Origin of the sequence: Phenylobacterium sp., assembly GCF_035309685.1 — a bacterium.
In the GTDB taxonomy this organism is placed as follows: domain Bacteria; phylum Pseudomonadota; class Alphaproteobacteria; order Caulobacterales; family Caulobacteraceae; genus Phenylobacterium.
The window spans coordinates 1-111,990 of sequence record NZ_DATGEX010000014.1; the positions used below are offsets into that span (position 1 = coordinate 1).

The 111,990-nt window shown below is 69.3% G+C and carries 102 protein-coding genes and 1 tRNA gene (1 of these 103 only partly in view); 49 read left to right on the forward strand and 54 right to left on the reverse strand.

All coding sequences use genetic code 11. The features are described from left to right. The 13 genes from VKQ35_RS03275 to VKQ35_RS03335 all read right to left on the reverse strand — a co-directional run. Positions 1 to 820, reverse strand: an 820-nt coding sequence (locus VKQ35_RS03275) for an acyl-CoA dehydrogenase family protein (RefSeq protein WP_324358624.1), incomplete at its 3' end; no start/stop codon positions are given. Between the two features lie 47 nt (positions 821 to 867). Continuing rightward, entirely contained in the window at positions 868 to 1,248 is a 381-nt protein-coding gene (locus tag VKQ35_RS03280; RefSeq protein WP_324358625.1) for a YciI family protein, read from the reverse strand. Positions 1,249 to 1,310: 62 nt separating this feature from the next. After that, positions 1,311 to 1,949 carry a ribosome biogenesis GTP-binding protein YihA/YsxC gene (yihA, locus tag VKQ35_RS03285; protein WP_324358626.1) on the reverse strand — a complete coding sequence of 213 codons (639 nt, stop codon included), beginning with the start codon at positions 1,947 to 1,949 and terminating at the stop codon, positions 1,311 to 1,313. Beyond that, positions 1,950 to 3,743: a membrane protein insertase YidC gene (yidC, locus tag VKQ35_RS03290; protein WP_324358627.1), complete on the reverse strand. Its 1,794-nt coding sequence runs from the start codon at positions 3,741 to 3,743 to the stop codon at positions 1,950 to 1,952. It abuts the gene before it with no gap. Positions 3,744 to 3,775: 32 nt separating this feature from the next. Further along, the gene (gene rnpA / locus VKQ35_RS03295) at positions 3,776 to 4,126 is read right to left on the reverse strand and encodes a ribonuclease P protein component (protein WP_324358736.1); all 351 of its coding nucleotides are present in this window, start codon (positions 4,124 to 4,126) and stop codon (positions 3,776 to 3,778) included. A 54-nt stretch (positions 4,127 to 4,180) separates the two neighbouring features. Further along, on the reverse strand, positions 4,181 to 4,315 hold the full coding sequence (rpmH, locus tag VKQ35_RS03300) for a 50S ribosomal protein L34 (RefSeq protein WP_111457208.1): 135 nt from the start codon (positions 4,313 to 4,315) through the stop codon (positions 4,181 to 4,183). A gap of 436 nt (positions 4,316 to 4,751) precedes the next feature. Next, the gene (locus VKQ35_RS03305) at positions 4,752 to 5,732 is read right to left on the reverse strand and encodes an NADPH:quinone oxidoreductase family protein (protein ID WP_324358628.1); all 981 of its coding nucleotides are present in this window, start codon (positions 5,730 to 5,732) and stop codon (positions 4,752 to 4,754) included. Then, positions 5,732 to 6,778, reverse strand: a complete 1,047-nt coding sequence (locus VKQ35_RS03310) for an alpha/beta hydrolase (RefSeq protein ID WP_324358629.1) — start codon at positions 6,776 to 6,778, stop codon at positions 5,732 to 5,734. The genes VKQ35_RS03305 and VKQ35_RS03310 overlap by 1 nt, the downstream gene beginning before the upstream one ends. Further along, positions 6,778 to 7,401: a TetR/AcrR family transcriptional regulator gene (locus tag VKQ35_RS03315; protein WP_324358630.1), complete on the reverse strand. Its 624-nt coding sequence runs from the start codon at positions 7,399 to 7,401 to the stop codon at positions 6,778 to 6,780. The genes VKQ35_RS03310 and VKQ35_RS03315 overlap by 1 nt, the downstream gene beginning before the upstream one ends. Before the next feature lie 110 nt (positions 7,402 to 7,511). After that, a complete protein-coding gene (locus VKQ35_RS03320; protein WP_324358631.1) occupies positions 7,512 to 8,417 on the reverse strand; it encodes an SDR family oxidoreductase in 906 nt (301 codons plus the stop codon). Positions 8,418 to 8,485: 68 nt separating this feature from the next. Then, positions 8,486 to 9,292, reverse strand: a complete 807-nt coding sequence (locus tag VKQ35_RS03325; RefSeq protein ID WP_324358632.1) for a DUF72 domain-containing protein — start codon at positions 9,290 to 9,292, stop codon at positions 8,486 to 8,488. 2 nt (positions 9,293 to 9,294) lie between these two features. After that, positions 9,295 to 10,962, reverse strand: coding sequence for a M28 family metallopeptidase (locus tag VKQ35_RS03330; protein WP_324358633.1), 1,668 nt, complete (start codon positions 10,960 to 10,962; stop codon positions 9,295 to 9,297). Between the two features lie 60 nt (positions 10,963 to 11,022). Next, positions 11,023 to 11,805 carry a TetR/AcrR family transcriptional regulator gene (locus VKQ35_RS03335; RefSeq protein ID WP_324358634.1) on the reverse strand — a complete coding sequence of 261 codons (783 nt, stop codon included), beginning with the start codon at positions 11,803 to 11,805 and terminating at the stop codon, positions 11,023 to 11,025. Positions 11,806 to 12,080: 275 nt separating this feature from the next. On the opposite strand from VKQ35_RS03335, the gene VKQ35_RS03340 reads away from it, so the two are divergent. Genes VKQ35_RS03340 through VKQ35_RS03350 form a run of 3 tightly spaced genes read left to right on the forward strand, consistent with a single transcriptional unit; the run spans position 12,081 to position 17,792 of the window. After that, positions 12,081 to 13,520 (forward strand): TolC family protein, encoded by a 1,440-nt coding sequence (locus VKQ35_RS03340; RefSeq protein ID WP_324358635.1) that lies wholly within the window; start codon positions 12,081 to 12,083, stop codon positions 13,518 to 13,520. A gap of 7 nt (positions 13,521 to 13,527) precedes the next feature. Beyond that, a complete protein-coding gene (locus tag VKQ35_RS03345) occupies positions 13,528 to 14,664 on the forward strand; it encodes an efflux RND transporter periplasmic adaptor subunit (protein WP_324358636.1) in 1,137 nt (378 codons plus the stop codon). Further along, entirely contained in the window at positions 14,661 to 17,792 is a 3,132-nt protein-coding gene (locus tag VKQ35_RS03350; protein ID WP_324358637.1) for an efflux RND transporter permease subunit, read from the forward strand. The genes VKQ35_RS03345 and VKQ35_RS03350 overlap by 4 nt, the downstream gene beginning before the upstream one ends. Here the strand turns inward: VKQ35_RS03350 and VKQ35_RS03355 are convergent. From VKQ35_RS03355 to VKQ35_RS03365, 3 genes are read right to left on the reverse strand one after another with little or no spacing between them, the layout of a single operon-like run. Next, on the reverse strand, positions 17,789 to 19,585 hold the full coding sequence (locus tag VKQ35_RS03355; RefSeq protein WP_324358638.1) for a cation:proton antiporter: 1,797 nt from the start codon (positions 19,583 to 19,585) through the stop codon (positions 17,789 to 17,791). The two genes, VKQ35_RS03350 and VKQ35_RS03355, sit on opposite strands and share 4 nt — an antisense overlap. Positions 19,586 to 19,643: 58 nt before the next feature. Beyond that, positions 19,644 to 20,642 (reverse strand): threonine/serine dehydratase, encoded by a 999-nt coding sequence (locus VKQ35_RS03360; RefSeq protein WP_324358639.1) that lies wholly within the window; start codon positions 20,640 to 20,642, stop codon positions 19,644 to 19,646. Next, positions 20,639 to 21,058, reverse strand: a complete 420-nt coding sequence (locus tag VKQ35_RS03365; protein ID WP_324358640.1) for a VOC family protein — start codon at positions 21,056 to 21,058, stop codon at positions 20,639 to 20,641. Before VKQ35_RS03365 ends, VKQ35_RS03360 begins: the two co-directional genes overlap by 4 nt. A 425-nt stretch (positions 21,059 to 21,483) precedes the next feature. On the opposite strand from VKQ35_RS03365, the gene VKQ35_RS03370 reads away from it, so the two are divergent. The 4 genes from VKQ35_RS03370 to VKQ35_RS03385 all read left to right on the forward strand — a co-directional run bounded on the left by VKQ35_RS03370 (position 21,484) and on the right by VKQ35_RS03385 (position 27,233). Further along, on the forward strand, positions 21,484 to 22,770 hold the full coding sequence (locus VKQ35_RS03370; protein WP_324358641.1) for an adenylosuccinate synthase: 1,287 nt from the start codon (positions 21,484 to 21,486) through the stop codon (positions 22,768 to 22,770). Positions 22,771 to 22,900: 130 nt separating this feature from the next. Beyond that, entirely contained in the window at positions 22,901 to 23,710 is an 810-nt protein-coding gene (locus VKQ35_RS03375; protein WP_324358642.1) for a response regulator, read from the forward strand. Positions 23,711 to 23,932: 222 nt separating this feature from the next. Next, on the forward strand, positions 23,933 to 24,130 hold the full coding sequence (locus tag VKQ35_RS03380; protein WP_324358643.1) for a hypothetical protein: 198 nt from the start codon (positions 23,933 to 23,935) through the stop codon (positions 24,128 to 24,130). Positions 24,131 to 24,419: 289 nt separating this feature from the next. Next, positions 24,420 to 27,233, forward strand: a complete 2,814-nt coding sequence (locus VKQ35_RS03385) for a M14 family zinc carboxypeptidase (protein ID WP_324358644.1) — start codon at positions 24,420 to 24,422, stop codon at positions 27,231 to 27,233. A gap of 319 nt (positions 27,234 to 27,552) precedes the next feature. On the opposite strand, the gene rpoH is transcribed toward VKQ35_RS03385, so the two are convergent. From rpoH to VKQ35_RS03405, 4 genes are all read right to left on the reverse strand, one after another. Further along, positions 27,553 to 28,440, reverse strand: a complete 888-nt coding sequence (gene rpoH / locus VKQ35_RS03390) for an RNA polymerase sigma factor RpoH (RefSeq protein ID WP_324358645.1) — start codon at positions 28,438 to 28,440, stop codon at positions 27,553 to 27,555. Positions 28,441 to 28,660: 220 nt separating this feature from the next. Further along, positions 28,661 to 31,579 carry a TonB-dependent receptor gene (locus tag VKQ35_RS03395; RefSeq protein ID WP_324358646.1) on the reverse strand — a complete coding sequence of 973 codons (2,919 nt, stop codon included), beginning with the start codon at positions 31,577 to 31,579 and terminating at the stop codon, positions 28,661 to 28,663. 168 nt (positions 31,580 to 31,747) lie between these two features. Further along, entirely contained in the window at positions 31,748 to 32,776 is a 1,029-nt protein-coding gene (locus tag VKQ35_RS03400) for an RluA family pseudouridine synthase (RefSeq protein WP_324358647.1), read from the reverse strand. A 52-nt stretch (positions 32,777 to 32,828) separates the two neighbouring features. Beyond that, a complete protein-coding gene (locus tag VKQ35_RS03405; protein WP_324358648.1) occupies positions 32,829 to 33,134 on the reverse strand; it encodes a ferritin family protein in 306 nt (101 codons plus the stop codon). Positions 33,135 to 33,225: 91 nt separating this feature from the next. Between VKQ35_RS03405 and VKQ35_RS03410 the strand changes: the two genes are divergently transcribed. Continuing rightward, positions 33,226 to 34,935, forward strand: a complete 1,710-nt coding sequence (locus VKQ35_RS03410; protein WP_324358649.1) for an alkaline phosphatase D family protein — start codon at positions 33,226 to 33,228, stop codon at positions 34,933 to 34,935. Here VKQ35_RS03410 and VKQ35_RS03415 read toward each other — a convergent pair. Beyond that, positions 34,897 to 35,523: a LysE family translocator gene (locus VKQ35_RS03415; protein ID WP_324358650.1), complete on the reverse strand. Its 627-nt coding sequence runs from the start codon at positions 35,521 to 35,523 to the stop codon at positions 34,897 to 34,899. The two genes, VKQ35_RS03410 and VKQ35_RS03415, sit on opposite strands and share 39 nt — an antisense overlap. Then, positions 35,520 to 35,915, reverse strand: a complete 396-nt coding sequence (gene hisI / locus VKQ35_RS03420; RefSeq protein ID WP_324358737.1) for a phosphoribosyl-AMP cyclohydrolase — start codon at positions 35,913 to 35,915, stop codon at positions 35,520 to 35,522. Before hisI ends, VKQ35_RS03415 begins: the two co-directional genes overlap by 4 nt. A 47-nt stretch (positions 35,916 to 35,962) precedes the next feature. On the opposite strand from hisI, the gene VKQ35_RS03425 reads away from it, so the two are divergent. Beyond that, positions 35,963 to 36,844, forward strand: a complete 882-nt coding sequence (locus tag VKQ35_RS03425) for a DUF817 domain-containing protein (RefSeq protein ID WP_324358651.1) — start codon at positions 35,963 to 35,965, stop codon at positions 36,842 to 36,844. 9 nt (positions 36,845 to 36,853) lie between these two features. Here the strand turns inward: VKQ35_RS03425 and folE are convergent, their stop codons facing one another. Further along, the gene (gene folE / locus VKQ35_RS03430) at positions 36,854 to 37,483 is read right to left on the reverse strand and encodes a GTP cyclohydrolase I FolE (protein ID WP_324358652.1); all 630 of its coding nucleotides are present in this window, start codon (positions 37,481 to 37,483) and stop codon (positions 36,854 to 36,856) included. A gap of 181 nt (positions 37,484 to 37,664) precedes the next feature. On the opposite strand from folE, the gene cysS reads away from it, so the two are divergent. From cysS to VKQ35_RS03450, 4 genes are all read left to right on the forward strand, one after another. Next, positions 37,665 to 39,062: a cysteine--tRNA ligase gene (gene cysS / locus VKQ35_RS03435; protein WP_324358653.1), complete on the forward strand. Its 1,398-nt coding sequence runs from the start codon at positions 37,665 to 37,667 to the stop codon at positions 39,060 to 39,062. Continuing rightward, a complete protein-coding gene (locus tag VKQ35_RS03440; protein ID WP_324358654.1) occupies positions 39,062 to 39,661 on the forward strand; it encodes an SRPBCC domain-containing protein in 600 nt (199 codons plus the stop codon). Before cysS ends, VKQ35_RS03440 begins: the two co-directional genes overlap by 1 nt. A gap of 81 nt (positions 39,662 to 39,742) precedes the next feature. Then, positions 39,743 to 41,788 carry a M13 family metallopeptidase gene (locus VKQ35_RS03445; protein WP_324358655.1) on the forward strand — a complete coding sequence of 682 codons (2,046 nt, stop codon included), beginning with the start codon at positions 39,743 to 39,745 and terminating at the stop codon, positions 41,786 to 41,788. A 53-nt stretch (positions 41,789 to 41,841) separates the two neighbouring features. Next, on the forward strand, positions 41,842 to 41,967 hold the full coding sequence (locus VKQ35_RS03450) for a hypothetical protein (RefSeq protein ID WP_324358656.1): 126 nt from the start codon (positions 41,842 to 41,844) through the stop codon (positions 41,965 to 41,967). Positions 41,968 to 41,991: 24 nt separating this feature from the next. On the opposite strand, the gene VKQ35_RS03455 is transcribed toward VKQ35_RS03450, so the two are convergent. Beyond that, entirely contained in the window at positions 41,992 to 44,067 is a 2,076-nt protein-coding gene (locus VKQ35_RS03455) for a phosphocholine-specific phospholipase C (protein WP_324358657.1), read from the reverse strand. Positions 44,068 to 44,260: 193 nt separating this feature from the next. Between VKQ35_RS03455 and VKQ35_RS03460 the strand changes: the two genes are divergently transcribed. The 8 genes from VKQ35_RS03460 to modC all read left to right on the forward strand — a co-directional run bounded on the left by VKQ35_RS03460 (position 44,261) and on the right by modC (position 51,453). Continuing rightward, positions 44,261 to 45,811, forward strand: coding sequence for an OprO/OprP family phosphate-selective porin (locus tag VKQ35_RS03460; RefSeq protein WP_324358658.1), 1,551 nt, complete (start codon positions 44,261 to 44,263; stop codon positions 45,809 to 45,811). A 104-nt stretch (positions 45,812 to 45,915) separates the two neighbouring features. Continuing rightward, on the forward strand, positions 45,916 to 46,491 hold the full coding sequence (locus VKQ35_RS03465) for a hypothetical protein (protein WP_324358659.1): 576 nt from the start codon (positions 45,916 to 45,918) through the stop codon (positions 46,489 to 46,491). Beyond that, a complete protein-coding gene (locus VKQ35_RS03470) occupies positions 46,478 to 46,813 on the forward strand; it encodes a hypothetical protein (RefSeq protein WP_324358660.1) in 336 nt (111 codons plus the stop codon). Before VKQ35_RS03465 ends, VKQ35_RS03470 begins: the two co-directional genes overlap by 14 nt. A gap of 87 nt (positions 46,814 to 46,900) precedes the next feature. Further along, the gene (locus VKQ35_RS03475; RefSeq protein ID WP_324358661.1) at positions 46,901 to 47,641 is read left to right on the forward strand and encodes a hypothetical protein; all 741 of its coding nucleotides are present in this window, start codon (positions 46,901 to 46,903) and stop codon (positions 47,639 to 47,641) included. A 110-nt stretch (positions 47,642 to 47,751) separates the two neighbouring features. Beyond that, a complete protein-coding gene (locus tag VKQ35_RS03480; RefSeq protein ID WP_324358662.1) occupies positions 47,752 to 49,179 on the forward strand; it encodes a porin in 1,428 nt (475 codons plus the stop codon). 93 nt (positions 49,180 to 49,272) lie between these two features. After that, positions 49,273 to 50,034 carry a molybdate ABC transporter substrate-binding protein gene (gene modA / locus VKQ35_RS03485; protein WP_324358663.1) on the forward strand — a complete coding sequence of 254 codons (762 nt, stop codon included), beginning with the start codon at positions 49,273 to 49,275 and terminating at the stop codon, positions 50,032 to 50,034. A gap of 22 nt (positions 50,035 to 50,056) precedes the next feature. Further along, positions 50,057 to 50,722: a molybdate ABC transporter permease subunit gene (gene modB, locus VKQ35_RS03490; protein WP_324358664.1), complete on the forward strand. Its 666-nt coding sequence runs from the start codon at positions 50,057 to 50,059 to the stop codon at positions 50,720 to 50,722. Beyond that, positions 50,719 to 51,453 carry a molybdenum ABC transporter ATP-binding protein gene (gene modC, locus VKQ35_RS03495; protein ID WP_324358665.1) on the forward strand — a complete coding sequence of 245 codons (735 nt, stop codon included), beginning with the start codon at positions 50,719 to 50,721 and terminating at the stop codon, positions 51,451 to 51,453. The genes modB and modC overlap by 4 nt, the downstream gene beginning before the upstream one ends. Here the strand turns inward: modC and VKQ35_RS03500 are convergent. Next, a complete protein-coding gene (locus VKQ35_RS03500) occupies positions 51,425 to 52,822 on the reverse strand; it encodes a peptide MFS transporter (protein WP_324358666.1) in 1,398 nt (465 codons plus the stop codon). The genes modC and VKQ35_RS03500 overlap by 29 nt on opposite strands. A gap of 93 nt (positions 52,823 to 52,915) precedes the next feature. Here VKQ35_RS03500 and VKQ35_RS03505 point away from each other — a divergent pair, with 93 nt between their 5' ends. From VKQ35_RS03505 to VKQ35_RS03525, 5 genes are read left to right on the forward strand one after another with little or no spacing between them, the layout of a single operon-like run. Continuing rightward, a complete protein-coding gene (locus VKQ35_RS03505; protein ID WP_324358667.1) occupies positions 52,916 to 53,365 on the forward strand; it encodes an iron-sulfur cluster assembly scaffold protein in 450 nt (149 codons plus the stop codon). Positions 53,366 to 53,419: 54 nt separating this feature from the next. Beyond that, positions 53,420 to 53,704, forward strand: a complete 285-nt coding sequence (gene yidD / locus VKQ35_RS03510; protein WP_324358668.1) for a membrane protein insertion efficiency factor YidD — start codon at positions 53,420 to 53,422, stop codon at positions 53,702 to 53,704. Beyond that, positions 53,701 to 55,683, forward strand: coding sequence for a threonine--tRNA ligase (gene thrS, locus VKQ35_RS03515; protein ID WP_324358669.1), 1,983 nt, complete (start codon positions 53,701 to 53,703; stop codon positions 55,681 to 55,683). The genes yidD and thrS overlap by 4 nt, the downstream gene beginning before the upstream one ends. Beyond that, on the forward strand, positions 55,680 to 56,627 hold the full coding sequence (locus VKQ35_RS03520; RefSeq protein ID WP_324358670.1) for a glycosyltransferase family 2 protein: 948 nt from the start codon (positions 55,680 to 55,682) through the stop codon (positions 56,625 to 56,627). Before thrS ends, VKQ35_RS03520 begins: the two co-directional genes overlap by 4 nt. A 22-nt stretch (positions 56,628 to 56,649) precedes the next feature. Beyond that, positions 56,650 to 57,477 carry a class I SAM-dependent methyltransferase gene (locus VKQ35_RS03525; RefSeq protein ID WP_324358671.1) on the forward strand — a complete coding sequence of 276 codons (828 nt, stop codon included), beginning with the start codon at positions 56,650 to 56,652 and terminating at the stop codon, positions 57,475 to 57,477. On the opposite strand, the gene VKQ35_RS03530 is transcribed toward VKQ35_RS03525, so the two are convergent. Together VKQ35_RS03530 and VKQ35_RS03535 are read right to left on the reverse strand one after the other, a co-directional pair. Continuing rightward, positions 57,474 to 58,388 carry a hydroxymethylglutaryl-CoA lyase gene (locus VKQ35_RS03530; protein ID WP_324358672.1) on the reverse strand — a complete coding sequence of 305 codons (915 nt, stop codon included), beginning with the start codon at positions 58,386 to 58,388 and terminating at the stop codon, positions 57,474 to 57,476. The two genes, VKQ35_RS03525 and VKQ35_RS03530, sit on opposite strands and share 4 nt — an antisense overlap. Before the next feature lie 7 nt (positions 58,389 to 58,395). Further along, positions 58,396 to 60,078, reverse strand: a complete 1,683-nt coding sequence (locus VKQ35_RS03535; protein ID WP_324358673.1) for a glycosyltransferase family 39 protein — start codon at positions 60,076 to 60,078, stop codon at positions 58,396 to 58,398. A gap of 56 nt (positions 60,079 to 60,134) precedes the next feature. On the opposite strand from VKQ35_RS03535, the gene VKQ35_RS03540 reads away from it, so the two are divergent. The 3 genes from VKQ35_RS03540 to VKQ35_RS03550 all read left to right on the forward strand — a co-directional run bounded on the left by VKQ35_RS03540 (position 60,135) and on the right by VKQ35_RS03550 (position 63,623). Next, entirely contained in the window at positions 60,135 to 60,875 is a 741-nt protein-coding gene (locus VKQ35_RS03540; protein ID WP_324358674.1) for a glycosyltransferase, read from the forward strand. Between the two features lie 462 nt (positions 60,876 to 61,337). Then, entirely contained in the window at positions 61,338 to 61,664 is a 327-nt protein-coding gene (locus tag VKQ35_RS03545) for a helix-turn-helix transcriptional regulator (RefSeq protein WP_324358675.1), read from the forward strand. A 270-nt stretch (positions 61,665 to 61,934) separates the two neighbouring features. After that, positions 61,935 to 63,623 (forward strand): beta-propeller domain-containing protein, encoded by a 1,689-nt coding sequence (locus VKQ35_RS03550; protein WP_324358676.1) that lies wholly within the window; start codon positions 61,935 to 61,937, stop codon positions 63,621 to 63,623. A 13-nt stretch (positions 63,624 to 63,636) separates the two neighbouring features. Here the strand turns inward: VKQ35_RS03550 and VKQ35_RS03555 are convergent, their stop codons facing one another. After that, entirely contained in the window at positions 63,637 to 63,882 is a 246-nt protein-coding gene (locus VKQ35_RS03555; RefSeq protein WP_324358677.1) for a hypothetical protein, read from the reverse strand. 129 nt (positions 63,883 to 64,011) lie between these two features. Beyond that, positions 64,012 to 64,635 (reverse strand): polyhydroxyalkanoate synthesis repressor PhaR, encoded by a 624-nt coding sequence (phaR, locus tag VKQ35_RS03560; RefSeq protein WP_324358678.1) that lies wholly within the window; start codon positions 64,633 to 64,635, stop codon positions 64,012 to 64,014. A gap of 200 nt (positions 64,636 to 64,835) precedes the next feature. On the opposite strand from phaR, the gene VKQ35_RS03565 reads away from it, so the two are divergent. From VKQ35_RS03565 to VKQ35_RS03575, 3 genes are all read left to right on the forward strand, one after another. After that, complete coding sequence (locus tag VKQ35_RS03565; protein WP_324358679.1) at positions 64,836 to 66,011, forward strand: acetyl-CoA C-acetyltransferase; 1,176 nt, start codon at positions 64,836 to 64,838, stop codon at positions 66,009 to 66,011. Positions 66,012 to 66,073: 62 nt separating this feature from the next. Further along, positions 66,074 to 66,799, forward strand: coding sequence for an acetoacetyl-CoA reductase (gene phbB, locus VKQ35_RS03570; protein WP_324358680.1), 726 nt, complete (start codon positions 66,074 to 66,076; stop codon positions 66,797 to 66,799). Between the two features lie 136 nt (positions 66,800 to 66,935). After that, entirely contained in the window at positions 66,936 to 67,679 is a 744-nt protein-coding gene (locus tag VKQ35_RS03575; RefSeq protein WP_324358681.1) for a DUF4908 domain-containing protein, read from the forward strand. Positions 67,680 to 67,692: 13 nt separating this feature from the next. Here the strand turns inward: VKQ35_RS03575 and gloB are convergent, their stop codons facing one another. Then, positions 67,693 to 68,454: a hydroxyacylglutathione hydrolase gene (gene gloB / locus VKQ35_RS03580; protein WP_324358682.1), complete on the reverse strand. Its 762-nt coding sequence runs from the start codon at positions 68,452 to 68,454 to the stop codon at positions 67,693 to 67,695. Between the two features lie 86 nt (positions 68,455 to 68,540). Between gloB and VKQ35_RS03585 the strand changes: the two genes are divergently transcribed. Then, positions 68,541 to 69,368, forward strand: a complete 828-nt coding sequence (locus tag VKQ35_RS03585) for a class I SAM-dependent methyltransferase (RefSeq protein ID WP_324358683.1) — start codon at positions 68,541 to 68,543, stop codon at positions 69,366 to 69,368. Next, positions 69,365 to 69,709: a P-II family nitrogen regulator gene (locus VKQ35_RS03590; protein WP_324358684.1), complete on the forward strand. Its 345-nt coding sequence runs from the start codon at positions 69,365 to 69,367 to the stop codon at positions 69,707 to 69,709. The genes VKQ35_RS03585 and VKQ35_RS03590 overlap by 4 nt, the downstream gene beginning before the upstream one ends. A gap of 11 nt (positions 69,710 to 69,720) precedes the next feature. Here VKQ35_RS03590 and VKQ35_RS03595 read toward each other — a convergent pair whose 3' ends face one another. Further along, positions 69,721 to 70,884: a hypothetical protein gene (locus VKQ35_RS03595; protein WP_324358685.1), complete on the reverse strand. Its 1,164-nt coding sequence runs from the start codon at positions 70,882 to 70,884 to the stop codon at positions 69,721 to 69,723. A gap of 146 nt (positions 70,885 to 71,030) precedes the next feature. Between VKQ35_RS03595 and VKQ35_RS03600 the strand changes: the two genes are divergently transcribed. Then, positions 71,031 to 71,582, forward strand: a complete 552-nt coding sequence (locus tag VKQ35_RS03600; protein WP_324358686.1) for an SRPBCC family protein — start codon at positions 71,031 to 71,033, stop codon at positions 71,580 to 71,582. Here the strand turns inward: VKQ35_RS03600 and metW are convergent. Both metW and metX read right to left on the reverse strand, forming a co-directional pair. Beyond that, on the reverse strand, positions 71,579 to 72,286 hold the full coding sequence (gene metW, locus VKQ35_RS03605) for a methionine biosynthesis protein MetW (RefSeq protein WP_324358687.1): 708 nt from the start codon (positions 72,284 to 72,286) through the stop codon (positions 71,579 to 71,581). The two genes, VKQ35_RS03600 and metW, sit on opposite strands and share 4 nt — an antisense overlap. Beyond that, entirely contained in the window at positions 72,287 to 73,465 is a 1,179-nt protein-coding gene (gene metX, locus VKQ35_RS03610; protein ID WP_324358688.1) for a homoserine O-acetyltransferase MetX, read from the reverse strand. It abuts the gene before it with no gap. A gap of 92 nt (positions 73,466 to 73,557) precedes the next feature. Here metX and VKQ35_RS03615 point away from each other — a divergent pair, with 92 nt between their 5' ends. The 4 genes from VKQ35_RS03615 to VKQ35_RS03630 all read left to right on the forward strand — a co-directional run bounded on the left by VKQ35_RS03615 (position 73,558) and on the right by VKQ35_RS03630 (position 77,022). After that, positions 73,558 to 74,067 (forward strand): histidine phosphatase family protein, encoded by a 510-nt coding sequence (locus tag VKQ35_RS03615; RefSeq protein WP_324358689.1) that lies wholly within the window; start codon positions 73,558 to 73,560, stop codon positions 74,065 to 74,067. Continuing rightward, positions 74,064 to 74,402: a DUF952 domain-containing protein gene (locus VKQ35_RS03620; RefSeq protein ID WP_324358690.1), complete on the forward strand. Its 339-nt coding sequence runs from the start codon at positions 74,064 to 74,066 to the stop codon at positions 74,400 to 74,402. The genes VKQ35_RS03615 and VKQ35_RS03620 overlap by 4 nt, the downstream gene beginning before the upstream one ends. Beyond that, a complete protein-coding gene (locus VKQ35_RS03625) occupies positions 74,399 to 75,439 on the forward strand; it encodes a quinone-dependent dihydroorotate dehydrogenase (RefSeq protein WP_324358691.1) in 1,041 nt (346 codons plus the stop codon). The genes VKQ35_RS03620 and VKQ35_RS03625 overlap by 4 nt, the downstream gene beginning before the upstream one ends. An 89-nt stretch (positions 75,440 to 75,528) precedes the next feature. Then, positions 75,529 to 77,022 carry a HAMP domain-containing sensor histidine kinase gene (locus tag VKQ35_RS03630; protein WP_324358692.1) on the forward strand — a complete coding sequence of 498 codons (1,494 nt, stop codon included), beginning with the start codon at positions 75,529 to 75,531 and terminating at the stop codon, positions 77,020 to 77,022. Between the two features lie 3 nt (positions 77,023 to 77,025). On the opposite strand, the gene ggt is transcribed toward VKQ35_RS03630, so the two are convergent. Continuing rightward, positions 77,026 to 78,738, reverse strand: coding sequence for a gamma-glutamyltransferase (ggt, locus tag VKQ35_RS03635; RefSeq protein WP_324358693.1), 1,713 nt, complete (start codon positions 78,736 to 78,738; stop codon positions 77,026 to 77,028). A 101-nt stretch (positions 78,739 to 78,839) separates the two neighbouring features. Then, complete coding sequence (locus tag VKQ35_RS03640; RefSeq protein ID WP_324358694.1) at positions 78,840 to 79,562, reverse strand: FkbM family methyltransferase; 723 nt, start codon at positions 79,560 to 79,562, stop codon at positions 78,840 to 78,842. Positions 79,563 to 79,719: 157 nt separating this feature from the next. On the opposite strand from VKQ35_RS03640, the gene VKQ35_RS03645 reads away from it, so the two are divergent. Together VKQ35_RS03645 and VKQ35_RS03650 are read left to right on the forward strand one after the other, a co-directional pair. Next, positions 79,720 to 81,090, forward strand: a complete 1,371-nt coding sequence (locus tag VKQ35_RS03645; RefSeq protein ID WP_324358695.1) for a hypothetical protein — start codon at positions 79,720 to 79,722, stop codon at positions 81,088 to 81,090. A gap of 112 nt (positions 81,091 to 81,202) precedes the next feature. Continuing rightward, positions 81,203 to 81,279 (forward strand) — tRNA-Arg (locus VKQ35_RS03650). A gap of 140 nt (positions 81,280 to 81,419) precedes the next feature. Here VKQ35_RS03650 and VKQ35_RS03655 read toward each other — a convergent pair. The 7 genes from VKQ35_RS03655 to VKQ35_RS03685 form a co-directional block, all read right to left on the reverse strand. Further along, positions 81,420 to 82,781, reverse strand: coding sequence for an aminotransferase class V-fold PLP-dependent enzyme (locus tag VKQ35_RS03655; RefSeq protein WP_324358696.1), 1,362 nt, complete (start codon positions 82,779 to 82,781; stop codon positions 81,420 to 81,422). Next, positions 82,775 to 83,392, reverse strand: coding sequence for a rhodanese-like domain-containing protein (locus VKQ35_RS03660; protein ID WP_324358697.1), 618 nt, complete (start codon positions 83,390 to 83,392; stop codon positions 82,775 to 82,777). Before VKQ35_RS03660 ends, VKQ35_RS03655 begins: the two co-directional genes overlap by 7 nt. Further along, positions 83,389 to 83,937, reverse strand: a complete 549-nt coding sequence (locus tag VKQ35_RS03665; protein WP_324358698.1) for a YeeE/YedE thiosulfate transporter family protein — start codon at positions 83,935 to 83,937, stop codon at positions 83,389 to 83,391. The genes VKQ35_RS03660 and VKQ35_RS03665 overlap by 4 nt, the downstream gene beginning before the upstream one ends. Further along, positions 83,934 to 84,446 (reverse strand): YeeE/YedE thiosulfate transporter family protein, encoded by a 513-nt coding sequence (locus tag VKQ35_RS03670; RefSeq protein ID WP_324358699.1) that lies wholly within the window; start codon positions 84,444 to 84,446, stop codon positions 83,934 to 83,936. The genes VKQ35_RS03665 and VKQ35_RS03670 overlap by 4 nt, the downstream gene beginning before the upstream one ends. Beyond that, positions 84,443 to 85,369 carry a sulfurtransferase gene (locus VKQ35_RS03675; protein ID WP_324358700.1) on the reverse strand — a complete coding sequence of 309 codons (927 nt, stop codon included), beginning with the start codon at positions 85,367 to 85,369 and terminating at the stop codon, positions 84,443 to 84,445. The genes VKQ35_RS03670 and VKQ35_RS03675 overlap by 4 nt, the downstream gene beginning before the upstream one ends. A gap of 122 nt (positions 85,370 to 85,491) precedes the next feature. Further along, positions 85,492 to 86,244: a LytTR family DNA-binding domain-containing protein gene (locus VKQ35_RS03680; RefSeq protein ID WP_324358701.1), complete on the reverse strand. Its 753-nt coding sequence runs from the start codon at positions 86,242 to 86,244 to the stop codon at positions 85,492 to 85,494. After that, positions 86,241 to 87,479 carry a sensor histidine kinase gene (locus VKQ35_RS03685; RefSeq protein ID WP_324358702.1) on the reverse strand — a complete coding sequence of 413 codons (1,239 nt, stop codon included), beginning with the start codon at positions 87,477 to 87,479 and terminating at the stop codon, positions 86,241 to 86,243. Before VKQ35_RS03685 ends, VKQ35_RS03680 begins: the two co-directional genes overlap by 4 nt. 603 nt (positions 87,480 to 88,082) lie before the next feature. Between VKQ35_RS03685 and VKQ35_RS03690 the strand changes: the two genes are divergently transcribed. The 5 genes from VKQ35_RS03690 (at position 88,083) to VKQ35_RS03710 (ending at position 91,875) form a co-directional block, all read left to right on the forward strand. Further along, positions 88,083 to 88,484, forward strand: a complete 402-nt coding sequence (locus VKQ35_RS03690) for a UrcA family protein (RefSeq protein WP_324358703.1) — start codon at positions 88,083 to 88,085, stop codon at positions 88,482 to 88,484. A gap of 156 nt (positions 88,485 to 88,640) precedes the next feature. Further along, positions 88,641 to 90,458, forward strand: a complete 1,818-nt coding sequence (locus VKQ35_RS03695; protein ID WP_324358704.1) for an aspartyl protease family protein — start codon at positions 88,641 to 88,643, stop codon at positions 90,456 to 90,458. Continuing rightward, entirely contained in the window at positions 90,455 to 91,060 is a 606-nt protein-coding gene (locus VKQ35_RS03700) for a cytochrome b (protein ID WP_324358705.1), read from the forward strand. The genes VKQ35_RS03695 and VKQ35_RS03700 overlap by 4 nt, the downstream gene beginning before the upstream one ends. 227 nt (positions 91,061 to 91,287) lie before the next feature. Then, positions 91,288 to 91,509, forward strand: a complete 222-nt coding sequence (locus VKQ35_RS03705) for a hypothetical protein (RefSeq protein ID WP_324358706.1) — start codon at positions 91,288 to 91,290, stop codon at positions 91,507 to 91,509. 30 nt (positions 91,510 to 91,539) lie between these two features. Further along, positions 91,540 to 91,875, forward strand: coding sequence for a hypothetical protein (locus VKQ35_RS03710; protein WP_324358707.1), 336 nt, complete (start codon positions 91,540 to 91,542; stop codon positions 91,873 to 91,875). A gap of 15 nt (positions 91,876 to 91,890) precedes the next feature. Here the strand turns inward: VKQ35_RS03710 and VKQ35_RS03715 are convergent, their stop codons facing one another. Together VKQ35_RS03715 and katG are read right to left on the reverse strand one after the other, a co-directional pair. Continuing rightward, the gene (locus VKQ35_RS03715) at positions 91,891 to 92,367 is read right to left on the reverse strand and encodes a transcriptional repressor (protein WP_324358708.1); all 477 of its coding nucleotides are present in this window, start codon (positions 92,365 to 92,367) and stop codon (positions 91,891 to 91,893) included. Positions 92,368 to 92,471: 104 nt separating this feature from the next. Further along, entirely contained in the window at positions 92,472 to 94,685 is a 2,214-nt protein-coding gene (gene katG, locus VKQ35_RS03720) for a catalase/peroxidase HPI (protein ID WP_324358709.1), read from the reverse strand. 213 nt (positions 94,686 to 94,898) lie between these two features. On the opposite strand from katG, the gene VKQ35_RS03725 reads away from it, so the two are divergent. Beyond that, positions 94,899 to 95,804 carry a LysR substrate-binding domain-containing protein gene (locus VKQ35_RS03725; protein ID WP_324358710.1) on the forward strand — a complete coding sequence of 302 codons (906 nt, stop codon included), beginning with the start codon at positions 94,899 to 94,901 and terminating at the stop codon, positions 95,802 to 95,804. Here the strand turns inward: VKQ35_RS03725 and VKQ35_RS03730 are convergent. From VKQ35_RS03730 to VKQ35_RS03740, 3 genes are all read right to left on the reverse strand, one after another. After that, positions 95,749 to 97,359, reverse strand: a complete 1,611-nt coding sequence (locus VKQ35_RS03730) for a DHA2 family efflux MFS transporter permease subunit (protein ID WP_324358711.1) — start codon at positions 97,357 to 97,359, stop codon at positions 95,749 to 95,751. The two genes, VKQ35_RS03725 and VKQ35_RS03730, sit on opposite strands and share 56 nt — an antisense overlap. Positions 97,360 to 97,406: 47 nt before the next feature. Beyond that, positions 97,407 to 98,060, reverse strand: a complete 654-nt coding sequence (locus tag VKQ35_RS03735) for a hypothetical protein (RefSeq protein WP_324358712.1) — start codon at positions 98,058 to 98,060, stop codon at positions 97,407 to 97,409. A 104-nt stretch (positions 98,061 to 98,164) separates the two neighbouring features. Further along, positions 98,165 to 100,645 carry a TonB-dependent receptor gene (locus tag VKQ35_RS03740; RefSeq protein WP_324358713.1) on the reverse strand — a complete coding sequence of 827 codons (2,481 nt, stop codon included), beginning with the start codon at positions 100,643 to 100,645 and terminating at the stop codon, positions 98,165 to 98,167. Between the two features lie 640 nt (positions 100,646 to 101,285). On the opposite strand from VKQ35_RS03740, the gene VKQ35_RS03745 reads away from it, so the two are divergent. Further along, the gene (locus VKQ35_RS03745) at positions 101,286 to 101,444 is read left to right on the forward strand and encodes a twin-arginine translocase TatA/TatE family subunit (protein WP_324358714.1); all 159 of its coding nucleotides are present in this window, start codon (positions 101,286 to 101,288) and stop codon (positions 101,442 to 101,444) included. Here the strand turns inward: VKQ35_RS03745 and VKQ35_RS03750 are convergent. From VKQ35_RS03750 to VKQ35_RS03775, 6 genes are all read right to left on the reverse strand, one after another. After that, positions 101,441 to 102,382, reverse strand: coding sequence for an ABC transporter substrate-binding protein (locus VKQ35_RS03750; protein ID WP_324358715.1), 942 nt, complete (start codon positions 102,380 to 102,382; stop codon positions 101,441 to 101,443). The two genes, VKQ35_RS03745 and VKQ35_RS03750, sit on opposite strands and share 4 nt — an antisense overlap. A gap of 3 nt (positions 102,383 to 102,385) precedes the next feature. Continuing rightward, a complete protein-coding gene (locus VKQ35_RS03755; protein WP_324358716.1) occupies positions 102,386 to 102,922 on the reverse strand; it encodes a hypothetical protein in 537 nt (178 codons plus the stop codon). A 55-nt stretch (positions 102,923 to 102,977) separates the two neighbouring features. Further along, on the reverse strand, positions 102,978 to 103,646 hold the full coding sequence (locus VKQ35_RS03760; protein ID WP_324358717.1) for a hypothetical protein: 669 nt from the start codon (positions 103,644 to 103,646) through the stop codon (positions 102,978 to 102,980). Between the two features lie 133 nt (positions 103,647 to 103,779). Further along, a complete protein-coding gene (locus tag VKQ35_RS03765) occupies positions 103,780 to 106,074 on the reverse strand; it encodes an ATP-binding protein (RefSeq protein WP_324358718.1) in 2,295 nt (764 codons plus the stop codon). A gap of 20 nt (positions 106,075 to 106,094) precedes the next feature. After that, the gene (locus VKQ35_RS03770; RefSeq protein WP_324358719.1) at positions 106,095 to 106,697 is read right to left on the reverse strand and encodes a methylamine utilization protein; all 603 of its coding nucleotides are present in this window, start codon (positions 106,695 to 106,697) and stop codon (positions 106,095 to 106,097) included. A 122-nt stretch (positions 106,698 to 106,819) separates the two neighbouring features. Next, positions 106,820 to 107,932: an aspartyl protease family protein gene (locus VKQ35_RS03775; RefSeq protein WP_324358720.1), complete on the reverse strand. Its 1,113-nt coding sequence runs from the start codon at positions 107,930 to 107,932 to the stop codon at positions 106,820 to 106,822. A 405-nt stretch (positions 107,933 to 108,337) separates the two neighbouring features. Here VKQ35_RS03775 and VKQ35_RS03780 point away from each other — a divergent pair, with 405 nt between their 5' ends. Beyond that, positions 108,338 to 111,166, forward strand: a complete 2,829-nt coding sequence (locus tag VKQ35_RS03780) for a TonB-dependent receptor (RefSeq protein ID WP_324358721.1) — start codon at positions 108,338 to 108,340, stop codon at positions 111,164 to 111,166. Positions 111,167 to 111,431: 265 nt separating this feature from the next. On the opposite strand, the gene VKQ35_RS03785 is transcribed toward VKQ35_RS03780, so the two are convergent. Continuing rightward, positions 111,432 to 111,990, reverse strand: the 3' portion of a protein-coding gene (locus VKQ35_RS03785; protein WP_324358722.1) for a response regulator transcription factor. Its footprint extends 221 nt past the window's final position; only the last 559 of its 780 coding nucleotides appear in the window; its start codon lies beyond the right edge, outside the window; it ends in the stop codon at positions 111,432 to 111,434.

Here is a 111,990-nt window from a genome sequence, read left to right on the forward strand (position 1 = left end):
ACGCCTTGCGCTCCGCAGCGTACTGCCGGGTCAGGTCGAGGGCGCGGCGGGACTGCGCCACCGCGTGGATCGCGATCCCCAGCCGTTCGGACGGCAGGTTGCGCATCAGGTGGTAGAAGCCGCGGTTCTCCTCGCCGATCAGGTTGGTGACCGGCACGTGGACGTCGGCGAAGAACAGCTCGGCTGTGTCGGCGGACTTCTGACCGATCTTGTCGAGGTTGCGGCCGCGGCGATAGCCTACGGCGCCCGCCGTCTCCACGACGAAGAGCGAAACGCCCTTGGCGCCGGGCTCGCCAGTGCGCGCGACGACGATGACGAGATCGGCGAGTTGGCCGTTGGTGATGAAGGTCTTCTGGCCGTTGAGCACATAGGAATTGCCTTGCCGTTTGGCGCTGGTGCGCGCCGCCTGCAGGTCGGAGCCGGCGCCGGGCTCGGTCATGGCGATGGCGGTAATCACCTCGCCGGAGACCATGCCGGGCAGCCAGCGCTGCTTCTGCTCTTCCGAGCCGTAGTTGATGATGTAGTCGACGACGATGTCGGACTGGAGCGTGATGCCGGCCGAGGAGCCGGCGTAGTTCAGCTCCTCGCCGATCACGGCGTTGTAGCGGTAGTCGGCGCCCAGGCCGCCGTATGCCTCCGGGACCTGTGGGCAGAGGATGCCCGCCTCGCCGGCCGCCAGCCAGAAGCCGCGGTCGACGACGCCGTCCTCCTCCCAGCGGTCGAGGTTGGGGATCAGCGCCTTGTCGAAGAACTTCCGCACCTGGTCGCGGAACATGTTCAGGTCAGCGTCGTAGACGGTGCGGGTGTCGGTGGTGAGCATGCGCGCTTCCTAGCGCGATGACGCGGCGTAGGGCTAGTGGGCCTTGGCTAGGGCTTCGGCGGCAAGAGCGGGTCGTTGGAGCCGAAGGCCGGGGCCCAGGCATGGACCTCGGCCTTCATGACGCCAGCCTGGACCGCGGGGTCGCCGGCCAGGATGGCGCGGGCCGCGGCGAGGTCGGCGGCATGCAGGATGGCCATGCCGCCGTCGGCGTCGAGCAACGGGCCGCCAGCCACCAGCCTCCCGTCGGCGGCAAGGCTCTGCATGTATTTGCCGTGCGGCGCCAGGGCCTGCTGGGCCACCGGCACGCCCGGCTTCCAGGCGGGGCCAGGGCTGTAGATCAACAGGAAGAAGGGCTGGGCGGCTGCGGCGGCGGACGCTGCGGCCAGGGCCGCCGCCGCCAGGATCGCGACGAATATCTTCTGGGCCATGAGGTCCTCCCGATGCGCTAGCTTATCAGCTTAGACGTCCGGCGGACGACGGGTTCGACGCCCTAGATCGCGCAGGCCGCGACGATCTCGGCGCGCAGCTCGGGGATGCCGGTTCCCTTCTCGGCCGAGGTGGCGAGCACGCGGGGGAAGGCGGCGGGGCGTTTGGCGATGGCCTTCAGCGTGCGCTCCACCACCGCGGCCACCTCGGCGGCCTTCAGCTTGTCGGCCTTGGTGAGCACGATCTGGTAGGAGACCGCGGCCAGGTCGAAGGCGTCCAGCGCCTCCTTGTCCACGTCCTTGAGGCCATGGCGGCTGTCGATCAAGAGATAGGCGCGCTTCAGGTTCGGGCGGCCGCGCAGATAGTCGCGGCCCAGGTTCTGGAACTTCTTCACGTCGCCCCGCGAGGCGCGGGCGAAGCCGTAGCCCGGCAGGTCGACCAGGCGCAGCTTCTCGTCGGCGATGAAGAAGTTCACCTCGCGGGTGCGGCCCGGCGAATTCGACGCGCGCGCCAGATGCAGGCGTCCGGCCACGGCGTTGATCAGCGTGGACTTGCCGACGTTGGAGCGGCCGGCGAAGGCCACCTCGGGCAGGTCGGCGGGCGGCAGGCCGGCGATCTGCACCGCCCCCATCATGAAGGTCACCTCGTGGGCGAAGAGGACGCGGGCGGCCTCCAGCTCGTCTGAGGTGAAGTTCTCGCTCATCTAAGCGGCGGTGGTCTTGCCGGTCAGCCGGCCGATGATCCGGTCGATGGGGTTGTCCACCTTGAAGCGGCGCATCATCACGTACTGCTGGATGGTGGTGAGCACGTTGGACCAGGTCCAGTAGATCAGCAGGCCCACGGCGAAGGGCGCCATGATGAACATGAAGATCAGCGGCATCAGCTGGAACATCCGCTGCTGCGCCGGGTCGATGCCGGTCTGCGGGCTCATGGAGGTCGAGAGCCACATGGTGAAGCCGTAGCAGAGCGGCAGGATGCCCAGGTGCAGGGTGGTGTCGAGGATCCCGCCGAGCAACGGCAGATGGGCCGGATTCCACGGGATCAGGCCGAACAGGTTCCAGATGGTGGTCGGGTCGCGGGCGGAGAGGTCGGCGTAGTTCAGGAACGGCGCGTGGCGCATCTCGATGGAGATGTTGAGCACCTTATAGAGCGAATAGAATACCGGCAGCTGCAGCAGAATCGGCAGGCAGCCGGCCAGCGGATTGACCTTCTCCCGCTGATAGAGCGCCATGATCTCCTGCTGCTGTTTCGCAGGGTCGTCCTTATAGCGCTTGCGAAGGTCCTCCATCATCGGCTGGACCTTCTTCATCTTGGTCATCGACTCGTACTGCTTGTTGGCGATCGGGAAAAACAGCAGGCGCACGATGACGGTGAGCGTCAGGATGGCGACGCCGAAGGTGCCGACCCGTTGATAGATCTGGTCAAGGAACCAGAACATCGGCCGCGTGATCGGGAAGAAGAAACGGCCCCAGTCGATGGCGTTGTCGAAGTGGGCGATGCCCAGCCTGTCCTCGTAGTCCTTCAGCAGCGGCACCGTCTTGGCGCCGGCGAAGAGGTGCTGGGTGGCGGTGACCTGGGTCCCCGGCGCGACCGTGCGCGCGGCGCCCGTGTAATTGGCTTCGTAGACGTCGACACCGCCGGCCTTGGCGTCGCGGTAGACGGCGTGGACCTGCTCGTGGGAGCTGGGGATCAGGGCGGCCAGCCAATATATGTCGGTGATGCCGGTCCAGGCGGCGGAGGAATTGAATTCCTGCGCCTGGCCGTTGTTCTTGGTCAGGTCCTTGTAGGTGAAGGCCCGCTCCTTGCCGTCGAGGTAGCCGATGGCGCCTGCGTGGACGACCGCGGATTTGATGGCGTCGGGCGGCAGGCCCTGGCGCTGCACCGAGCCGTAGGGCGCGATGGTCACCGGTGCGGCGCCGGTGTTCGCCACCGTGTCGGTCAGCGTGAACATGTAGTGGGCGTCGACCTCGATCCTGCGCGTGAAGGTCAGGCCCTGGCCGTTGGCGTAGGTGAGCACGACCGGCGCGCCGGGCGCGAGCGTCGCGCCCTGGGCCAGCGTCCAGACGGTGGTGGCGCCCGGCAGGCCCTGGACGTTCTGGCCGACCCAGCCGAAGTCCACGAACCAGGGATAGGGCGTCCCCTCGGGGCGCAGCATCTCCACGGGCGGGGAGCCCTTGGCGGTGGTCTGGGCGTACTGGGTGAGGAAGAGGTCGTCCAGGCGCGCGCCGCGCAGCGAGATCGACCCCTTCAGCGCCGGCGTCGCCACCGGCACGCGCGGGCTGGCGGCCAGCGCCGCGGCGCGGGTCACCGCGGGCGGGGCGTTGAGGCCCGGCGCGCCTGGGGCGGCGGCGAGCGCGGCGGCGGCCGGGGGATGCGCCTTCAGCTCGGCGGCGCGCTTCTTCTGCGCCGGATCGAGCACGAACACCTGATAGACGATGAACAACGCGATCGCGCACACGAGGAAGATGATCGTGTTGCGGTTGGAATCGTCTTGCATGGAAGGGCGCGGTCCGGTGGAGGTAAAAGCCCTTACGTCGCAGGGCGGTCGCGGTCGGCGGCGAGCCTTATCAGCGCGCTTTTCACATCGTCAAGCAAACGCGGCCAAGGGCGGGTCGTCACGCCGCCGCGGGCCACGAACACATAGTCGAAACCTGGGGACGCCAACTCAGGAAGCAAGAGGCGGGCGGCCTCGCGCAGGCGGCGCTTGGCGCGGTTGCGCTCGACGGCTCCGCCGATGCGCTTGGTGGCGGTGAAGCCGGCGCGGACCACGGGCTCGGCGTCCCGCAGCCGGGCCTGGATCAGCACGGCGCCGCGCGCGCAATAGGGGCTTTGAGCGCAGGCCAGGAAATCCGGGCGCTTCTTGAGGCGTTCGATTTTCAGTTTTGCTTCTGGGGCGGCGTCGGACACGCCGACACCATAGCTTAAGCGCGTGGCTTAGGCGCTGAGGCGCTTGCGGCCCTTGGCGCGGCGGCGGGCCAGCACCTTCTGCCCATTCTTCGTGGACATGCGCAGGCGGAAGCCGTGGCGGCGGGCGCGAACGAGACGCGACGGTTGGAAAGTCCGCTTCACGGGTTAGCTCCGGGGTCGAAAATCGAGCGGCGGTGGATAGGGGAAGCGAGGGGCGGTGTCAACCACAACCCCATGTCATCCCGGTTTCGCGGCACGCGGAGACTGGGACCCATAAGCGCCGAGAGATAGTGGTTCGCCGGAGAGCGTCGTGTCTATGGGTCCCGGACAACCCGCTTCGCGGCTTTCCGGGATGACAGCGATGAGTGTGAGGGGAGCATCTTTCAACATGCCTCCCGTCCTTAGATTTCACGGATGATGGGAGCCTTGGGGCCTGGGCAAGTCAAGGAGCGGCCCTTGGCCGCCCGCGCGGCGGCGCGCATTGGCGCGTCCTTGAGTTGCCCAGGCCCCAAGGCATGCTCGCCGCCATGAAATCTAAGCTGGGGTCCGCCGATCGTCGTCCTTCTCGCCTTTGTGGAAGAACGCCCGAGTAAGACGGCTATAAATCCGGCCGCACGACCGTCTTGCCGATCACCTTGCGGTCGGCGAGCGAGTCGAAGGCTTCGCGCCAACCGCTCAGCGGATATTCGGCGTCGACGCGGGGGCGGACCTTGCCCTCGTCGGCGAGTTTCCAGATGGCCTCGTGGTTTTCGCGGCCCTTGGCGGGGAACTGGCGGCCGTATTCGCCGGCGCGGACGCCGATGACGCTGAAGCCCTTGATCAGCGCGATGTTGACCGGCAGCACCGGCAGGCGCCCCGAGGTGAAGCCGATGGAGAGGATGCGGCCGCCAAAGGCGATGCAGCGCAGGCTCTCGTCGAAGACGTCGCCGCCCACGGGGTCGTAGATCACGTCGGCGCCCTTGCCGCCGGTGAGGTCCTTGACCCGCTCGCGGAAGCCCTGGGTGACGTTCACCGTGGCGTCGGGGGCGTATTCGCGGGCGATGACCTCCAGCTTGTGGTCGGAGGCCGAGGCGGCGATCACCTTCGCGCCCATCAGCTGGGCGAGGTCCACGGCGGCCAGGCCCACGCCGCCCGCCGCGCCGTGCACCAGCACCCATTCGCCGGCCTGCAGCCGCGCGCAGCGCTCGAAGGCGACGTAGGCGGTGAGGTAGGCCACCGCATAGCCGGCGGCTTGGCTGAAGCTTAGGCGCTCCGGCTTGCGGCGCAGACCGGCGGCCGGGAGGACGGCGAACTCCGCCATGCCGCCACGCCCGCCGCCGCAGACCGCGTCGCCTGGCCGGAAGTCGGTGACGCCTTCGCCCACGGCCTCGATCTCGCCGGCCAGCTCCATGCCCGGGACGAAGGGGACCGGCGGCTTGTGCTGGTGCTCGCCGCGGGTCTGCATCAGGTCGGGGAAGTTGACCGCCGCGGCGCGCACCCGGACCAGAACCTCGCCCGGACCGGGCTTAGGCGTCGGGATATCCTTCACCACACAGCCGGCGTAGTCGGGCGCCAGACGCTCGACCACCAGAGCGCGCATCAGGCGATGCGGCCTTCGAAACCTTCGCGCACGAGCCCGGCGACCTCGCGGCAGGCGACGTCGGCGCAGGGCACGGCGCCGGTGAAGGCGGTGAACGCGTGGGCCAGGCTGTCGTAGCAGCGGTAGATCACCGGCACGCCCGCCTCCTTCAGCCGCCGGGCATAGGCCTCGCCCTGGTCGAGCAGGGGGTCGAAGCCGGCGGTGACGACGATCGCGGGGGCCAGGCCCGAGACGTCGGTGGCGCGCAGCGGCGACAGGCGGGTGTCTGCGGGGCTGTCGCCGGGGCCCATGTAGTGGCCGGCGAACCAGTCCAGCGTGGCGCGGGTCAGGGGGAAGGCGTCGCCATAGGTGGTCATCGACGCGCTCTCGCAGGCCACGTCGACCCAGGGATAGATCAGGAGCTGCAGGGTCGGCTGCGGCTCGCCGGCCTTCTTCAGCTCCTGGCAGACCACCGCGGCGAAGTTGCCGCCCATGGAGTCGCCGCCGACCGCGGCCTGGGCCGCCGGCGCGCCGAAGCGCTCGGCGTTGTCGCGGCCCCAGCGGTAGGCGGCCAGCATGTCCTCCAGGCCCGCCGGGAAGCGGTGTTCCGGGGCCAGGCGATAGTCCACGGAGAGCACCGGGCCGCGCGCGGTCTTGGCGAGGATCGAGCAGAAGACGTGGCAGGTCTCCAGGTCGCCGATCACGCCGCCGCCGAAGTGGCCGAAGACCATCACGGGGGCCTTGGAATCCTGCGCCTCCGGCCGGTAGAGCCGGGCCGGAATGGTTCCGGCTGGGCCGGGGATGTCGAGGCTCTCGACACGCACGCCGGGCTCGATGTCGCCGGTCATCACCGCCAGGGACATGGCGCTGCCGACCCTGGCCTCCTGCGGCGAAAAGCCGGTCATGGCCGGCGTTCCGCGGGCCTGGGCGGCCAGGTACTGCAGGCGCGGGTCGAGGGTTCGGCCGCCCTGGTAGACCACCCCGCCGCCGGCCATCAGCCGCAGCATGGGGATGGGCAGGCTGAGCAGCGTGCGGACGATGGTGCGCTGGGTCCCCGGACTTGGCATCAGGCGGGCGCCTTGGGCAGTCCCTTGAGGCCGCCCAGGATCATGCTGACGGCGAACTCGGTGGCGCCGGCGGTGTCGACCGGGCGGCGCTCCAGCATCTTGTCGCCGACCTCGCGGGCGATGGCGATGCAGGCGGCGGCCATGTAGTCGGGGTCGGCGAAGGGGCCGCGGCGTTCGGCGATGTCCTCGGCCATGGCGTCGCGGATCTCGGCGAAGACCGCGGCCATCTCCGGCGTCTCGCCCTGGATGTGCAGGTGCGGCTCGCCGGCCGGGCGGCGCGCAGCCCAGTTGGCGTGCTCGTCGGCGATGAAGCCGAAGTAGGAACTGATCGCCTTGTGGACGAACTCCTCGAAGGAATAGCCCTTGCCGCGCAGGCTCTTGAGTATGGGGGCAAAGCGCCGCGCGCCGTCGTCGGCCAGGGCGGCGAACACCTCCTCCTTGGAGCGGTAGTAGTTGTAGAAGGTGCCGGCCGCGAGGCCGGTGCGCCGGATGATGTCGCGCACGGTCGCGGTCTCGTAGCCCAGCTCGCCGAACACTTCCCGCGCCGCGTCGAGGATCGCCTGGCGGTTGGCGACCTTGGTCTGCTCGCGTTTGCCGGGATTGAGATAGGCGACTTGGGACATGCTTACTTTCGGGACGGAGACTCAAAAGTGACGGGTGTCACTCTAGGGCTGTCCCTGAGGAAAGCAAACGTGGGGAAAGCAAACGTGGGGAAAGCAAACGCCGGGCCAGGTCACACCGTCCGTTGCGCCCGGTCCTTCTCGTTGGCCGAGCGGATCGAGTTGCGGGCCGCCTCCCATTCGGCGTCGCCCCACTCCGCCAGGCGCCCGAACCCACCGCCGCTCTTCAGGTGCGAGCCGCCGTCGATGGCGATGGTCTGGCCGTTCACATAGCCCGAGCCCGGATCGAGCAGGTAGACCGCCAGGTTCGCGAGCTCCCGCATCTCGCCGTTGCGGTTCAGCGGGATGGTCGGGTCGGCGGGCGCCGAGTCCGTGCCGGCGCCGGGGTTCAGGCGCGCCCAGGCGCCTTCGGTCGGGAAGGGGCCGGGCGCGATGGCGTTGAAGCGGATGCCGCGGTTGCCCCACTCGACGGCGAGCGACTGGGTCATGACGTTCAGGCCGGCCTTGGACATGGCCGAGGGCACGGTGAACGGCCCGCCGTTCCACACCCAGGTGGTCAGGATCGAGACCACCGAGGCGTGCTTGCCTTCCGCCAGCCAGCGCTTGCCGCACTCGAGCGTCACGAAGAAGGAGCCGCGGAAGACGATGTTGGAGATGGCGTCGAAGCCGCGCGCCGACAGGTCCTCGGTGCGGCTGATGAAGTTGCCGGCGGCGTTGTTGACGAGGCCGGTCAGCGGGCCGTCGGCCCAGACCGTCTCGATCATTTCGGCGATGGCTTCCGGCACCCGGATGTCGCAGGCGAGGCCCGTGCATTTGCCGCCGTGCGCGTCGGTCAGCTCCTTGGCCGTGGCCTCGACCACGCCGCCGCGGCGGCCGCAGATATAGACCTCGGCGCCCAGGATCAGGCAGGCCTCGGCCATCACCTTGCCCAGACCCGTGCCGCCGCCGGTGATCAGGATCCGCTGGCCCTTCATCAGGCCGGGACGGAACATCAGGTCGTCTGGGGTCAGGTCGGTCATCGGGCGTCCTCCGGAAGGGGCTTGAAAGGCTTCTTTTCAGCCAGCCAAGCGCCCTGACGCCGGGGCGGTCAAGCCGCCGTGACCTTCTCGATGATCGCCATGGCGGCGGCGGGCGCGCGGACCTTGCCCTCGTGAATCACGAAGGCATAGACGTCGCGGGGCTTCACCGGCGCTGGGCTGGCCGCGTCGGCCATGGGCAGGTCGGCGGGCGCGGAGCCCTGGGCGTAGGCCTTCAGGCGGTCGACCCAGGCGTCGAGGTCGGCGGGCCTGTAGGCGGTGGGCTCGTCGTCGCTGCCGGTCTGCAGGCGGGCGTAGACCACCTCGCCGGTGACGTCGGGGATCATCGGGTAGGTGTTGTGGTCGGCCAGGCAGACGGTCGCGGCATATTTGCGGGCGAGCGCGATGAAGGCCGGGTCGATGAAGCTCGGGTGGCGGACCTCCAGAACGTGGGTCAGCGGCAGGCCGTCCTGCTTGTCTGGCAACAGCTTCAGGAAGCCCTCGAAGTCGGTGGCGTCGAACTTCTTGGTGTTGGCGAACTGCCAGAGAATCGGCCCCAGGCGATCGCCGAGCTCTGACAGGCCCTGGTTCAGGAACCGCTGCACGCTCTCGCCGCCGTCGGCCAGCACCTTGCGGTTCGTCGAAAACCTGGACGCCTTCACCGCGAACTTGAACCCCTCCGGGGTCGACGCTCGCCACTTGGCCCAGCTGTCCGGCTTGAAGCTGGAATAGTAGGTGCCGTTGATCTCGATGGCGGTGAGCTTGCTGGCCGCATAGGCGAGCTCGTCGGCCTGGCGCAGCCCTTCCGGATAGAAGACGCCGCGCCAGGGCTCGAAGGTCCAGCCGCCGATGCCGGCGCGAATGGTTCCTGCCGCCATGGCTATTTCCTCAGGCTCTGGGTCTTGTCCCGCGCCGCCTTGAACTCGGAGCCCGGTTTCCATTCCGGCCACTCGCGGGAATTGGCCAGCCTGGTCCCCAGGTCCCAGAGGATCGACAGGTCCTGGGCCATGCCCGACAGGTCCCAGTTCGGGTCGAACTCGTCGGCGGGCTGATGGTAGCGGTCGCGGGTGTAGGCCTCGGCGGCCGCCTTGCCGGCCGCGACGCCGCCCTTCACCAGGTCCTGGCCGGAGTGGAAACTGAGCGCCGGCACCCCCTGCTTGGCGAAGGAGAAGTGGTCGGAGCGGAAGAAGCCGCCGGCTTCCGGCCGCGCGTCCGGCGTGAAGTAGCGGCCGTGTTCCTTGCCGACCTTGATCAAGTCGTCCTGCAGGGTGAGGCCGGCGTCGCCGGAGGTCGAGATGTCCTTGGCCGGGCCGTTCACCGCCGCGCCGTCGGTGTTGAGGTTGGCGACCGTGGCGGCCAGCGGATAGAGCGGGTTGGTGGCGTAGTATTCGCTGCCCAGCAGGCCTTTTTCCTCGGCGGTCACCGCCATGAACTGCACGGTGCGCTCGGTGCGCGGGCTGTGGGCGAAAGCGCGGCCAAGCTCGATCAGGCCGGAGACCCCGGACGCGTTGTCGACGGCGCCGTTGTAGATCCGGTCGCCCCGGGCGTCCGGCAGGCCGACGCCCAGGTGGTCCCAGTGGGCGGTGTAGATGATCCGCTCATTGGGGTGTTTGGTCCCTGGCAGCACGCCCACGACATTGTGCGAGATCACGTGCTTGGCCTCGACCTTGAAGGCCGTGGAGAAGGTCACGCCGGACAGGGTCACCGGCTTGAACGCGCGGGTCTGGGCCTGCTTCTTCAGCGCCTCGAAATCCAGGCCCGCGGACTTGAAGAGGGCGACGGTCTGGTCGCGCTGGATCCAGGCCTCGATGGGCGCGTGGACCTTGGACGGGTCCTTGCGGATGATGTCGAAGACCGCGTTGGTGTTGGAGTTCTTGACCGTGTTCCAGCCGTAGCTGGCCGGGCCGGTTTCGTGGATCACGATGAAGCCCACCGCGCCCTGGCGCGCGGCCTCCTCGTACTTGTAGGTCCAGCGGCCGTAGTAGGTCATGGCCTTGCCGCCGAAATCGCACGGCGTCTTGCATTCAGGCGCGGTCTCGTAGTCGGGGTCGTTGACCAGGACGAGTGCGATCTTGCCGTGCAGGTCGACGCCCTTGAAGTCGTCCCAATTGCGCTCCGGCGCCTTCACGCCATAGCCCACGAAGACCACCGGCACGTTCTTCAGGTCGATGTGGTTGACGCCGGTCTGCGGCGCGCGGATGGCGATCTCCTCGCCCTGTTTCCAGCTCTGCGTCTTGCCGCCGGCGGTGACGCTGAAGGCCACGGGCCCCTCGATGTTGAACTCCGCCAGCGGCACGTTCTGGGTCCAGGCGCGGCCGGACTTGGTCTTGTCGCCGCCGGGCTGCAGGCCGACGGCTTTGAATTCCTTTTCGATGTAGGCGACGGTCTTGGTCTCGCCGGGCGTCGCGGGCCCGCGGCCCTCGAAGGCGTCGGAGGACAGCACCCTGATGTGCTCGGAGAGCAGCTTGGGGTCGAACTTGAAGTCGGCGGCGAAGGCGGGTGCGGACAGGACGCAGAGCGCGGACGCGCCCAGGAGAAACGGTTTCATCGATCACTCGAACAGGGAGAACGGGTTGGCCGCGACCCTAATGACCTCGCGGCGAAACGGCTAGGCCGGGGTTTGCCCCGCGGAAGGGCGCAACGCGATGAAGGCTTCGACGCCGTCGAGGACCCGTTGCAGGCCGAACTCGAAGTTGCGTTCGTGGTCCGGCGGGGCCATGCGGCCGGACTTGTAGGCCTCGCCGATCTTCACCGTGGTGGGATAGCGCGCCGGGTCGACCAGGCCCTCCAGCAGCGGCGTGTTCATCGCCCACCACTGCTCGTCGGTCATGCCGGTGGCCTGCTCGATCTCGCGCGCGTCCAGCGCGGAACGCACGGCGCCTCGCACATAGTCGCTGACCAGCGAGGTCAGCTGGTCCATCTCCGTTTCGGAGAGGCCCAGGCCGTCGATGGCGCGCAGCGTCGCCTCGACGCGGCTGAGGATATTGGGGCCGAGCGGCGGGCGGTGGGTGCCGACCTGCAGGACCCAGGGGTGGCGCTGCGCCCGTGTCCAGCCCTGCCGCGCGATCTGCTCCAGCTTGGCGCGCCAGCCCTCGACGGGCAAGTCGGGCGTCTGCTGCTCGCCGGCCACCCGGTCGAGCATCAGGTCCACCAGCTCGGCCTTGGACGGCACATAGGTGTAGAGCGACATGGGCGAGAGCCCGAGCGACTCGGCGACGCCGCGCATGGATAGCGCCGCCAAGCCCTCGGCGTCGGCGAGCACGATGGCCGCCTGCACCACGTCCTCCACGGAGTGGCGCGGCTTGGGCCCCCGCCGTCCGGTTCCGGCCAGGCCCCACAGCAAGGCGATGCTTCGCCCCGGATCGCCGCCGCCTGAGAACTCCGCCGCCATGTGGCTAAACTACACGGCAAATAACACTTTACAACATACGGAGTTTAGCTCAGAGGAGGGCTCGCGAGGGGGCCCGGCAAAGAGGTCCGCCGTGTGTGCGACGCCCATTTCCTTTGGGAGTGGGGGTGGAGCGTCTTCATCACTGGGCTTGTGTGTTCATGTCGCTAGACGTGCGTCCGTCGCCTTTGCATCCAATGATCATCCCGGCGGCGACTAGGGGCGAACTGTCCCCCTGCGCCGGCTCCCAAGTTCGAAAAGCCTCCCCAAAAGCACCCATGCGTCCCGCCGTTTCCGCTGTCCTGCTGGCCTGCCTCGTGACCTTGGGCGCCTGCGCCCATGTGCGCGCGCCGGAGACGGGGCTGCCCGCCGCCTTTGAGGGCGCGACCGGGGCCGCCGACCGCGCGCCGGCCGGCGCGATCGACCTCGACCGCTGGTGGCGGGCGTTCAGGGACCCCGAGCTCACCGGCCTGGTCGATCAGGCGCTGGCCCGCAACCCGGACGCCAAGACGGCCGCGGCCCGCCTCGCCGAGGCGCGCGCCAACCGTGTCGAATCCCTGACCCACTACCTGCCGCAGGGCGACGTGCAGGGCAGCCAGCGCCGCACCGACACCCATCAGCTGGCCGGCACGGTTTTCAACATCCCGGGCTTCTCCTCCAGCGGCGTCTCGGACGCTTCGGGCGTGAACCTGAACGCCAGCTGGGAGGTGGACCTGTTCGGCCGGTTCTTCGCGACCTCGAAGGCGGCGAACGGCGACCTCGCGGCAGCCCGCTTCGACTATGAGGGCGCGCGCGCGAGCCTCGCCGCCAACGTCGCCGACGCCTATTTCCAGGCCCGTGGTCTCGCCATCCAGCTTGCCGACGCGCAAGAGAGCCAGCGCATCGAGCAGGAGCTCTACGACAGCGCCACCAAGCGCGCCCAAGTGGGCATTGCGCCCACCTCCGACGCCGACCGGGTCGCCGGCGACCTGGCGCAGGCCAAGGCCCAGGCCGAGGGCCTGGCCGCCCAGCTGCAGGTCGAGCGCCGCACGCTCCTGATCCTGGCCGGCCGCATCGTCGAGCCGACCGCCAACATCGCTGTCGAGGCCAGCGTCGGCGATCTGCCGCCGGTCCCCGACATGCTGCCGAGCGAGCTTTTGAAACGCCGCCCCGACGTCCGCGAGGCCAGCGCCCGGGTCGCCGCGGCCACCGGGCGTTCGCAGCTGGACGTGCTCTCCTTCCTGCCGACGCTCGACTGGACGCCGGGGCTCACCTGGCAGAAGTCGTCGCAGCCGGGCTTCTCGGTCACCGCGCAGTCGGTGATCAACGGCGGGGCCTTCACCCAGCCGCTGTTCTCGATTCCCCGCCTGCTCTCCGAACTGAAGGCGCAGGACGCGCGCAGCGAGCAGGCGGTGATCGCCTACGAAAAGGCCGTGCAGACGGCGTTCGCTGACAGCGAGGGCGCGCTCGTCAACCTCGACGCCGACCGCCGGCGAGTGGTGTTGCTGACCGACGGCGAGGCCCGCGCCGCGCGCGGCTACAACGCCGCCAAGCTTGGCTACGACCGCGGGCTCACCGACCTGCAGACCGCGCTCAGCGCCGAACAGTCGTGGCGCGCGACCCGCTCGCAGCTGACCGCCGCCAAGGTGCAGGCCGCCCGGCGCACGATCCAGGTCTACAAGGCGCTCGGCGGCGGCTGGCCCGCCGAGCATTTCCCCACCGACAAGCAGGCCCGTTGAGACCCGCATGAAACGACTTCTTCCTTTCCTGCCGCTGCTGGCGGCCCTGGCGCTCTCCGCGTGCCACAAGCCGGTCGTCAAGGTCACCGAGGCGCAGAACGCGCGCGCCATGCGCGTCGTCGTCCTGCAGCCGCAGCTGATCGCCGGCGCGCTTACCGCCTCGGGCGACCTGGTGTCGCGCGAGGAGGCCGCGGTCTATCCGGAAGTCAGCGGCTACCGGGTCTCGCGCGTGCTGGTCGACGTCGGGGACTATGTGAAGAAGGGCCAGACCCTGGTGGACCTGGACCCGGCCCTGGTGCAGGCCCAGCTCGCCCAGGCCGAGGCGGTCGCCGCCCAGGCGCAGGTGCAGGCGCAGCAGGCCGCCGACCAGGCCAACCGGGTCAAGGATCTCGACAACGCCGGCGTGCTTAGCCAGGAGGCCATCGACCAGCGCCGCTTCCAGGCGCGCGCCGCCCAGGCCACCGCCAACGCCCAGGCCGCGGCGTTGAAGGACATCCGGACCCGGATCAGCAAGCTGTCGGTGACCGCCCCGGTCGCCGGCCTGATCCTGGAGCGCACCGTGCGGCCCGGCGACATGTCGACCGCCGGCGGCGCCACCCCCTGGTTCCGCATCGCCCGCGACAGCCAGGTCGAGCTCTCCGCCCAGGTCTCCGAGGACGACCTGGCCTCCATCCGTCCCGGCCAGCACGCCCAGGTGACCCTGCCGGGCGGCGACGTCGTGCCGGGCGTGGTGCGTCTGGTGAGCCCGCAGATCGACGCGCAGAGCAAGCTCGGCGCCGTGCGCGTGCACCTGCCGGTCCGCGCCGACATCCGCGCCGGCGGCTTTGGCCAGGCGGTGTTCGGCGAGGCCTCGAGCCGGGTGTTGGCCGCTCCGGAAACCGCCATCCGCTACGACGCCGATGGCGCCAGCGTCATGGTCGTGGGGTCCGACAACCGCGTGAAGAAGGCGCCGGTGCAGACCGGTCAGCGCGGCGGCGGCCTGGTGCAGCTGATCAAGGGGCCGCCCGCCGGAAGCCGTATCGTGCTGAACGCGGCCGCCTTCCTGCTCGACGGCGACATGATCCGGCCGCAGGACGTTCCGGTCCCGACCGGCGCGGCGGCTTCGCCCGCGCCCGCCGCCAAGCCGCAAAGCTCACGCAAATGAGTTCCACCGAACATCGCGGCGGCGGGTTCCCGATCTCGGCCTGGGCGATCCGCAATCCCGTGCCGGTGGTGGTGCTGTTCATCGCCCTCGTGCTGGCCGGCATCATCGCCTATGGCGGCCTGCCGATTAAGCAGTTCCCCAACGTCGAATTCCCGGTGGTGACGGTCACCGTCACCCAGAGCGGCGCCGCGCCCGGCCAGATCGAAACCCAGATCACCCGGCCCGTGGAGGACGCGCTCTCCGGCCTCGAAGGCGTGCGGAACATCACCTCCAGTGTGAGCCTCGGCGCCTCGACCACCGCGCTGGAGTTCGAGATCGGCGAGGACCTGCAGAAGAAGGTGGACGATGTCCGCCAGCGGGTCGACCAGACCCGCGCCATCCTGCCGCGCGAGATCGATCCGCCGACCGTGCAGCGGGTGGAGATCTCCTCGTCCCCGATCCTGACCTATGCGGTGGCGTCGGCCGGCATGTCGGACGCCGATCTCTCCTGGTTCGTTGACGACACCGTGGCGCGCGCGCTGCAGGCCCAGCCGGGCGTCGCCCAGATCAACCGGGTCGGCGGGGTCAACCGCGAGATCAACATCGTCGTCGATCCGGCGAAGCTGGCGGCCCGCAAGCTGAGCGCGTCGGAAGTCTCCAGCGCGCTCCGCAGCTTCGACCTCGACGCCGCCGGCGGCCGGGTCGCGGTGGGCGGTCGTGAGCAGACCCTGCGCGTGCTGGGTTCGGTGAAGACCCTGGCGGCCCTGCGCGACATGAACATCCCCACCGGCGGCGGCCAGTTCGTGAAGCTGACCGACGTCGCCGACGTGGGCGACGGCGCCTCCGAAGTGCGCGGCTTCGCGCGGCTGAACGGCCGGCCCGTGGTCGGTTTCCAGGTTCAGAAGACCAAGGACTCCAGCGACGTCGACGTGGACGACGCGGTGCTAAAGGGCCTGGCCCAGCTGGAGAAGACCCATCCGGGCGTGAAGTTCACCAAGATCTTCTCCTCGGTGGACGAGACCCGGGCGAGCTTCCACGCCACCCAGCACGTGCTCTTGGAGGGCATGATGCTGGCCGCGCTCGTGGTGTTCGTATTCCTGCGCGACTGGCGCTCGACGATGATCACCGCGTTCGCGATGCCGATCTCGCTGATCCCGACCTTCTTCGTGATGCACCTGTTCGGCTTCTCGCTGAACCTGGTGACCCTGCTGGCGCTGACGCTGGTCATCGGCATCCTGGTCGACGACGCCATCGTCGAGATCGAGAACATCGAAAAGCGGGTGGCGACCGGCATCCGCCCCTATCAGGCGGCCATGGAAGGCGCCGACGCCATCGGCCTGGCGGTGGTGGCCACCACCATGGCCATCGTCGTGGTGTTCACCCCGGTCAGCTTCATGAAAGGCCAGGCCGGGCAGTTCTTCCGGGAGTTCGGCCTGACCGTCTCGGTGGCGGTGCTGTTCTCGCTGCTGGTGGCGCGCCTGGTCACGCCGCTGATGGCCGCTTATCTCCTGAAGCCGAGCAGCAACCCGCATCCGCGCAAGCCCTTCAAGGGCCTCTACCGCAACGTCCTGGAATGGGCGCTGGACCACCGGATCGTCGCCTCGATCTTCGGCGGCGTGGTGTTCTTCGCCTCCATCGCGCTCGTGCCGCTGCTGCCGACCGGCTTCCAGCCGGCGGGCAACCCCGACTATGTCTATGTGCGGATCCAGGGGCCGCCCGGCGCCACGGCCGAGGCCATGTCCGACGTCGTCGACCGGGTCACCGCGCTGATGAAGAAGCAGCCGGAAGTCACCGGCATCTTCGCCCAGGTCGGCTCCACCGCGGCGACCGGCGGTCCAGGCGGCTTTGGCGGCGGCGGCGGTTCGTCCCTGCAGGACGGCACCATCACGGTCAATCTCGACCCCAATCGCAAGGCCTCGGACGACGAGTTCAAGAAGCGCCTGCGCAACGACCTGCACAACATCCCCGACGCCCGGGTCGGCTTCCTCGACTTCCAGGGCACCGATGGCTACCAGCAGATCCTGGCCAGCGACGATCCCGTCGCGCTGAACGCGGCCGCGCTCGAGCTGGAGCGCGAGATGCGCACCCTGCCGATCCTGGCCGACGTGCACCCCTCCAGCCCCCCGATCGGGCCTGAGGTCATCATCCGCCCACGCCTCGACGAGGCGGCGCGGCTGGGGGTCTCGGCGGAGACCATCGCCACCATCGCCCGCGTGGCGACCGTGGGCGACATCGACGCCAATGTGGCCAAGCTCGACGAGGGCGAACGGCGGATCCCGATCCGGGTGCGCCTGCCGGCCGACGCCCGCGCCAATATCGCCCAGCTGAAGGCGATCCGCGTGCCGACCGGCAATGGCGGGGTGACCACCTTGGGCGCTGTCGCCGACATCGACTTCCAGGCCGGCCCGACCACCATCAACCGGCTGAACCGCAAGCGGCAGATCACCATCGTCGCCGAGCTGAACGGCGCGCAGTTGGGCCAGGCGGCCGGCGCGACCAACAAGCTGCCGATCATGAAACACCTGCCGCCCGGCGTCGGCCCGGCCGACATCGGCCAGCAGCAGGCGTTCAAGGAGCTGATGGGTTCGTTCGGCCTGGCGATCTTCGCCGGCGTGTCGATGATCTTCGGGGTGCTGGTGCTGCTGTTCCGCAGCTTCTTCAAGCCCGGCGTGATCCTCTCGGCCCTGCCGTTGGCGGTGGGCGGGGCGTTCCTGGGCCTCTTGATCTTCAACCTGTCGCTGTCGATTCCGTCGCTGATCGGCTTCCTGATGCTGCTGGGCCTGGCCGCCAAGAACTCGATCCTGCTGGTCGAATACGCCATTGAGCGCGAGCGAGAGGGCATGACCCAGCGCGAGGCCCTGCTGGAAGCCTGCCGCGAACGCGCCCGGCCGATCGTCATGACCACCTTCGCCATGATGGCCGGCATGCTGCCGACGGCGCTGGCGCTGGAGAAGGGCGCGGAGTTCCGCCAGCCCATGGCGGTCGCCGTGATCGGCGGCCTCATGACCTCGACCGTGCTGTCGCTGGTGCTGGTGCCGGTGGTCTACGAGTTCGTCGACGACTTCGAGCATTGGCTGCGGCCCAAGCTGGCCAAGCTGATCACGCCGCGCCATCCGCCGCTGGAGCCGGCGCCGGTCGACCGCCTCTAGTTCGGCGGTCCGCGGCCGTCGCGGGCGCGGCGAACCCGCGCGCCGAGCGCCAGCGGCTGATTGAGCGCCTTGCGGTATTCGTCGCGCTTCTCATGGATCGAGGCGATGACGAGGCCCATGGGCACGCCCAGGTCGACGAGCAGGCTCTCGGACAGCTGCAGGCTGGCCTCGATGGTCTCCGGCACCGCGTCGGTGACGCCCAGCGCATAGAGCCGGCCCGCGTGGCGGGCGTCGCGGGCGCGGGCGACGATCATCAGGTCGGGGCGCAGCTCGCGGGCTTGGGCCACCACCGCCTCCGCGCCGTCGGGGCTGTCCATGGTCACCACCAGGGCGGGCGCGGTGTCGAGGCCGCAGCGCCGCAGGAGTTCCGGTCGCGAGGCGTCGCCGAAATAGATGGTCATGTCCTCGCGGCGCGCGGCGTCGACCAGGCGGGTGTCGCGCTCGATGGCGGTCCAGGCGACCGCGTGATGGGTCAGCATCTCGCCCACCAGCCGCCCGACCCGGCCGAAGCCGACGATCAGCACCCGGGTGTCGGAGCCGCGCGGCAGCGAGGGCTGCGGATGCTCGGGGGCCGCGGCGGCGCTCGGGCTCTGGCCGACGCGCGCGCCCAGCGCCGTCAGCGCCGGAATGGCGAACATGGTCAGCGTCACGGCGGTCAGCGAGGCCTGCCCGGCGCCCTCGGGCAGCAGGTGCGCGCCGATCGCCTGGTTGACCACGATGAAGGCGAACTCGCCGCCGGCCGCCAGCGCCAGGCCGGCCTCCAGGGCGCCGCGCGGCTTGAGGCGGAAGAGCCGCGCCAGGATCGCGACCGAGCCCGTCTTGAGGATCAAGAGGGCCGCCGCGATGCCCAGCACCAGCAGGGGCTCGCGGAACAGCAGCGACAGGTCCAGGCCGATGCCCATCGACAGGAAGAAGAGACCGAGCAGCAGCCCCTTGAACGGCTCGACGGTGACGTCGACCTCGTGCCGGTACTCGGTTTCGGCCAGCAGCAGGCCGGCGATGAAGGCGCCCAGGCCCATGGAAAGGCCGGCAGCCGCCGCCACCAGGCCCGCGCCGATCACCACCAGCAGGCTCGCGGCCACGAACAGCTCCTGGCTGCGGGCCTTGGCCACCGAGCGCATCATCGGCCGCAGCAACAGCCGCCCGGCCGCGGCCAGGACCAGCAGCCCGCCCACCCGCGGGGCCAGCGCCCACAGGACGTCCGGACCCAGGCCGTTGGCGCCGCTGCCGATCACGCTGAGCCCCACCAGCAGCGGCGCGACGGCGATGTCCTGGAACAGCAGGACGGAGAAGACCGCGCGGCCGGCCGAGGATTGCAGGCGCTTCTTCTCGGCGAGCGCCGGCACGGCGACCGCGGTCGAGGAGAGCGCCAGGGCCAGGCCCAGGATCGAGGCCACCAGCGGGGTCAGATGCAGGACGGCGATCCCGCCCGCCGCCAGCAGGGCCGCGCCGACGGCCACCTGCGCCGCGCCCAGGCCGAAGACCAGACGCCGCATGGCGCGCAGCCGCTCCCAGGAAAGCTCCAGGCCGATGGTGAAGAGCAGGAAGACCACGCCAAACTCGGCGAGCTGGGCCACTTCCGCCGGCCTGCTGACGGTGAAGGCGGCGACCCACGGGGCCCGCCCGGCCAACGCGCCCAGGCCCTCCGGCCCCAGCACCACGCCGGCGCCCAGGAAGCCCAGGATCGGCGAGATCTTCAGCCGCGTGGCGAGCGGCACCACGATCCCCGCCGTCGCCAGGAAAAGGACGAGGTCCTTGTAGTCGCCGGGGGAGACGCCGTGGGCTGCGGTCATCCCCAATTGGTGCGGGACGACGAAGGCCCCGGCAAGGCCGGCTTGCGAGGCTTGGGCTCTAGATCTCGCCGCGCAGGACCTGGGCGAACAGCTCGGGATCGACGTTGCCGCCGCTGAGCACCACGCCGACGGTCTTGCCCTTGGCCTCGACCTTGCCCGTGAGGAGCGCGGTCAGGCCGGCGACGCCGCCGGGCTCGACCACCAGCTTCAGCGTGGAGAAGGCGTAGCGCATGGCGTCCGCGACCTCGGCGTTGGTCACATCGACCGCGCCGGCGAGGTTTCGCTGCAGCATCGGGAAGTTGATCACGCCCGGGCAATGGCTCTCCAGCGCATCGCAGATGGAGCGCGTCGTGGGATGGATCTCGATCCGCTTGCCGGCCCGCAGCGACATGGCCATGTCGTCGAAGCCGGTGGGCTCGACCCCCCAGATCTCAGCCTTCGGCGTCAGCGTCTTGATGGCCTCCGAGACGCCGGCGATCAGGCCGCCGCCGCTGGCCGGGCTGACCACCAGGTCGAACTGAGCGCCGACGGCCTTGGCCTGGGCGACCATCTCCAGGCCCGCCGTGCCCTGGCCCGCGATGATATGCGGGTCGTCGAAGGCGGGTACGATCACCGCGCCGCGGCTGGCCGCGATCTCGGCGGCGATGCCCTCGCGGCTTTCGGTCAGCCGGTCGTAGAGCTTGATCTCGGCGCCATAGCCGCGGGTGTTGGCGACCTTCATGGCCGGCGCATCGGCCGGCATGACGATCAGCGCCGGCATGCCAAGCAGCTTGGCCGCCAGGGCCACGCCCTGGGCGTGGTTGCCGGAGGAGAAGGCGACCACGCCGACCTTGCGCTCCTCCGGGGTCAGCTGGACCAGGCGGTTGTAGGCGCCGCGGAACTTGAAGGCGCCGACCCGCTGCAGGGTCTCCAGCTTCATCAGGATGCGGCCGCCCAGGCGCTCGTTCAGCGCCGGGCTTTCGACGAGCGGCGTCTCGACGGCGACGCCCTTGATGCGGTGGGCGGCGGCCTCGATGTCGGCGAAGGTCACGGTCGGGTCGGTCAGGACAGCGTTCATTTGGCAAACACCATGGCGTCGTCGGCAAAGGCCTTGAACTCCAGCGCGTTGCCGGAGGGGTCGAGGAAGAACATGGTCGACTGCTCGCCGGCCTCGCCCTTGAAGCGGGTGTGCGGCTCGATCACGAAGGTCGTCCCGGCGGCCTGCAGGCGCTCAGCCAGCGCGTCCCACTGGGCGGGCGCAAGGATCGCGCCGAAGTGGCGGACCGGCACCTGGTGGCCGTCGACGGCGTTGGTCGCCTTATGGCCAATCTCGGAGGGGGCCAGGTGGGCGACGATCTGGTGGCCGTGGAAATCGAAGTCGACCCACTCGTCGCTGGACCGCCCCTCCGGGCAGCCCAGCAGCTCGCCATAGAAGGCGCGGGCCTCGGCGAGATCGCGGACCGGGAAGGCCAGATGGAAGCGCGGAATGTTCATGCGCGGCCTGATAGCGCGAGACGCGCCGTTGCGGAACCTCCTCTCAAAGGCCGCGGAGCGGCGCCTTCCCCATTTTGGACCACCAAGGACACAAAGATCGCCAAGAGCGGACACGAAGACCACGAAGATCACGAAGGGGTCGATGAGGCTGCGGCGCTACGCCAGGCTCGGCGTCTTCGTGGTCTTCGTGGTCTTCGTGTCCTTGGTGGTCTTGGTGTTCAAAGACTGAGCCTCCGCTTTCGCGGAGCCTCGGAAGGCCGGCAGCCGATTGCGGCTTGAGACGGCGACCGGGCTGGTCTAAACACCCGCCGCGCCTGGTTCGGCCAAATGCCGATCCGGGGCGCCACAGACTGATCCAGGCCATCCGCCGAGTCCCTGTCGAAGGGCGGCTGGTTCTCTCCGGCAGGGAGAGGGATCGTATCCAAATGGCCAATGTCACCGTGATCGGCGCCCAGTGGGGCGACGAGGGCAAGGGCAAGCTTGTCGACTGGCTGTCGAACCGCGCCGACGTGGTGGTGCGTTTCCAGGGCGGCCACAACGCGGGCCACACGCTCGTGGTCGGCAACCAGGTCTACAAGCTCAGCCTGCTGCCGTCCGGCGTGGTGCAGGGCAAGCTGTCGGTGATCGGCAACGGCGTGGTGGTCGATCCCTGGCACCTCTTGGAAGAGATCGACAAGCTGGGCGGCCAGGGCGTGGCGATCGGGCCGGACCTCCTGGTGCTGGCCGACAACGCCTGCCTGATCCTGCCGCTGCACCGCGACCTCGACCAGGCGCGGGAGGCCGCCGCGACCAAGAAGATCGGCACCACCGGCCGCGGCATCGGCCCGGCCTATGAGGACAAGGTGGGCCGCCGCGCGATCCGCGTCGCCGACCTCGCCGACCGCGAGGCGCTGGAGGCCAAGATCGACCGGCTGATGGCCCACCATGGGCCGCTGCGCCGGGGCCTCGGCCTGCCCGACATCGATGGCGCGGCCCTGCTGGCCGAGCTGGAGCGGATGGCGCCCTTGATCCTGCCCTTCGCCAAGCCCGCGTGGCTCTTGCTGGGCGACCTGGTGAAGGCCGGCAAGCGGGTGCTGTTCGAGGGCGCGCAGGGCGCGCTGCTCGACGTCGATCATGGCACCTACCCTTACGTGACCTCGTCCAACACCGTGGCCGGTCAGGCGGCGGCGGGGTCGGGGCTCGGACCCAAGGGGCCGGGCTATGTGCTGGGCATCGTCAAGGCCTACACCACCCGCGTCGGCGAGGGGCCGTTCCCCACCGAACTCACCGACGAGGTGGGGCAGCACCTGGGGACGGTGGGCAAGGAGTTCGGCACGGTGACCGGCCGCTCGCGCCGCTGCGGCTGGTTCGACGCGGCGCTGGTCCGCCAGTCCGTGGCCCTGAACGGCATCAGCGGCATCGCGCTCACCAAGCTGGATGTGCTCGATGGCCTGGAGACGCTGAAGATCTGCACCGGCTACAAGCTCGGAGATCGGGAGTTCAGCTACCTGCCCGCCGGGCTCAAGGCGCAGGCGGCGCTGACGCCCGTCTATGAGGAGATGGAAGGCTGGAGCGAGACGACCCAGGGCGCCCGGTCCTGGCGCGACCTGCCGGCCAGCGCGGTGAAATATGTGCGGCGCATCGAGGAGCTGATCGGCGCGCCCGTGGCGCTCCTCTCCACCAGCCCGCAGCGGGACGACACAATACTGATGCGCGATCCTTTCCAGGACTAAACCGCAAGTCGCTAAGTCCACGGCCGCGCTCGGCTTTTCGGCCAGGCGCGGCGCGAAAAACGTCGTTAGCGTCAAGGCGATCTTTACCAGCGGCGGACTAGCGTCCGGCATCAGCCGGAGTGCGCCCCTCTTGTTCAACGCCGACGCCAAGATCATCCAGCGGATGGCGCCGCTGATGCAGCGGGTGATGATTGTCGATCCGCAACCGGCCGGCGCGCGCCTGATCGGCGAGCTGATGCGCGATATCGCGCGCTCGCAGATCTGGGTCGCGGAGACCAACGAAAAGGCCATTCGCCTGGCCGGCAGTTACGACCCGCACATCATCTTCGTCGAGATGGGCCCGGCGCCCATCGACGGCATCGCCTTCACCCGCGAACTGCGCCGCAGCCACCTGTCGGCCCGCTATGCCCCGGTGATCATGGTCACCGGCCAGGCGACCGCGGCCGGCATCCTGTCGGCGCGCGACGGCGGCGTGCACGAATTCCTGCGCAAGCCCTTCACCATGAAGGACCTGCTGCGCCGCCTGGAGGCAGTGACCCTGCGCCAGCGCGACTGGGTCGAGGCGGTGAACTACGTCGGTCCCGACCGGCGCCGCTTCAACTCCGGCGACTATCAGGGCTCGCTGAAGCGCCGCTCCGACGCCCGCGCGACGCCCGACAGCGAACGTCTGGCCCAGGCGTTGAAGATCCTGCGCTCCGGCATCAATGCGGTGGGGACCGATCCGGCCCAGGCCATGCGCTCCATGCAGGCCCAGGTGGTCGACCTGCGCAAATGCGGCATGAGCGTCGCCGACCTGAAGCTCACCACCGCGGCCATCGATTTCGGCCGCCACCTCGACGAGATCGAGAAGAAGGGCCAGCCCTACGACCAGGCCGAACTCGAGGCCAAGGCCGCGACGCTGTTGGCCTATATGCCGAAGGACGAGGCGGTCGCGGCCTAGGGGGCGAAGCGGTAGCGTTCTACCTCTGTCCCGGACGACTGAAACTCGCTGGCGTTTTGTGGTCCATCCCGCAGTATGGCTGTGATGGCCTCTGTTCCACTGTGGGTAACACTTGTTGGGTTCGCGGCCCCGCTTCTTACATTGGCGGGGTCGGCTTTCGCATATGTCCTGAAAATCTACCTCGACGCCGCTGAAAGACGCCGAGGACAATTCTTCGAGCTAATGCAGTTCATCGACAGCGACCGGCCGAGCGCGACCAAGATGGCGGCGATCTACGAGCTCCGACGGTACCCTGAGCATCGCGATTTCATTGTCCGCTTCTGCACCACCCAAAGCGCCAACGTCAGCGGCGTGGGCGCTCAAATCCTCATTGACGAGATGGCCCAAACTCGCGACGCGATGATGAGAACTGGTCGGTAGCGGTCGAGTGACCCTTGGCAACGCGTCCGCTCGGACGGACTGAGCCATAGATCTCATGGCGGCCAGGTTGCCTTCCGGTCTCGGCAACTCAAGGACGCGCCGAAGGCGCGCCGCGTGGCGGGCGGCCAAGGGCCGCTCCTTGACTTGCCGAGACCGGAAGGCTCGCATCTGCCGTGAGATTTAAGGCGGGAACCGCGCGGGGCGCGCGCGCCGGGCTGACCGGCGGCCTAGACAGCCGCGCGGGCTGGTCTATCCCTTCGACCCTTAGGTCGGGTTCGGGGATTTGCTTATGTTCGCTGCCAAGGCTTTCGCGCGCGCCGCCGCGCTGTCCATTCTGCTGGCCGCGCCGGCCTTCGCCCAGCAGGCCCCCGGGCCGCAAGTGATGGACCCCACCTTCGCCGAGCACCAGAAGGCCTGGACGACCAAGCCGGAGTTCTCGAGCCCGCTGGTCGACCATCTGCCGGCGTCTTCGCCGGGCGGCGTGCCTTCGCCCCGCGACGTGCTGGGCCACGACATCGGTGCGCCCCGGGTGCTCGACCACTACGCCGACCTGCTCAAATACTACCGGGCGCTCGCCGCCAAATCGCCGCGGGTGAAGATCGTCGAGACGGGCAAGACCGAGGAAGGCCGGCCGACCGTCGTGGTACTGATCTCGTCGGACGAGAACATCGCGGGGCTGGAGGCCAACCGGAAGAACCTCGCGCGCCTCGCCGATCCGCGCGGCCTCTCCGACGCCGAGGCCAAGGCGATCATCGCCAAGACCAAGCCGATGTACCTGGCGCTCGGCGGTCTGCACTCGGCCGAGACCGGGCCGCCGGAAATGCTGATGGAGCTGGCCTACCGGCTGGTGACCGAGGACAGCCCGCTCATCCAGACGATCCGCAAGAACGTCATCGTCGGCATCAATCCGGCCAGCGATCCGGACGGCCGCGACCGCTACGCAGACTGGTACTATCGCAACAAGATCGACGACACCGACGACCTGAACGCGGTCCCGGGCGCGCCCTACTGGGGCAAGTACATCTTCCACGACAACAACCGGGACATCAACTACTCCGGCCTTAGCGCACGGAATCTGCTGGACTTTTACTTGGCCTGGCACCCGCCGGTGATGCACGACCTGCACGAGTCCGTGCCGTTCCTCTACACCTTCTCCGGCCAGGCGCCGCAGAACCCGACGCTCGACCCGATCCTGTTTGGCGAGATGCCGTGGATCGCCAATTTCGAGATGGCGCAGCTGACCAAGTACGGCATGCCGGGCGTCTGGACCCACGGCTACGTGGACGAGTGGTCGCCGGGCTACGTGGGCTTCATGTCCACCAACCACAACGGCCTGTTCAAGATGTACGAGACCTTCGGCAACGGGGGCGCCACCACCGAGCTGCGCCACGTCAAGGCGGTGGCGGGACCGGGGCAGGGCGACGGCGGCGACAACGACCAGACCAAGCGCGACTGGTTTAGGCCCGACCCGCCCTACAAGGTCGTCGAATGGTCGATGCGCAACAACACCAACTACATGGAAACCGGCGTCCTGACGGGGCTGACGGCGGTGGCCGAGAACCCGCAGATCATCGTCGAGAACTTCTACGCCAAGAGCCGCAATTCCATAGAGGCGGGCCGCAAGGACGCGCCCTACGCCTTCCTGATCCCGGGCGATCAGGCCGACATGACCCGCGCCGCCCTGGTGGTGAACCTCCTGCGCATGCAGGGGATCGAGGTCGGCAGGACGACCGCTGAGGTGACGCTCAAGGAAGGCAAGTTCCCGGCCGGCTCCTTCATCGTCAAGCGCGACCAGCCCTATGGGCGCCTCGCCAAGATCCTGCTGGAGAAGCAGGTCTTCCCCGACAACAAGCTCAGAACCTACGACGACAGCGCCTGGTCCATGGGGATGATGGCGCATGTGAAGGTGACGCCGAGCGCCGACCTCAAGGCGCTCGATGTGGCCGCGACGCCGGTGGACAAGGACGTGGTCACCGGCTCGATCGGCGCGGCGGGCGCTCCGGCCTACGCCGTGCTCGACCAGGGCTCGGTCAATTTCGCAACCCTGCGCTACCGGCTGAAGGGCGAGGACGTGCGCATCGCCGAGGCCGCGTTCAAGGCGGCCGGCAAGGACGTGCCCGCCGGCTCCTTCATCGTCGACGGCAAGGCCTATGAGAAGCTCAAGGCCGCCGTGGTCCCGCTGGGGCTGACGGCGGTGGCGCTGAGCGAGAGGCCGGGCGTCGCGACGCATGAGGCGGCGCTGCCCAGGCTCGCGGTCTATTCCACCTGGGGCTCGACCCAGAACGTCGGCTGGGTGCGCTACGCCTTCGACCAGTACGAGACGCCCTACGACCTGATCTTCAAGGACGAAGTCCGCAAGGGCGGGCTTCGCGCCAGGTACGACGTGATCGTCGTGCCGAGCCAGGGGCGCTCCTCGAAGAACTTCGTCTTCGACATTCCCATGACCGGGAAGCCCTTGCCCTACACCAGGACCGCCGAATTCCCGACGCAGGGCGCCTATGGCTCATCGCCCGATATCCGCGGCGGGCTGGGGCTGGAGGGCGTCGCGGAACTGCGCAAGTTCGTCGAGGCCGGCGGGACCCTGATCACGCTGGGCGACTCCAGCGCCGTGCCGGGCGAATTCGGCATCGCGCCCGAGGTCGAGGTGAGCCGGCCGACCAAGGCCTTCTATGCGCCGGGCCCCATCGTCACGGCCAAGATCGTCAAGCCGGCCAACCCGGTCTTCTACGGCTACACGGAGCCGACGACGACGGTGCGCTGGGCGTCCACCGCGCTGCTGTCGCTTCCGATCCGCGACCAGAACGACGTCCTGATGAGCTTCCCGGGCGGCGACAAGGCGGTGCAGTCGGGCCTGATGGTCGGCGCGTCCGAGATCAAGGACCGCCCCGCCATCGTCGACCTGCCCGTGGGCCAGGGCCAGGTGCTGATGTTCGCCACCAACCCGATCTACCGCTGGCAGAACTTCGGCGAGTACCGGATGCTCTACAACGCCCTGTTTTCCTACAAGGACCTGCGGATGGGCCTCGGCGGCCCGCCGGTGATCCCCGATCCGAACGCGCCGGAGAAGAAGGATGACGACGCGGACAAGAAGGCGGAGGGGTAAGGAATGAGCCTGGCCTCGCAGATCGGCCTTTTCGGTTTGCAGTGGGCGGTCGGCACTTGCCTCGTCGGCGGCATCTTAAGCGTAGCCCTGGGGAGCGGGTGGAGGATCGGCGCTAATTTTGTCCCCCTCCGACGCATGACGCTTGGCAGGAGAGGCACCATCATCCTGCTAGCTGTATCGGCCACGATTGCACTGGCGGTGGTGACCTTGCTTCACCTCGCGACCTAGTCTGGAAAACAGCGAGGCCAACGCCTCAAATTGTAGGCAAAAAGAAAGCCGCCTTTCGGCGGCTTCCTCTCAGTCTCGTTTCTTGTGAGCCCTACGCGTCGACCAAATTCCGGTCCAGCGCCGCGGCCTTCATCGACTTCTGGAGCTTCTCGAACGCCCGGACCTCGATCTGGCGGACGCGCTCGCGGCTGACGCCGTATTGCGAGGCGAGCTCCTCCAGGGTGGTCGGTTCGTCCTTCAGCCGGCGCTCGGTCAGGATGTGGCGTTCGCGGTCGGAAAGCTCGGTCATGGCCTCTTCGAGGAGGCTCATGCGGATGGTCTTCTCCTGGGTGTCGGCGACCACGGTCTCCTGGCTGGGCGTGGTGTCGTCCACCAGCCAGTCCTGCCATTCGCTCTCGCTGTCGGCCCGCATGGGCGAGTTCAGCGAGGCGTCGCCGCCGCTGAGGCGCCGGTTCATCGACACCACTTCCTCGTCCAGCACGCCCAGCTTGGTGGCGATGGTCGAGACCTGGTCGGGATGCAGGTCGCCCTCCTGCAGGGCCGAGATCTCGCTCTTGGCCTTGCGCAGGTTGAAGAACAGCTTCTTCTGCGCCGCGGTGGTGCCCATCTTCACGAGCGACCAGGAGCGCAGGATGTATTCCTGGATCGAGGCGCGGATCCACCACATGGCGTAGGTCGCCAGGCGGAAGCCCTTGTCGGGATCGAACTTCTTCACCGCCTGCATCAGGCCGACGTTGCCTTCGGAGATCACTTCCCCGATCGGCAGGCCGTAGCCGCGGTAGCCCATGGCGATCTTGGCCACCAGGCGCAGGTGGCTGGTCACCAGACGGTGGGCGGCGTCGGGATCTTCGTGCTCCTGCCAGCGCTTGGCGAGCATGAATTCCTCGTCCTTCGCCAGCATGGGAAACTTGCGGATTTCGGACAGGTAGCGGCTGAGGCCACCGTCCGGAGACATTACCGAAAGGGCGCTTGCGGCCATTGTTATTACCCCTCAATTCCTGGACGTCCGGGCCGCCGCGCGATCTCGCGCACAGGACCATCCGCCCCCCTCAACCTCTCAGATATGTATGAGGTTGCAGTTGCGGAAGACCCCTGCGGCACAGCCGGAAATGTCCTACTGCGTTAGTGGGACTTTCTAGTCCGCGATGGTGGCGCCATCAAGGCGATGGTTTCTCACAGAGCCTGCAGCAAAGCTGCATCTAGGGGCTGGTGAACAGCTTGCGGATCTCGATCCGCCAGGTGCGGCCGAGCGGGTCGAGATAGTCCGGCTGGAAGCTGAGCGGCGTGGCGCCGGTGGCGTCGGTGACCTTCTGGCGCTGGTCGAAAATGTTGGCGACGGAGAAGGAGAGGCGCACGCCCTTCAGCCAGGGCTCCTTCTCGATCAGGGTCTTGCGCTGGTTGAGGTCGGCGAAGACCCGGGCGTTCACCTTCACCAGGTCCGAGAAATCCAGATTGCCGGTGGCGCCCGTGACCCCGCTCACCGTCGTGCCGCTCTTCCAGTCGGCGTTGAGCTCGGCGCCGTAGCCGCGCTCGGCGATGTTGATCTGCGCCTGAACCTCCTGCTGCGGCTGGCCGCCGGCCCCGTTCAGCGACGAGCCGTCCAGGAAGTCGAGCAGGGGGCCGCCCGGCCGCACCAGGAAGCGGTCGGCGAAGTAGTAGGTGTGGAACAGCGAGATGTGCAGGCGCCCGTCCTGCGGCCCGCCCCGCGCGCCGCCGCGGCCGCCGGCGAAGCCGCCTGGACCGCCCGGCCCGCCACGTCCCGCAAAGCCGCCGCCTCCGCCTCCGCCTCCGCCATTTCCACGGCCGGCCGGCGCCGTGGCCGGGGCGCCGTCGGCGGGCGGGCCCGCGCCCGCGTCCGGCGCACCGCCCGGCGCGCCGGGGAACGGGCCCTGGGCGCCGGGCACGGGCGCGGGCAGGCCCTCGGCGCTGGCGCCCGGCGGCGGTCCGGCGGGGCGGCGGCCGACCTGGCCGGCGATGCCCGCCTTGCGCAGCTCCTGGAAAATCTGGTTGCGCGGCGGCGGCGCGGACGGCGGGCCGATGGGCCGGGAGTAGTCGAAGCCCCAGCGCAGCGAACTGACGTCCTGGCTGGAGAAGTTCACCGGCCGGAAGTCGGCTTCGGTGAGGTTTCCCGCCGCGTCGCGGATGAAGCGGTCGGGGAAGGCCGCCTCGATCGCCGCGCTGGCGGCCGGCAGGGCGCCGACGATGGGGTCCTTGTAGTGGATCTTGTTGTAGTCGGCCCGGAAGATCAGCTGCTGGTCGGCGATCGGCTGCCAGGTCACCCGCACCGAGTCCCGATAGCGGTCGTCGCTGGTCAGCGCCGGATTGCCGCCGCTGATCTGGATCACGTCGACCGTCTGGCCGGTGGCGAAGTCGAAGATCCGCGTGTTGGGGGTGAGCAGGATCGGCGCGCTGGTCTGCTGCTGGCTGGGCGCGGCCTGATCGTGCAGCCGGTTGACCAGGATCGACAGCCCGGTGACCGGCGTCCAGTGCACGCCATAGCCCAGCGTATCCAGCGTGCCGAAGCCGGAGACCGACTGCAGGGCGACGTGGGTGTTGACGGTGAAGTCGCCGAACCAGCCCAGCACCTTGTTCTTGGCGCTGGTCAGGGGGACGTCGATGGAGGCCTGCACATTGCCGCCGCCCTGGCTGAAGGTCTGCGACTGGCTAAGGCCGCCGCGCGAGGCCTCGGAGGCGAAGCTGGAGCCGGTGGCGCCGACGCGGAAGCTGGTGCGGATCTCACCGGCCGGAATGGTCCAGATCGGCCCGGACGCCACGAACTGGATGTTGCCGGCGTCGGACCGGCTGTGGCTGGTGTCTTGCGGCCGGAGTTTGAGCAGGTTCGCGGGCAGGGCGCCGAACGGATTGACCGTCCCGGCGGTGACCGCCGCCTGCAGGGCCGTGGCGTCGAGGCCGACGTCGTTCTCATTCGTGCTGTCGGCGTGGTCGTAGTTGCCGGTCAGCGCCAGGCGCCACTTGGCGATGTCGCGGTTGAAGCTGACGCCCAGGTGCCCGGTCCAGCCGTTGGCGTCCTGGTTCAGGGGCCCGAAGCCCGGCACGAAGCGGTCGATCTCGACGGGGCTGGAGAACGGCGAAAACGGCAGGCCCGCCGGCTCCAGCAGGCTGACGCCCGGCAGGCCGCGCTCGGCCTGCGACCTCGTCGCCTCGAAGGTGGCGTTCAGGGTGGCCTTGATGTCGGCGAAGATCGGCTGGGTGACCACGCCGTTGGCCGAGATCATCTGGCTGTCCGGGACCAGGGTGCGGAAGGGGCGCACGTCGGTGACGTTGGGAAGGTTGGCGGTGGCTACGAAGTCGGAGAGCGACAGCGGCCGGCTCGCGCCCGCCGCCGGCACGCCGGCCACCGTCACCGGGCGGCCGGCGAGCGCGCTCAAGGCCGGGTCGATCTGGCCGCCGGGCAAGGCGGCGCTGACGTTGCCGGCGAAGTCGAAGTCCTGGCCCGCCGCCAGCGAGGTCAGGTCGCGCTGCGACTCCAGCAGGGAGGCCTTGGCGTTGTACTTCAGGTCGAAGTTCATCCGCCGCTCGCCGGTGATGCGGGTCATGTTGGCCTCGGCCTGGCCGCTGGCGCCGCCGCCCTCGGTCGCCGCGCCCCCCTGCGCATCGACGAACTTGGCTCCGAAGTGGTCGCGCAGCACGATGTTGACCACGCGCTGGTTGGCGGTGAAGCCGTACTTCAGCGCGGCCTCCTCCGGCAGGATGTCGACCCTCAGGATCGCTTCGGTCGGGATGTTGCGGATCTCGTTGACGCCCGAGATGCGCCGGCCGTTGACCAGGATCGCCGGGCCCTCGCCGCCGCGGCCGGAGTTGGAGCCGATCTCGGGCGCGAGCTCGTCCAGCAGCTCGGTGATGGTGGAGACGCCGTAGGCCTGGATGTCCTCGGGGTGGAACTGGATGTCGGGCTTGATGTCGCCGATCACCGCGCCGGGCTGGATCTTCGGCGCGGCGACGACCGTGACCTCGGAGACGGCGGGAGTCTTGGGCGTCGCTGGGGCCGGCGCCGCGGCCGCGCCGGCCGCGGCCTGGCCGGCGGCCGCCAGGGCCGCGGCGCAGACGCCGGCGCACAGCATCGTGCGCGTGGAAGCTCCCAAAGGTTTGAAGATCACTCGCCGTTCATCCGCTCGCGGCGCGGCTCCACGATTGCGTGGGCAGACCCGCCGATTATCCCCCCGATAGCTCCAGCGTATGACCTCGCCGTTGAGCGGGTCCAAATGAGGGCGCCAATGTTGCGTGGCGATTACCCCGCCGTGAGGGCGTCCTGCGGGCCTGAAATATCAGAGGTCGGCGAGCAGGCGCTCAAGCACCGCCATGTCCGGCGGCAGCGGACTCTCGAACCGCAGGACCTCGCCGGAGATGGGATGGCGGAAGCCCAGGACCGCGGCGTGCAAGGCTTGGCGCGCCAGACCCGCCTGCGCCATCGCCGCGCGGACCTTCTCGGCCGGCGGTCCGGAGCCGTAGGCGGGGTCGCCCAGGCAGGGCGCGCCGACCGAGGCCAGATGGACGCGGATCTGGTGGGTGCGGCCGGTCTCCAGCGTGCAGGCGACCCGGGCGGCGAGCGGCCGGTCCTTGGGGCCGAAGGTGCGCTCGACGGCGTAGTGGGTGACCGCGTGGCGGCCGCCCGAGCGGACCAGCGCCATCTTCTTGCGGTCGGCGGACGAGCGGCCGATGGCGCCCTCGATGGTCGCCCTTGTCCCGGCCAGGGCCTTCTGCGGCGCGCCGCGGGTGAGCGCGATGTAGACGCGGTCGATGTCGTGGGCGGCGAACAGCGCCGAGAGGCCGTGATGCGCCGCGTCGGTCTTGGCTGCGACCACGATGCCGGAGGTGTCCTTGTCGATGCGGTGGACGATGCCGGGCCGCGCCACCCCGCCGATGCCCGACAGGCTGGCGCCGGCGTGATGCAGCAGGGCGTTGACCAGGGTGCCGCTCTCGCTGCCGGGCGCCGGATGCACCGCCATGCCGGCCGGCTTGTCGACCACGATCAGGTCGGCGTCTTCGTAGAGCACGGTCAACGGAATGGCCTCGGCGGCCGGCTCGGCGGCGGTGGGCGGCGGGATCTCCAGGCGGTAGTCGCCGGGAAGCGCCTTGCCCGAAGCGTCAGCGACGCTCGCGCCGTCGCGGCTGACATGGCCCTGGGCGATCAGCGCCTGCACCCGCGCTCGCGACATCTCCGGCAGGAGGTCTGCCAGCACCTTGTCGATGCGCCCGCCGGCGTCGTCCGCGCCCACCGCGACGATCCGCACGCCGAAGGGTTCGGCGTCGGCGTCGTCGATATCCGGGTCCTGGTTGTCGGGGGCGAGCGGCACGGCTTGGCGTAGCGCGGCGCGGCCGGTCCAGGCAATGCGCGCGATTGGGCGCCTAGTCCTCGGACGCCTCCTCGACCTTGAGGATGTCGGCCTGGGTGAAGAGGTATTTCTTCATCTGCCTGGCGGCGTCGGCGTCGTTGCGGCGGATCCATTCGAGGATCATCGACGCATGCTCCAGCTCCTCGCGCGCGTTGTGCAGCAGGATCTCTTTCAGGCTCTCGTCGTCGCAGTCGTCGGCGCGCTGGCGGTACCAGTCGACGGCCTCGAACTCCTCCATCAGGGAGGCGATCGCGTAGTGCAGGTTGAGGGTCTCTCGGCGGAGCTTTTCGCGCGGAACGTGGAGAGTTTCACTGGCCACGGGAACGCCTTCTTCTGTGATAGTCTGCGGGTTGAAATCGGGCGCGGTCGAACAAGCGCGAGGCCTTCGGGCCGGATACGGGGCGGACAGAATGCAAGTGGACAGGCGCAAGGCGCTGGCTCTGCTCGGACTAAGCGCGGCCGCACCTGCGACGAACGCCCTGGCCCGCGATCCGGTTGCCTTCCAGCACGGCGTCGCGTCCGGCGATCCGCTGCAGGACCGGGTGATCCTGTGGACGCGGATCACGCCGCGCGGCGGCGGAGACGTGGCCTACAGCTGGCGGATCGATCCGCTCGACCGCAAGGGCGGTGGCAAGCACGGTTCCGGCGTCACCGGAAGCGACCGTGACTTCACGGTGAAGGTCGACGCGGTCAACCTCGATCCCGGCCGCGCCTACAGCTTCCAGTTCGAGTCCGGCGGCGTGAAATCGCCGGTGGGCCGCACCCAGACCCTGCCGGACGGGCCGACCAGGGACGTCGTGCTGGCGGCCTGCACCTGCGCCCTCTATCCGAACGGCTATTTCAACGCCTATGGCGCCATCGCCAGGCTGCCGCGCGTCGACGCGGTCGTTTGCCTGGGCGACTACATCTACGAGTACGGCGGGCCGGGGTCCTACGGCATGGACAGCCCCGTCGCCGACGAGCGGCCGCACCAGCCCAACCACGAGTGCGTCAGCCTCACCGACTACCGCCGCCGCCACGCCCAGTACAAGACCGACCCGCAGCTGCAGGCGGCGCATGCGCGGGCGCCCTGGATCGTGGTCTGGGACGACCACGAGACCGCCAACGACAGCTGGACCGGCGGGGCGGAGAACCACCAGCCGGCCACCGAGGGCGACTGGAACGTGCGCAAGGCCGCCGCCATCAAGGCCTATTACGAGTGGATGCCGATCCGCGAGCCGGAGGGCGGCGGTTTCGCCATCAACAGGTCCTTCGATTTCGGCGATGTCGCCAGCCTGTTCATGCTGGAAACCCGGCTGACCGCGCGCGATCACCAGCTCTATCCGGACAAGGAGATGCCGCCCGAGCCGACCGCCGCCGACGTGGCGGCCTGGCGCAAGCGGCTGGACGACCCGGCGCGCAAGATGATGTCGGCGGGCCAGGAGGCCTGGCTGGCGCGCGGCCTCTCGGCCTCGGTGAAGTCCGGCCGGCCCTGGCAGGTGCTGGGCAATGAGGTGGTGATGGCCCGCCTCTTCACCCCGCCGATCCACAAATACATGACGCCGGAAGCCTATGCCGCGGCCAAGGCCGAGCTGCCGCGGGCCGGCCAGCAGCGGCTGGCGAAGATCGAGGCCAATGCGGCGCTGGGCCTGCCCTGGGGCGCGGACATGTGGGACGGCTATCCCGCCGACCGCCAGCGGCTCTATGCGCTGGTCGAAAAGGCCCGCGCCAACCTGATCGTGGTCAGCGGCGACAGCCACGCCTTCTGGGCCAACGAACTGTGGAACGCCGAAGTGGGCGGCAAGCGGGTGGCCGTGGAGTTCGGCACGGCGGGGATCACCAGCCCGGGGCCCGGCGAGTCGATCGCCGCCTTCCCGCTGGGCAAGGCCTTCGCCGAGTTCAACCGCGAGGTGCTGTTCAACAATCAGACGGCCAAGGGCTTCGTGCTCCTGACCCTCACCCACAGCGAGGCGACGGCGGAGCTGATGGCGGTCTCCAGCATCAAGGACAAGGCCTTCACCACCCGGCCGATCGCCACCTATCACGTGACGCCGGGGCCTTCGGGCGTCTCGTCGCTGAAGACCGCCGCCCAAAAAGCGATCTCAGCGCCGCTCGAGCGCCAGACGCACGCCAAAGCCTAGGAAGACCCCGCCGGTCAGCCGGTCGAGCCAGCGCACCACCGCGGCCCTCTTCAGCGCGCCGGCGATGGGCCGTGTGGCGCCGATCAGGCAGGCGCTCCAGGCTAGGCCCAGCACCGCGTGGATCACCGCCAGCAGGAAGATGAACGGCGCCGGGGCGACCCCGAGGGGCAGGAACTGCGGCAGGAAGGAGATGTAGAAGACGCCGACCTTTGGGTTCAGCAGGTTCGTCAGCAGGCCCCGGCGCATCCAGGCGAGGTCGCCGCCGGCCGAGGCCTGGCCCTCGGGCAGGTCGAAGCGGTCGCGGGGCTTGAGGATCAGGTTGAGGCCCAGCCAGACGAGATAGGCCGCGCCGGCCCACTTGAGCACGGTGAACGCGATCTTCGAGGCGGCGAGCAGGGCGCCCAGGCCCAGCGCCACGGCCGCGCCCCAGACCAGGCAGCCGCCGATGATCCCCAGGGCGGCGAAGGCCGCGCGCCTGGGGCCCTCCACGGCCGCCGTGCGCAGGATGAGCGCGGTGTCGAGGCCCGGCGTCAGCGTGAGCAGGCCCGCGGCGACCAGGTAGGCGGCCAGCGCCTGGACGACGGTCACGGCCGCTCCGTGAGCTGGCCATCCTCGATCACCCGGTAGAAGCAGGACCGCGCCCCGGTGTGGCAGGCGCCGCCGTCGCCCTGCGGCAGCACCTTCAGCCAGACGCAGTCCTGGTCGCAGTCGATGCGCGCCTCGACGACCTTCTGGATCTGCCCGCTGGTGGCGCCCTTGTGCCAGAGTTCGCCGCGCGACCGGCTCCAGTAGTGGGCCTCGCCGGTCGAGAGCGTCAGGCTGAGCGCCTCGGCGTTCATCCAGGCAAACATCAGGACCTCGCCGGTATCCACATGCGTCGCCACCGCGGCGATCAGGCCGTTGGCGTCGAAGCGGGGAGCCAGCTGTGTCCCATGCTCCAGGGCGTGGGTGTCGCTCGCGGTGGGGAAGGTCGCGGTCATGACGCCCATATGGCGCCGCTCCCCCACGCCGCGCTAGCCTGACGGCGATGAGTCTGAAGGATCGGATCAAGGGCCGCGTCATCGCCGTGGACGCGGGCGTCCGGCCCTGGGCGCAGCGCTCGCGGCTGCGGGGCGGGCTCTACGAGTTCCTGCTGTTCGGCCTGAAGCAGGCCTGGGCCTGTCTGTTCGGCGCGGCGATGCTGGGGCTGATCATCGCCACCCACTACCTCTGGCCCTCGCACGCACCCATCGCGCGCTACGATTTCCTGGTGCTGAGCGCGGTGGCGATCCAGGCCTTCCTGCTGGCCACCCGGCTGGAGCGGTGGGACGAGGCCGCCGTTATCCTGATCTTCCACGTGGTCGGCACCTGCATGGAGATCTTCAAGACCGCGCATGGGTCGTGGATCTATCCGGAACCCAGCCTGCTTCGGATCGGCGGCGTGCCGCTGTTCTCGGGCTTCATGTACGGGGCGATCGGCTCCTACATTGCCCGCACCCTGCGGCTGTTCGAAATCCGCTTCATCCGCTGGCCGCCACACTGGGCGCCGTGGCTGCTGGCGGTGGCGAGCTACGTCAATTTCTTCAGCCACCACTATCTGCCCGACATCCGCTGGGGCCTCTATGCCGCCTCGGTCGCGATGTTCTGGCGATCCTGGTTCACCTTCACGCCGGACCGCACGGCCAGGCGCATGCCGGTGCTGATGGGCTTGGTTCTCGTGGCGCTGTTCATCTGGTTCGCCGAGAACATCGGCACCTTCACCGCCGCCTGGATCTATCCCAGCCAGAAGCACGGCTGGGCCCTGGTGCCGATCGGCAAGCTGGGGGCCTGGTACCTCTTGATCCTGCTGAGCTTCGTCCTGGTGACGATCGTGCATCCGCCACGTGCGCCCGGCGAGGGTGAGCCGACCAACCCGCTCACCAACCCCTGACGCCGCGGACTATTTCCTATTCACGAAATCCAGGAACCTCTGGCGCAGCGTCGGGTCGGTCTTGAAGACGCCGGTGAACTGGGTGGTGATGGTCGAGACGTGGCGGTGGTGGACGCCGCGCGTCGACATGCACTGGTGGTTGGCGTCGATCAGCACGGCGACGCCGGCCGGGCGCAGGCTGTCGGTGATGGCGTCGGCGATCTGCTGGGTCATGGTCTCCTGGGTCTGGAGACGCTTGGCGAAGATCTCGACCACCCGGGCGATCTTGGAGATGCCGACCACGCGGTTGGTCGGCATGTAGGCCACGTAGGCCTTGCCCAGGAACGGCGCCATGTGGTGCTCGCAGTGGCTCTCCACCTCGATCTCGCGCAGCATGACGATGTCGTCGTAGCCCTGCACGTCCTCGAAGGTGCGGGAGAGCTCCTTGGCCGGGTCGGCGGTGTAGCCCTCGAACCATTCGCCAAACGCGTCGACCACGCGCTTGGGGGTGTCGATGACGCCCTCGCGGCGGGGGTCGTCGCCGGCCCAGGCGATCAGCGTGCGGACCGCCGCCATCGCTTCCTCGCGGGAGGGGCGCTTCACGGCGTCAAGATCAAGGTCAGTTGAACCGACCAGGGTTCGGTCGCGGATTGCGTCCATGGCGGGAGAGGTTCTTTCCAGGGCTGAGTTGCGCCGGGACGAAGGTCCCGGAAATACGCGTGGCCACCCTTAGCTTGGATGGGGAAACGCCTGAGGAGTTCCCGTGGCTTCCCGATCCGCCCATCTGTATATGGGCCCAACCCGCATCCGGGCAACCGTGACCCTGCGTTAGAAAAGATCGATGTCGCTTCAGCTGTACGACACCATGGCCCGCCAAAAGCGGCCCTTCGTCCCTTCCGATCCCCGGCGGGTGACGATGTATGTCTGCGGGCCGACGGTCTACAATTACAGCCACATCGGCAATTTCCGGCCCGTCGTGGTGTTCGATGTGCTGTTCCGCCTGCTGCGCCGGCTCTATGGCGAGGCCGCCGTCATCTATGCGGCCAACGTCACCGACGTCGACGACAAGATCAACGCCAAGGCCGCCGAGGAAGGCGTGCCGATCGAGGCGATCACCGACAGGTATCTGGCCGCCTACAACGGCGACGCCGCGGCGCTGGGCGCCTTGCCGCCGACCGCCCAGCCGCGGGCGACCAAGACCATGGACGCCATCGTCGCGATGATCGGCCGGCTGGTCCGCAACAACTCGGCCTATGCCGCCGAAGGCCATGTGCTGTTCAACACCCAGGCGTTCAGCGACTACGGCAAGCTGTCGGGCCGGCCGCTGGACGAGATGATCGCCGGCGCCCGCGTCGAGGTCGCGCCCTACAAGCAGCACCCGGCCGACTTCGTGCTCTGGAAGCCCTCCAAGCCCGGCGAGCCGGAGTGGGAGAGCCCCTGGGGCCCCGGCCGGCCCGGCTGGCACATCGAGTGCTCGGCGATGATCGAGCAGGAGCTCGGCCTCCCCATCGACATCCACGGCGGCGGCATCGACCTGGTCTTCCCGCATCATGAGAACGAGCTGGCCCAAGGGATGTGCGACGGCCACCAGCACGGGACCTACGCCCACTACTGGCTGCACAACGGCTTCCTCAACATGGGCGAGGAGAAGATGAGCAAGAGCCTCGGCAATGTGACCCTGGCGCACGACCTGTTGAAGCAGCAGCCGGGCGAGGTGATCCGCTGGGCGCTGTTGGGCGCGCACTACCGCCAGCCGCTCAGCTGGACCGACGACGCGCTCGCCCAGGCGCGCAATTCGCTGGACCACCTCTACGGCGTGCTCGGCCGGGCGCGGCACATCGAGGCGGGCGGCAGCGGGGCGCTGCTGGAAGACCAGCTGGAGCCCCTGCTCGACGACCTCAATACGCCGGCCGCCATGGCGCTCCTGAAGAAGCTCGCCACCGACCTGGACGCCGCGGTCCGCAAGGGCGCGCCCAACGCCTCGGCCCTGAAGCAGGACCTGACGGCCCTGGCGTCGGTCATGGGCTTCCTCACCCAGGACCCTCAGGTCTGGTTCCAGGGCGGCGCCGACGAGGGGCTGAAGGCGCAGATCGACGGCCTCGTGGGCGCCCGCGACGCCGCCCGCGCCGCCAAGGACTGGGCGCAAGCCGACCGTATTCGCGCCGAACTTACAGCGCTAAATGTAGAGGTCATGGACGGACCCGCCGGCGCCACCTGGCGGATGAAGGAGCAGGCCTGATGCCGGTGCCACCCCCTCTGAACCTGAAAGCCGGACCCTTTGGAACCAGCGGCTCGGTCACCCGGCTGGGCCCCAAGCCGATGAAGATGGGCCTGCCGCCGCCCAAGCCGCCCAAGGGCCTGCGGATCGAGCACCGCGTGGGCATCCAGGCGCCGGCCGAGGTGATCTGGGAGGCGCTCTCCGACCTGAAGGCCTGGGACGAGTGGAACCCGCTCTACACCAAGGCGTCCGGCGACATCCACATCGGCTCGGTGCTGGAAATGACGCTCGCCCTGCCCGGCCGGGACCCCGAGGTGATCCGGCCGAGCGTGCTGGAGTGGGTGCCGAACGAGCAGCTGCACTGGCGGCTGACCATGATCGGCGGCCTGGTGCGGACGATCCGCTTCTTCGAGATCGAGGCCCTGGCCACCGAGGGCTGCATCGTCTCGAACGGCGAGATCATCGGCGGCCTGCTCGGCCCGACGCTCGCCAAGCCCATGGGCCGCACCATCTACCGCGCCTTCGTGGAGATGAACGAGGCGCTGAAGGCCCGCGCCGAGAGCCTGTGGGCGGCGCGCAAGGAAGAGGTCCCGGCGAAGGCCAAGGGCCGGCGGCGGTAAGCTGCGGACCGGCCCGCCGGCCGCGTTGCCTCGCCGGACGCGGCGTGTACTGTCGCCCTCCTGTCAGCGGAGGGTGTTTCCTTGAAGTTCAAGACTTTGCTTCTCTCGGGGGTTCTCGCGGGCTGCGCGCTCGCCATCGTGGGCGCCGCGCCGCAAGCGCTGGGCGCCGGCAAGGCGAAGTTCGGGACCTGGGGCTATGACGCCACGTCCATGGACGCCTCGGTGAAGCCGGGCGACGACTTCTTCAAATACGTCAACGGCGGCTGGGACAAGCGGACCCAGATCGCGCCGGATCGCATCTCCGCGGGCGTCGACGTGGTGCTGGCCGACCAGGCCGAGCGCGACGTGCACAGAATCGTCGAGGACCTGGCCAAGGATCCGACCAAGGCCGGGCCGGGCGGCCGCCGGGTCGGCGACTTCTACGCCGCCTGGATGGACGAGAAGGGGATCGAGGCGCGCGGCGCCGCGCCGCTCAAGCCCTACCTCGCCAGGATCGCCGCGGCGAAGAGCAAGGCCGATGTCGCCAAGCTGTTCGCCCAGCCCGGCTTCGAGAGCCCGGTCAATGTCAGCATCGGTCCCGACTTCGACAACCCCGACGTCTATGTGGTCGGCCTCGACCAGTCGGGCCTGGGCCTGCCCAACCGCGACTACTACCTGCGCGAGGGCGCCAAGTACGACGGCTACCGCAAGGCCTACCGGGACTATGTGATCAAGATCCAGACGCTGGCCGGCATCAAGAACGCCGCCGCCAAGGCCGATGCGATCATCGCGCTCGAACACAAGATCGCCGAGGCTCACTGGAAGCCGGAAGAGACCCGTGACGTCGACAAGGTCAACAATCCGATGGACCTGGCGAAGCTCACGGCCACGGCGCCGCAGTTCCCCTGGGCGGCGATGTTCGCCTCGACCGGGCTTGGCGCGCCGAGGAAGGTGCTGGTGTCCGAACCCAGCGAGGTGAAGGCCGCGGGCGAGCTGCTCGCCTCGACGCCGCTGGCGGTGTGGAAGGACTACCTCGCCTACCACTTCATCCGCACCCATGCCCAATACCTGCCGCACGCCTTCGACCAGGCCAATTTCGACTTCTTCTCGCACACCCTGCGCGACGTCCCGGTGCAGCGCGAACGCTGGAAGCGCGGCGTCCAGCTGATCAACCGCGACCTGGGCGAGGAGGTGGGCCGCATCTATGTGGCCGAGCACTTCCCGCCGGAGGCGGAGAAGCAGACGGCCGAGCTGGTGGCCAACCTGACGGCGGCCTACGGCGAGCGGTTCAGGAACGCGGCCTGGATGGACGACGCCACCCGCAAGGCCGCGCTCGTCAAGCTCTCGACCTTCGATCCGCGCCTCGGCCATCCGAAGAAATGGATCGACTATTCAAGCCTGAAGATCAGCCGCACCGACCTCCTGGGCGACGCGGTCAGGGCGGAACGGTTCGACTGGAAGCTGCAGCTTTCGCGCTATCCCAAGCCGGTGGACAAGGGCCTGTGGGACATGGTCCCGCAGGTGGTCAACGCCTACTACAACCCGCAGGCCAACCAGATCACCTTCCCGGCCGCGATCCTGCAGCCGCCCTATTTCGACCCGGGCGCCGACCCGGCCGCCAACTACGGCGGCGAGGGCGCGGTGATCGGCCACGAGATGGGCCATGGCTTCGACGACGAGGGACGACACTTCGACGAAACCGGAAAGGTGCGCGACTGGTGGACGGCCGACGCCGCCAAGGCCTTCGGTGAGCGCGCCGCGGTCCTGGGCGCACAGTTCGACAGCTATGAACCTGTGCCCGGCGTGCATATCAACGGCAAGCTGACCATGGGCGAGAACCTGGGCGACCTCGGCGGCATCGAGGCCGCCTACGCCGCCTATCGCCGCTACGTCGCCCAGCACGGCGAGCCGCCGGTGATCGACGGCGTGACCGGCGACCAGCGCTTCTTCATCGCCTATGCCCAGTCCTGGCAGGACAAGGTCCGCGAGGGCGCGCTGCGGGCGCAGCTGCTGAGCAACCCGCACAGCCCGGCCGAGTACCGGGTGAACGGCATCGTGCGCAACGTCGACGCCTGGTACGCCGCCTTCAACGTCAAGCCCGGCGACAAGCTCTACCTGCCGCCGGAGAAGCGGGTCCACGTCTGGTAGGGGGCGAACAAATCCGCGCAGCGAGTGGTTAGGGGCAGCAAAGGAGCTGCGTCATGTCCACGCCGCGCGGGCTTCAGAAGCCCCACCACTACGCCGAATTGATCCCGGTCCTGCTGGCCTTCGCCGCCGTGACCTGGGCGACAGTCGCCGCCTGGATTCACGTGGCCACGACGATCTAACGGGCCGCTCGGCAGAGAGGCGGCCTACGCCTGCCTACCCAGCAGCGGATCGCTCAGGCTGGGCTTGCCGTCTTCGCCGTGGCCGGCGAAGCGGCGCTGGAAGCTGGGCGCTTCGGCGCAGGTCACCACCAGGTCGTACCAGTTGTGGCTGGCCTTCACGTCCCAGGCCTCCGTCGCCGTCTCGCCCGGTCCCAGGCGGCGCAACCGCGGCGCCGCGTTCGCGTAGGCGGCGGGCGTGACCTCCAGGCTGACGGGCGATGGCCCGTGGTTTTCCAGGGTGACCAGCAGCCGGCCGGCCTTGGCGTCGAATTGCGCCTTGGCGCCCGGCTTGGCCGGGCCGGACTGGCCCTTGAAGCGGCGCAGGAAACCGTTCGGGCCGAACAGGCTCAGGTCGTAGGCGTCACCATCCAGCGGGAAGGCGTCCTCGAGCCGCTTGCCGGCCTCGACGGCGTAGAACCGCGGCTCGCCGCCGCGCGGCCGGCGCAATTCGAACGTGGCGCCCGCCTGGCCGGTGTTGTCGATGACCAGGGCGAAGCCTTCGGCGGTCGGATGGCCGGACACGTTGAAGCCGTAGGGCAGCGGCCGCGCCGGCCGCTGGCCGGGCTCCTGGCGCGCCATCGCGGGCGCGGTGTCGGGGACTTTCGGGAACGGCAGGGTCGCCGTCGCCTGGGCCGCGCGCTTCGGCAGGCCCGAGGCGTCGGGAAGCTTCGTCGGCGCGCCGTTCGGCGTCTTGAAGTCGAACATGCTGGTCAGGTCGCCGGTCACCGCGCGCCGCCAGGGCGAGATCTGCGGCTCCATCACCCCGAAGCGCGCCTCCAGGAAGCGGATCACCGAGGTGTGGTCGTGCAGCTGGGAATTGACGTAGCCGCCCTTGCTCCAGGGCGAGACCACCAGCAGCGGCACGCGCGGCCCCAGGCCCACCGGCTCGCCGTGATAGTCCTCGTGCGCCAGGTCGACGGTGGACTTGCCAGCTGCGGTTCCCACCGGCGGGATCGGCGGCGGCACGTGGTCGAAGAAGCCGTCGTTCTCATCGTAGTTGATGATGAAGACGGTCTTGGCCCAGACCTTGGGATTGGAGGCGAGCGCCTCGATCATCCGGGCGGTGAAATAGGCCCCGTCCGAGGGCGTCGCCTGCGGGTGCTCCGATAGCTTGTAGTTGGTGACGATCCACGAGACCTGCGGCAGGCGGTCGGCCGCCACGTCCTTCTTGAAGTCGGCGATCAGGTGGTCGCCGTCGCTGTCCTTGGCGTTCTCCTTGGTCGAGCCCGGCGACCAGGCGCGGCCGCGCTGATAGAGGATCGAGTCCGGCCCGATGCCGCGGAAGTTGTCGAAATAGGCGAGGCCATTGTCGCCGTAGTTCTCGTACTCCTGATAGACCTTCCAGGAGACACCGGCCTTCTGCAGCCGCTCGGCGTAGGTGGGCCACTTCAGGCCCTTGAACTTGGGCGAGTCCTCCGCCGGGTTGGCGTTGTTGTTGTCCTCCGCCGGATTGGTGATCACGATCCGGCTGTCGTCGCCGGCGGAAAGCCCGCTGGTGCCGGTGAACAGGAACAGCCGGTTGGGATTGGTCGGGCCGAAGATCGAGCAGTGGTAGGCGTCGCAGATCGTGAAGGCGTCGGCGAGTGCGTAGTAGAACGGGATGTCGGCGCGGGTGAAGTAGCCCATGGTCAGCGACGACTTGGTCGGCACCCAGGCGTCGTGGTGCTTCCAGCGCGCGTGGCTGCCCTTCCAGCTGTGGTCCAGGTCGCGCATGGTCTCGGCGCGGGTCTTCGACGTATCCAGATGGAACGGGCTGACGCTGGAGGCGCCGCTCAGGGTCGGCTGTTTCCAGACCGGCTGGCCGTTGGGCAGGTCGATGGGCCTGGGGTCGCCGAAGCCGCGCACGCCGCGCAGGGTCCCGAAATAGTGGTCGAAGCTGCGGTTCTCCTGCATCAGGATCACCACGTGCTCGACGTCGCGGATAGTGCCGGTGACGCGATTGGCGGGCAGCGCCAGGGCCTTGGCGACACCCGGCGGCAGGGCCGCGGCGCCCCCGAGGGCTCCCACGGCGCCGGCCGCCAGTTGCAGGAAGGCTCGGCGGTCATTCGGCGTCTTGGTCATGGGGTCCCCTGGGCTCGATCGCGTCGCGATCATAGCGGAACTGGAGCACAGTCCAGAAACACTGATGCGACGATAATCCTAGTCATCCAGTAGAGATTAAGAGCGCCCATCGGCGAGGGTGGCCGGCCGCTATGTGGTCCGATTACATGACGCCGCGTGAGCGCAGGTTGGCTCTAGCCCGGGGATCTGACAGATGGCGACGAAACGACTGCTCCTGGCGGCGAGCGCCTTGAGCCTCCTGGCCTCCACGGCCCACGCCCAAGTCGACCCGCGCGACGCGGAGATTGAGGCGCTGCGGGCGCAGGTGCAGGCGCTGGCCGCCAAGCTCGACCAGTTGCAGGCCCGCATCGACGCGCCGGCCGCGCCAGCGGTCATCCAGACACCCGCCACAGCGGCGCCGTCGCCCGCAATCGCCACCATCGTGGCCGGCAAGCCGTCGATCGCCAGCGCCGATGGCCAGTTCACCGCCAATCTGCATGCCGTCGTGCATTTCGACGCCGCTGACTACAGCCAGGCCGGCGCGGGTCCCCTCGCCACGGATCTGCGGCGCGGCGCGGCGGCGACCGACACCGCGCACGCGCGGGATCTGTCATCGGGAACCGACTTCCGCCGCGCGCGGATCGGCATCGACGGCCGGGCGTTCGGCGACTGGGACTACAACGTCGTCTACGAGTTCGGCGGCGCGGGCGAGGAGGATGCGGGCCACGTCTACGAGATGTGGATCCAGTATTCAGGCCTGAAGCCGTTCCACGCCCGCATCGGCGCCTTCGCCCCGTCCTACGGCCTGGACGACCAGGATTCGACCAACAGCATGCTGTTCCTTGAGCGCGCGGCGGTGTCTGACGTCGCCCGGGGTCTTGCCGGCGGCGACTCCCGCGAAGGCGCCGAGATCTGGGCCAATGGCGATCGATGGTACTTCAACACCGCTGTCACGGGACGCGGCGTGGGCGTCGTCAATTCCCAGGCCACCGGCATCAGTCAGCCGTTCGATAGTCAGTTGAGCTTCATCGGGCGGCTGGGGTTCCTGCCGGTCCGGACCGACAACGCCGTGGTCGAGCTGGGCGTCCACGGCTCCTACATCGATCGTCCGGCCGACACCGGCGGCCCGGACACGGCGGCGAACGCGGTGCGCTATGGCATCACGCTGCAGGAACGTCCGGAACTGCGGGTCGACGGGACCCGCCTGATCTCGACCGGCGCGATCAATTCGCGGCACGCCGACACCGCGGGCCTTGAGGCCGCGGCGCAGTTTGGCAGCCTCTTCCTTCAGAGCGAATACGAGAGCATCAAGATCGAGCGGATGAACCCCGCCGCGGGAGTCAGCGATCCCGATTTCCATGGCTACTACCTCGACGTCGGTTACATCCTCACGGGCGAGAAGCGCAGGTTCAACGCCACGAGCTGGGCTTTCGACGGTCCGGCGGTGAATCACCCCTTCAGCTTGAAGGACCGGACATGGGGCGCCTTCGAAGTCGGCGCGCGCTACTCCGACCTCAACCTCAACTACCACGCCGGCGCCGCCGGCTCGGCGCCGGCGGCGGACGCTGTGCGTGGCGGCGAACAGGAGATCTGGACGGGCGGCCTCAACTGGTATCCGAACAGCTTCGTGCGCTTCATGCTCGACTACCAGGATGTGCGGATCGATCGGCTGTCGCCCTCGGCTCTGACATTCTCGACGCCGACCGGCGCGGAGATCGGCCAGCACTATCATGTGGTCGAGTTGCGCTCCCAATTCGCCTTCTAGACCTTCCCCGGACATAGGCCCGGCGCCGGCTGGCCAAGCCAGTCAAACCGGCGCAACAATTGCGGTGCAAGGCGTCGAGAAGCACGTCAGCCGGGGCAGCGAACATGGAAATCACCGTCCGAGACGCCGTGACGATGCTGCACGGCATGGGCTTCGGCGCCCTGCTGCTGCTGGCCTTCTCCGGCGCGGTCGCCGGCCTCTACTCGACGTCAATCGCCGGCCACCATTGGACGGACAAGGAGCGGCGGCTGGCCTGCGCCTACCTGGTGGCCATGGCGGCCCTGGCCTGGCTGACGGTCCTGGCGGGGGCCTACCTCGTCTACCCCTGGTACCGTGCGGTCGCGCCGCCGGGGACGACGGACCTTGCCGCCTATCCCAAGCAGCTGCTGATGTCGCGGCCCTCGACCTCCGGCTGGCACGATGTCGGCATGGAGTGGAAGGAGCATGTCGCCTGGTTCGCGCCGATCACGCTGACCGCGGTCGCCGCCATCTTCGTCCGCTACGGCGCTCAGCTTTCCCGTTTCCGCGGGGTCAGGAACGCGGTCATGGCGCTGGCGGTAACCGCCTTCGTCACGACCGCGATCGCCGGCGCGTTTGGAGCCATGCTGAACAAGTTCGCGCCGGTCCGGGGCGGCGCGGCGATCGTGATCATGAAGGGCGAAACCCATGACGGCGAATGAGGCCCCGATCACCAATGGCCGGGGCGCGGCCGCGATCCTGGCCGCCGCCGCCGGATGCTTCGCCCTGGGGGTCCTGGCCTTGGCGGGCGACGCATCGCCCGCCCTGGCGGCGCGGCTCAAATTCTGGGCCCCGACCGGCCCGTTGTCGGGGGTCACCGATGTGGCGATCCTGTTCTGGCTGATCCTGTGGTTCGGACTAAGTCGGCTGTGGCGGGATCGCACGGTCAGCATGACGCGCGTGAATATCGCCTCGATCCTGCTGTTCGTCGGCGGGGTCCTGCTGACCTTTCCGCCCTTCATGGACCTCTTGCAGGGCAAGTAGAGGTTGCCGCTGCGCCGTGCGGCGGACGGCGCCCGGCCAATCCTGATGTCGAGGAGCTACATGCAACTGTTGCGTCTCCGTCGAAGGATGCTCGCGATTGTCGCCGGCGCGGCCATGAGCCTGGCGGGCGCGGCGCAGGCCGGTCCGCCGTTCGTCACCGACGATCCCGAACCCGTCGAACTGGGCCATTGGGAAGTCTACGGCTTCTCGGCCGGGACTCATGTGCAGGGCGACAGCTCCGGAGTCCTGGCGGGGACCGAAGTGAACTATGGCGCCGCGCCGAACCTGCAGCTGCACGTCATCGCGCCGCTGGCCTACGATGATCCGAGGGGCGGCAGTACGCAGGTCGGGATCGGCGACATCGAGCTTGGGGCGAAGTACCGGTTCATCACGCCGGGCGAGAAGGACTGGTTCCCGCAGGTCGGGGTCTTCCCCCTCGTGGAACTGCCCACCGGCAACGCCGACCGTGGTCTCGGCTCGGGCAAGACGCGGGTCTTTCTGCCCATCTGGCTGCAGAAGGACTTCGGCGAGTGGACCACCTATGGCGGTGGCGGCTACTGGATCAACCCGGGGCCCGGCAAGAAGGACTACTGGTTCGCGGGCTGGCTGTTGCAGAAGCAGGTCACCAAGCAGCTGGCGCTCGGCGCGGAGCTGTTCCACCAGACCGCCATGGATCAGGGCGGGCGCGATTCAGCCGGCTTCAACGTCGGCGGCGTCTACGACTTCACCGAGCACTATCATCTGCTGTTTTCCGCCGGCCGAGGGTTGCAGGACGTCCGCGACTCGAACGAATTCTCCTATTATCTGGCGCTGCAAAAGACCTTCTAGCCTCGCGGCCTCGGACGCGCGATTCCCACAATTAACCTCAAATTCAGACGCTTTTGGGAAAAGGGCCGCGGAACCCGCCGAGAACCGTCGGGACGCAATCCGAGACCCCGATGACCCGCCAACTCCTGATGACCCCCAAGACACTGGCGCTGTGCGTCGTGGCCATCCTAGCCTCGGCGGCCTTCGCGAAGCCGGCGTCTGCTGACGCCGCCGCTGCGACGGACCCGATCGCCACCTCACGTGACGCGGCCCCCAAGCCGACGCCCGCGCCCGTCAAGAAGGACGATGGCAGCCTGACCTGGAAGGGCGTCACCCTCTACGGGACGATCGACATCGGTCTCGCTCACCTGGATCACGGCGCGCCCCTGACCAGCTACTACGCGCCGGGCCTGCCCTTCCTGATCCAGAAGAACAGCAACCGGCCGATCACCTCCGTTTCGCCGAACGGGCTGTCACAGTCCAAGATCGGCCTCTCCGGCGTCGAGCCGATCACTGACGACCTCAAGGCGGTCTTCAAGCTGGAAACCGGCTTCCAGCCGACCTCGGGACACCTGAGCGACGGCTCGCGGAGCCTGATCGTCGACAACGGCCTGCCGCTGGCCAGCCAGACCACCAACGGCGATTCCAGCCGCGCGGGCCAACTGTTCCAGGGCGCGGCCTATCTGGGCGTTTCGTCAAAGACCTACGGGACCCTCACCTACGGTCTCCAGACGTCCTTGATGGTCGACAATTTCGCCAAGTACGACCCGCAGAGCCAGTCGCTGTCTTTCTCGGTGATCGGCTATTCCGGCTTCGCCGGCGGCGCGGGCGCCACGGAGAACGGGCGCTTCCCGTCCTCCGTCAAGTACGTCGTCGCCAAGGGGCCGGTCCACGCAGCCTACCTGCACAACTTCGAGGGCGGCATCGATTTCCCCGGCCGCGCCGACCAGATGGACGTGGGCGGCGACTACAAGGGGCTGTCGGTCGACCTGACCTACAGCCACGTGAGCGACGCGGTCACGGAGTCCCCGCTCAGCGCCGCGCAGAACGCGGTCGCGCCCGGCACCTTGGCCGGCACGGTCTCCGACAACACCACCTATGCCGTCGAGGCCCGCTATGTGATCGGCAAGGCCAAGATCTACGGCGCAGTCGAGGCGATCGAGCTGGCCAACCCCAAGCACCCCCTGCCAAACGGCTTCCGCGGGATCGGCGGCTATGTGGTCAGCTTCGTGAACAACAACGCCTACGCCATCCACCGCAAGGAAGTCGTGTCCTGGGTGGGTCTGCGCTATTCGGTCACCGAAAAGCTCGACGTGACGGGCGCCTACTACCGGTATGACCAGAACAGCTTCAAGGGCAACGGCTGCTCCGACACCAGCGCCTCGTCCTGTTCGGGTTCGCTGTGGGACGCCTCGCTGGTCGCCGACTATCGCTTCAACAAGCACTTCGACGCCTACGCCGGCGTCAATCACTCGGCGGTGGCCGGCGGCCTGGCGTCGGGTTTTCTGAACCGCAGTTCGACGGCCGCGCCGGTGATGGGCGTGCGCTTCACCTTCTAGCCGACCGTTAGGCAGGTGGCGTGCCGATCGCTTGACGCGTATCGTCAGGGGGCGAAATCGCAGTTCGCCACCTGACCTTGAGCGGAGGCCGCCATGATCACCCGACGCCTTCAGATGTTCGTGCTGTTGGCGGTCGGCTCGGTCGTGGCGTTCGGCGCCTCCGCCACGCGCGCCGCCGACACCCAGGTCGCGGTGGCGGCCAATTTCACCGAGCCGGCCAAGGAGATCGCGGCGGCCTTCAAGGCCTCTACCGGCAACACCGCGGTCTTGAGCTTCGGCTCGTCGGGCCAGTTCTACGCCCAGATGTCGCATGGGGCGCCCTATGAGGTGTTCCTCTCCGCCGACGCCGACCGCCCCGCCGCCGCCGAGAAAGAGGGTCTGGGCGTGGCGGGCGCCCGCTTCACCTACGCGGTCGGCCGCCTGGTGCTCTATTCCAGGACGCCGGGCCTGGTCGACGGGGCCGGCGCGGTCCTGAAGGGCGGCAAGTTCGCCAAGCTCTCCATCGCCGACCCGGCCGCCGCGCCCTATGGGACCGCCGCGGTCCAGACCATGACCAAGCTTGGGGTCTATGCGGCCCTGAAGCCGAAGATCGTCCAGGGCTCGTCGATCACCCAGGCCTATCAGTTCGTCGACACCGGTGCCGCCGAGCTCGGCTTCGTGGCGCTCTCGCAGGTGATCAACGTCGCCGGCGGCTCGCGCTGGATCGTGCCCGCCGCCGACCACGCGCCCATCGATCAACAGGCCATCCTGTTGAAGACCGGCCAGGACAACGCCGCGGCCAAGGCCTTCCTCGCCTTCCTGAAAAGCCCGCAGGCGGTGGCGATCATCAGGAAGTACGGCTACGAGGTTCGCTAGCACCAACGGGGGCGGACAATAGGTGGCCGAGGTCGTCTGGACGACGCTGAGACTGGCGGGCCTGACGACGGTCCTGTTGCTCATTCTCGCAACCCCTATCGCCTGGTGGCTGGCGCGCCGCCGCGCCTGGTGGAAGGAGATCGTGGCCGCGGTCACGACGCTGCCGATCATCCTGCCGCCGTCGGTGCTGGGCTTCTACCTGCTGATCGCCATCGCCCCGCAGAGCCCCTTGATGACGCCGCTGCATGGGTTCGGAATCCGTACCCTGGCCTTCACCTTCCAGGGTCTGGTGATCGGTTCCATGGTCTACTCGCTGCCCTTCGCGGTGCAGCCGATCCGAGGCGCCTTCGAAGCCATGGGGCCGCGACCCATGGAGGTCGCAGCCACCCTCCGCGCGTCGCCGCTCGACGCCTTCTTCACCGTCGCCCTGCCGCTCTGCCGGCGCGGCTTCCTGACCGCGGCCATCCTGGTCTTCGCCCACACCATCGGCGAGTTCGGGGTGGTGCTGATGATCGGCGGCGCCATCCCGGGCAAGACCGAGGTGATCTCGGTGCGCATCTACCAGCTGGTCGAGAGCCTGCAGTACGGCGAGGCGCACCGTCTGGCGGCGGGCGTGGTGGCGTTCTCGTTCCTGGCCTTGCTGGGCCTGTTGCTGCTCGACGGCCGGACCGATGAGGCGGTGCGATGAGCGGCGTCGAGGGCCGGTTCGCAGGGCGCCTGGGCGGCTTTTCGCTGGATGCGGCCTTCACGCTGGAGGCCAGCGGGATCACCGCGCTCAGCGGCCCGTCCGGCTCGGGCAAGACCACGCTGCTGCGCTGCATCGCCGGGCTCACCCGGTTGACCGGCGCCCTCAGCGTCGACGGCGAGACCTGGCAGGACGCGCGCACCTTCCTGCCGACCCACCGCCGGCCGGTGGGCGTGGTGTTCCAGGAGGCGAGCCTGCTGGCCCACCTGTCGGTGCGTGGGAACCTGCTGTACGGGGCCAGGCGAACCTCGGCGAAGGCCGGCGTCGGCCTGGACGACACGGTCGATCTCCTGGGCCTCGGCGCCCTGCTGGGCCGCTCGCCGGCCAATCTCTCCGGCGGCGAACGTCAGCGGGTCGCGCTGGGCCGGGCGCTGCTCAGCCGGCCCAAACTGCTGCTGATGGACGAGCCGCTCTCCAGCCTCGACGCGGGCGCCAAGGCGGACATCCTGCCCTATCTGGAGCGCGTGCATCGGGCGCTGGCCATCCCGGCGCTCTACGTCAGTCACGACGCCGGCGAGATCGCGCGGCTGGCCGACCGGGTGATCTACATGGAAGCTGGCCGGATCGTGGCTGGCCCGGCCGCGCCAGAGCCGACGCTCGACGGTCTCGACGCGGCGGCCCGCGACCGGCTGGCGCTGGCGGCGCTCAGAGCCGGGCTTTCACCGCAGGCGTGATCCCGTAGGCCGGGCCGAAGCGCCAGCCGATCAGCAGGAGGATGACGCCGCCCAGGCCGACGATCGCCGCATGCATGGCCCAGAACTGCGACGCCGGCAGGGTTTCGTAGAGGCTGCCGAGCCGCCCCGAGGCGAAGCTGCCCAGCGTGGTGGAGAACATGTTTAGCCCAACCAGGGTCGCGACCACCGAGGTCGGCGCGGCGCGGGTGAACAGCGAGACCATGGTCGGGGTGAAGTAGAGCCAGCCCAGGTTCGAGACGAGGTGGAACATCACCGCGAACAGGATGGGCGCGCGTCCGTCGGCGTCGGCGGCGAGGCCGGCGGCCGCCAGCCAGAGCGTGCCTGCGCCGAAGATGAAGCAGCCGATGGCGGCCTTGGCGAACTGGCCGGGCTCGCGGCCGCGCGCCGCCTGCCAGCGCCAGAACATCAGCATCGGCGGCAGGCAGATGAACGGCGACAGGCCGTCGATGGCCTGAAACCAGGGGACCGGCACGGTGAAGCTGCCGATGTGCAGCTGGACGTGGTCGCGGACCCACAGGTTGTAGGTGTTCCAGACCTGCGACTGCGCGACCCAGAACAGCGCGGCGACGGGCACCAGGGCGAGGAGGGCGGCCACGCGGCGCCAATCGGCGCCGGTCAGCGGGATGCTGGGCGCCTTGGCGACGCGGGCGGGCTTGGGCGTGACAGCGACCACCTGGCTCTGCCCGGCGAGATAGACGAAGAGGCCCGCCAGCATGCCAAAGCCCGCAAAGGCGAAGCCCACGTGCCAGTTGAAGCTCTGGGCGAGGGCGCCGGTGACCACCGGAGCCACGAAGGCCCCGAGGTTGACCATGGCGTAGTAGAGCTGGAAGGCGGTGTCGCGCCGTGAGTCCTCCGGCGCGTAGAGCTCGCCCACCTGCGGCAGCAGGTTGCCGCGCAACGCGCCGGTGCCCAAGATCAACAGCAGCATGGCCAGCAGGAACGACTGATCGAAGGCCATGCAGAAGTGGCCGGCGGTCATCATCAGCGCGCCGATGATCACCATGCGCTTGCGACCCAGCCACAGGTCGCCGATCAGGCCCCCGAACACCGGCGTGAACATCGCCAGGCCGACGTAGAGGCCGAACACCTGGGTCGCCAGGCCGAGCGTGGTCATGTGGCCGAAGACCGCCTCGACGACGGCGCGGAAGCCGGCGAAGCCGACGATGTTCTCGATATGGCCGGGCGTGAACAACTGGCCCACCAGGTAGAGCGTCAACAGCGCCTGCATGCCCTGGAACGAGACGCGGTCCCAGAACTCGGTCCCGGCCAGCACCGCCAGGCCGCGCGGATGGCCGAACAGGTCGCGGCCTTTCACGAGCGTGGCCTCTTCGGCTGTGGCTGCGGTCATCACGCCCCCTCAAGACCTTGACGCTAGGGCGCCCGCTGACCCTGGCAAGTGGCCATATTTGACAGTCCGCGTCCGGCCCCCGATCTAGGGGGCATGATCGACGACCTCTATTCGGCGAAACTGCTGAAGCTCGCGGCGAACCTGCCACGCAGCGGACGGCTGGCCGCGCCCGACGCCAGCGTCGAGAAGATCGCCAAGCTGTGCGGCAGCCGGGTGGTGGTGGATGTGGTCGTGGACGGCGACCAGGTGGCCGATTTCGCCCAGGACGTGAAGGCCTGCGCGCTCGGCCAGGCGGCGGCTTCGGTGCTCGGCGCACAGGTGATCGGGGCCAGCCTCGCCGAGCTTGAATTGGCGCGTAACCAGTTTCGGGCTATGTTGAAGGAGGGCGCAACCGCGCCCGATGGACGTTTTTCGGATCTGGCCATGCTCGCCCCGGTGAAGGACTACCCGGCCCGCCATGCCTCGACGCTACTCGCGTTCGAGGCCGTGACCGAGGCTGTGCGCACCGCGACGACCCGAACTAGCCCCGCCGGCGCAGCTTGATCCTCCGCTAGTGGCAGCGTAATCGCTGCCCGACTGCGGAAGACCTTAGCCGGCATGAACCTCTACGAACGCTGCGTCAGGGGCGCCCTTCGCGCCTACAAGCTGACGCTCTCGCCGCTGATCGGGCGGCAATGCCGGTTCCTTCCGACCTGTTCGGAATATGCGGCAGACGCCCTGATCGGCCATGGCCCGTGGCGCGGGGGAGCCCTCGCTGTCCGCAGGCTGTGCCGTTGTCATCCCTGGGGCGGTGGATCGGGCTTCGACCCGGTTCCGCCCCCGCGCAAGACGCCCCCAAAGGACTCTGGGGCCGATGCGCGCAAGTGGACCTGTGAAACATGATCGACCTGATTTTCCCCGACGGCTCCAAACGCCAGTACGACGACGGCGCGACGGGCAGGGCGGTGGCGGCCTCCATCGCGCCGTCGCTGGCCAAGCGCGCCGCGCTCATCAAGCTGGACGGCGAACTCTATGACGTGGACCGCCCCCTGCCCCGCGGCGGTCATTTCGAGATCCTGACGCGCGACGCCCGCGAAAGCCTGGAGACCCTGCGCCACGACGCCAGCCACATCATGGCCGAAGCCGTGCAGGAGCTCTTCCCCGGCACGCAAGTCACCATCGGCCCCTCGATCGAGGACGGCTTCTACTACGACTTCGCCCGCGCCGAGCCGTTCAGCCTGGACGACCTCAGCGCGATCGAACAGCGCATGAAGGAGATCGTCGACCGCGACGAGGCCATCAGCCGCGAGGTCTGGTCGCGCGACGAGGCGATCAGTCACTTCAAGTCAATCGGCGAGGCCTACAAGGCCGAGATCATCGAAGGCATCCCGGCCGGCGAGGATGTCAGCGTCTATCGCCAGGGGAACTGGAAGGACCTTTGCCGCGGCCCGCATTTCCCCTCGACGAAGTTCGTGGGCAAGGCGTTCAAGCTGACCAAGCTCGCCGGGGCCTATTGGCGGGGCGACCACCGCAACCCGATGCTGCAGCGGATCTACGGCACGGCCTGGGCCTCGGAAGAGGACCTGGCGGCCTACCTGCACCGCATCGAAGAGGCCGAGAAGCGCGACCACCGCAAGATCGCCAAGGCCATGGACCTCTTCCACCTGCAGGAAGAGGCCAAGGGGATGATCTTCTGGCACCCCAAGGGCTGGACGCTCTACCGCACGGTGGAGGCCTACATGCGCCGCCGCCTGGACGCCGACGGCTATGTGGAGGTCAAGGCGCCCCAGATCATGGACCGGGTGCTTTGGGAGAAGTCCGGGCACTGGGAGAAGTTCGGCAAGAACATGTTCACCTGCGAGACGGAGGAGGGCGAGGTCCTGGCCGTCAAGCCGATGAACTGCCCGGGCCACGTGCAGATCTTCAACCACGGCCAGAAGTCCTACCGCGACCTGCCGCTGCGCATGGCCGAGTTCGGCGCCTGCCACCGCTATGAGCCCTCGGGCGCGCTGCACGGCATCTTCCGCGTGCGGGCCTTCACCCAGGACGACGCGCACATCTTCTGCCGCGAGGACCAGATCGAGGAGGAGTCGACGAAGTTCGTGCGCCTGCTGGAGAGCGTCTACCGCGACTGCGGCCTGGAGCTGCACGCGGTGAAACTCGCGCTGCGGCCGGAGCTTCGATTCGGCACGGACGAGGTCTGGGATATCGCCGAGCAGAAGCTGGAGCGCGCGGCCAAAAACGCCGGGATCGCCGAGATCGAACTGTTGCCGGGCGAGGGCGCCTTCTATGGCCCCAAACTGGAGTTCCACCTGCGCGACGCCATCGGCCGCACCTGGCAGTGCGGCACGCTGCAGCTCGACTATGTGCTGCCCGAGCGCCTGGACGCCGAATATGTCGGAGAGGATGGCGAGAAGCACCGCCCGGTCATGCTGCACCGGGCGATCTGCGGCTCGATGGAGCGGTTCCTGGGCGTGATGATCGAAAGCTATGCCGGGGCGTTCCCCCTCTGGTTGGCTCCCGTTCAGGTTACGATCGCCACAATCACGTCCGACGCCGACGACTTCGCCCATAAGGCGGCCGCGGCGCTGAGGGCCAAGGGGCTGCGTGTGGAACTCGACCTGCGCAACGAGAAGATCAATCTGAAGATCCGCGAGCACAGCCTCGCCAAGGTGCCGGTGATCGCCGTCGTCGGCCGCCGCGAGGCGGAAGAGGGCAAGGTGGCGCTGCGCCGGCTGGGCTCCGACGGGCAGCAGATTCTCGAACTCTCGGCAGCGGCGAACCTGCTTGCCACGCAAGCCAGTCCGCCCGATGCTGATTCGCAGGCTGGGGCGGCTGAATCGCAGCCCTCCGGCGCGCCCGGCGCCTTGGAGGCTGGATGAACGGCATCGCCGCCCCGATCGTCGCCGTAGAGCCTGCGCCGACCCCGGATTTCCCCGGCTTCAAGGCCGGGCGGCGCAGTGTCTCAGTCGTCATGGTCGTGTTCATGACCGGCGCCGCGCTGCAGGAGAGCATCGAGCGGGTCCTGGGTGATCCGCTGGTGGACGAATTGGTGATCGTCGACAACGGTTCGACCGGCGAAGACGGCGCGCGGCTGAAGGGCCTGGCGGACCGCGACCGTCGGGTGGCGCTCTTGAGCGGCCATGGCAACATCGGCTTCGCCCGGGGCGCCAACCTGGGCGCGCGGACCGCCAAGGGCGATATCCTGGTGTTCCTCAACCCCGACGCGTTCCTGAGGCCGCGCTGCATAGCCGAGCTGGCCCGCGAGATCGCCGAGCGGCCGGCGCCCTGCATCGTCGGCGGCCGGGTGCTGAACGCCGACCTCACCGAACAGCGGGGCGCGCGACGCGGCGACATCACGCTGGTCAATGCGCTGCTGTCGCTCAGCCGGCTGGCCGAGATGGCGCCTGCCTGGCGGCGTCACGAGGTGCATTGGGAGGGCCAGCCCCTGCCGGACGGCCCGACCCCGGTGCCGACCATCTCGGGCGCCTGTTTCTGCATGCGCCGCGAGGATTTCGACGCGGTCGGCGGCTTCGACGAGAAGTATTTCCTGCACGTGGAGGACGTCGACCTCTGCTGGCGCGTGCGGCGCGCCGGCGGCGAGGTGCTGTTCCATCCCAAGGCCGAGGTGATCCATCTGGGCCACACCAGCCTCACCAGCCCGATTAGGGTCGAGTTCCACAAGGGCGTGGGCCTGGCCCGTTACTTCCGCAAGCGCGCGGTGGGCGTGGGCCAGCATCTGACCGCCTGGCTGATGTCGCCGATCGTGGTTGGGGCGGCGATCGTGCGGCCGGTGATGTGGCGCTTCCGCGGACGCGCCGGCTAGAGACCTTTCGCGGAGGATGATCATGGCTCCGCGGTTCCTGCGACGATGGGCAGGCGCCGCGCCGGCGGGCGTGCGCCGGGCCCTGGCCGGAGCTCTCCTCGACCTCAAGAGCCTGCCCGCGCGCCTCCGCGATCCCAGTCGCCGCGCCGAGCCCTGGGCCTTCATCCACAATGTCGGCGACGGAGATTTCGTGGCCGTCGGCGCGCAGCTGCTGCGCAACCTCAAGGACCACGCCGGCCTGGCGCCCGGCGACCGGGTGCTGGACATCGGCTGCGGCAACGGCCGGGTCGCCGAACAGCTCGCGCCCTTCCTGAAGGACGGCGGGTCTTACGCGGGGTTCGACATCTCGAAAGCCGGAATCCAGGCCTGCCGCCGCCGGTTCCAGGCCCGACCGCATATGCGCTTCGAGCACCTGGACGTCTGGAACGGCGAATACAACGAGACCGGCAAGGTCGCGGAGGCGGACACGGTGTTCCCGGCGGCGGACGGAACGATCGACCTGGCGTTCGCGACTTCGGTCTTCACCCACATGCGGATGCCGGCGGTCAGGCGCTATCTGGCGGAGAGCGCGCGGGTGTTGAGGCCCGGCGGGCGGCTGGCCTTCACCGCTTTCGCGCTGGAGCCTGAGCGCAAGAGCTCCGAGATCTTCGACTTCAAACCCTTCGACGAAACCTCGCTGATCATCGACGCGCGCTATCCCGAGCGCGCCATTGGCCACTGGCGCGCGGCGCTGGAGGCGGCGATCGGCGAGGCGGGGCTGACGGTCGCGGGCCGATGGAACGGCGCCTGGGCGCCGCCAGCGCAATATGACGGCGGCCAGGACCTCTATGTGGCGGTGAAGCCGGCCTAGGCGACAGGGGCGGGCAGCGGGAAGACGCCCGCCCGGCTGACCGAGGCGGCGGGCGGCTTGCCGAGGATGCCGGCCATCCACTTGGCCGTGCCGATCAGGCCGTCGAGGTCGTAGCCCGTCTCGAACCCAGCGCGCTCCAGCATGTAGACCAGGTCCTCGGTGCCGATGTTGCCGGTGGCGTCGGGCGCGAAGGGGCAGCCGCCGAGGCCGCCGCAGCTGGCGTCCAGCACGTCGACGCCCGCCTCGACGGAGGCATAGGCGTTGGCGAGGCCGGTGTTGCGGGTGTCGTGGAAGTGCATGCGCAGCGGCACGCCGGGCGCGGCGGTTTTGGCGGCCTCGACGCGTTTGCGCACCAGCCAGGGGTCGGCGACGCCGATGGTGTCGGCGAGTGCGATCTCGGCCACCCCGGCCTGCGCGGCCGCGCGGACGATGCGCATGACCTGCTCCTCCGAGACCTCGCCGTCGAACGGGCAGCCGAAGGCCACCGAGATGGTCACCGTGATCGGCGGGCCGCCCTCGGCCTTCTGACGCGCGGCGATGGCCTGCATGGCCGCGGTCTGTTCGGCGGCGCTGGCGCCCTGGTTGCGGATGCCGAAGCCGTCGGTGGCGCAGACCACCACATTGGCCTCATCGCAGCCGGCGGCGACGCAGCGGTCCCAGCCGCGCTCGTTCAGGACGAGGCCGATGCGCGAACGGCCGCTCGTGCGGGGCAGCGCCTCGCTGATCTCCTCGGCGCCGGCCATCTGCGGCACGCGCTTGGGATTGACGAAGGAGACAGTCTCGATGCGCCGCGCGCCGGCGGTCTCCAGCCGATGGATGAACTCCAGCTTCTGGTCGACCTCCAGCAGGGCCTTTTCGTTCTGCAGCCCGTCGCGGGGGCCGACTTCGACGACTTCGATTCTGCGGGTCATGGACGGCTCACTGATCAGGGGCCTGGGGCGAACCGGGCGCCGCCTCGTAGATGTTCAGCGTCATCTTCTTGCCGTCCGAATAGTCGAGGCCTTTCACGGTCCCCACCAGATGGGTTCGCGCATGGTAGACCGCCAGGGCCGTCTCGAAGGCGGCTTCCTGGCGCGTCTCGACGACGGCGGGGCGGTGCTCGTAGATCGCCTGGGCGGCGTCCTCGGGGCCGGCGAGTTCGGTCGGCGTGCCGAGCGCGAAGACCAGGCTCGGCTCGGCGTAGCCGGCGACGGTGACCGGCGCGTCGGCGATGCCCTGCTCGGGCAGCAGCTGGGCCTTGGCCATCACCTTCTCGACCCGCGACGACAGCCACAGCGGATTGAGCCGGGGGGCGAGGCCGGCGGCGAGCGCGGCGTGGCCGGCGAGGCCCAGGCCGACCGCGGCGACCACCGCCTGCGCCGGCGCCTTGCGGACCAGCAGGTAGCCGCCGCCCAGCCCCGCGGCGGCCAGCAGGAGCGCGGCGGGAATCGCGAAGGTGAGGTCGCTGGCGTCGCCATAGGCCTTGACCAGGTAGAAGGTCCCGCCGGCCAGGGCGACGCCGAAGAAGGCGGTTAGGGCCGCGCCCGTCCAGCGGGTCTTGCCGCCGATGGGCTGCAACAGCGCCGCCGCCGCCAGCCAGGCGACCGCGCCATAGGCCGGAAGCGTGTAGTGGACGAGCTTGGTCGGCAACGCCTCGAACACCAGCCAGGTGGGGACCAGCCAGGCGATGGCGAAGCGCACGCCCGGCTCGCGCCAACGCTTCCAGGCGGTGACTGCGGCGGCCGGCAGCATCAGCGTCATCGGGAACATCAGGATCGGCGAGAGCAGGGCGTGGTAGCCGGGCGGCGCGCCGTGGGTCTCCTGGCCGCCGGCCAGCTTCGGCGCCAGGTCGCCGCCCAGCGCCGCGCTCCAGAACCCGCCATCGGTGGCCACCGTCACCGCCCAGGCCCAGGGCCCGCAGACCGCGACCAGGATGATCACACCCCAGATCCAATTCAGCCGCCCCAGCCAGGCCGCCTTGCGGTCCATCAGGCAGAGCACCGCGATGGTCAGCGCCGCGACCATCGGCGCGACCGGGCCCTTGTCCAGCGTACCCACCGAAAGGCCGATCCAGAACAACAGCCAGGCGCGCCGTCCCGCCGGCGGTCCATCGCGCGCCTCGGCGTAGAGGCGGGCCAGCGCCGCCAGCGCCAGCGTGGTGGTCCCGCAGAGCACCGCGTCGGTCTTGGCGATCAGAGCTTCGGTCGACAGCAGGAAGGTCGTCCCCAGCATGGCGCCGGCCAGCAGGCCCGCGCCGGGCCCGAAGAAGGCCGCCGCGCCCCAGGCGCAGGCCGCCGCCGCCAGCATGGCGCCTAGCAGGCTTGGGATGCGGTAGGCCCAGATCTCCCGGTCCTCCGGGTTGGAGAACAGCGAGACGCTGGCCGCCTGCAGCCAGTGGATGCCCACCGGCTTCTTGAAGCGCGGCGCCTCCTGGTAGCGGATCACCGTGAAGTCGCGGCTCTCCAGCATCTGGGCGGTGGCCTGGGCGAAGCGGCTCTCGTCGCGGTCCAGCGGCGGCACGGCCAGCAGTCCGGGGAGACCGGCCAGGAAGGCGATCAGCGCCGCCAGCGCGGGCCCCCGCCAACCACGGCCGAACCGCGCCAAGTCTCCGTCGAGCGTCATCGCGCTGGTGATAGCACGATCCTTCCCAAGGCCAGCTTTTCCGCTATGGGGAGGCCATGGCCCGCGCTGCAGCCCCGAAAACCCCCGACATCTCCGTGGTGGTGCCCGTGTTCGACGAGGAGGGCGCGGCGCCGGCGCTGGCCCGCGAGATCGCCGCGGCCTTCAAGGGCCGCCGCCACGAGATCATCTTCGTCGACGACGCCAGCCGCGACGGCACGCGCGCAGCGCTGAAGGCGCTTACGACGGAAATTCCGCAGCTGCGCGTGCTGGCCCACGCCAAGAACTCCGGCCAGAGCCGCGCGGTGCGCACCGGCATCCTGGGCGCGCGGGGCGCGGTCATCGTCACCCTGGACGGCGACGGCCAGAACGACCCCGCCGACGGCCCCGCCCTGGTCGACGCCCTGCTGGCCGGGCCGCCGGAGCTGGCGCTGGTTGGCGGCGAGCGGGTGAAGCGCCAGGACAGCGCCGCCAAGAAGGTCGCCAGCCGCATTGGAAATGGCGTTCGAAAGCGGTTGCTCCGGGACACCGCCGACGACACCGGCTGCGGCCTGAAGGCCTTCCGCCGCGAGGCGTTCCTGCGGCTCCCCTATTTCGACCACATCCACCGCTACCTGCCGGCGCTCATGCTGCGCGAGGGCTATCGGACGGCGTTTTTGCCGGTGAACCACCGCCACCGCCAGACCGGCGCGTCGAAGTACACCAACCTCGGCCGCCTCTGGGCGTCGCTGTCGGACCTCTATGGGGTGATGTGGCTGCAGTCCCGCTCGCGCCTGCCGGGCGGCGTGGATGAGGTCTAGGGACGCCGACACGCCTCATCCCAACCCTTCCTATCGAAGGGACTAACCGCGGAGACCGCTGAGATACGCGGAGCGACCCGGCCCGGGTCACAGGCCGTTGGCCAGGCTGCAAACGCCGCCCTTCGGGCAAGGCGCCTTCTCCGCGTATCTCTGCGATCACCGCGGTTGGTCCTTTCTTCAGTGAGTTTTCTTTTGCTCATTCACGTTGAGCGAGGGTGACGAGCGTCAGCCGGACGGACCGAGCCATAGACCCCAAGGCTCGCATCTACCGTGAGATTTAAGGCGGGGAAGCGCCTGACAGCGCTCCCTGGACCTGTTTCGGAACTAGGTCAGGGCCGTCAGGATCAGGGCGACGACCGAAACGTCGATGATCCGCTGGAGAACTTGCAGCATGAGGCCCGCCCGTGGTCGAAATCCTGGACGTGGTTAAGCAAGACCCGCGCCAACCTCCGACGGGACTCCATGGCCCTCTTCTTCGACGCCGCCTGGTTCGACGAACGTCTCGCGGAGCGCGGGCTTTCGCGCGAGGCGATGGCGGCGGTGGCGGGCCTGAGCGGCGCGGACCTGGCGCTGGTCTTCAAGGATCAGAGGGAAGTCTCGGCGGCCGAGGTGGCGGTCTTTGCCGAGCTGCTGGGCGTTCCGGCGGCAGAAATCGCCGCCCATGCGGGCGTCTCGACGCCGGCTCCGGGCGGTGAAAGCGATGCGGGCGCGCGGATCGCGGCGCTGGAGCGGCGGGTGGCTGTGCTGGAGACGGCGCTCAAGCGGTCTGGACTTACGGATGTAAAATGAGATGCTGTGCTGTCAGTTGAGCGGGAGGCAGAGGTGACAGGCGCTTTCGGATTGGGTTTGGCGTTGGGCGCGCTTCTGTTTTCAATCTGCCCCGCTTCTGCGTCGGCGGCCCCTCCAACGCCGGTGACGGCCAAGGCGTCGCCGCCTCGGCTGACAGCGTTCCGGACCGATGACGAACTGCGGCGATATTTGCGTAGGCTTCAGGGGGTCGGGCCCTCCTCCCCTGTCTACGCCCCCTCACCGCCGGGCGCGGCCAACACTGTTGAAGAGATGGTGGTCGTCACGGCGGAGAAGCGGGCGCCCAGCATCACCAACAATCAGGAAGCCGGGGTCGACGAGGGCGACATCGTCAAATTGCGCGGGGATATTCTGGTGATCCTGCGACGCGGACGGCTCTTCACCGTCTCCCTCGCCAAGGGCCGGATGCAGCCGATCGCCGCCATCGATGCTCATCCGCCTGGCGTCGACGCCAGCAGCGACTGGTACGATGAGATGCTGGTCGCAGGCGACCGGGTCGCGGTGATCGGCTACAGCTATTCGCGGGGCGGAACCGAGATCAACCGCTTCCGGCTGGATGCGGCGGGCCACCTCCGCTTCGAGGACGCCTATCAGCTGAAGTCCAACGACTATTACTCGGCGCGCAACTACGCGTCGCGACTCATTGGCCACCGACTGATTTTCTACACGCCGCTCTATCTAAACTGGCGCCGCGATCCCCTGGAGGCGCTGCCGACCGAACGCCACTGGCGCGGCCAGAAGGGAGAGCTTGGCTTCAAACGCATCGCCGATCCCCGGCGCGTCTATATCCCGCCGGGTCCGGCAGGCCGCGATGAGGTCGACACCCTGCACACCGTGACGACCTGCGACCTCGCCGCGGCAGAGATGACCTGCGAAGCGACGGGTGTCTTGGGGCCCGGCTCGCGGAACTTCTATGTGTCGAACAGTTCGGTCTACCTCTGGGTGGCCAGCGACCGTCCACGACCGGGCCGACGGCCTCGAGTTGGCTCTGCCCTCTATCGCCTGCCGCTAGATGGGTCCGCGCCTTCGGCTATCGGAGTCAGGGGCGCGCCCGTCGATCAGTTCTCGTTCCGTGAGGACGCCATGCGCGGCGCGCTCAATGTCCTGGTTCGGTCGGAGGGCGGCGGCGACGCCATGTGGCGGTCGACGTTTTCAGAAGGAGCGGTGGCGCTGCTGACGATCCCCTTGGCGCAGTTGGGCGACGGGACCGGTGAACTGCCGGACACCCAGTACCGTCTGCTGCCCTCGCCGCCGGGCCACAGCTTCGAGTTCCACAACCGCTTCGTGGGGCGCTACCTGCTCTATGGCTCAAGCGCGGAGCGCAGTGTCACTTCGGGTTGGCAAGGCTTTGTCACGGCGGCGCCGGTGCGAGGCGGTGCGACGCTGCAGTTGCCGGTTTCGCATGACATTGACCGGATCGAACCCATGGGGTCCGACGCCGTGGTCATCGGCGGAGCCGGGGCCGACTTGGTGTTCAGTTCTGTCGATCTGGGGCGTGGCGCGCCGCGGATCGGCGACACCTTCACCCAGGTTCAGGCCAGCGAGGGCGAAAGCCGCAGCCATGGCTTTTTCTTCCAGCCAGACGCCGCGACGGCGGATGGAGCCTCTGGTGTCCTCGGTCTGCCGATCGCTCGGCCCGCGGCGCCGGCCTATAGCGAGCTTTTCGACACTTCGGCGGCCATGGTGTTCGTGCGCCGTCAGGATCGGAAGCTACGGCCCTTTGGCGAGATCGCGGCGAGCCGGACCGGCGCTGTCGACGACCGCTGCCAAGCCTCTTGCGTAGACTGGTACGGCAATGCTCGACCGATATTCATCGGGAAGCGGACCTTCGCCTTGTTGGGCTACGAGCTTGTGGAAGGTGCGCTGGGGACGGGCGGCGTCAAGGAAATCGGCCGGGTCAATTTCGCGCCTGCTCCAGCGAGGCCGACGACCGTCCCCTAGTCGACCAGGCCCGCTAAATCGCCGTGCGCGCCGCGCGGCCCTTGGGGGCGCGGCGGTCGTAGGCGCCGGACCATTCGGTGCGGTTGTAGCTGCCGGCGGCCCGGCCGTGGATGTCGAAGCCGGCGCGCAGGCCGCGGCGCTCGCCCATCACCTGGGCGTCGATGGCCGAGGCGCCGGCGATGCGGGGCCCGCCGGAGGAGATGGTGCGGGCCGGTCCGACCGGGACGGGCAGCAGGTTCGCGCCAGTCTCCTGCGTCAAATCGGCACGGTCTGTCTCATCCTGCGCCTTGCGGCTGCGGGAGGCGCCTGCGGATCTGCGGAGCGGATCGACGGAGAACATCATGGCAGGGCTATCTGTGCAGGACTTGGGCCAACTCTTAATCAGAGGTTAACGCTTGCCGGCCAGCTTCTCAATCTGCGCCTGCATGTCTTCCATCTGCTTGCGTAACGCCACGAGGGCCTCGTCGGATGCGCCGGAGGCGGCGGCCGGCGGCGCCTCGGCCTTGGGCGTGGGCGGCGGGGGCGCGTCGTCCGGCTTTGCGTAGGCGAACGGCGAGAACATCTTCATCGCCCGGTCGAAGAGGGCCAGGTTCTGGCGCACCTGCTCGTCGAAGACGGTGGCGCCCGGCGTCTGGCTGAGCGAGGTGAACTGGGTCCGCATCCGCTCCTGCTGCTGGGTGAAGCTGGCCAGCGACAGTTCGAGATAGGAGGGCAGGAAGGCCTGCATGGAGTTGCCGTAGAAGCCGATCAGCTGCCGCAGGAACTGGATCGGCAACAGGCTTTGGCCCTGCTGGCTCTCCTCCTCGAAGATGATCTGGGTGAGGACCGAACGGGTGATGTCCTCGTTGGTCTTGGCGTCGTAGACCACGAAGTCGACGTTCTGCTTCACCATCTCGGAGAGGTGTTCGAGGGTGACGTAGCTGGAAGACGCGGTGTTGTAGAGCCGCCGGTTGGCGTACTTCTTGATGACGACGCGCTCGCCGGGGGCGGCGGTCCCTTCCGTATCGGCCATCCCAAATCCTTGATGCCGGGCCCGCGATTGCGGCGAACCCACTGTTTCTGCAGTGCAGTATCGCGCATGCGAGGCGATTGGCAAACAGCGGTAGCGACGCCGCATAACCACGGGCGGGCTTGCGGAAATTCCTGGCCGTCCCAATAGATGAAGCAAGGGCCCTTTTACGCCGCCACCTATGTCTTCTGGGAACCTGAGCCATGACCGACATCGTCATCGTTTCCGCCGCCCGCACGCCGGTGGGCTCGTTCAACGGGGCGCTCGCCAGCCTGCCCGCCCATGAGCTCGGCAAGATCGCCATCATGGCCGCCATCGAGCGCGCCGGGATCAAGGCCAGCGACGTGGACGAGGTGGTGATGGGGCAGGTGCTGCAGGCCGGCGCCGGCCAGGGCCCGGCCCGGCAAGCATCCGTCAACGCCGGCATCCCGGTGGAAAGCCCGGCCTGGAGCCTCAATCAGCTGTGCGGCTCGGGCCTGCGGGCCGTGGCCTTGGGCGCGCAGCAGATCATGGACGGCTCGGCCGACATCGTCATCGCCGGGGGCCAGGAGAGCATGAGCCAGTCGCCGCACGCCCAGAACCTGCGCGGCGGCCAGAAGATGGGCGACCTGGCGCTTATCGACACCATGATTAAGGACGGGCTGTGGGACGCCTTCCACGGCTACCACATGGGCCAGACCGCCGAGAACATCGCCGCCCGCTGGCAGATCACCCGCGAGGACCAGGACAGGTTCGCCGTGGCCTCGCAGAACAAGGCCGAGGCTGCCCAGAAGGCCGGCCGGTTCGCCGGCGAGATCGCGCCGGTGACCATCAAGGGCCGCAAGGGCGACACGGTGGTGGATCAGGACGAATACATCCGCCACGGCGCGACGCTGGAGGCGATGGCGGCGCTGCGGCCGGCCTTCAACAAGGAGGGCAGCGTCACCGCCGCCAACGCGTCCGGCCTCAACGACGGGGCCGCGGCCCTGGTGCTGATGAGCGCCGAGGAGGCCAAGAAGCGGGGCCTCAAGCCCCTGGCGCGCATCGCCTCCTGGGCCAACGCCGGCGTCGATCCGGAGATCATGGGCACCGGGCCGATCCCCGCCAGCCGCAAGGCGCTGGAGCGGGCCGGCTGGGCGGTGGGCGACCTCGACCTGATCGAGTCCAACGAGGCCTTCGCGGCGCAGTCGATCTGCGTGGTCCGCGACCTGGGCCTCGACCCGGCCAAGGTCAACGTCAACGGCGGCGCCATCGCCATCGGCCATCCGATCGGCGCGTCCGGCGCGCGGATCCTGACCACCCTGCTGCACGAGATGAACCGCACCGACGCCACCAAGGGCCTGGCCACGCTTTGCGTCGGCGGCGGCATGGGCGTGGCGATGTGCGTGGAAAAAGTTTGACTTGAGTTTGGGAGAGACGAGCGCCGGATCAACCGGCGCCGTTCAATTGGGAGACGACAGGCATGGCCAGGGTTGCGCTGGTCACGGGTGGCACCCGTGGCATTGGACGGGCGATCGTCGAGCGGCTGACCGCCGACGGGATCAAGGTCGCCGCGGGCTACTCCGGCAACGACGCCGCCGCCGAGGCGCTGAAGCGCGAGACCGGCGCCATGGTCATCAAGGGCAATGTCGGCAACTGGGACGACTGCAAGCGCGCCGCCGAGGCCGTCGAGGCTGAACTCGGGCCCATCGACATCCTGGTCAACAACGCCGGCATCACCCGCGACGGCGTCTTCCACCGGATGACCCACGAGCAGTGGAGCGAGGTCATCGTCGTGAACATGGATTCGCTGTTCAACATGACCCGCCAGGTGATCGAGGGCATGCGCGCGCGCGAATGGGGCCGGATCATCAACATCTCCTCGATCAACGGCCAGAAGGGCCAGGTCGGCCAGACCAACTATTCCGCCGCCAAGGCGGGCATGATCGGCTTCTCCAAGGCGCTGGCGCTGGAGAACGCCAAGAAGGGCGTCACGGTGAACGTGATCGCGCCCGGCTACATCGACACCGAGATGGTCCAGGCGGTGCCGGAGAAGGTGCTTGAGGGCATCATTGGGCAGATTCCGGTGGGCCGGCTGGGCCGCGGCGACGAGATCGCCGACATGGTCGCCTTCCTGGCCGGGGAACGGGCCGGATATGTGACCGGAACGACACTATCGCTGAACGGCGGACAGTACCTGGTCGGCTAAGGCCAAGCTGTCCGGTGAAGACCTCGCCCCGGTCCAAAAAGCGCCACACGCCCTAGGCATGCCCTTGCCTGTCATGACGGCCAAGCCACGGGCTCATTCACGGACGTACTTGGGGACACGGTCCGCGACGGGTTCGTTGGCGATTTGCGCCATCGGGCTGGCCGTTGGGCTGGGCGCGGCGCAGCCGGCGGCGGCCGGACCGTTGGGCAGCCTCGGCGAGAGCCTGTTCGGCCGCCACTCCAAGGACGGGCGCGATTTCTCCGCCCCGCCGATCGCCCGCTACATCTCCGAGGACGGCGATGTCTTCGTGCTCGACCGCACGGGCCCCAAGCCGCTGCTTAAATTCGAGGGCAGTTTCGAGGTCTGGGCGCTGTCGGCGCAACAGGCGCCGCGCGGCGACACCCTCTACAAGAACGATCTGGGCGAGCCGGTGCTGCGCGCCACGCGGCTTGGCGGCATCACCCTCTTCACCGACCATCGGCCCGACGGCGAGGCCGCGGCGCTGGCCGGCCCCGCCGCGCCGCTGAAGCTGGCGATCATGGGCCCGCAGCCCTTGCTGGAACGGCTCGAGCAGGCGAGCGCCCGGGCGAGCCACGCGGCGCGCCGCCTGATCCCCTTCTACGCCGAGGCGACGCCCACCTCGGCGCCGCTGATCGCCGACGCGGCCATGGTCACCAGCGAGGCGGTCGTGCGGATCACCAAGCGCTCGGACGGCCACAAGATCCTCGACCGCATCCTGAAGGTGCACCTGATCGAGGGGCCCAAGGCGTCCGTCCAGGTCGCGCAGGGCGTGCTGGAGGTCACCGTCGCGCCGCCGCAGGGCGTGGCCGGCCGGCCCTCCTCAGACCTGATCGTCAAGGTGACGCAGAGCTTCCACTAGGCTCGGCGCGCGCTCAGCCCTTGAACACGTCCTTGGCGGCGCGCACGGCGCCGAAGGCCTTGTAGTCCGGCTCGCCCGAGGCCCCGACCCGGCCCGCCAGGACCGGCGCGCGCAGGAACGGGTTGGTGGCCTTCTCCAGCCCGATGGTGGTGGGCACCGTCGGCTCGCCCCGCTCGCGCATCGCGAAGATCTGCTGGGCGCGGGCCTTCAGCGCCGGGCCGTCGTCCACCGACAGCGCGAAGCGGGCGTTCGAGGCCGTGTATTCGTGGGCGCAGTAGACGCGGGTGTCGTCGGGGAGCGCGGCCAGCCGCTGCAGGCTGCCCCACATCTGCTCGGGCGTGCCCTCGAACAGCCGCCCGCAGCCGAGCGCGAACAGGGTGTCGCCGACGAAGGCGACGTGGTCACGTGCGTCGAAATAGGCGATGTGGCCCAGCGTATGGCCGCCGCTCTCGATCACCTCGAAACGGGTCTCGCCCAGCATCACCGCGTCGCCGCCGCGCACTTCGCGGTCGATGGGCGCGAGCTTGGTCACCTCGGCCGGCCCCACGACGGTGCAGCCGGTCGCCGCGACGATCTCGGCGTTGCCGCCGGCGTGGTCGGGGTGCCAGTGGGTGTTGAGGATCAGGTCGAGCTTCCAGCCGAGCTTTTTCAGCTCCCGCAGGATCGCGCCGGCCTCGGGCGTGTCGATGCAGGCGGCGAGGCCCGAGGCCTCGTCGAGCGCCAGGAAGCCGTAATTGTCTTCCAGGCAGGGGAATTGGTGGACTTTGAGCGGCATGGCGGAACTCCAGCCTTGGTAAGGACAATCAGAGGCAATGCGATCTAGGCTGGCGCAAGGCCTTAGTCGAGCATAGCCATCGCCCCATGCGCCGCGACGTCCTGGATCTGCGCCAATTCTACGCCTCCGACCTCGGCCGGGCGGCGCGCGCCATGGTGGGCCGCAAGGTGATCGAGGCCTGGGGCGACGCACGCGGCCTGGATGTGCTGGCGCTGGGCTATGCGACGCCCTTCGTAGCCACCGCCCGGCACGCCGCGCGGCGCGTGGTCGGCGCCATGCCGGCCCAGCAGGGCGTGGAGATCTGGCCGGGCGGCGAGCGCAACCTGACGACGCTCGTGGGCGAGGACAGCCTGCCGTTCCCCAACGCGCTCTTCGACCGCATCTTGATCGTCCACGGCATCGAGGAGAGCCCCGATCCGCTGGCCTTCCTGCGCGAGGTCTGGCGGGTGCTGGCGCCATCGGGCCGGGTGGTGGTGGCGGTGACCGCGCGCAACGGCCTTTGGGCCAACACCGAGCGCACCCCCTTCGGCCACGGCCGCCCCTACAGCCGCGGCCAGCTCGCCGAACTGTTGCGCGAGGCGGAGCTTGAGCCGTCCGGCTGGACACGCGCGCTCTATGTGCCGCCGCTGAACTGGATGGCCGGCTGGGCCGAGGGCTTCGAGCAGACGGGCTCCCGCCTCTGGCCGGGGTTCGCGGGCCTCCTGCTGATGGAAGCGGTCAAGCAGACCTTCGCGGTGAAGCCGCGCGGCCATGCGCAGCGGGTTCGGCGCGCCCGGCCGCTGCTGGCCCCGGCGCCCGTTTCTCGGGCAGACGGCGGGCTCGGGCGCCGCGGGCTCTTGGAGGCGGGCGGCGAAGGCCTTAGCCTTGCAGATCGCGATGCTTTGGGCGTCGCTGGGCGAAAGGCTGCGCCATGAAGATGATCGTCGCGGTGATCAAGCCGAGCCGTCTCGACGCCGTGCTCGACGCGGTCACCGAAGCCGGCGCGTCCGGCATGACCGTCACCGAGGTGCGCGGCTACGGCCGCCAGCGGGGCAAGACCGAGGTCTACCGGGGCGCGGAATACGAGGTGAAGCTGCTGCCCAAGGTGAAGCTGGAGATCGCCGTGCCGTCGGACATCTGCGACGCGGTGGTCGAGGCGGTTTCGCGCACCGCCAACACCGGCAAGATCGGCGACGGCAAGGTCTTCGTCATGGACCTGGAACAGGCGCTGCGCATCCGCACCGGCGACCGCGACGCCGCCGCGATCGCCGGCTAGAGGCTCCGACCCTAGCGACGCCCGCCGTTGTCGCGCAGGTGGATCAGTTCGTCGGGCGACAGCCGCTGGCCGCCCTGGTTGGAGGTGCGGATGAAGCCTGGGCTGATGCCGCGGTCGCGCAGCTTGATAATGTCGTCCGCCGAGAGCCGGTCGTAGCCGAGCGCGTGCAGTTCGCTGACGAAGCCGCCGGAAACGCCGTGGTCGCGCATGCGCGCCAGGTCGTCGCCGCTCATGTGGTAGCCGGCCATCTGCACCTCGGCCACGAAGCCGGAGCTGACGCCATGGTCGCGCATCTTGATCAGCTGTTCGGTGGGAATGCCGGTGTAGCCGGCCTCCTTCAGGCTCTTCAGCCAGCTGGAGCTGACCCCGTGGTCGCGCAGCCGCACCAGGTCGTCGGCCTTCAGGCCTGAGTAGCCGTAGGTGTGCAGGTCGGTGAGGTAGCGGTCGGAGACGCCGTGGTCGTGCAGCTGGATCAGGGTGTCCAGCGTGCCGAACCGGTAGCCGGTGGCGTTGATCGCGGTCAGGTGGCGCAGGTTCACCCCATGGTGGATCGCCTCGATCATCAGGGGCGCGCTGGGCGTGGCGTAGCCGCCGCGTTTCAGCTCGTCCAGATAGTTGAAGCCGACGTCGGAGATCGCCAGCTCGAACTGGGCGATGGCCGGCAGGTCGCCGGTGACGCCGCGCTTGCCGAGCGCAGCGACGAAGCCCGGGTTGGCGGCGTAGGTGCAGGTTCCCACGCCCTTGCCCTCGCTGGTGGCGCCGTGACAGCGGAAGTCGCCGGCGTCCCGGTGCAGGGTGAAGGCCACCTGGCCGCCGGCGCCCGAGAGCTGGGCCGGGGAGAGGCCTTGCAGTTCCGAGGGCTGAATCGCGCGTCCCCACCAGGATGAGTTCATGAAGCTGGTGTAGCCGAGCTCGAAGTCGATGGCGCCGGCCGCCGCCGCGGTCGTGTTGTGCTGCGGCTCGATCCGCCAATCGAGGGAGGCCGGGATTTCGCCGTGGAAGGGCCAGTCCCAGCCAATGCTCATGTGATGCGCCATCGCCGGGGGCGCGGGTGGCGCAGGCGGCGCCGCGGGCGCGGGCGGGGCGGGCGGCGCGGGCGGCGCGGCCAAGGCCGCCGCTGCGGTCAGGCTCAGAAGGCTGGCGCCCGCAAGGGCCCCGAGGATAGTCTTGGTCATTCGTTGGGTCCTTCCCAGTAGGACTGATGCCGGGAGGGAAGGCGAAGCTGGCCGGCAGGTCACCTTAATTCGCCGACAGGTTTGCCGCGCCGCCCCGGCCAAGCTCAGCTAGGGTGGCGCTCTGTCGCACCCTGAACGAGGCCGCCATGACAGTCGAGCTTGCCCCGCCGCCCGCCGTCGATCCCAAGGCGGCGACCATCGCGCGGACCGAGCGGATCGTGGTGGCCCGGCCGGCGCAGGCGGTCTTCGCCTATGTGGTTTCAGGCCCGCTCGCCGAGATGATCCCGGCGACCAAACAGCTGCCGGGCGTGACCGGGACGACGCTGCTCACGCCCGGGCCCTGGGGCGGCGTCGGCGAGCGGCGCCATGTGCATCTCACCGACGGGTCGCGGACCACCGAGCAGGTGCTGGAGTCCGTCCCGGGCCAGCATTTCCGCTACGAGGTCTGGGACTATTCCACTGCGGCCGGCAAGCCGATCGCCTACGCGCTGGGCGAATTCGTCTTCAAGGCGCTGGAGGGCGGCAAGACCGAGATCGACTGGACCTACGCCTTCCGCCTACGGAGCAACATGTTTCCGGGGTCGCTGGGGCCGCTCGGCCGCTGGCTGATGCGCCGCGTGTTCCTCGACACCGCCTATGCCGAGCTGATGCGGGCCTCGCTGGCGACGATCCGCACCAGGCTGGAAGCCGGCGCCTAGGTCTTCGTCCGGCGCCGCCGAGCAGGCGTAGGCGCGTCCGGCTTCGGCAGTTCGACCTCGCCGAAGAGGTTCTGCGGTGTCGCTTCCGGGCGGGCGTCCGGGCGGCGGCTCAGCAGGAAGAGCGCGGTCTCCGAGCGCCAGTTTTCCAGGAGGCCATCGGGCTGGATCGGGCGCGCGCCCTTGCCGCCGGAGAGCGCCGCGCAGGCGTCGACCCGCAGGTCCAGCTCGCGGCAGAGGTCGGTGAAGTCGCGCAGCGTGCAGAGGTGGATGTTCGGCGTCGACCACCAGGGGTCGGGGAGCGCGCGGGTCTCCGGCATCCGGCCCCGCGCCATCAGCGACACCCGCATCCGCCAGTGGCCGAAGTTCGGCACGGAAACGATGGCCTGGTCGGCGATGCGCAGCAGTTCGGAGAGCACGTGCCGGGGCTCGCGCATCTGCTGCAGGGTCTTTGACAGGATCGCGTAGTCGAAGGCGCGGGTGGGGAAGTGGTCGAGGTCGCGGTCGCCGTCGCCCTGCACCACGGCCAGGCCCTTGGCGAGGCAGGCGGCGACGCCCGCCGGGCTGATCTCCAGACCCTGGCCGTCGACCTGCTTTTCACGGGTCAACAGCTCCAGCAGCTCGCCGTCTTCGCAGCCGACGTCGAGCACACGGGCGCCGGGGCGCACGAGCCGCAGGATCTCGGCGAAGTCCTCGCGGGCCGCCACTTAAAGACCCCTGGCCTGGGCCGTCGAGGCGAAGAAGCCGCGCAGTGTCGCGTCGAGCTGCGGCTCGTCGAGGAAGAAGGCGTCGTGGCCCTTGTCGGTCTCGATCTCGGCGAAGCTGGCGCGGCAGCCGGCGGCGTTCAGTGCACGGACGATGTCGCGGCTCTCGGCGGTCGGATAGAGCCAGTCGGACGAGAAGGAGAGCACGCAGAAGCGCACGCCCCGCGCTTTCTGGAACGCCTGGGCGAGCACGCCGCCGTGCTGGGCGGCGAGGTCGAAATAGTCGAGCGCGCGGGTGATGTAGAGGTAGGAGTTGGCGTCGAAGCGGTCGACGAAACTGGTCCCCTGGTGGCGCAGGTAGCTCTCCACCTGGAAGTCGGCGTCGAAGCCCCAGGAGAGGCCGTCCCGCTGCAGCTCGCGGCCGAACTTCCGCTGCAGGGCCGGCTCGGAGAGATAGGTGATGTGGGCGGCCATGCGCGCGACCGCCAGGCCCTTCTCGGGCCGCACGCCCTGGCTCTCATAGGCCCCGCCGCGCCAGTCGGGATCGGCCATGATCGCCTGGCGGCCGACCTCGTGGAAGGCGATGTTCTGGGCCGAGTGGCGGGGCGCCGCGGCAATGCACAACGCGCTGAAGAGTTTTTCCGGGTAGTCCGCCGCCCACTGCAGCACCTGCATGCCGCCCATGGAGCCGCCGACCACGGCGAACAGGGTCTCGATGCCCAGGGCCTCGATCAGCATGGCCTGGGCGCGGACCATGTCGGCGATGGTGATCACCGGGAAGGCCAGGCCATAGGGCTGGCCGGTCTTCGGATTGGTCGAAGCCGGGCCGGTCGAGCCCATGCAGCCGCCGACCACATTGGTGGCGATGATGAAGTAGCGCTCGGGGTCCAGCGGCAGGCCTTGGCCGATGACGCTGTCCCACCAGCCGGGCCGGCCGGTCACCGGATTGACCGAGCCCGCATGCTGGTCGCCGGTCAGCGCATGGCAGATCAGGACGGCGTTGGTCCTGGCTTCGTTCAGCCGGCCATAGGTCTTGTAGGCCACTTCCAGGGGAGCAAGCGTCGCGCCGGACTCCAGGCGCAGCGGCTTGTTCGCCGGGAACCGCCAGGTCCCGCCGCCACTCTCGCTTCCGGGCTCGCCGCCCGCCGTGTCGCCCGCCTGGGCTTCGCCGCCTGCGTCCATGGGCGCCTTGGACCGCCTGGACCCCCCTGAGTCAATGGCTTCGCAGGCGGCGCGGGCGCGGCTAGAAGGGGGAATCTAGGGGTGGAGCGTCGATGGACCGGCTGATCCTTTTGCGCCACGGCAAGGCCGAGCCGGAGTCCGCCAGCGGCGAGGACTTCGACCGCCGTCTCGCCCCGCGCGGCCACGCCGAGTCGGCGGAGATGGCGGCCCGGCTGGCCGATCTCGGCTTCCTGCCCGACGTGGTGCTGGTCTCCACCGCCATGCGCACGCGCGAGACCTGGGCGGCGGCCGAGCCGCATTTCCCCAAGGCTGTGGCGCGCTTCGAGGACGAGCTCTATCACGCCGATTCCGGGGCGGTGCGCCACGCCGCGGCGCGGGCCGGCGCCACGGTCGGGACGGTGATGGTGGTGGGCCACAATCCGGGCCTGCAGGAGCTGGCGGTGCGCCTGCTGACGGAGGGCTCGGCGCCGGGGTCGCTGATCAGCCGCGCGACGCGGCAGTTCCCGACGGCGGCGGCGGCGGTGTTCCTGTTCGACGACAATGGCCGGCCGCACTTCGACGGCCTGTTCTTTCCGCAAGGCGATCTGGGGCGGGGCGATTGAGGATCTACAAGATCCTGCCGCGCGCCGACTGGACCGCGGCGCATGAGGCCGGGCGCTATGAGGGCTCGCCGCTGGATCTCCAGGACGGCTTCATCCACTTCTCCACCGCCGCCCAGGCGCAGGAGACCGCGCGCCGCCACTTCGCTGGACAGGCGGACCTGGTGGTGCTGGAGGTGGAGGCCGACGACCTGGGCGGGATGCTGCGCTGGGAGCCGTCGCGCGGCGGCGACCTCTTCCCGCACCTCTACGGCGCGCTGCCCGCCGACCTCGTCCGCTACGTGACGCAGGCGCCGCTGGGGGCCGACGGAACGCCGGTGCTCGGCGACTTGTCGTGAGCCTGCATGGCGCGGCGACCTGGGCGCTCCGCGGCCTCGATCCGGAGGACGCCCACGGCTGGGCCCTGCGGGCTTTGAGGCTCGGCCTGGGCCCGGTGCGCGCACCCGACGACCCGATCCTGGCGACAACGGTGGCCGGTCTGGCGCTGCCCAATCCGGTGGGTCTCGCGCCCGGCTTCGACAAGGACGCGCAGGTGTTTCGACCCATGCTGCGGGCCGGGTTCGGCTTCGTGGAGTGCGGGACGGTGACGCCCCTGCCGCAGGCCGGCAATCCGCGGCCCAGGCTGTTCCGGCTGACGCAGGACAGAGCGGTGATCAACCGCATGGGCTTCAACAACCGGGGCCTGGAAGCCTTTGCCGGGAACCTGGCCGGTCGCGGCGCCGGCGCCGTCGGCGCCAACATCGGGGCCAACAAGGACTCGCCGGACCGGATCGGCGACTATGTGACGGGTCTGACGCGTCTGTGGGGGTTGGCGTCCTACTTCACCATCAACATCTCCTCGCCCAACACGCCGGGCCTGCGCGCGCTGCAGACCAAGGCGGCGCTGGAGGAGCTGCTGGGCCGGCTGGCGCAGGCGCGGGACGCCCTGCCGCCGGCGGGCCGCGTCCCGATGTTCCTGAAGGTGGCGCCGGACCTGGCGGCGGGCGAGGTCGAGACCATGGTCGAGGCGTCGCTGGCCCAGGGCCTGGCCGGGATCATCGTCTCCAACACCACCGTCTCGCGCCCCGCGCTGGCCTCGCGGTTCGCCGGCGAGGCGGGCGGGCTTTCCGGGGCGCCGCTGCGCGAGCTTTCCACCCGGGTGCTCGGCGAATTCGCGCAGGCGGCCGGCGGGCGGCTGGCCCTGATCGGGGTCGGCGGGATCGGCTCGGGCGCCGACGCCTACGCCAGGATCCGCGCCGGCGCCTGCGCCGTGCAGCTGTATTCGGCCCTGGTGTTCGAAGGCCCGGGCCTCGTCGGCCGCATCAAGCGCGAGCTGGCTGGGCGCCTGCGCGCCGACGGCTTTGCTTCGGTCGATGCGGCGGTGGGCGCACACTAGGCGTTCTAGTGGCCTTGAGAGGCCCAAAGCTTGCAGAGGCCGGCCCCGCGTTGCCGAAGCGGCCACGCTGCATTAACTCGTTGAGGATCATGGCGGACCCCGCCCCTACGCCGCAGGAGCTCGACAGGCCCGGGAGGCCCCGCTTCTTCTGGCCGGGCGGTCTCTCCGCACGCCTGCTGACGCTGACGATCCTGTTCGCGGTCCTCGCCGGGGTCTGCGCGGTGCCCCCGGCCTTGGCGTCCTTCGAGGCCAAGTGGCTGCTCGACCGCACGCGGGCCGGCGAACTCGCCTCGATGGCGCCCGATGTCGCCCCCAACAAGAAGGTCTCGCAGCGGGTGGCGGCGCAGCTGCTGGATGGCGCGGGCGTGGTGCGCGTGGCGATCCAGACCGACGGCGCCCGCATCCCGATCCTCCCCGGTCCGGTCTTGAAGCGCACGCCCTATGTGGTCGACCTGCGCGCGCAGGATCCGCTGTCATGGCTGGCGGCGCCCTTCCAGACCCTGTTCGGTGGCGACGGCGGCTTTGTGCGGGTGATCGCCAAGCCCGGCATCTACCGCACCGCCGAGTTCGTGGAGATCGTCGCCCCGGACGCCGAGCTGAAGCGCGAGCTGATGTCCTATCTCTGGAAGCTGCTGCTGGTGGCGGCGGTCCTGACCAGCGGGGTCGGCGCGGTGGTCTATCTGTCGCTGAACCTGTTCCTGGTTCGGCCCATGCAGCGGATCACCAACGCCATGGAGCGGTTCCGCGCCGACCCCGAGGACGCCGCGGCCCGCGTGCCGCTCTCCGGGCGCCGCGACGAGATCGGCCGCGCCGAGGCCGAGCTCGACCGCATGCAGGCCGATCTGCGCGCCGCGCTCAATTCCCGCGCGCGGCTGGCGGCGCTCGGCGAGGCGGTGGCCAAGATCAACCACGACCTGAAGAACATGCTGACCAGCGCCCAGATCGCTTCCGAGCGGCTGGCGGCGCTGAAGGACCCCAAGGTCAGCCAGGCGCTGCCCAGGCTGGAGCGCGCGCTGGACCGGGCCGTGAAGCTGGCGTCGGGCGTGCTGGCTTACGGCAAGACGCAGGAGGCGGCGCCGGAGCCAAGGCCCGTGCCGCTGGCCGCCGCGGCCGCCGCCGCCGCGGAGGAGGCCAGGCTGGCGGAGCGCGGCGTGACGCTCACTTGCAGGATCGCCGCGGCCGAGCGGGTCAACGCCGACCCCGACCAGCTGCACCGCATCCTGGCCAATCTGCTGCGCAACGCCCGCGAAGCCATCGAGCACCAGGAGGGCCGCACGACGCCTGGCCGCATCTCGGTGAGCCTGACGCGCAACGGCGAGACCAGCCTCGTGCGGCTGACCGACAACGGGCCCGGCGTGCCGGAGCGCCTGCGCGAGCGGCTGTTCCAGCCCTTCGCCGGCTCGGGTCGGCCGGACAGCACGGGCCTGGGCCTGGCGATCGCCCGCGAACTGGCCCAGGGCCACGGCGGCGACCTGACGCTCGCTCAGTCCGGCCCGGCGGGCTCCACCTTCGAGCTCAGGCTGCCCGGTGCGCCGCCGCCCGCGCCGGCGCGGAAGCGAACGACGAAGAACGGGGCGGACTAGGGCCTAGTACCCGCGCGCGACGCCCTCGCGGCGCGGGTCCGCACCGCCCAGCAGGCCGTTGGCGGTCGCCTTGATTGCCTGCTCGCCGGAGCCTTCGCCAAAGCCGCCGCCCCGCAGGGCGACGCCCTTGGCCGCCAGGGCCGCGACCACGCCGGGCGGGAATTTCTGCGGCTCAGACGCGTAGATCGTGTCGAAGGCAATCAGGTTGGGCAGCGCCACGGCCTCCTGCGGCGGCAGCTTCCAGTCCAGCAGGCCCACCAGGACCTTAAGGTTGAAGGCGATGATCGAGGGGCCGCCGGGCGAGCCGGCGCCGGCGACGAAGCGGCCCTGCTTGTCCAGCACGATGGCCGGCGCCATCGACGAGCGCGGCCGCTTGCCGCCGGCCGGCGCATTGGCCGCCGGCGCGCCGTCCTGGTCCTTCGGCTGGAAGGAGAAGTCGGTGAGCTGGTTGTTGAGGAAGAAGCCGCCGACCATCTTGCCGTCGCCGAAGATGCTCTCGACCGTGGTGGTCATGGAGACCGCGTTGCCGTCCTTGTCGACGATCACCAGGTGGGTGGTGCCGCCGGGCTCCTTGGTGCGGTCGGGCGCGCGGACGCCGGCGCCCTTGGGATTACCCGGCCCGGGCGGCGGGCCGGCCTTGTCGGCCAGGATCAGCTTGGCGCGTTTGTCGAGGTAGTCGGGCGCGAGCAGGCCCTCCATCGGCACGTCGACGAAGTCGGGGTCGCCGTAATAGCGGTCGCGGTCGGCGTACATCAGCCGGCTGGCCTGGCTGAACAGGTACCAGCCCTGGGCGTCGTTCGGATGCCTGTCGATGTCGGTGCGCTGCAGGATGCCCAGGCCCTCCAGCACCGCCGGGCCGCCGGACGGCGCCGGCGGCACGCAGACGGTGTAGTCGCGGTAGGGCCGGCAGACCGCCTCGGTGGCCTTGGGCCTGTAGCTCGCCAGGTCCTTCAGCGTCATGGCGCTGGGGTAGGGCCCCTGATGCAGCTTGGCGACGATTTGCTCGGCGATCGGGCCTTCCAGGATCGCCTTGGGGCCCTGGGCGGCGATCTTCTTCAGGGTGTCGGCGTAGGTGGCGTTGTGGAACACCTCGCCGGCCTGGATCTTGGTCCCATCGGGCTTGGTGAAATAGGCGACGGCGTCGGGCTGCTTGGCCTGGGGCGCGTTGGAGGACGCGGCCGCCGCCATCCGGGCCGGCACGTGGAAGCCATCGGCCGCCAGGTGCTCGGCGTCACCGAACAGGTCCTTCCAGGGCAGCTTCCCGTGCTGGCTCTGGGCCAGGTAGAGCATGGCGATGGCGCCGGGCACGCCGGCCGAGCGGCCGCCGACGATCGCCTGGCCCTTGGGCATCGGCTTGCCGTCCGGGCCATAGAACAGCTCGGGCGTCGCGCCGGCCGGCGCGGTCTCGCGGCCGTTGTAGGCGGTCACCTTGCGGGTCTTGGCGTCGTAGTAGGTCATGAACGAGCCGCCGCCGAGGCCTGAGCTCTGCGGCTCTTCCAGGCCCAGCACCGCCTGCACCGCGACCGCGGCGTCGACCGCCGAGCCGCCAGCCTTCAGCACCTTCAGCCCCGCGTCCACCGCGTCCGGCTCGGCGGCGGCGACCATGGCTGTGGGCCCCTTTTCCGGCGCCCCGTGGACCAGCAGAGGGACGGCGGCGGCCGAGGCGGCCAGTGTGGCGGCGAGGCCAAGGGGCAGGAGACGCTTGGAGACGGTCACGTGTCGGGGAACTCCGGACGGAATGTTGCGGCTGAGCCTTCGCACGCCCGCCCCGCGCTCGGCAACCCGAGCGCCGCACCTACCGCCGCCCGATCGCCGGTTCAGGTCTTCACGTACCAGTCGTCGACGTTCGACAGGTGCTCGAACTTGCGGCGGAAACCCTTGGCGGTGAGCAGATCGAAGATCGGCTGGCGCTTGTCGGTGTGGTTGTGCTCGATGCTGATCAGGCGGACGTCGTAGCGGCCGAAATCGAAGGCCTCCAGGATCGCCAGCTCCGAACCTTCGGTGTCCATCGAGAGGTAGTCGATCCGCGACGGCGCGTTCCAGTGGGCCAGGAGGTCGTTCAGCGAGACCGTCTCGACCTCGTAGCGTTCGCCGTCCTTGCGGCTTTGCGCGTGCCCGTCGCTGTCGGAGAAGGCGTCGATGGTCGAGTGGAGCGCGACCGAGGCCTCGTTGAACACCAGGCGCTCGCCGCTGACCGTCCAGACGCAGCGGTTGTCGATGAAGCACTGGCGCTCGGCCAGCAGCCTGTCGCGCCAGACCCGCGCCGGTTCCGCCAGGATGCCGCTCCAGCCCAGCTCCCGCTCCAGGTAGCAGCTGTTGGAGGACTTCACCCCGTCGGCGGCGCCGAACTCCACGAAGAAGCCCTCCCGCAGGCCCGGCAATTCGTAGGTCACCCACATGTCCTGCAGGAACTGGGCGCGGCTGTCGGCGGCGTACCGCAGGCAGTGCTTCAGGAAGACCACCTCCTCGTTGCCCGCGACCTGCTGGTTGCGGATGGCGATCAGCACTTCCATCGCCTCGGCGAAACTCGTGGGTCGCATCGTGGAAGCCGGGTCCTCGCCCCTCTGGCCCGGAGCATTAGTCAGGCGGCGCGGTCTTGGGAAGCGACCGTTGCGGCGCCTGAATAGGCGGCTGGAGCCGGGGCCAAGGCGCTGCTAGCTTCGGCGTAGTCCGTTCAGTGAACGATGGGAGGCTAACGTGGGTATGGGCCGAAAGCTCGCCGTGCTGGCGGGCGCAGGGATCGCGGCGACGGCGGCGAGCGCCCAGCCGCCGCAGAAGGTCACCGGGCCGGTGGCGGTCTACTGGATGAGCGCGGCCACCCAGAGCGGCTTTGGCATGCCGGGCGGCGGCGCGGGCGGCGGGCGTCCGTCGATGAGCTCGATCATGCAGATGATGAACGGCGGCGGCGGCGCGAACCATTCGCTGACCCTGCAGCTCGGCTCCTCCGAAAAGCCCACAGCGGCGCCCAGCGCCGAGCACCTGCCGCCGCAGGTCCTGGGCGTCGGCCCGACCCTGCCGCTGGTCTCGCCCGAGCCGCCCAAGGTGGTCGCGCCGGAGCCGGAGGAGCCGCGCGAGCCGCCGGTCCCGCGGGAATACCAGCAGCCCAAGGGCAAGATGCTGATCTTCTGGGGCTGCGGCGAGCACGCCAAGCCCGGCCAGCCGGTGGTCATCGATTTCTCGCAGATGACCCCCGCCAATATGGCGGGCGGCAAGATGCCCGCCGGCTTCGAGATGCTGAGCAAGGGCTTCGCGATGAACCGCATGCAGCCGCCCTCGGCGCGCCGCTACACGAGCTACGGCGAATGGCCCAACGCCCAGGCGCGGACCACGGTGCCGGGGACCGGGTCGCTGATCGGCGGCCACACCATCCGTGGCGACTACTCGCCCGAGATCAAGTTCAGCCTCAACGAGAACCAGGACTTCCTGGGGCCGCTGGTGCTGACCACCAACACCAAGACGCCCGGCGGCCCGGCGCAGCTGGGCTGGGGCCCGGTCTCCGGCGCCAGGGCCTATGCGGCCATCGTGATCGGCGCCAGCGGCGCCGGCGGGCGGGGCGGCGGCGGCGGCGACCCGACCGTGGTCCTGTGGAGCTCGTCTGAGACGGGCGGCGGCGGCTTCGCCCTGCCGGATTACCTCTCGCCCGGCGACCTCGCCCGCGGCGTCGAGACCCGCGCCCTGATGGGCCCGGAGATCACCAGCTGCGCGGTGCCCAAGGAGGTGGTCGACGCCGCCCCGCAGGGCTTCCTGCAGATGGTCGCCTATGGCCAGGAGGCGAATTTCGTCTACCCCGAACGGCCGAAGGACCCGAAGATCCCCTGGAACCGCCAGTGGGAGGTCAAGGTCCGCTATCGCTCGGCCACCGGCGGCCTGCTCGGCATGACCATGCCCTCGATGGGCGGGCGCGCGGCGGCCGCGGGCCGCGGGGGCTATCCCGGCCAGGCCCCGCCCGGCGCGACGACCGACGGCCAGCAGGCCCAGGCCCCGCCCGCGCAGCAGACGCCGCAGGACGCGGCGGCGGCCCGGCGCAGGGCGATCCTGCAGGGTATCGGCGGCCTGATCCCGCACTAGGCGCGGCGGCGCCGTGGGACCCCGGCGGCGGCGGCGGGAAATTCTCCGCCGCCCCGGCTTGCGCTTGGCACGATCCGCGACTAGGTTCCGCGCCCTCGCCGTCAGGCGGTGCGCGCCCGTAGCTCAGCTGGATAGAGCATCAGACTACGAATCTGAGGGTCGGACGTTCGAATCGTTCCGGGCGCGCCAATTTTTCCAAGAAAATCAAAACGACAATTGCGAAGCTGCCGCAAGCCGCGGACCTTCAGACTCGCTCCACTGGCTGCTGGACATTTTTGGCCGCGGAGGCGAGGCCGATCTGGTTCGGCTAATTCGGCATCCGGCGCATGCTAGGCCGCGAACGAATTCACCAGGCCGATCGCGCGATCCAGGTCGTTGGCGTTGGTCGGCAGGCCCAACGACAGCCGGACGGCGCCGACGACCGATTGAGGCCCCAGGCTGCGTTGGAAAGCCTTGATCGTGAAACCATCCCCCAGGTCGTCCAGGGATTTCTCGACGTCGTAGCGGCCGAAACCGAACGCGCGTTCGGCGGAGCCCGGATTGCAGAAGCACCCGCCGCGCACCGCGATTCCCTGCGCGTGAGCGCGCTGCTCCACCAGGTCACATGGCAACGCACCGCCCCTTGGGTCGAGGACGTTGAAGGCCACGACGCCGCCACGGGCCTCCATGGTCTTGGGCCCATAGATCTCCACCAGCGGCGCGCCATCGCGGTGCGACAGAGTCTGGACGCGGCTGAGGAAGGCCTCCGTCAGCGTCGCCAGCCGCGCTTGGAGATCGGGCTGGGGAACCTGATTTAGAAAGGCGAAGCCGCCTTCGAGCGCTGCGATGGCGAGGAAGTTCGGCGTGCCGTCTTCAAAGGACTCCGGGCCCGAGCGCAGACGGTGGCGGCCATGCTCGACCGTCACATAGTCCACCGTGCCGCCGGCGAACCAGGGGCGGCGAAGCTTGGCCAGCGCGGTTCTCTTGGCAATCAGGGCGCCGACTCCGGTGGGCAGGCCGAACAGCTTGTAGAAGGAAAAGGCGAGGAAATCGGCGGGGTTGTCCCGCAGGCTGACATAGGCGGCCGCGCCCGTACCCGCGGCGTCCAGCAGAACATCGAAGCCCAGGGCTTGAGCGGCCTGCACGAGGTCCAGCGGATGACGCACGCCGGAGAAATTCGACTGCGCGGGAAAGGCGAGCAGGCCCCGGCCATTCCTGGCGACCTTCCGAAGGCCGGCCTGGGGCTCGAACAGCCGCAAGTCCTCGTCGAGCGGCAAGACCGCCACGGCCGCGCCGCTCGAGCGGGCATATTCCCGCACGCCGTTGACGGAGTTGTGGTTGTCGGCGGACAGCACCAAGCCCCGGCGCGGAGAGAACGGGTAGCTCTCCCCCACCAGCTTTATGGCGGCGCTGGTGTTGGCGGTGAAGCAGACCTCGTAGATCGCCGGGTCGGCGTCGAAGAAATCCAATGCGGCCGATCGCGCCTGAACCAGGGCGCGCTCGCTGGCCTGGGAGGGACCATGTTGGGAGTGGGGATTGCCGAAAATCCCCTCCTGCAACTGCTCGGCGTAGCGCCGGGCCTGGGAGGCGCCGTAGAGGCCGGCGGCGGCGTAGTCGAGATAGGCGAGGTTCTGGTCGTCCAGACGCGCGAACTCGCGCGCCCGCAGCGTGTCGAACAGGTCGGACCCCGGGCGTTTCAGAGCCTCTAACATCCGCGCCGCCTCAAGGCGGCCAGGTCGGCGGCGGCGCCGATCGCAGGCGCGTGGCTTGCGGTCATCTGCGTCGGCGACGAGCCCGCGGGGCCTATCTTGGGCGTTCCCCCGAAGTAGGCGCTGAGCTCGGCGACAGGCTGGAAGGCCCGCAGGACCTCCGGCGACGCGCCGGCCGGCAGGTTCGGCGCTATGACCTCGTCGCGCCAGTCGGCCAGGCCGCCGGCGATGAAATAGGCGTTGGGGACGCCCATCATCCGCAGCAGCATCCAAGCCTGGCCAGCATGGGCGCCGCCCTCCGAATAGAGGACCACGGTGTCGCCCCGGGCGAAACGCGCGCGGCTCAACCGATCCAGCGGAAGGTTCTCGGCGCCCGGCAGGCTGAAGTCGGCGAACTCCTGAGGCGAGCGGACATCGACCACCCGCAAACCCGGCTTCCGCGCCCTGATCCAGGCGGCCAGTTGCAGGGCGGAGACGTGATCGTCGCCGTGGGCGATCTCCTTGGCCAGGCGGTCCACCTGGTCCGCGGACGTGGCGGCATAGGGACTGCCGGCGAAGGGTGCGGCGGCGCCCAGGGCCAGGGCGCACAGGCCGAGATTGCGGTTCAGGCTCACACGCGTCGCTCCAGACGCTCGACGCCGGCGAAGACCGCCAGGGCGATCAGCACGATGGCGGCGACCACCGCGCCATAGGGCGCGCCGGTCAGCTGCGGCAGGGTGAAGGCGCCGTAGGCGGTGCTGGCGTAGAAACCGCCGATCAACGGCATCGCCAGGCCGGTGAGCAGCACGCCGGCCAGCAGCCCGCCGACTGTCGCGAGCCCATCGCCCCGGCCGCTGGCGGCGGCGACGCAGGAGGTGCCGGGGCAGAGCCCGGCGAGGACGAACCCGCCGCCGAAGATCAGCCCGCCGACGATCTGCGGCGCCAGGAAGGTCTCCGGCACATAGAGGGCGGCGAGGTCGATCACCCCCAGCCGGCTGAGCCAGAAGGCGCCCAGCATGGCGGTGACGATCGCGCTGAACATCACCTTCAGGACCGTGAAGTCCTTCAAATAGAACTGGCCGGCCAGCTTCTTGGCGTCCCCGAGCCCGGCCTTTTCGAGGGTGAAGCCGAACGCCGCGCCGATGGCGAAGGCGACCGGCAGGCTTTGCGTGAAGCTCATCGCCACAGCCTCCGGCACAAGGGGGCGGCCGCATAGCCGGCGATGAACACGGCGATCATGAAGGCCCAGCTGCCGACGCTGAGCAGGGCGCCGCCCGACAGGGCCTGGCCGCTGGTGCAGCCGCGCGCCAGGACGGCGCCTAGTCCCATGATCATGCCGCCCGCTGTCGCCGTCGCCAGGCGCGTGGGCTTGCTGAGACGGGGACCCGTCTCGATCCGCGTCGCGAACCGTCCGGCCAGGCGAGCCGAGACCGCGCCGCCCACGATCACGCCTGCGATCTCCAAGACGATCCAGGCCGACCAGGGCGCGCCGGCCCCAAGGTAGCTCTGGAAATAGCTGTTCTTCGCCGCCTGGGCGGGCGCCACGGCGGCGACCAGACCGCTGGCCGCATTGGCGAAGGCGCCGGACGCGCCCAAACCCTGGCCGGTCAAGGCATAGGCCGCCAGCAGGACGAGGCCGAGGGCGACGCCCGCGACATAGGGGCTGGCGTAGGGTCGGGCGGAGGTCATTTGGCGGCCGGCGCGGCGGTCGCCTCGACCGGCAGCTTGCGCCGCGACCAGTCCTCGAACGAGCCGTCATAGAGCACGGCGTCGATGCCCAGCGAGCGGGCGGCGAAGATCACGGCGGTGGCCTGCTGGCCCACGTGGCAATAGGCGACGACGTGGTCGCCCGGCTTGACACCGGCGGCCTTGAACGCCGCCGCCAGGTCGTCGGCGGACTTGAGCTTCTGGTCGGCGCCGGTGACCGAGGAGAACGGCAGGCTGGCCGCGCCCGGCACGTGGCCCTTCAACCCGTTCATGCCCATCACGCCGTCGTAGAAGGCCGGAGCCCGGGCATCGATGAGCTTGTAGCCGGGCGCCGTGGCGTGAGACTGGACGAAGGCGGCGTCGACCACGCGGGTCTTGTACTTGAGGGGGGCGAGCACGCCCGGCGTCACCTTGGGCTCGGCGGTGCTGGTCGGATAGCCCAGGCGCTGCCATTCGGTCATGCCCCCGTCGAGCAGCGCCGCGCGATCGCCCAGGCCGGCCGCCTCCAGGGTGAAGAGGATCCGCGTCGCCGACTGGGTGTCGTAGCGGCCGGCGTAGACGATGACCCGAGAGCGGTCGGAAATCCCCAGGCCCTGCAGCTTGGCGCGCAGGTCGGAGGCGTCCGGCAGTTCCAGCGTCAGGGCGTCGGGTCCGGACGAGGGCCGCGACCAGCTCATCAGCGACCCATATTCGGCGCCGGGAATATGCCCTGCGTCATAGTCCTTGCGATCGCCGACATAGAGGACAACCAGCCCCTTGTCGGCTTGATGGGCCTTCAGCCAATCGGCCGAAACCAGCATCTTGGCGCGGGTGGAACCGCTCTGGGCCGAGGCGGCTTGCGGCGCGGCGGCCGCCAGCATCAGGCCGAGAGCCGTGACGGCGATCAGGCGGTGGTTGATGGGCATGAGGAACCTCTTCGTCGCTGTTGAGGTGATCCTAGGGGTCCGCGTTGGGCGGCGGAGGCGGTGCGACGAGCCCCGCAAGCTTTGCGATGAAGGTCCCGGAATCGCCGATGAGCCGCGGCGCGCTAGAGGCTTTTGAACCGCGCCGCGAAGGTCTGGGACACGGGCAGGGTCTCAACGCGGCCGTGGAGGTGCAGCACCAGCCTGCCGTCTTCATCCCGCTTGACCAGCTTGATGGCCGAGAGCCGCACGATGGCGCCGCGATGCACCTGCCAGAACTGGTCGGGGTCGAGCTGGCCGATCAGCTCCTTCAGCGGGGTGCGGATGTGAGCGTCGTCGCTGGCGGTGACCACGCGGGTGTATTTGTCGTGCGCCTGAAAGAAGTGGACGTCGTCCACCGGCAGGATGCGCACGGCGGTCCCTACGCTGGCGGTGATCCATTTAATCGGCCGGGGCCTGTCCAACAGGCTTTCCAGCCGGGCGAGGGTCGCGGGCAGGCGGCTCGGCTCGCCCGCCGCCAGTTGCATCTGCAGCCGGCTGACGGCCAGGGCCAGCCGGTCGCGTTTCACGGGTTTCAGCAGATAGTCGACCGCGCCGTCCTCGAACGCCTGGACAGCGAATTCGTCATAGGCGGTGATCAGCACGACGCGAGTGTGGTTCCCGGCCGCGCGGGCGACCTGCAGGCCGTCCGCGCCGGGCAGCCGGATATCCAGGAAAGCGACGTCGGGGTTGAGGCGGGCCATCGCCTCGATGGCCGAGCGGCCGTCGGCGCACTCGGCCAGGACCCGCAGTTGCGGCCAGAGCGCGCCCAAAAGGGTCTTCAGCTGTTCGCGTTGCGGCGCCTCGTCTTCCGCAATGATGGCGGTGGGGCCGGTCATGCGGGCTCCCAGGGGACGGTGATCCGCGCGCAGACGCCGCCGCCGTCACGCCCGGCGACCTCCAGCCTGGCCCGCGGCCCGAAGCGGTGCTGCAGCTGGGCGTGGACATTGGCCAGGCCCACGCCCGCGCCCGAGTCGTCGCGCAACCCCACGCCATCGTCCTCGACGCTGACCTCCAGGCGGGTCTCGTCCGCGTCCCGCCGCACCCTTCCGCGGATGGCGATGACGCCCGGGCCGGCCTTGGGCTCAAGGCCGTGCTTGACCGCATTCTCGACCAGCGAGATCAGCAGCAAGGGCGGGAACGGCGCGTCAGCCAGCTCCGGTGGCGCATCGATCTCAACGGTGATCCGGCCTCCCATGCGGATACTCATCAGCTCCAGATACTGCTCGCAGATGCTGACCTGGTGGCCGAGCGTGGCGCTCTCCAGCCCGCCCTCCCGCCGCAGCTTCGGCAGAGTCGAGCGCAGGTAGTCGGACAGGGCGTCGATGGTCGAGACGGCGCGGTCGGGCGAGGTGGCGATCAGCGAACTCACCGAGGCCAGGGTGTTGAACAGGAAGTGCGGTTCGATCTGGGCCTGGAGCACGGCCATCTTCAAATCGGCGTCGGCCATGTCCCGGCGCAGCGCGTCGACGTCACGCCGCCTCTGCCGCTCCGCCAGACGCCGACGCTCGGTGATATAGGACAACAGCTCCGGCCCCCCGCCGATCAGGAACAGACCGATCCACCGGGGCAGCCGGCCCATCGCCACGCCCAGCATCCGGGAGAGGTTCGTCACCGCCGCCGGCTCGGACATCGACATGCCCATGTGCCGGGCCATCAGCATGGCGTGATAGTGGGCGACCGCGGTCCCCGCGGCGGACGCGATGAGCAGGCCCACGATCACCGCCACGACCACCAGGATCCGCTCGGCCGGATAGGGCAGACGGCGGTAGCGCACGGCCATGGCCAGGAGCGGCCCGGCGCTGACCTCGACGAGATTTCCGCCAGCTGCGCGGAGGCCGAGCGGCAGGGCGTCCTGCCAGCTGGTCATGGACGAGGCGTGCCACACCCCTTGGAACAGGCCCCAGGCGACCGCGAAGGGCCAGAACACCGCGGCCCGGCGCAGGAACCACGGCCAGGTGAAGGCCGGATATCGCTGGTAAAGCGCAAACCGCGCCAGTCCGCCCGCCTCGACATCCCGCGGCAGCGGTTCATTCAGCAGCTGCGGGCTTCCCGACGGCGCGGGCGTGGTCATGGTTGCAGCATAGCGCCTAAGGTCACAGCCGTCCTGGCGGGGGCTCAGGATTCCGGGCGGGATCCGGGGCGGCCGGTTTGCGGATCAAGGGCATCGAGCAGGACGGGCAGACACCCTCTTGGTCGAAGTCCTTGCCGTCGGACGGACAGCCACACGGCGGACAGATCCATTTCTGACCCGGCTGAGCCGGGGCCTGACCCTGTCGCGCCAGGCTTGGACCCGCCGCAAGCATCAGGCCGATGCCGCCCAGGCCCAGACTGGTGCTCAAAAACCGCCGACGATGCGCGTTACACATGATGCTGCCTCCCAAGATCGTCCTGTCCGGTGCAGCATACGGGCTTCGGGTCGTGCCGCGCGGCCGACAGACGAACGGCGGGTTTGGCGCGATGAAGGCCCGCTGAGACCGATGGACCGGGCCTGGGCCAAGCGCCCCGGAACCGCTGAGCGCCGGTAGGAGTCCGAACAACATCCCAAAGGCCGTCCGCTGGCGCCGGGCCCGCGGCCTGCGGTCGGGAATAGAATGGCGGTCCTCAGGGTCCTCTAAAGCGGCAGTCAATTCCGCCGCCCCGTTCCACGCCTCGTCACGCCCGACCGAGCCTCGCGATGCCCGCCAAAGCGATCCGGCCAAGCGTCACAGTCACACCCGCCGAGACCCAAATCATGAATGCCAGATCAACTTTCGTCGCCCTGATCGCCCTGTCGGCTCTGGGCTTCGCCGCCGCCCAGCCGGCCTACGCCGAGCCTGTATCCGGGGCGGAGCGTGGCGCCTCGATCAAGGTCTATTTTGCGGACCTGAACCTGTCTGACCCCGCCGGCGCCCAGGTGCTGCTCCAACGCCTCCGCCACGCCGCCACGAATGTCTGTGCCGTCGTGCACCGGAATCTGGATTTCGCGGGGTACTATGACAGCTGCATCAGCGGGAGCGTCGCCGACGCCGTCGCCAAGCTCAACAGCCCGATGCTCACGGCGTTGAACAGCGAATACGACCGTCCGCCGGCGGGATAGTCGCGGCGAGCAGCCGCTGGCCACACCTCGCCCAGAAGGTCGCCGCCGACGGGGCGTGGGTCAGCTCCGCACGGGGCGCCTGACCGTCCGGCGGCCGAATTCGCCGGCGCCGAACAAGAGCCGCCCAACACAGATTCTTCCGCCAAGGACCATCGCATGATCGGCAAAATCGCGCTTGCCGCGCTCCTGATCGCGGCCGGTTCGCCCGCCAGAGCGGACGACGTCCAGACCCTCATCGCGAAGTACCTCGCCTGGCGCGGCGGCCCCGCCTTCGAGGCCCTGCAGACCTTCCACGCGCACGGGCGAATTCGGTTCGGCGGGCAAGGCGGGGACTTCGACCAGTGGTTCGCGAGCGATGGGCGGTTTCGCCAGCACAGCAAGCTCGATTTCATCACCTATGACGAGGCGGTGACCTCCGAGGTGCAATGGACGCGGAACACGAGCGGTCAGATCGAAGACATCGGCGACCTGGGTGAGAGCGATCGCCGCACCGCGGCCCTGGCGTTCGCCAAGGGCGTTCAGGCCGACGCCGGTGAGAGCTACACCCTCCTGCCCTCCGAACAGCGCAACGGCCGCACCTGGGGGGTCGTCCGGGTCAGCTTCGGCGGTCCCGACACCTACGACCTGTTCATCGATCCAAGGACGGGCGAACTGCTGGGCGAGCGCATCACCGAGGACCAGAAAACCCGCTTTGCGCAATTCGACGACTGGCGCCGCGTCTCCGGTGTCCGCATGCCCTTCGCCGAGCACGACCGGGGGCCGAACCCCGCGGACGACCAGGACTTTCAGGCGAGCAGCATCCAGCTGAATGCGCCCTTGCCGGCGAGCCTGTTCGCACGCCCGGCGTCGGCGCGGATCTGGCGCTTCGCCGACGGGCGGGACTCGACGGGCTGGATGGATTTCGAGCTCTACGAGAACGAGCGGATCTTTATCCCGGCGACGGTCGAAGGCCGCCCGGTCGAACTCCTCCTCGACAGCGGCGCGGGGATCACGGCCCTGGACAGCAGCTTCGCCAAACAGGCCGGAATCAAGGCCGGCGGCTCCGTGGGCGTTATGGGCGTCGGCGGCTCCAGCACCATGCAGCTCGCGCCGAATATCGAGATCAAGCTGGGCGGCCTCACGCTCAGCCACATCACCGCGGGCCTGATGGACCTGTCCGGCGTCGCCTACAGCATGGGCCGCCCCTTGCCGCTGATCCTGGGCAAGGAGGTGCTGAACGATCTGGTGGTCGATATCGACTTCCAGCGCCGCAAGATCGCCTTTCGCGACCCAACCGGCTTTTCCGGCCCACCCGGCGCCGTGCGCCTGACGCTTGGCAAGCATGGCGACAATCACACCATCCCCGTCTCCGTGGAGGGCGCGGCGCCCGTGCCGTTCGATTTCGATCTGGGCAACGGCTCGCCGCTGATCGTCTACGGCGCCTATCGCGACAGCGCCCATCTTCTCGACGGCAAGCCTCAGTCGCTTACCCTGACCAGCGGTGTCGGCGGCGCCAAGCCGGACAAGATGGCCACGGTCAGCTCCATCGCCCTGGGCGGCGTGCAGTTGGCAAGCGTCCCCGCGGCGTTCCCCGACGCGGGGAATGACGCGCTCAGCTCCGACCGCGCCGGGGGCAATATCGGATTGCCGGTGTTCAGGCGCTTTCGGCTGGTCACCGACTATGCGCACAACGCCATCTGGCTCACCCCCAACGCCAGCGCCATGGCGGAGCCGTTCCCGAAGCGCCGGTCCGGACTCGTGGTCAGTCAGAACGGCGATCGCCTGAAGGTGGAGCAGGTCGCGCCGGGCAGTCCGGCGGCCTGGGCCGGCTGGAAGGAGGGCGTCGAGATCGTCGCGATCGACGGCCAGAAGATCGGCCCCGGCTACGTCGGCTCACCCTTGGCGCGCTGGTCGGAAGGCGCGCCGGGAACCGAGGTGACGCTGAGCCTCGCCGATGGGTCGACCCGCAAGCTTACGCTGGCGGACTACTATTGAGCTCCAACGAGAAAGACCGCAGGCCGGCGAACGAACGGTCCCGCACGCGGGAGCCGGCCGGCCGCTTCGACCACGTCAGCATCGCTTTGCACTGGGTCACCGCGGGTCTGGTCGCGGGCCAGCTCACCACGGCCTGGCTGGTCGGACAGGGGGGCCCTGGAGCCATGGTGGCGCTCACCGCGCATCGGTCCCTGGGCCTGCTGATCTGGTGGGTCGTCCTGGCCCGGCTGATGTGGCGGCGCCATTTCGCCGATCTGCCGCCCTTTCCGGCGAGCATGTCGCATCGCCAGCAACAGATCGCGAAGCTGAACGAGCTCGGCCTCTATGCCGTCCTGCTGTTCCAGCCCCTGACCGGCCTGGCCGACACCCTGTTTCGCGGCCGGCCGTTCGCGCTGTTCGGCTGGCGCGCCCCGGCGATGCTCTCCCCGGTCAGGGCCGTCGCCCACGGCTTCCACGCCGCCCACGAGGTCGGCGCCGCGGCGCTGCTGGCGCTCCTTGGCCTGCATATCGGCGCGGCTCTGTTCCACGAATTTGGGCTTCGGGACGGCGTGTTTCGCAGAATGCTGCCCTGGACCTCGCGAGCTCCGTTCAAAGCGCCTTGATCGCCGCAGCCGTTCGGCGTCCGCCGGACAAAAGCAAACTCGTCGCCGTTTTCAGGAATAAACACCGCGCGCCGGGGGTCAAATGACTGCCACCCCGCTCTTGCTGGGGATGATCGCCCAACCGCTCGTCCGCGCCTCGCCGCCGCTCTGCGCGCGGCCGGCGCGAGCGCAGCGGCCATCGGCGTCCTCCGCACGCGCCCCACCTCCCGGTGTCCTGAGGATCGAGTATGAAGCTTGCTGCTGAGATTTCTGTCCCGCTGCAGGTCCGTGACTTCGTCGAAGCCGGCGAGCACCAACGACAGCTTGAAGAGTTCCTGGACCTGATCCGCGCCCGCTACCCCGACGCCACCCTGACCGTTCGCGAGCGGCGCCAGCGCATCAAATCCCAGCCATCGCCGACAGCGGGCCGAAGGTTCGCGACCGGCGCCCTGCATCAGTATGACGAGTAGGGGGACATGCGCCGAACGCGAGACGCCCTGTTGCAGGCGATCCTGCTGCTGCGGGAATGGGACCAAGGCGTCGGCGTCTTTCACATCATGGCCTTCCTCTACGTCTGCGAGAACGAGGGGCTGAACGTTCAGGAGCTCACCGACATCTCCGGGATGAGCCAATCGTCCGCTTCCCGGTGCCTGCGTGAACTCGGCATGCTGGAGACCGACTCGCCCCGGTCCCTGCTGCGCGCGCATGCGAACCCGCGCGACGGCCGCAGCTATGTCATTCGCCTGACGCCTTGCGGCCGCCAACTGCGCGATCGCCTCGACGCCGTCATCCGGAAGGCCGAGCCGATCGTCCCGGACCCGGCACGGCGCGGATAGCGGGCCGTCGCCGTCTCAGCGTGGAAAGCCTTGGCCTGACGGCCTGTGGAAGCCGCCGTCCGCAGCGGTGCGGTCCACGCTTGCGTCCGACCCTGCGGCCCTCGCGGGGAGACGGGCCAGGACCGCCACCTCGCCGGGCCACGCGGCGAGCGCATGACGCAGGATCGCCAGTAAGGTCTCTGGCGAGACGTGGAGGTCGACGACCTGCGCGTCCTCCTCATAGATGAGGTGCGCATGCGCCTCGGGCACGGTGTCGAAGACCGCTTCCGCCTCGGTGGTCGGCAACCGTCCGAGCAGTCCGTGGTCTGCGAGCGACTCCAACTGGCGGGCGAGCCCAAGTTGCCCCGTGGGGAGTTCGTTCTGAGCGGCCAGCCGCATCACATCGGCCAGGCGCAGGTGGGTCTCCGGCGAATCGCGCAAGAGGGCGAGGAGACGAACCAGCGCTCGTGGAGCCGGCAGGCCGGCACGCTGCAATTCCTCCCGGAGCGCCATGTCCTCGACCCTTGGCATGCGATCGCAGTCCCCAATGTCCATCCCTGTCGAGACGTCCGGACGCAGCGGCGGTCGGGCTGCGTCCGGACGCCCCTAGGCCGTCATCAGGCGAGCTCGAAGCGGTCCAGGTTCATGACCTTCGTCCACGCCGCCGCGAACGCCTGCACGAACGCCCCTTGCGCGTCGGACTGGGCATAGGCCTCGGCCAGGGCGCGGAGCTGCGAGTTGGAGCCGAAGACCAGGTCGACGCGGGTGGCGGTCCACTTGAGGTCGCCGGTCGCCCGGTCGCGGCCCTCGAACTCGGTCTCTTCGTCGGAGGTCGCGGTCCAGGCCGTGCCCATGTCGAGCAGGTTGACGAAGAAGTCGTTGGTCAGGGTTCCCGGACGCTGGGTGAAGACGCCGTGCGGGGATTGGCCGGTGTTGGCGTTCAGCGCCCGCAGGCCGCCGACCAGCACGGTCATTTCCGGCGCGCTCAGCGTCAGCAGTTGCGCCCGGTCGAGCAGCAGCTCCTCGGCGGTCAGGACCTGCTCGCCGCTGAGGTGGTTGCGGAAACCGTCGGCGGTCGGTTCGAGCACGGCGAACGACGCAACGTCCGTCTGCGCCTGGGAGGCGTCAGTGCGGCCCGGCGTGAACGGAACCTGCACCGCGTGCCCCGCCGCCCGAGCGGCCTCTTCGACGGCCGCGGAGCCGCCCAGCACGATCAGGTCGGCCAGCGACACCATCTTGCCGCCGGACTGGGCCGCATTGAACGCGGTGCGGACGCCTTCAAGCGCAGCCAGCACGGTGGCGAGCTGGGCGGGCTGGTTGACGGCCCAGTCCTTCTGCGGCGCCAGGCGGATGCGCGCGCCGTTCGCGCCGCCGCGCTTGTCCGAGCCCCGGAAGGTCGCGGCTGAGGCCCAGGCGGTCGAGACCAGTTGCGACACCGTCAGGCCCGACGCCAGGATCTGGCCCTTCAGGGCGGCGATGTCCTGGGCGTCGATCAGCGGGTGATCCACGGCCGGCAGCGGGTCCTGCCAGATCAGCTCTTCCTTCGGCACGAGGGGGCCGCGGTAGCGGGCCAAGGGGCCCATGTCGCGGTGGGTGAGCTTGAACCAGGCCCGCGCAAACGCGTCGGCGAACTGGTCCGGGTTCTCGTGGAAGCGCTTGGCGATCGGCCCGTAGATCGGATCCAGCTTCAGGGCGAGGTCCGTCGTGGCCATCATCGGCGCATGCCGCCGCGACGGATCGTGAGCGTCCGGCACGAGGGTCTTCGCGGCCGGGTCCTTCGGCGTCCACTGGTTGGCGCCCGCCGGGCTCTTGGTCAGCTCCCAGTCATGGCCGAACAGGGTGTCGAAGTAGCCGTTGTCCCACTGGATCGGGTTGGGGGTCCAGGCGCCTTCGAGGCCGCTGGTGATGGTGTGGACGCCCTTGCCGCTCTCGAAGCTGTTCTTCCAGCCAAAGCCCTGCTCCAGGATTCCGGCCGCTTCCGGTTCAACACCGACCTGGGCCGCGTCGCCGGCGCCGTGCGCCTTGCCGAAGGTGTGGCCGCCGGCGATGAGGGCGACGGTCTCCTCGTCGTTCATGGCCATCCGGCCGAAGGTCTCGCGGATGTCGCGCGCCGAGGCGAGGGGGTCCGGCGTGCCGTTGGGGCCCTCCGGGTTGACGTAGATCAGACCCATCTGGACGGCGCCCAGCGGCTTGTCGAGCTGGCGGTCGCCCTTGTAGCGCGCGTCGCCCAGCCAGGTGTCCTCGACACCCCAGTGGATGTCTTCCTCCGGCGCCCAGACATCTTCGCGGCCGAAGCCGAAGCCGAACGTCTTGAAGCCCATGGTCTCCATGCCGACGTCGGCGGCCAGAATCATCAGGTCAGCCCAGGAGATTTTGTTGCCGTACTTCTGCTTGATCGGCCAGATCAGCCGGCGCGCCTTGTCCAGGTTGCCGTTGTCCGGCCAGCTGTTCAGCGGGGCGAAACGCTGCGTGCCGGAGCCTGCGCCGCCGCGGCCGTCGCCGATGCGATAGGTGCCGGCGCTGTGCCAGGCCATCCGCACGAAGAACGGACCGTAGTGGCCATAGTCGGCCGGCCACCAGGTCTGCGAGTCGGTCATCAGCGCCCGCAGGTCGGCCTTCAGGGCTTCGACGTCGAGCGTCTCGAGCGCCTTGGCGTAGCTGAAGGCGGGCGGCATCGGGCTCGACGCCGCCGAGTGCTGGTGAAGGATGCTGAGGTTCAGCTGATTGGGCCACCAGTCGCGGTTGGACCGACCCCCGAAGCTCGTGTGGAAGCGCACGCCATGCTTCAGCGGGCATTGGCTCGTGGGTTCGACGATATTGTCGCCATCCATGTTGGTCTCCGATCTTGCCGGGTTGGGTTGAGGGTTCGGGCGGGAAGGGCGCCTCGCCCGACGAGGCGGCGGCGCTGGCGGCGAGGCGGGGGTGCTTTGCGATGTCCTTCAGGCCCGGGGATGGCGATTTTTGCGGCATCTGTGCGATAAACGGAAGCACGATGGATCAATGAGGGTGATAGGTGTTACCTATGATGTCCGTGAGCTGAGCAGATGAACCTTCGAGACCTTCGCTACCTGCTGGCCGTCGCCGAGCACGAGCATTTCGGCCGTGCGGCGAAGGCCTGCGGCGTCAGCCAGCCGACGCTCTCCGTGCAGATCCGCAAGCTGGAGGACCTGCTTGGCGTCGCGCTCTTCGAGCGCACGAGCAAGACCGTGGCGCCCACGGCCGCCTGCGAGAGGCTGATCGGCCATGCCCGGGCCGCGGTGGCGGAAACGGAGGCGATGCTCGGCGTCGCGCGCGACCTGCGCGATCCGCTTTCGGGGCGCTTTCGGCTCGGCGTCATCCCGACCCTTGGCCCCTATCTGCTGCCGCTGGTCTTCGCGCCCTTACGCGCGGCCCTGCCCGCGCTGGAGATCGAGCCGTGGGAGGACCAGACCCTGGCGCTGCTCGAGCGGCTGCGCGGCCACGAGCTGGACGCCGCCCTGCTGGCGACCGAGGTGGACGGGCCGGACCTGGCGAGCCTGCCGCTGTTCGCCGAGCCGTTCATCGCGGCGCTGCCCCCCGATCACGCCCTCGCCGGGCGCGCGGTGGTGGCGGAGGCGGACCTGGCCGGCGACATCCTGGTCCTGGCCGATGGGAATTGTCTTCGCGACCAGACATTGGCCGCCTGCGGCAACAGCGCGGCGCTGAGCGGCGCCCTGCGGGCATCGAGCCTCTCGACTCTGCTCAACATGGTGGCGGCCGGCTATGGGACGACCTTGATCCCGGGCCTCGCGGCCGGGGCGGCCCAGGATGCGGGCCTTTCGCTGCGGCCGCTGGCGACGCGCTCGGGGCGCACGGTGCGGATCGTCTGGCGCCGGCACTTTCCGCGGCGCGCCGCGGTCGAGGCGGTGGGCGAGGTCATCGCCACGCGCCTTCGCGCGTTCGCCGCGGCGACGGCCGAAGGGGCGGTATAGGCAGGACGCAAGGCTGGTCGCCGCCTGAGCGGCGGCGCTCGCGGCGTGGCGGCGCCGCGAGCGCGAGGCCGACCAGCGCGCCGGCCGTGAGCAGGGCGAGCATCGCCCAGGCCTCGTTGGCGGCGCGCGCAAACGCCAGTCGCGAGATCATCGGCTGCAGCATCGCGCGCGTCGCTGAATCGATCGGGCCGGATACGCGCAGCGCGAACAGCTTGAGCGGAATGCCGACGGCCTTGGCGGTGTCGATATCACCGGCCCGCAGTTGTGTTCCGATCGCCCGGGCGTGATGCGGCGCGCGCCCATAGAGCACCGTATCGATGAGCGCCAGACCGATGGCGCCGCCCAGATTGCGCATCAGATTGAAGAGGCCGCTGGCGTCGGCGATGGAGTCCTCCGCCAAATGGCCCAGGGCCATCCGGGTCGGCGGCAGCAGGCAGAACATGATCGCCACGCCGCGCACGATCTGCGGCCACAGCATCTCCGCGAAGCCGGTGTGGATCGTTTCGCGCGTGCTCATTCCCAGACCGAGGGCGAAGAGGGCAAAGCCGAAGGCGCTCAGGGCTCGGGGGCTGGTCCGCCGTTCGAGTGCGACGGCGAGCGGGGCGGTGGCCAGCTGCGCGAGCCCGGTCGCCAGCATGACCTCGCCGGTGGCCAGCGCGCCATAGCCGCGCACCGCCCCCAGGAAGACCGGCATCAGATAGACCGACCCGAACAGCCCGCCGCCAAGGATGAAGCTCAGCAGGCAACCGAGGCTGAAGTCGCGGTTGGCGAAGGCGCGCAGATCGACCAGCGGATGGCGCGCCTTGAGGGTGCGGACGCCGAAGGCTGCGCCGGCGCCCACGGTGGTGGCCGCCATCCCCAGGATCGCCGGTGAGAGCCAACCCCGCCGCGGCGCCTCCTTGAGCGCGATCTCGAGGGCCGCCAGCGCCAGGGCCATCAGCGCCAGCGACAGCCAGTCCAGCGACCGCGCCTCCCTCCACCGCGCCGCCTCGCGCGGCAGCAGCGCCGCGGCGAAGACCGCGGCCACGGCGCCGGGCGCGAGGTTGATCAGGAACAGCCAATGCCAGCTGTAGGTCTCGGTGATCCAGCCGCCGACGATCGGCCCGACTGTGGGGGCCAGCACCGCCAGGACGCCGGCCACGGTGGTCGCCAGCGCCTGGCGCCGCTTAGGGAACAGCAGGAAGACCGCGGAGAACACCGAGGGGATGAGGGTCCCGGCGGCGAGCCCCTGCACGACCCGCCAGCCCATCAGGCCGGGGAGATCGCGGCTGAGGGCGCAGCCGGCCGAACTGAGGGTGAAGATCGCGATGGCTGCGACAAACAGCCAACGCATGGACAGCATCCGCGTCAGCCAGCCGGTCAGCGGGATCGCGATCACCTCGGCGATCAGATAGGCGGTCTGGATCCAGGAGATGCGGTCCGCAGGCGCCTGCAGCGCTTGCTCTATGGTGGGGATCGACGTCGCCACCACCTGCACGTCGAGGACGGCCATGAACATGCCCAGGCACATCATGGCGAACCCGGCGGCGGACCCGCCGGGTCTCGGGGCCGTCACCTCCACCGGCGTCGACCCTCACATTGGACCGGCGCCGTCCGGATCACTCAGGACGCCGGCGGCTGGCCGTTTTCACCGACCAGGATGGCGCGCGCCATGAGCAGGCCGTCGGGGCCGCGTGCGGCGCGGACCTCGACGGCGATGCCGGCCTTGACCTGGGTGCGATCGACCAGGCTCATCTCGCGGATCGCCACGTTCGCCGGCAGCACGAGGTGACGAACGCCTTGGCCGCCGATGCCGCTGTAGATGACGTCCATCTCTCGCCCGCGGGGCGTCGAGGCGACCTCGGCCGTGACGGTGCCGTTGGTCATCATGGTCCCCGGCGCCTCGCCAGCCATGGGGAAGTGGCCTTCGCCGAGGCCTTTGAGGGCCGGCGCGAACACCCGGAACTCCGTCGACACGCCGCTGCCGTCGGGCTGGTTCACATTGGCGGTGGCCACGAAGCTGCCGGGCTTGATCGCGCTGGGGTCGATCTTGCGCAGCCGCAGGACCCGCGCGTCGTCGGCGACGGCATAGGTCGTGACCATGCCATGGGCGTCTTTCACCGTCAGGGTCTTGTCGTTGAAGCCGACGACAACCCCCGCCGCGGGCGGCGCAGGGCGCACGGCTCCGGCCGGTGGCGCGGATTGGGCGAGGGCGGAGCCGGCAAGGCCGGCGGCGCCGAGCCCCAGGGCCAGGGCGGCAAGAAGGATCTTTCGCATCGAAACTCCAGGAGATGGAAGCAAGCCGTGGGCGGCTTGCGCAGGTGACGGTTGGGACGAGGGCCGAAGAGGGCGGTCCGGCGCGCGCCGGACCGCCCTGGCCGCTATTCGAAGCGGACTTTGAACGTGGCGCCGTAGAACCGCGGCTCACCGGGGAAGGCGTAGTAGTTGTTCATCCCCGGGTTGGCGGCCGGCGGCGTCGAGAAGGTCTGCAGCACCCCGTCGAAGGCCGTCTGCTTGTAGAACTGGTTGAACAGGTTGGTCCCCCAGACGCTGAACTCCAGCCGCTTGTCGTGGGTGGTGACGCCCACGGACCCGTTCACCAAGGCAAAGCCCGGCTGGTTCTTGTTCGGGTCCTCGTCGGAGCCGATCTGGTAGCTGGAGCTGTATTTGGCGTCGACGTTGACGAAGCCGTCCCACCCCTCGGTCACCGGATGCTTGTAGCTGCCGCCCAGGGTGATGGACCACAGGGGCGCGTAGGAGAGGCGGCTGCCCGGGAGCAGGAAGAGTTCGCTGCCAGGCGCCTGCAGGACGGCCTTGTTCTTGGCGTCGCTGGGGTAGGTGGTTTCGGCGTAGGTCACTCCGCCGTTCAGGGTGAGGTCCGGGGTGACGGCGAAGGCGCCTTCGAGTTCGGCGCCGCCGGTCTGGGCTTCGGGGATGGTGAACTCCACGAATTGCGTGCCGGTGAAGGCGTTCAGCTGGTGGTCGCGATAGCTCTGGAAGAACAACGCCGCGTTCAACGCCAGACGCCGGTCGAGCCACTGGGTCTTGGCCCCCAGCTCATAGGCGTTGACGTTTTCCGCCGGGAACGAGGTGTCGGTCTGCGGCGCCAGCGAGGTGTTGGGCGCCCCGCCCGGGCCGAACGGGGTGGTCACCTCGGCCAGGTTGAAGCCGCCGACCAGATTGCCCCGCGAGTAGGACCCGTAGACCATGGCCTCGTCATTGAATTTGTATTGCAGCTTGGCCGTGCCGGTGAGCGCGCCTTCATCGAGGCTTTGGGTGGTGTTCAGTCCCTTGAACGCCGGGTTCACCAGGCAGGCGGTGCCGAAGATCGCCTTGGAGAAGTTGCCGAAGGCCGAGAACGGGATCGGCGTCGGGCTGCCGGTGGCCGCCTGCAGGACGTTCGCACAGGTGTTGGCCGTGTCATTGTTGGCGTATTCGGAATTGAGATCCTTGTGCTCCCAGGTGTAGCGCAGCCCCCCGATCAACGAGAGCTGGTCGGTGAGCTTGAACTCCTCCTGGGTGTAGATCGCTTCGGAGTGCTCACGCTGGTGGAAGGTATCCATCGCGCCTTCTCCGGCTGGGAAGCCGTTGGCCGGCAGCGCTCCGGCGCTGAGGACGTTCAGATAGGGGCCTAGCGCCGGGCCGTTCTGCAGGAACACGCCGTTGTCGAGGAGCTCGTGGGAATAGAAGAAGCCCACCTGCCAGTTCAGCCGCGCGGTGGAGCCGCGGTACTGCAGCTCCTCGGAAAATTGCCGGAAGCGCGTGAAGTTGGTCGCCGGGTTGGTGTCGATGATGTCGGCCAGGGTCCCGTCGGTATCGCCGCCGGTGTTTTCCTTCGAGTCCCGATAGGCGGTGATGGAGGTCAGCACCGCATTGCCCAGCCAGGGCGTCTTCCAGTGGCCCTCCGCCGAGATCCCCTGGTCGGTGATCAGGTCGAGCGTCGAGCGGTTCAGGAAGGCGGTGTTGTTTCGGGGGCTGACCGGATTGGGCACCGTGCCCGGGAACACTTCGTTCTGCACGGTGGCCGGTGAGCCGTTCTGGTAGTCCACGGCCACGCAGCAGTGGTCACGGCGGCGGCTGTAGTCGGCGATGAAATTGACGTCGAGGTCGTCGGTGAAGTTGACCAGCAGCTGGTCGCGGGTGGTGAAGACGTGCTCGTCGTTCTGGTCGGGGATGTGGGTCGTAGGCGCCTGGACGACCGGGATATAGCCGTCGCGCTCGCGGTCGGCGACGTAGAGGCGGATGGCGACCTTGTCGGCTACCACCGGGCCGGTCAGCGACACCGAGCCGCCGTAGCCGTTGTAGTTCTGCACCGTCGCTTCGCCGAGCGCGCTGTAGGTGAACGAGGGCCGCTTGGTGGTGATCTGGATCACGCCGGCGATGGTGTTCTTGCCGAACAGGGTGCCTTGCGGCCCCTTCAGGATTTCGATGTCGTTGAGCTCGCCCAGGTCGTTGAACGAGACGCCGTTCCGGGGCCGGTAGATCCCGTCGATGTACAGGCCGACGGCGTCTTCCAGGCCGGGGTTGTCGGCGACGTTGCCGACGCCGCGGATGCGGGCGATCGTCGTGCCCTCGCTGCCGTTGGTGGTGGAGGTCAGGCCGGGCGTCAGGGTCACCAGGTCGGACACCGACCGGACATTGTTGGCCTCAAGCTTGGCCTCGGTCAGCACGGTGACCACCACCGGTACGTCCTGCAGCCGTTCCGAGCGCTTCTGGGCGGTGACCACGAGTTCGCTGACGGCGTTGGAGTCGGCGGCGGCGGCCAGCCCCGGCAAGGTCTGGGCCTGGGCGAACGCCCCGCCCGCCGCCATCGTCAAGGCCAGCCCCGAAGCGCAGCCGAACACGTACTTTTTCTGCAACATGGATTTCCTTGTTTCCTCTGTCCCCGACGGCCGCCCGCATCGGCGGGCGCCCGCCGGGGCGTGACCATCCCGTCCGCGCGAGCGTCTCGGACCACGCACCGGGCGCCCCGGCGCCAGACGTCCGGGTACTGCAGTTAGACCCGGGCTTACGGCGGTTTATTCCCGGCCCGGGCGCGCGCTTGGGGATAGCTGCTTGCGGGCGAGACGGGCCGGGCCTGGCGCGTGGAGGCGGCGGCGGGCCGGCGGGAATAAGTCGGCGGGCTGGGGCGTCTCAACTACTGAGACTTGCGATCAGGATATGCCGTGCACCGCCTTCAATCGCTCAGACCGCCGACCCTCGCCGCCCTGACCGGTGGTCTTCGCATGGACGGCTGAGCGTCCGCCTAGTCGGCGCGCCCGCTCAGCGGGCCGCCCTCGCCCTTCTGGCCCGGTGGCCTCCTCCGCCCGGCCAGAACGCCGTGCAGCCTTCCCGCCCCCCCAGGCAGGCGCACGGTTCTACCCGGGACCTGCCCCATGTGGGTCCTTGTCGGGAACGGGCGGCGCCACTGCCCCCACCCGGCGCGACGCGGGGCGCCGAACCAGTCCTTCCGGCGTCCCGCGTCTTTTTTCCACCCGGCCGCTTTCAGGAGACTTCGACGCCATGGGCGCGCTTTCCATCTCGCATGTTCTGGCGGTCGCCGCCGTCGTCACCCTGCTGTTTGGCGGGCGCGGGCGAATCTCCGGTGTGATGGGCGACGCCGCGAAAGGCCTCCGGGCCTTCCGGGAAGGCCTCAAGGACGAGGCGCCGCGGGATACCTAAGCGACCGCCGCCACCCGCCAGCGCTCGCCCACCGGCCCGGCGACCAATGATCGCGCATCCACGCACCGGTCCAGAATCTCGGCCACGATCTCGGCGGACTCCACCAGCCGCGGGCCAGGGCGGTTGAAGTAGTGGTGACCGTCGACGGCGAACACGCGCCCGGCCCTCACCGCGCTCAGGTCGCGCCACTCTGGCCGGGCGCGCAAGGCTCCCATCTCCGCCAGGGTCTGGCCGATCCGGTAGCCGCAGGGCATCAGGATGATGACGTCAGGATCGGCGGCGGCCAGGGCGTCCCACTCGAGCCACGGCGAATGCTGGCCGGGCGCCGCGAACAGCGCCTCGCCGCCGGCCGCGTCGATCAATTCGGGAACCCAGTTGCCGGCCGCCATCAGCGGTTCGATCCACTCGATAGCCGCGACCCGGGGCCGCCAGCCGCGCGCGGCGCCGCGCACCCGGATCGCCTCTAGCCCGGCCTGTAGCCGCCCGACCGCTGCCTCGGCCTCGCCCGCGGCGTCCACCGCCGCGCCGACCCGGCGCAGGTCAGCCCAGACGTCGTCCAGATTGTCCGGGGCCAGCGACAGCAGGGTCGGCGGCGCGCCCACCCAGTCGCAGAGCGCCTCTTCCAGGTCCGCCGGCGTCACCGCGCAGACCGCGCATTGCGACTGGGTCAGCACCACGTCCGGCTTCAGCGCCCGCACCAGGGCGGCCTTGACCTCATAGACCGACAGGCCCTGGCGGACGATCTCCTGCACCCGGTCTTCGATCTGGCGCGAGGTCAGGCCTTTTTCGAGCTTGGTGGCCGTGCAGACCGGCAGGGCCTCCACGAACGCCGGGAAGTCGCACTCGTGACTGCGCCCCACCAGGCCCTCGCCGCGCCCGACCGCGACGGCGATCTCGGTGGCGCTCGGCAGCAGGGACAGGATGCGCGGACCGGCCATCCCTTAGATCAGGCTGAGCGCCGGCGCGGCGCCGAACAGGCGGGGCGCGCGCCAGGTCAGCAGCAGTTGGACCGCGGCCAGGCCCACCAGCCAGAGCACCTCGTTGAGCGCGATCTGCGCCACGATGGCCGGGGTGAAGGTCGAAAGCCCGCCGCCGGCCAGGCCCCAGACGGCCATCAGGCCCTCATAGGCCGCGAAGCCGAGGACGAAAGCGCAGGCCAGCCGGGCCGCCGACAGCCGCCCGCGCGCCAGGACCAGGCTCGCCGCCAGCATGGCGCCCAGAGCCGCGCCCAAGGCCGCGGCGCCCCAGCCGAACGAGCTGGCGTTGGCCGGGAAATGCAGCACCGCAAAGCCGATCGCCTCATTGGCCGCCCAGGCGGCCGCCAGGGTCATCGCCGCCTGGCGCCGCGTCATGGTCGCCGCCGACATCACCGCCAGCGCCACGAAGGGCATCATGCAGGACGCCGCCAGGCTGCCGGCCACGGTGGCCACGGCCAGCACCAAGGCCCAGGCGAAACTCACGGTCGTGCGCGGTGTCATGACGGCTCCCTCGTTGCACGGCTAAGTCGCACAAGACTTCCCCTGGGTGAAGCCGTCACGCGGCCCGGATGGCGCAATAGCCGAAGCCGTCGCGAGCCTCGCGGCCGCCCACCTCGATCGGGATCGGGCGCGCGAAGTTGGGGCCGTCGAAAACGAAGGTGTGGAACTCGCCATTCTCGCCGCACGGATCGACGCCCGGCGGCAGGTCGGCGACCAGCGCCGCATCCAGTTCCCGTCCTGCGAAACTCAGATCGAGCCGGGCGAGGTCGACGCAGCACAGCACCGGGCGGAAACCATAGGCCGCGCACTCTGCGGCGAAGGCGCGGGTCTCGCGGCCCCAGACCGGATAGATCGGCGCCATCCCCAACCGCGCGCAGAGGGCGTCGCGGTAGGCGCGGATGTCCTCCAGGAACAGGTCCCCGAACGCCACTGTCCCAACGCCCGCGGCCCGTTGGGCGGCGAACAGGTCGCCGATCGCCGCCTCGTACTCGAGGTTGCTCGGCCGGCTCGGCAGCACCACCTCGTGCAGCGGCAGGCCCAGCGCCGCGGCCTGACGGCGCACCAGATCGCGCGGCACGCCGTGCACGCTCACCCGGTCGGCGTCGCCCGCCACCATGGTCATCAGCCCGGCGATTTCGCGGCCGGCGCGCTGCAGCTCGTGCAGCGCCACGGCGCTGTCCTTGCCGCCGCTCCAGGACATCAGGATCGGCTCGGCCGCCGCCATGGTTCGCTCCCGCCACACCCCGCCTCCTCTGGCCCGGAAGCCCCCCGGTTGCAATCGGGCCGCGTCCCTGGCCGATGCGCTGGTCCGCGGGCGGGTCGGCCGACGTCGCCGCGCGGCCTTGGCCGAATTGATATCAGGCCGCGGAGCCGACGGCCTCCGGCTCCGCGGGGGACGCCAAAGCCTGGTCGATCGCGTTGAGCAACGCCAGGATTTCGATCGGCTTGGCGATCACGTCGTCCATCCCTGCCGCGGCGTACTCCGCCACCTGATGCGACATCACGTTGGCCGTCACCGCCAGAATGGGTGTGCGTTCGAGGCCGCGAGCGGCTTCGAGCCGGCGGATGGCCAGGGTCGCTTCGACCCCGTTCATCTCGGGCATCTGGCTGTCCATCAGGATCACGTCGTATCGGGCGCAGCTGAAGGCCTCGACCGCCGCGCGGCCGGTCTCCACAAGAGTCAGGTCCACGTCGAGCGTCGCCAGCAGCGAGCGAAGGATCAGCTGATTGGTCGGGTTGTCCTCGGCCGCCAGAATCCGCAGCGGTCGTGTGAGGTCGCCGGGGTTGGCCTGTGTGACGCTGTCGACGTCGCTTGCCGCGGCGGTTTCGCGTCTGACCAACGGCAACTCGAACGCGAAGGTCGAGCCTTCGCCCTCGCGGCTCTCAAGGCTCAGAATTCCGCCCATCAGGCTGACCAGATGGCGGCTGATCGCCAAGCCCAGTCCGGTGCCGCCGAAGCGCCTGGTGGTGGACCCGTCGGCCTGTGAGAATTTCTCGAAGACGGTCTCGAGCTTTGCCTCGGGGATTCCGATCCCTGTGTCGGTCACCCGGAAGCGGACTCCATCGGCGACGCCCTCGACCGAGACGGTCACCGCGCCGGCGTGGGTGAATTTCACGGCGTTGGAGATCAGGTTGGTCAGCACCTGGCGCACACGCAACGCGTCTCCAGACCAGAGACCGGCGGCTGTGGGATCGACATCCACCTCGAACTGCAGACCCTTTTCCTCCGCCAGGACCCGCAAGGGATCGCAGGCGGCCGCGATCGTCTCGGCCAGGTCGAAGTCATGGGTGTCGAGTTCGATCTGCCCCGCCTCGATCTTCGAGAGGTCGAGCAGGCTGTTGAGGATGCCCAGCAGGCTCTCGCCGGAGCTCTGCAGCACCTTCAGGTGGTCGCGTTGCGCGCCCTGCGCCTCGCGCGCCATCACCTGGGCCATGCCAAGGATGCCATTCAACGGGGTTCGGATCTCGTGGCTCATGTTGGCGAGGAATTCGCTCTTCGCCTGGCTCGAGGATTCGGCCTTCTGCCGGGAGTCTTCGAGGGCGTGTTCCCGCTCGCGTATGCTCTCGGCCATGATGTTGAACGACCGCGCCAGGGCGGCGATCTCGTCGGCGCCGTCGACCGTCACCTGGGCGTCCTCGCCGCGCTCCATCCGTTGCGCGGCGTCGCGCAAGGCCAGCAGGGGGCGGGTGACGCTGCGGGCCAGCGCCCAGCTGCCAGCGGCTATGATGCCGAGGCTCAACACGCCCAGCGCCAGGATCTCGCCGAGCAGGGCGCGGTAGGGCGCAAGCGCCTTGGTCAGGGGGTACCGCAGGACCAGGACCGCCGGCGCGTCGGTCATCGACGGCAACGGCCGGAAGACCTCCATGGTCTGTCCCAGCCGCACGACGCCTTGCGGCCGGCGCGCCGGCGCGCCGGCCGCGCTGGCAAGGAAGCGGCCGATCGCCTGGCTTTCCTGGCTGGATGCGGCCCCGGCGCGCGAGCGCCAGCTGTTTCCCGACCAGGTGAGGACTTCGGGTTCGAGCGGGATCGCCGACAGCTGACGCAAGGAGGCCATTTCCCGGTCGTCGAGGCGGACGGCCAGCACCAGCCACCCGACCAGCTGTGGCGCCAGGATCGGCATGGCGACCGCCTCATAAGGGGTCCCGGCGCTTGTGAAGACGCCTGAGGTGCGGTCTTGTTGCGTGATGGCCGACACGACGCCGGCGTCCAGCGTCAAGGGGGTGGCGCCGCCCGCGGAAATCACCTGGCCGTCGCGTCCGACCAGGAAGGCGGCGTCGCTGCCCAGGCGGCCGTTGAGATTGCTGAGCGCCGACTGGACGGTCGCGCGGTCGTGGGTGGCCACCGCGCCGCGGAATCCGAAATCCTTCGCCAGCAAGCGCGCGCCGCTTTCGAGCGACGTCGTGCGCATGACCCAGTTGCGGTCGAACACCGTGCCGCTGGAGCCCAGCTCGGCGCCAACGATCCGTTGGGCGTTGCGGCTCGCGGCCACGTACATGACCGCTAGGATGAGGGTCAGGGTCACGACAAACAGCCCGGCGTAGAGGACCGTCAGCCGCGTGCGCAGCCGCCCGAAGGCGGGGGGCGACCAGGTGGCGCGGCGGGGGCCTTGGACGTCGGCGGCGCCTGCCGTCTCCTGCGGGGAGGCTGTCATCTCGGAGAACTCCTCAGGCCTCAGTTCATGTGCATCGGGGCGGGGCGGACATCCATCTGCAGCGCCAGCGACGCCGCCCCGCTGGCCGGCACGACGATCCTGCGCACGCTCTCGCCGTTCGCCGTGCGGCTGTCGGGATGCCACACCGTGACCGTGGCCGGACCCGGCGGCAGATCGCGGATGACCGCCGCGCCGCCCGCCAGGGTCTTGGCCGCGTAAGGCGTGTCGACCACACGGATATAGGCCAGCATGGTGTCGTGGATGTCGCAGCCCAGCGGCACCACACCGGGCTTGTCCAGCCGCACGACCCTCGTCATGTCGCGGCCGTAGAGTTTCAGCCGAAACGTCTTGGCCTCGGAGTAGGAATAGACTGTGTGCTTCACGCCGTCGAAATTGGGGAAGGACACCTCCGCGCCCACGGGCACGATCAAGACATAGGGCGAGAATTTCAGGTCGCGCTGCGCCACCTCGTAGGCCCAGGAGAACTTGATGGGCGCGCGGGGCACGCCGGCGAGCGGCCGAACCATGACCACGGCGTCGGCGACGGGTTTGCCGTCGCGCGCGGTCACCGAGACCGCCAGATCGTGCGCCCAGGCCGGGTCGGCCGCGAGAGCCGGCGCCATTAGGAGGGGCGAGGCGCATGCGCCGAGGCGGGACCAGGACATGGGAGACTAGACCCCTGAGCCCGGCGGTTTATTCCCGCTGTGGCGTCACCTCATGGAGGGCGCGCGCGCCACGGTTCAAATCAGTAGTAGTCCGCGAGGATCAGCGAGACCGCGCGGCCATCGGCCAGGCCGAGCGCCAGCCGGGCGCCTCCGGCGCGCGCGCCTAGCCGGGGACGGTTCGCAAGGAAGCCGCCATCGAGGATCTGACCGTTCACCGAGGTGATCGCATCGCCTGGCCTGAGGCCGACCCGGCTCGCCGGGCTGCGCGGCGCGACGAAGGCGATTTCGAGCCTGTCTCCGGCCCGCGTCACGGCGAGTCCGGAGCGGTCTTTGCCGAAAGGACGCGCGATCCGCCGGGCGGGGGCTTTCATCCACAGCCGGTCGCGCGGCGCGCAGAACGTGAGATCGAAGCGGGCGAAGATCGGCAGGCCGATGACCGCCGGGGCCTTGGCGGTCCAACTGCTGGGAATCCGCGTCGGAACCTGACGCAGCACGACGCCTCCCACCTCCAGGCTGGGGAGGGTGAAGACGGTATCGACGCCGACCCCCTCCGCGCCGACGCTCATCGACCGGGAAAGGGGGCGGCCTTCGAGGAGCCGGTGCTGCGCGGCGAACTCGGCCGACATATAGAGCGGGGCGTCGTTGCCGAGGTCGGCGACGGCCTCCAGGGCCACGCCCTTCCCCAGGGAGGCCGGTATCAGCAACCGGCCAAGCTCCGGCTCGCGGGTCAGGGGGATTTCCGCGAAGCCCGGGTGCGGCATCAGGGTCGACGGCTCCGCCACCAGCATCCGGTCGGCGCCGAAGTCGAAGCTGACGGCCGCCCGTCCGAAAAGATCGTTCCCCAGCACCACCCCGACGGGGCGGCCGTTGATGGCGCTCAAGGCTCCGAGATCGAACAGGGACGCTTCGCGCATCGTGATCGCCAGGTTCTGCAGCTGCAAGTGGACCGGACCGCTGGTGCGGCCCTCGACGCGGCCGGTCAGGCCCACGCTCACTGTGTCGCCGAGCGCCGCGATCCCGCAGCGCGCCGCCGTCGCGGCGTCGATCACGGTGCGGTCGACGCCGGTGTCGAGTGTGATTTCGACCGGAACGCCGTTGAGCGCGCCCCAGGTGACCACCTGCCGGTCGTCCGGCCGCTCAAAGCCGAACCAGCCGCTGCTATACGCGCCGTGCGCGAAACCTAAGGCGGTCATCGAGCCTCCGTCCGGAACCGGGTTGGGGCATGCAGCCCTCAGTGTGGGACGCCCCAGGGCCGCGACTTATTCCCGAACGCCCGCCGCGCCGCCGCCGGCTTCCAACGCCTCCCGACGGCGAAAGCCCTCGATTATGTCGGACTGAACGCTCCAATCATGATCAGTATAGTTCCAATTGTAACCTCGAAGAATTTGGCGAGATGTAATTAAAATCACACGAAGCCAGCGTATATGGCGTGGCAGATTTGCAATCACGCCAATAGTTGTTTCCCATATCACCCATGTATGCTTGACGAAGCTCCAGGGGTCCGGCAGGGGAAAAGAAAAAATCATCGGAGTCCTGGCCTGCGGGCCCATGGGAGGTTCAAGTTGCAGACAAGAAGTCGTCTTTTAGCGTCCGGCGCAGTGCTGTTCGCCGTCGCCCTCGGAACATCGGCTCAGGCTCAGACGAAGCCCGCCACGACCGCCGCAGCATCGGCCGCGGCCGGCGGCGGCAGCACCATCGAGGAACTGGTGGTCACCGCCGAAAAGCGCAGCCAGAGCCTGCAGGACGTGCCGGTCGCCATCTCGGCCTTCAGCTCGAAGAACCGGGACCTGGTGGGGATCAACTCCATCCAGGACCTGACCAACTTCACCCCTGGCCTGAACTATTCCTCGGCCAACGACCGCAACTCGATCCGCGGCGTCGGTCGTCTGACCAACTCCCACCCCATCGCCAACGCCGTCGCGCTCTATGACGACGGCGTCTTCAGCGCCTCGACGGTCCCGGCCGGCAAGACGCCGATCTTCACCGATCGCGTGGAAATCCTGCGGGGCCCGCAGGGCACCCTCTACGGCCGGAACTCGATCGGCGGCGCGATCAACGTGATCTCTGTACGCCCAACGGAAGACCCTTACGCCGAGGTGCGCGCGACCCTCGCCAACTATGGCCGGACCCTGCTGGAAGCCGCGGTCTCCGGCCCCCTGGCGCCCGACCTGCAGTACCGCCTGGTCGGCAACTGGGAAAAGCAGACCGAGGGCTACTTCAAGAACGTCGTCCCCGGCAAGCCTTCCGAAGGCAATGTCATCGACCAGTGGTTCCTGGAAGGCCAGCTCCAGGCGAAGGTCAACGACAGGCTGGACCTGTGGGGCAAGGTCGACCTGACCGGCTGGAACAACGGCGGCGGCGGCCCCGGCGCCCGCAACGGCTATACGGCTGCGCCCTTCAACTTCGGCGAGTTCGGCGCGCTCAACCCCAACGCCGGCTTCGCCTGCGCGCCGGGCGGCGTGGTCAGCAATGTGGTCAACACCTCGCCGCTCGGCTGCACCAACCCGGCTTCCACCGATCCGCGGAAGTTCGCCTCGAACTTCGCGCAATCGGTTTCGCTGGACGAAACCTATGTCATCTCGGTCCAGGCGACCTATCACTTCGACAACTTCGACCTGAAGTACGTCGGCGGCGGCAGCAACTATCACTACAAGCTGGAAACCGATAACAGCGGCAGCGACGGCTCGATCAGCTCGTTCACCATCAACCCGGCGTCCTTCAACCCGCTGCTGCCGGTCGCCTCGCAACCTTGCCCGGCGATCAATCTCGGAACGCCCCACGGCTGCGCGGGCCTGACGGTGTTCCCGACCAACATCCAGACCTATCAGGAAAACTTCCTGAACTTCAGCCACGAGATCAACATCGCCTCGACGGGCAACGGCCCGTTCCAATGGCTGGGCGGCCTCTACTACTATAAGGAACACATCGTTCAGCCGGTGTTCCAGTCCCTGCCGCAGCAGCCTCAACTGGCCGCCGCGCTCCCGAACGGCCCCCTGGACTTCCAAAACCGCATCTTCGACGACCGGCCGGACATGCAGGACGAGTCCTACGCGGTGTTCGGCCAGATCGACTGGAAGTTCACCGATACCTTGAAGACCACCATCGGCCTGCGCTGGAGCCACGACCGCGAGTTCGGCACGGAAGCGGCCCGCTTCGTTTGCTTCGCCACCACCGCCTGCACGGTGACGCCGCAGTTGCTCGGCCAGTTCACGCCGGCAGTCGACATAACCAGCTCGCAGTTCCCTACGGCCAGCGTGCCGCCCGGCGTCGTGCCAAACGGCCAACCTGGTGGCGTGACCTTCACGCCTGACGGCTTCGCCCACCGCTCCTACGACGGTTCCTGGTCGGCGACCACCGGCACCCTTGGCCTCGAGTGGGATCCCGATCCGGGCACCCTAGTCTACGCCCGCTACAACCGCGGCTACAAACAGGGCGGCTTCCAGGTCGGCGCCGTCGCGTCGGTTGGCACTCCGTTCGTGGAGACCAACCCGGAACACCTGAACGACTACGAAATCGGCCTGAAGAAGGACTTCTTCAACCGCACGCTGCAGACCGACATCGCGGTCTTCTACTACGACTACGAAGGCCTGCAGGCGCCGCTGACCGTGGTGAACAACACCGGCGGCCTGGCGCCCTCCCAGAACATCTTCCTCAATGTGCCGAAGTCCTACAGCGAGGGCGTGGAGTTCGAGACCACCTGGGCCCCGATCGACAAGCTGCGCATCCTGTTCAACTACTCGTTCAACCCGACGGGCATTAAGAGCCTTTCGGGCATCGTCGACCCCACCGATCCCCTGGCCCAGCAGCCGGGCGCCAAGCCGCTGACGGCCCTGCAGGCCTGCTCGGGCACGGGCACGACCGCCACGGCGGCGAACCCGAACCCGAACCCCCTGTGTGACGTGAGCACCGGCTTCGTGCAGCGGCCGCAGAACCTGAAGGGCAACGTCCTGCCGAACGCGGCGCGCAACAAGGTGGCGCTGAACATCCTCTACACCTTCGAGACGGAGCGGGGCTCGGTGATCCCGTCGGTCAGCTACACCTGGCGCGACAAGGAGTACGCGAGCATCTTCAAGCGCGACTACGACGCCGCCCCGTCCTGGGATCAGGTGGACGGCCGCGTGACCTGGAAGCCTACGGACGGCCACTTCACCGTCATCGCCTATGTGAAGAACCTGTTCGACACCCTGGGCTACGACAGCGGCGTGACCGGCACCCGCAACACCGGCGTCTTCCCGCTGTCGACGATCGCTGCCGCGCCCGGGCTGATCACGCCCGGCGCGCCGTCCGTCGTCGGCAACACCAACGGCGCCGTCCCGGGCCTGTCGCAAAGTGGGCTGCTCACCGGCTTCGGCCCCGGCGGCATCACGCGCAACTACGCCCTGACCCCGCCGCGCACCTTCGGCGTGGAGTTCCAATACCGCTTCTAGGCCACAGCGATCGCCGGAGCTTCGGGGGGGCGCGTCCGCAAGGGCGCGCCCCTTTGGATCGTGGCTAGAATCCGCAGGAGGCAACTTAGATGGGCCAGCGCACGCGGGCGCCCATCCGTCCGTTCGCTCGCTCACGGCTGCGCCGTGCGCTGTGCTTGGGCTGTCTCTCCCGCGGTCTCGGCCGGGCCGCGCCGCCAAGCCCGCCCCAGAACTCCACCCTTTCGAGGTGGCCAGCCATCCGAAGCCAGACGACCGAGAAAGCGGTTCAGATCAGCGTCACAGGCGCGCTCAGGGTATATCCCGAGCCGCGGATCGTTCGGATGATTTGCATCGCCGAACTCTCGCGGATCTTACGACGCAGGCGGCTCACCTGGACGTAAACGGTGCGGTCCAAGACGTCGGCGGCCGCCGTTCCTGTCGCCTCCAGCAGTTCATTTCGGCTCAAGATCTGCCGTGGTCTTGCGGCAAGCGCTAGGAGCAACGCCATTTCCACAGGGCTCAGGGCGGTGATCGCGCCGAGGGGGCTATGAAGGTTGCGGTGTCGCGTTTCCAGTGTGAAGCCGTCTATCCGGTGGCGCCGCCCGGCTTCGGCCGAGACGCCGCTTCGCAGCCGCCGGCGAAGCACGGCTCGAATTCGCGCGAGCAACTCGCGCGGGCTGCAGGGCTTGACGAGGTAGTCATCCGCGCCAAGTTCCAGGCCGAGCACGCAGTCGACCTCTTCCGCCGTGGCGCTCAGAAGGATGACGGCAGGGCCTCCGGGCGCCGTCAGCCGCCGGCAGATCGAAAAGCCGTCCTCACCGGGCAAGGTGACCTCGAGCACCACG

Coding starts and splice junctions, on each gene's coding strand:
- VKQ35_RS03280 (WP_324358625.1), bottom strand. CDS start 1,248: ATGGCCCAGAAGATATTCGTCGCGATCCTGGCGGCGGCGGCCCTGGCC.
- yihA (WP_324358626.1), bottom strand. CDS start 1,949: ATGAGCGAGAACTTCACCTCAGACGAGCTGGAGGCCGCCCGCGTCCTC.
- yidC (WP_324358627.1), bottom strand. CDS start 3,743: ATGCAAGACGATTCCAACCGCAACACGATCATCTTCCTCGTGTGCGCG.
- VKQ35_RS03305 (WP_324358628.1), bottom strand. CDS start 5,732: ATGCGCGCTCTGGTGGTCGAGCGTCTGGCGCCCGACTACGCCGGCTGT.
- VKQ35_RS03310 (WP_324358629.1), bottom strand. CDS start 6,778: ATGCCAAGTCCGGGGACCCAGCGCACCATCGTCCGCACGCTGCTCAGC.
- VKQ35_RS03315 (WP_324358630.1), bottom strand. CDS start 7,401: ATGTCCCAAGTCGCCTATCTCAATCCCGGCAAACGCGAGCAGACCAAG.
- VKQ35_RS03320 (WP_324358631.1), bottom strand. CDS start 8,417: ATGACCGACCTGACCCCAGACGACCTGATGTTCCGTCCCGGCCTGATG.
- VKQ35_RS03325 (WP_324358632.1), bottom strand. CDS start 9,292: ATGGCGGCAGGAACCATTCGCGCCGGCATCGGCGGCTGGACCTTCGAG.
- VKQ35_RS03330 (WP_324358633.1), bottom strand. CDS start 10,962: ATGAAACCGTTTCTCCTGGGCGCGTCCGCGCTCTGCGTCCTGTCCGCA.
- VKQ35_RS03335 (WP_324358634.1), bottom strand. CDS start 11,805: ATGGCGGCGGAGTTCTCAGGCGGCGGCGATCCGGGGCGAAGCATCGCC.
- VKQ35_RS03340 (WP_324358635.1), top strand. CDS start 12,081: ATGCGTCCCGCCGTTTCCGCTGTCCTGCTGGCCTGCCTCGTGACCTTG.
- VKQ35_RS03345 (WP_324358636.1), top strand. CDS start 13,528: ATGAAACGACTTCTTCCTTTCCTGCCGCTGCTGGCGGCCCTGGCGCTC.
- VKQ35_RS03350 (WP_324358637.1), top strand. CDS start 14,661: ATGAGTTCCACCGAACATCGCGGCGGCGGGTTCCCGATCTCGGCCTGG.
- VKQ35_RS03355 (WP_324358638.1), bottom strand. CDS start 19,585: ATGACCGCAGCCCACGGCGTCTCCCCCGGCGACTACAAGGACCTCGTC.
- VKQ35_RS03360 (WP_324358639.1), bottom strand. CDS start 20,642: ATGAACGCTGTCCTGACCGACCCGACCGTGACCTTCGCCGACATCGAG.
- VKQ35_RS03365 (WP_324358640.1), bottom strand. CDS start 21,058: ATGAACATTCCGCGCTTCCATCTGGCCTTCCCGGTCCGCGATCTCGCC.
- VKQ35_RS03370 (WP_324358641.1), top strand. CDS start 21,484: ATGGCCAATGTCACCGTGATCGGCGCCCAGTGGGGCGACGAGGGCAAG.
- VKQ35_RS03380 (WP_324358643.1), top strand. CDS start 23,933: ATGCAGTTCATCGACAGCGACCGGCCGAGCGCGACCAAGATGGCGGCG.
- VKQ35_RS03385 (WP_324358644.1), top strand. CDS start 24,420: ATGTTCGCTGCCAAGGCTTTCGCGCGCGCCGCCGCGCTGTCCATTCTG.
- rpoH (WP_324358645.1), bottom strand. CDS start 28,440: ATGGCCGCAAGCGCCCTTTCGGTAATGTCTCCGGACGGTGGCCTCAGC.
- VKQ35_RS03410 (WP_324358649.1), top strand. CDS start 33,226: ATGCAAGTGGACAGGCGCAAGGCGCTGGCTCTGCTCGGACTAAGCGCG.
- hisI (WP_324358737.1), bottom strand. CDS start 35,915: ATGACCGCGACCTTCCCCACCGCGAGCGACACCCACGCCCTGGAGCAT.
- VKQ35_RS03425 (WP_324358651.1), top strand. CDS start 35,963: ATGAGTCTGAAGGATCGGATCAAGGGCCGCGTCATCGCCGTGGACGCG.
- folE (WP_324358652.1), bottom strand. CDS start 37,483: ATGGACGCAATCCGCGACCGAACCCTGGTCGGTTCAACTGACCTTGAT.
- cysS (WP_324358653.1), top strand. CDS start 37,665: ATGTCGCTTCAGCTGTACGACACCATGGCCCGCCAAAAGCGGCCCTTC.
- VKQ35_RS03440 (WP_324358654.1), top strand. CDS start 39,062: ATGCCGGTGCCACCCCCTCTGAACCTGAAAGCCGGACCCTTTGGAACC.
- VKQ35_RS03450 (WP_324358656.1), top strand. CDS start 41,842: ATGTCCACGCCGCGCGGGCTTCAGAAGCCCCACCACTACGCCGAATTG.
- VKQ35_RS03455 (WP_324358657.1), bottom strand. CDS start 44,067: ATGACCAAGACGCCGAATGACCGCCGAGCCTTCCTGCAACTGGCGGCC.
- VKQ35_RS03460 (WP_324358658.1), top strand. CDS start 44,261: ATGGCGACGAAACGACTGCTCCTGGCGGCGAGCGCCTTGAGCCTCCTG.
- VKQ35_RS03465 (WP_324358659.1), top strand. CDS start 45,916: ATGGAAATCACCGTCCGAGACGCCGTGACGATGCTGCACGGCATGGGC.
- VKQ35_RS03470 (WP_324358660.1), top strand. CDS start 46,478: ATGACGGCGAATGAGGCCCCGATCACCAATGGCCGGGGCGCGGCCGCG.
- VKQ35_RS03475 (WP_324358661.1), top strand. CDS start 46,901: ATGCTCGCGATTGTCGCCGGCGCGGCCATGAGCCTGGCGGGCGCGGCG.
- VKQ35_RS03480 (WP_324358662.1), top strand. CDS start 47,752: ATGACCCGCCAACTCCTGATGACCCCCAAGACACTGGCGCTGTGCGTC.
- modA (WP_324358663.1), top strand. CDS start 49,273: ATGATCACCCGACGCCTTCAGATGTTCGTGCTGTTGGCGGTCGGCTCG.
- modC (WP_324358665.1), top strand. CDS start 50,719: ATGAGCGGCGTCGAGGGCCGGTTCGCAGGGCGCCTGGGCGGCTTTTCG.
- VKQ35_RS03500 (WP_324358666.1), bottom strand. CDS start 52,822: ATGACCGCAGCCACAGCCGAAGAGGCCACGCTCGTGAAAGGCCGCGAC.
- VKQ35_RS03505 (WP_324358667.1), top strand. CDS start 52,916: ATGATCGACGACCTCTATTCGGCGAAACTGCTGAAGCTCGCGGCGAAC.
- yidD (WP_324358668.1), top strand. CDS start 53,420: ATGAACCTCTACGAACGCTGCGTCAGGGGCGCCCTTCGCGCCTACAAG.
- thrS (WP_324358669.1), top strand. CDS start 53,701: ATGATCGACCTGATTTTCCCCGACGGCTCCAAACGCCAGTACGACGAC.
- VKQ35_RS03520 (WP_324358670.1), top strand. CDS start 55,680: ATGAACGGCATCGCCGCCCCGATCGTCGCCGTAGAGCCTGCGCCGACC.
- VKQ35_RS03525 (WP_324358671.1), top strand. CDS start 56,650: ATGGCTCCGCGGTTCCTGCGACGATGGGCAGGCGCCGCGCCGGCGGGC.
- VKQ35_RS03530 (WP_324358672.1), bottom strand. CDS start 58,388: ATGACCCGCAGAATCGAAGTCGTCGAAGTCGGCCCCCGCGACGGGCTG.
- VKQ35_RS03535 (WP_324358673.1), bottom strand. CDS start 60,078: ATGACGCTCGACGGAGACTTGGCGCGGTTCGGCCGTGGTTGGCGGGGG.
- VKQ35_RS03540 (WP_324358674.1), top strand. CDS start 60,135: ATGGCCCGCGCTGCAGCCCCGAAAACCCCCGACATCTCCGTGGTGGTG.
- VKQ35_RS03545 (WP_324358675.1), top strand. CDS start 61,338: ATGGCCCTCTTCTTCGACGCCGCCTGGTTCGACGAACGTCTCGCGGAG.
- VKQ35_RS03550 (WP_324358676.1), top strand. CDS start 61,935: ATGGTGGTCGTCACGGCGGAGAAGCGGGCGCCCAGCATCACCAACAAT.
- phaR (WP_324358678.1), bottom strand. CDS start 64,635: ATGGCCGATACGGAAGGGACCGCCGCCCCCGGCGAGCGCGTCGTCATC.
- VKQ35_RS03565 (WP_324358679.1), top strand. CDS start 64,836: ATGACCGACATCGTCATCGTTTCCGCCGCCCGCACGCCGGTGGGCTCG.
- phbB (WP_324358680.1), top strand. CDS start 66,074: ATGGCCAGGGTTGCGCTGGTCACGGGTGGCACCCGTGGCATTGGACGG.
- gloB (WP_324358682.1), bottom strand. CDS start 68,454: ATGCCGCTCAAAGTCCACCAATTCCCCTGCCTGGAAGACAATTACGGC.
- VKQ35_RS03585 (WP_324358683.1), top strand. CDS start 68,541: ATGCGCCGCGACGTCCTGGATCTGCGCCAATTCTACGCCTCCGACCTC.
- VKQ35_RS03590 (WP_324358684.1), top strand. CDS start 69,365: ATGAAGATGATCGTCGCGGTGATCAAGCCGAGCCGTCTCGACGCCGTG.
- VKQ35_RS03595 (WP_324358685.1), bottom strand. CDS start 70,884: ATGACCAAGACTATCCTCGGGGCCCTTGCGGGCGCCAGCCTTCTGAGC.
- VKQ35_RS03600 (WP_324358686.1), top strand. CDS start 71,031: ATGACAGTCGAGCTTGCCCCGCCGCCCGCCGTCGATCCCAAGGCGGCG.
- metX (WP_324358688.1), bottom strand. CDS start 73,465: ATGGACGCAGGCGGCGAAGCCCAGGCGGGCGACACGGCGGGCGGCGAG.
- VKQ35_RS03615 (WP_324358689.1), top strand. CDS start 73,558: ATGGACCGGCTGATCCTTTTGCGCCACGGCAAGGCCGAGCCGGAGTCC.
- VKQ35_RS03630 (WP_324358692.1), top strand. CDS start 75,529: ATGGCGGACCCCGCCCCTACGCCGCAGGAGCTCGACAGGCCCGGGAGG.
- VKQ35_RS03640 (WP_324358694.1), bottom strand. CDS start 79,562: ATGCGACCCACGAGTTTCGCCGAGGCGATGGAAGTGCTGATCGCCATC.
- VKQ35_RS03655 (WP_324358696.1), bottom strand. CDS start 82,781: ATGTTAGAGGCTCTGAAACGCCCGGGGTCCGACCTGTTCGACACGCTG.
- VKQ35_RS03665 (WP_324358698.1), bottom strand. CDS start 83,937: ATGAGCTTCACGCAAAGCCTGCCGGTCGCCTTCGCCATCGGCGCGGCG.
- VKQ35_RS03670 (WP_324358699.1), bottom strand. CDS start 84,446: ATGACCTCCGCCCGACCCTACGCCAGCCCCTATGTCGCGGGCGTCGCC.
- VKQ35_RS03675 (WP_324358700.1), bottom strand. CDS start 85,369: ATGCCCATCAACCACCGCCTGATCGCCGTCACGGCTCTCGGCCTGATG.
- VKQ35_RS03680 (WP_324358701.1), bottom strand. CDS start 86,244: ATGACCGGCCCCACCGCCATCATTGCGGAAGACGAGGCGCCGCAACGC.
- VKQ35_RS03685 (WP_324358702.1), bottom strand. CDS start 87,479: ATGACCACGCCCGCGCCGTCGGGAAGCCCGCAGCTGCTGAATGAACCG.
- VKQ35_RS03690 (WP_324358703.1), top strand. CDS start 88,083: ATGCCCGCCAAAGCGATCCGGCCAAGCGTCACAGTCACACCCGCCGAG.
- VKQ35_RS03695 (WP_324358704.1), top strand. CDS start 88,641: ATGATCGGCAAAATCGCGCTTGCCGCGCTCCTGATCGCGGCCGGTTCG.
- VKQ35_RS03705 (WP_324358706.1), top strand. CDS start 91,288: ATGAAGCTTGCTGCTGAGATTTCTGTCCCGCTGCAGGTCCGTGACTTC.
- VKQ35_RS03715 (WP_324358708.1), bottom strand. CDS start 92,367: ATGGCGCTCCGGGAGGAATTGCAGCGTGCCGGCCTGCCGGCTCCACGA.
- katG (WP_324358709.1), bottom strand. CDS start 94,685: ATGGATGGCGACAATATCGTCGAACCCACGAGCCAATGCCCGCTGAAG.
- VKQ35_RS03725 (WP_324358710.1), top strand. CDS start 94,899: ATGAACCTTCGAGACCTTCGCTACCTGCTGGCCGTCGCCGAGCACGAG.
- VKQ35_RS03735 (WP_324358712.1), bottom strand. CDS start 98,060: ATGCGAAAGATCCTTCTTGCCGCCCTGGCCCTGGGGCTCGGCGCCGCC.
- VKQ35_RS03740 (WP_324358713.1), bottom strand. CDS start 100,645: ATGTTGCAGAAAAAGTACGTGTTCGGCTGCGCTTCGGGGCTGGCCTTG.
- VKQ35_RS03745 (WP_324358714.1), top strand. CDS start 101,286: ATGGGCGCGCTTTCCATCTCGCATGTTCTGGCGGTCGCCGCCGTCGTC.
- VKQ35_RS03750 (WP_324358715.1), bottom strand. CDS start 102,382: ATGGCCGGTCCGCGCATCCTGTCCCTGCTGCCGAGCGCCACCGAGATC.
- VKQ35_RS03755 (WP_324358716.1), bottom strand. CDS start 102,922: ATGACACCGCGCACGACCGTGAGTTTCGCCTGGGCCTTGGTGCTGGCC.
- VKQ35_RS03760 (WP_324358717.1), bottom strand. CDS start 103,646: ATGGCGGCGGCCGAGCCGATCCTGATGTCCTGGAGCGGCGGCAAGGAC.
- VKQ35_RS03765 (WP_324358718.1), bottom strand. CDS start 106,074: ATGACAGCCTCCCCGCAGGAGACGGCAGGCGCCGCCGACGTCCAAGGC.
- VKQ35_RS03770 (WP_324358719.1), bottom strand. CDS start 106,697: ATGGCGCCGGCTCTCGCGGCCGACCCGGCCTGGGCGCACGATCTGGCG.
- VKQ35_RS03775 (WP_324358720.1), bottom strand. CDS start 107,932: ATGACCGCCTTAGGTTTCGCGCACGGCGCGTATAGCAGCGGCTGGTTC.